Source organism: Streptomyces sp. NPDC027962 (genome assembly GCF_055566095.1).
On the sequence record NZ_JBVHTA010000027.1, the window covers coordinates 1 to 106,654 of the forward strand.

The 106,654-nt window shown below is 70.5% G+C and carries 102 protein-coding genes and 5 pseudogenes; 49 read left to right on the forward strand and 58 right to left on the reverse strand.

Features of this window, described 5'->3' with window-relative positions:
- Nucleotides 1–63: 63 nt before the first annotated feature.
- Both ACZ4SA_RS23625 and ACZ4SA_RS23630 read right to left on the reverse strand, forming a co-directional pair.
- A complete protein-coding gene (locus ACZ4SA_RS23625) occupies nt 64–1,293 on the reverse strand; it encodes a WXG100 family type VII secretion target (RefSeq protein ID WP_468277792.1) in 1,230 nt (409 codons plus the stop codon).
- A gap of 36 nt (nt 1,294–1,329) precedes the next feature.
- A complete protein-coding gene (locus ACZ4SA_RS23630; RefSeq protein ID WP_468277795.1) occupies nt 1,330–1,740 on the reverse strand; it encodes a hypothetical protein in 411 nt (136 codons plus the stop codon).
- 240 nt (nt 1,741–1,980) lie between these two features.
- Here ACZ4SA_RS23630 and ACZ4SA_RS23635 point away from each other — a divergent pair, with 240 nt between their 5' ends.
- Nucleotides 1,981–2,907, forward strand: a complete 927-nt coding sequence (locus tag ACZ4SA_RS23635) for a hypothetical protein (RefSeq protein ID WP_468277797.1) — start codon at nt 1,981–1,983, stop codon at nt 2,905–2,907.
- A 1,136-nt stretch (nt 2,908–4,043) separates the two neighbouring features.
- Here the strand turns inward: ACZ4SA_RS23635 and ACZ4SA_RS23640 are convergent.
- The gene (locus ACZ4SA_RS23640) at nt 4,044–4,532 is read right to left on the reverse strand and encodes an ATP-binding protein (RefSeq protein ID WP_468277799.1); all 489 of its coding nucleotides are present in this window, start codon (nt 4,530–4,532) and stop codon (nt 4,044–4,046) included.
- Between the two features lie 269 nt (nt 4,533–4,801).
- On the opposite strand from ACZ4SA_RS23640, the gene ACZ4SA_RS23645 reads away from it, so the two are divergent.
- Together ACZ4SA_RS23645 and ACZ4SA_RS23650 are read left to right on the forward strand one after the other, a co-directional pair.
- On the forward strand, nt 4,802–5,653 hold the full coding sequence (locus ACZ4SA_RS23645) for a helix-turn-helix domain-containing protein (RefSeq protein ID WP_468277803.1): 852 nt from the start codon (nt 4,802–4,804) through the stop codon (nt 5,651–5,653).
- A 13-nt stretch (nt 5,654–5,666) separates the two neighbouring features.
- Nucleotides 5,667–5,858: a hypothetical protein gene (locus tag ACZ4SA_RS23650; protein ID WP_468277806.1), complete on the forward strand. Its 192-nt coding sequence runs from the start codon at nt 5,667–5,669 to the stop codon at nt 5,856–5,858.
- 15 nt (nt 5,859–5,873) lie between these two features.
- On the opposite strand, the gene ACZ4SA_RS23655 is transcribed toward ACZ4SA_RS23650, so the two are convergent.
- The 12 genes and pseudogenes from ACZ4SA_RS23655 to ACZ4SA_RS23710 form a co-directional block, all read right to left on the reverse strand.
- On the reverse strand, nt 5,874–6,482 hold the full coding sequence (locus tag ACZ4SA_RS23655; protein ID WP_468277809.1) for an OmpA family protein: 609 nt from the start codon (nt 6,480–6,482) through the stop codon (nt 5,874–5,876).
- The gene (locus ACZ4SA_RS23660; protein ID WP_468277812.1) at nt 6,482–7,081 is read right to left on the reverse strand and encodes a hypothetical protein; all 600 of its coding nucleotides are present in this window, start codon (nt 7,079–7,081) and stop codon (nt 6,482–6,484) included. Before ACZ4SA_RS23660 ends, ACZ4SA_RS23655 begins: the two co-directional genes overlap by 1 nt.
- A gap of 28 nt (nt 7,082–7,109) precedes the next feature.
- Nucleotides 7,110–7,721, reverse strand: coding sequence for a pilus assembly protein TadG-related protein (locus tag ACZ4SA_RS23665; RefSeq protein ID WP_468277815.1), 612 nt, complete (start codon nt 7,719–7,721; stop codon nt 7,110–7,112).
- Between the two features lie 8 nt (nt 7,722–7,729).
- On the reverse strand, nt 7,730–7,954 hold the full coding sequence (locus ACZ4SA_RS23670; protein WP_468277818.1) for a hypothetical protein: 225 nt from the start codon (nt 7,952–7,954) through the stop codon (nt 7,730–7,732).
- A 185-nt stretch (nt 7,955–8,139) separates the two neighbouring features.
- Nucleotides 8,140–9,027 carry a DUF5936 domain-containing protein gene (locus tag ACZ4SA_RS23675; RefSeq protein ID WP_468278020.1) on the reverse strand — a complete coding sequence of 296 codons (888 nt, stop codon included), beginning with the start codon at nt 9,025–9,027 and terminating at the stop codon, nt 8,140–8,142.
- A gap of 38 nt (nt 9,028–9,065) precedes the next feature.
- The gene (locus tag ACZ4SA_RS23680) at nt 9,066–10,004 is read right to left on the reverse strand and encodes a type II secretion system F family protein (protein ID WP_468277820.1); all 939 of its coding nucleotides are present in this window, start codon (nt 10,002–10,004) and stop codon (nt 9,066–9,068) included.
- A 179-nt stretch (nt 10,005–10,183) separates the two neighbouring features.
- Nucleotides 10,184–11,518 (reverse strand): annotated as a pseudogene (locus ACZ4SA_RS23685) (CpaF family protein); the annotation flags it as partial.
- On the reverse strand, nt 11,515–11,979 hold the full coding sequence (locus ACZ4SA_RS23690) for a TadE/TadG family type IV pilus assembly protein (RefSeq protein WP_468277823.1): 465 nt from the start codon (nt 11,977–11,979) through the stop codon (nt 11,515–11,517). The gene ACZ4SA_RS23690 and the pseudogene ACZ4SA_RS23685, both read right to left, overlap by 4 nt.
- A complete protein-coding gene (locus ACZ4SA_RS23695) occupies nt 11,976–12,353 on the reverse strand; it encodes a pilus assembly protein (protein ID WP_468277825.1) in 378 nt (125 codons plus the stop codon). Before ACZ4SA_RS23695 ends, ACZ4SA_RS23690 begins: the two co-directional genes overlap by 4 nt.
- Nucleotides 12,350–13,591: an AAA family ATPase gene (locus tag ACZ4SA_RS23700; RefSeq protein WP_468277827.1), complete on the reverse strand. Its 1,242-nt coding sequence runs from the start codon at nt 13,589–13,591 to the stop codon at nt 12,350–12,352. Before ACZ4SA_RS23700 ends, ACZ4SA_RS23695 begins: the two co-directional genes overlap by 4 nt.
- Nucleotides 13,592–13,598: 7 nt before the next feature.
- Complete coding sequence (gene cpaB / locus ACZ4SA_RS23705) at nt 13,599–14,312, reverse strand: Flp pilus assembly protein CpaB (protein WP_468277830.1); 714 nt, start codon at nt 14,310–14,312, stop codon at nt 13,599–13,601.
- A gap of 136 nt (nt 14,313–14,448) precedes the next feature.
- Nucleotides 14,449–15,309 (reverse strand): hypothetical protein, encoded by an 861-nt coding sequence (locus ACZ4SA_RS23710; protein ID WP_468277833.1) that lies wholly within the window; start codon nt 15,307–15,309, stop codon nt 14,449–14,451.
- A gap of 302 nt (nt 15,310–15,611) precedes the next feature.
- Between ACZ4SA_RS23710 and ACZ4SA_RS23715 the strand changes: the two genes are divergently transcribed.
- On the forward strand, nt 15,612–17,306 hold the full coding sequence (locus tag ACZ4SA_RS23715; protein WP_468277835.1) for a chitinase: 1,695 nt from the start codon (nt 15,612–15,614) through the stop codon (nt 17,304–17,306).
- Nucleotides 17,307–17,378: 72 nt separating this feature from the next.
- On the opposite strand, the gene ACZ4SA_RS23720 is transcribed toward ACZ4SA_RS23715, so the two are convergent.
- A complete protein-coding gene (locus ACZ4SA_RS23720) occupies nt 17,379–18,686 on the reverse strand; it encodes an Nramp family divalent metal transporter (RefSeq protein WP_468277837.1) in 1,308 nt (435 codons plus the stop codon).
- A 241-nt stretch (nt 18,687–18,927) separates the two neighbouring features.
- Here ACZ4SA_RS23720 and ACZ4SA_RS23725 point away from each other — a divergent pair, with 241 nt between their 5' ends.
- The gene (locus tag ACZ4SA_RS23725; protein WP_468277840.1) at nt 18,928–20,265 is read left to right on the forward strand and encodes a M14 family metallopeptidase; all 1,338 of its coding nucleotides are present in this window, start codon (nt 18,928–18,930) and stop codon (nt 20,263–20,265) included.
- Nucleotides 20,266–20,278: 13 nt separating this feature from the next.
- On the opposite strand, the gene ACZ4SA_RS23730 is transcribed toward ACZ4SA_RS23725, so the two are convergent.
- From ACZ4SA_RS23730 to ACZ4SA_RS23755, 6 genes and pseudogenes are all read right to left on the reverse strand, one after another.
- Nucleotides 20,279–21,040 carry a hypothetical protein gene (locus ACZ4SA_RS23730; protein ID WP_468277842.1) on the reverse strand — a complete coding sequence of 254 codons (762 nt, stop codon included), beginning with the start codon at nt 21,038–21,040 and terminating at the stop codon, nt 20,279–20,281.
- Nucleotides 21,041–21,090: 50 nt separating this feature from the next.
- Nucleotides 21,091–21,270 carry a GntT/GntP/DsdX family permease gene (locus ACZ4SA_RS23735; RefSeq protein ID WP_468278022.1) on the reverse strand — a complete coding sequence of 60 codons (180 nt, stop codon included), beginning with the start codon at nt 21,268–21,270 and terminating at the stop codon, nt 21,091–21,093.
- Nucleotides 21,252–21,428 (reverse strand): annotated as a pseudogene (locus ACZ4SA_RS23740) (GntP family permease); the annotation flags it as partial. The pseudogene ACZ4SA_RS23740 and the gene ACZ4SA_RS23735, both read right to left, overlap by 19 nt.
- A 60-nt stretch (nt 21,429–21,488) precedes the next feature.
- Complete coding sequence (locus tag ACZ4SA_RS23745; RefSeq protein WP_468277845.1) at nt 21,489–21,893, reverse strand: RidA family protein; 405 nt, start codon at nt 21,891–21,893, stop codon at nt 21,489–21,491.
- Nucleotides 21,886–22,653: an IclR family transcriptional regulator gene (locus tag ACZ4SA_RS23750; protein WP_468277847.1), complete on the reverse strand. Its 768-nt coding sequence runs from the start codon at nt 22,651–22,653 to the stop codon at nt 21,886–21,888. The genes ACZ4SA_RS23745 and ACZ4SA_RS23750 overlap by 8 nt, the downstream gene beginning before the upstream one ends.
- Nucleotides 22,650–23,687, reverse strand: coding sequence for a sugar kinase (locus ACZ4SA_RS23755; protein WP_468277849.1), 1,038 nt, complete (start codon nt 23,685–23,687; stop codon nt 22,650–22,652). Before ACZ4SA_RS23755 ends, ACZ4SA_RS23750 begins: the two co-directional genes overlap by 4 nt.
- A gap of 129 nt (nt 23,688–23,816) precedes the next feature.
- Here ACZ4SA_RS23755 and ACZ4SA_RS23760 point away from each other — a divergent pair, with 129 nt between their 5' ends.
- From ACZ4SA_RS23760 to ACZ4SA_RS23770, 3 genes and pseudogenes are all read left to right on the forward strand, one after another.
- Nucleotides 23,817–25,091 carry an alanine racemase gene (locus ACZ4SA_RS23760; RefSeq protein WP_468277852.1) on the forward strand — a complete coding sequence of 425 codons (1,275 nt, stop codon included), beginning with the start codon at nt 23,817–23,819 and terminating at the stop codon, nt 25,089–25,091.
- Between the two features lie 334 nt (nt 25,092–25,425).
- Nucleotides 25,426–27,042 (forward strand): N-acyl-D-amino-acid deacylase family protein, encoded by a 1,617-nt coding sequence (locus tag ACZ4SA_RS23765; RefSeq protein WP_468277854.1) that lies wholly within the window; start codon nt 25,426–25,428, stop codon nt 27,040–27,042.
- A gap of 203 nt (nt 27,043–27,245) precedes the next feature.
- A pseudogene (locus ACZ4SA_RS23770) lies at nt 27,246–27,353 on the forward strand (mycothiol transferase); the annotation flags it as partial.
- Nucleotides 27,354–27,432: 79 nt separating this feature from the next.
- Here ACZ4SA_RS23770 and ACZ4SA_RS23775 read toward each other — a convergent pair.
- Nucleotides 27,433–28,311 (reverse strand): endonuclease/exonuclease/phosphatase family protein, encoded by an 879-nt coding sequence (locus tag ACZ4SA_RS23775; protein WP_468277857.1) that lies wholly within the window; start codon nt 28,309–28,311, stop codon nt 27,433–27,435.
- A 282-nt stretch (nt 28,312–28,593) separates the two neighbouring features.
- Entirely contained in the window at nt 28,594–28,722 is a 129-nt protein-coding gene (locus ACZ4SA_RS23780; protein WP_468277860.1) for a hypothetical protein, read from the reverse strand.
- 705 nt (nt 28,723–29,427) lie between these two features.
- Between ACZ4SA_RS23780 and ACZ4SA_RS23785 the strand changes: the two genes are divergently transcribed.
- A complete protein-coding gene (locus ACZ4SA_RS23785; RefSeq protein ID WP_468277862.1) occupies nt 29,428–30,051 on the forward strand; it encodes a collagen-like triple helix repeat-containing protein in 624 nt (207 codons plus the stop codon).
- A 644-nt stretch (nt 30,052–30,695) separates the two neighbouring features.
- Here ACZ4SA_RS23785 and ACZ4SA_RS23790 read toward each other — a convergent pair.
- Complete coding sequence (locus tag ACZ4SA_RS23790; RefSeq protein ID WP_468277864.1) at nt 30,696–31,970, reverse strand: glycosyltransferase; 1,275 nt, start codon at nt 31,968–31,970, stop codon at nt 30,696–30,698.
- Complete coding sequence (locus ACZ4SA_RS23795; protein ID WP_468277866.1) at nt 31,967–32,551, reverse strand: tetratricopeptide repeat protein; 585 nt, start codon at nt 32,549–32,551, stop codon at nt 31,967–31,969. Before ACZ4SA_RS23795 ends, ACZ4SA_RS23790 begins: the two co-directional genes overlap by 4 nt.
- A gap of 796 nt (nt 32,552–33,347) precedes the next feature.
- On the opposite strand from ACZ4SA_RS23795, the gene ACZ4SA_RS23800 reads away from it, so the two are divergent.
- Nucleotides 33,348–33,596 carry a chaplin gene (locus ACZ4SA_RS23800; protein WP_468277868.1) on the forward strand — a complete coding sequence of 83 codons (249 nt, stop codon included), beginning with the start codon at nt 33,348–33,350 and terminating at the stop codon, nt 33,594–33,596.
- Between the two features lie 80 nt (nt 33,597–33,676).
- On the opposite strand, the gene ACZ4SA_RS23805 is transcribed toward ACZ4SA_RS23800, so the two are convergent.
- Nucleotides 33,677–34,177: a DUF5949 family protein gene (locus ACZ4SA_RS23805; RefSeq protein ID WP_468277871.1), complete on the reverse strand. Its 501-nt coding sequence runs from the start codon at nt 34,175–34,177 to the stop codon at nt 33,677–33,679.
- A 321-nt stretch (nt 34,178–34,498) separates the two neighbouring features.
- On the opposite strand from ACZ4SA_RS23805, the gene ACZ4SA_RS23810 reads away from it, so the two are divergent.
- Nucleotides 34,499–34,813: a hypothetical protein gene (locus tag ACZ4SA_RS23810; RefSeq protein ID WP_468277874.1), complete on the forward strand. Its 315-nt coding sequence runs from the start codon at nt 34,499–34,501 to the stop codon at nt 34,811–34,813.
- A 93-nt stretch (nt 34,814–34,906) separates the two neighbouring features.
- Nucleotides 34,907–35,206 (forward strand): hypothetical protein, encoded by a 300-nt coding sequence (locus tag ACZ4SA_RS23815; protein WP_468277876.1) that lies wholly within the window; start codon nt 34,907–34,909, stop codon nt 35,204–35,206.
- A gap of 192 nt (nt 35,207–35,398) precedes the next feature.
- On the opposite strand, the gene ACZ4SA_RS23820 is transcribed toward ACZ4SA_RS23815, so the two are convergent.
- Nucleotides 35,399–36,052, reverse strand: a complete 654-nt coding sequence (locus tag ACZ4SA_RS23820) for a vitamin K epoxide reductase family protein (protein ID WP_468277878.1) — start codon at nt 36,050–36,052, stop codon at nt 35,399–35,401.
- Nucleotides 36,053–36,276: 224 nt separating this feature from the next.
- Here ACZ4SA_RS23820 and ACZ4SA_RS23825 point away from each other — a divergent pair, with 224 nt between their 5' ends.
- Together ACZ4SA_RS23825 and ACZ4SA_RS23830 are read left to right on the forward strand one after the other, a co-directional pair.
- Nucleotides 36,277–36,687, forward strand: coding sequence for a rodlin (locus ACZ4SA_RS23825; RefSeq protein ID WP_468277880.1), 411 nt, complete (start codon nt 36,277–36,279; stop codon nt 36,685–36,687).
- 286 nt (nt 36,688–36,973) lie between these two features.
- Entirely contained in the window at nt 36,974–37,207 is a 234-nt protein-coding gene (locus tag ACZ4SA_RS23830; protein WP_468277883.1) for a chaplin, read from the forward strand.
- A 112-nt stretch (nt 37,208–37,319) separates the two neighbouring features.
- On the opposite strand, the gene ACZ4SA_RS23835 is transcribed toward ACZ4SA_RS23830, so the two are convergent.
- Entirely contained in the window at nt 37,320–38,111 is a 792-nt protein-coding gene (locus ACZ4SA_RS23835) for a putative protein N(5)-glutamine methyltransferase (RefSeq protein WP_468277886.1), read from the reverse strand.
- A gap of 364 nt (nt 38,112–38,475) precedes the next feature.
- Between ACZ4SA_RS23835 and ACZ4SA_RS23840 the strand changes: the two genes are divergently transcribed.
- Complete coding sequence (locus ACZ4SA_RS23840) at nt 38,476–39,687, forward strand: pyridoxal phosphate-dependent aminotransferase (protein WP_468277888.1); 1,212 nt, start codon at nt 38,476–38,478, stop codon at nt 39,685–39,687.
- Between the two features lie 80 nt (nt 39,688–39,767).
- Entirely contained in the window at nt 39,768–40,154 is a 387-nt protein-coding gene (locus ACZ4SA_RS23845) for an SCO4983 family protein (protein WP_468277891.1), read from the forward strand.
- Nucleotides 40,155–40,345: 191 nt separating this feature from the next.
- Here the strand turns inward: ACZ4SA_RS23845 and ACZ4SA_RS23850 are convergent, their stop codons facing one another.
- Nucleotides 40,346–42,166 carry a phosphoenolpyruvate carboxykinase (GTP) gene (locus ACZ4SA_RS23850; RefSeq protein WP_468277894.1) on the reverse strand — a complete coding sequence of 607 codons (1,821 nt, stop codon included), beginning with the start codon at nt 42,164–42,166 and terminating at the stop codon, nt 40,346–40,348.
- 207 nt (nt 42,167–42,373) lie between these two features.
- On the opposite strand from ACZ4SA_RS23850, the gene trhA reads away from it, so the two are divergent.
- Both trhA and ACZ4SA_RS23860 read left to right on the forward strand, forming a co-directional pair.
- Nucleotides 42,374–43,051: a PAQR family membrane homeostasis protein TrhA gene (gene trhA, locus ACZ4SA_RS23855; protein WP_468277897.1), complete on the forward strand. Its 678-nt coding sequence runs from the start codon at nt 42,374–42,376 to the stop codon at nt 43,049–43,051.
- A gap of 161 nt (nt 43,052–43,212) precedes the next feature.
- Nucleotides 43,213–46,176, forward strand: coding sequence for an ABC transporter substrate-binding protein (locus ACZ4SA_RS23860; RefSeq protein WP_468277899.1), 2,964 nt, complete (start codon nt 43,213–43,215; stop codon nt 46,174–46,176).
- 57 nt (nt 46,177–46,233) lie between these two features.
- On the opposite strand, the gene ACZ4SA_RS23865 is transcribed toward ACZ4SA_RS23860, so the two are convergent.
- The 5 genes from ACZ4SA_RS23865 to ACZ4SA_RS23885 all read right to left on the reverse strand — a co-directional run bounded on the left by ACZ4SA_RS23865 (nt 46,234) and on the right by ACZ4SA_RS23885 (nt 55,274).
- Nucleotides 46,234–48,612: a galactose oxidase-like domain-containing protein gene (locus ACZ4SA_RS23865; RefSeq protein ID WP_468278025.1), complete on the reverse strand. Its 2,379-nt coding sequence runs from the start codon at nt 48,610–48,612 to the stop codon at nt 46,234–46,236.
- Nucleotides 48,613–48,868: 256 nt separating this feature from the next.
- Entirely contained in the window at nt 48,869–50,077 is a 1,209-nt protein-coding gene (locus ACZ4SA_RS23870) for a glycosyltransferase (RefSeq protein WP_468277901.1), read from the reverse strand.
- A complete protein-coding gene (locus tag ACZ4SA_RS23875) occupies nt 50,074–51,822 on the reverse strand; it encodes an ArnT family glycosyltransferase (RefSeq protein ID WP_468277903.1) in 1,749 nt (582 codons plus the stop codon). The genes ACZ4SA_RS23870 and ACZ4SA_RS23875 overlap by 4 nt, the downstream gene beginning before the upstream one ends.
- Complete coding sequence (locus tag ACZ4SA_RS23880; protein WP_468277905.1) at nt 51,819–53,090, reverse strand: glycosyltransferase; 1,272 nt, start codon at nt 53,088–53,090, stop codon at nt 51,819–51,821. Before ACZ4SA_RS23880 ends, ACZ4SA_RS23875 begins: the two co-directional genes overlap by 4 nt.
- A 165-nt stretch (nt 53,091–53,255) precedes the next feature.
- The gene (locus tag ACZ4SA_RS23885; RefSeq protein ID WP_468277907.1) at nt 53,256–55,274 is read right to left on the reverse strand and encodes a thioredoxin domain-containing protein; all 2,019 of its coding nucleotides are present in this window, start codon (nt 55,272–55,274) and stop codon (nt 53,256–53,258) included.
- Between the two features lie 320 nt (nt 55,275–55,594).
- On the opposite strand from ACZ4SA_RS23885, the pseudogene ACZ4SA_RS23890 reads away from it, so the two are divergent.
- A pseudogene (locus ACZ4SA_RS23890) lies at nt 55,595–55,726 on the forward strand (Uma2 family endonuclease); the annotation flags it as partial.
- A 131-nt stretch (nt 55,727–55,857) separates the two neighbouring features.
- Nucleotides 55,858–59,070: a tetratricopeptide repeat protein gene (locus ACZ4SA_RS23895; protein WP_468277910.1), complete on the forward strand. Its 3,213-nt coding sequence runs from the start codon at nt 55,858–55,860 to the stop codon at nt 59,068–59,070.
- 125 nt (nt 59,071–59,195) lie between these two features.
- Here ACZ4SA_RS23895 and ACZ4SA_RS23900 read toward each other — a convergent pair whose 3' ends face one another.
- Complete coding sequence (locus tag ACZ4SA_RS23900) at nt 59,196–59,447, reverse strand: hypothetical protein (protein ID WP_468277912.1); 252 nt, start codon at nt 59,445–59,447, stop codon at nt 59,196–59,198.
- The gene (gene mca, locus ACZ4SA_RS23905) at nt 59,440–60,321 is read right to left on the reverse strand and encodes a mycothiol conjugate amidase Mca (RefSeq protein WP_468277914.1); all 882 of its coding nucleotides are present in this window, start codon (nt 60,319–60,321) and stop codon (nt 59,440–59,442) included. The genes ACZ4SA_RS23900 and mca overlap by 8 nt, the downstream gene beginning before the upstream one ends.
- Nucleotides 60,322–60,418: 97 nt before the next feature.
- Between mca and ACZ4SA_RS23910 the strand changes: the two genes are divergently transcribed.
- Nucleotides 60,419–60,826, forward strand: a complete 408-nt coding sequence (locus ACZ4SA_RS23910) for a DUF4307 domain-containing protein (protein ID WP_468277917.1) — start codon at nt 60,419–60,421, stop codon at nt 60,824–60,826.
- A gap of 165 nt (nt 60,827–60,991) precedes the next feature.
- Nucleotides 60,992–61,489 carry a transcription elongation factor GreA gene (gene greA, locus ACZ4SA_RS23915; RefSeq protein WP_468277919.1) on the forward strand — a complete coding sequence of 166 codons (498 nt, stop codon included), beginning with the start codon at nt 60,992–60,994 and terminating at the stop codon, nt 61,487–61,489.
- Nucleotides 61,490–61,563: 74 nt separating this feature from the next.
- Here greA and ACZ4SA_RS23920 read toward each other — a convergent pair whose 3' ends face one another.
- The 3 genes from ACZ4SA_RS23920 to ilvA form a co-directional block, all read right to left on the reverse strand.
- Complete coding sequence (locus ACZ4SA_RS23920) at nt 61,564–62,421, reverse strand: ABC transporter permease (RefSeq protein WP_468277922.1); 858 nt, start codon at nt 62,419–62,421, stop codon at nt 61,564–61,566.
- Nucleotides 62,418–63,437: an ATP-binding cassette domain-containing protein gene (locus tag ACZ4SA_RS23925; RefSeq protein WP_468277924.1), complete on the reverse strand. Its 1,020-nt coding sequence runs from the start codon at nt 63,435–63,437 to the stop codon at nt 62,418–62,420. Before ACZ4SA_RS23925 ends, ACZ4SA_RS23920 begins: the two co-directional genes overlap by 4 nt.
- A 175-nt stretch (nt 63,438–63,612) precedes the next feature.
- Nucleotides 63,613–64,842 (reverse strand): threonine ammonia-lyase, encoded by a 1,230-nt coding sequence (gene ilvA, locus ACZ4SA_RS23930; protein WP_468277926.1) that lies wholly within the window; start codon nt 64,840–64,842, stop codon nt 63,613–63,615.
- A 174-nt stretch (nt 64,843–65,016) separates the two neighbouring features.
- Here ilvA and ACZ4SA_RS23935 point away from each other — a divergent pair, with 174 nt between their 5' ends.
- The 4 genes from ACZ4SA_RS23935 to ACZ4SA_RS23950 all read left to right on the forward strand — a co-directional run bounded on the left by ACZ4SA_RS23935 (nt 65,017) and on the right by ACZ4SA_RS23950 (nt 66,648).
- Complete coding sequence (locus ACZ4SA_RS23935; RefSeq protein WP_468277929.1) at nt 65,017–65,550, forward strand: MarR family winged helix-turn-helix transcriptional regulator; 534 nt, start codon at nt 65,017–65,019, stop codon at nt 65,548–65,550.
- A gap of 32 nt (nt 65,551–65,582) precedes the next feature.
- Nucleotides 65,583–66,056 (forward strand): sigma factor-like helix-turn-helix DNA-binding protein, encoded by a 474-nt coding sequence (locus ACZ4SA_RS23940; protein WP_468277932.1) that lies wholly within the window; start codon nt 65,583–65,585, stop codon nt 66,054–66,056.
- A gap of 49 nt (nt 66,057–66,105) precedes the next feature.
- Nucleotides 66,106–66,357 carry a hypothetical protein gene (locus tag ACZ4SA_RS23945; RefSeq protein WP_468277935.1) on the forward strand — a complete coding sequence of 84 codons (252 nt, stop codon included), beginning with the start codon at nt 66,106–66,108 and terminating at the stop codon, nt 66,355–66,357.
- A 99-nt stretch (nt 66,358–66,456) separates the two neighbouring features.
- Nucleotides 66,457–66,648: a DUF1059 domain-containing protein gene (locus ACZ4SA_RS23950; protein WP_468277937.1), complete on the forward strand. Its 192-nt coding sequence runs from the start codon at nt 66,457–66,459 to the stop codon at nt 66,646–66,648.
- 102 nt (nt 66,649–66,750) lie between these two features.
- Here the strand turns inward: ACZ4SA_RS23950 and ACZ4SA_RS23955 are convergent, their stop codons facing one another.
- Nucleotides 66,751–67,905, reverse strand: coding sequence for a cystathionine gamma-synthase (locus tag ACZ4SA_RS23955; protein ID WP_468277939.1), 1,155 nt, complete (start codon nt 67,903–67,905; stop codon nt 66,751–66,753).
- A gap of 70 nt (nt 67,906–67,975) precedes the next feature.
- On the opposite strand from ACZ4SA_RS23955, the gene ACZ4SA_RS23960 reads away from it, so the two are divergent.
- The 4 genes from ACZ4SA_RS23960 (at nt 67,976) to ACZ4SA_RS23975 (ending at nt 71,411) form a co-directional block, all read left to right on the forward strand.
- Nucleotides 67,976–69,079, forward strand: a complete 1,104-nt coding sequence (locus ACZ4SA_RS23960; protein WP_468277941.1) for a hypothetical protein — start codon at nt 67,976–67,978, stop codon at nt 69,077–69,079.
- A gap of 89 nt (nt 69,080–69,168) precedes the next feature.
- Nucleotides 69,169–69,840 carry a peptide-methionine (S)-S-oxide reductase MsrA gene (msrA, locus tag ACZ4SA_RS23965; protein WP_468277943.1) on the forward strand — a complete coding sequence of 224 codons (672 nt, stop codon included), beginning with the start codon at nt 69,169–69,171 and terminating at the stop codon, nt 69,838–69,840.
- A 325-nt stretch (nt 69,841–70,165) separates the two neighbouring features.
- Nucleotides 70,166–70,813, forward strand: a complete 648-nt coding sequence (locus tag ACZ4SA_RS23970) for an ATP-dependent Clp protease proteolytic subunit (RefSeq protein WP_468277946.1) — start codon at nt 70,166–70,168, stop codon at nt 70,811–70,813.
- A 1-nt stretch (nt 70,814) separates the two neighbouring features.
- A complete protein-coding gene (locus tag ACZ4SA_RS23975) occupies nt 70,815–71,411 on the forward strand; it encodes a ClpP family protease (protein ID WP_468277948.1) in 597 nt (198 codons plus the stop codon).
- Nucleotides 71,412–71,426: 15 nt separating this feature from the next.
- Here ACZ4SA_RS23975 and ACZ4SA_RS23980 read toward each other — a convergent pair whose 3' ends face one another.
- From ACZ4SA_RS23980 to ACZ4SA_RS23995, 4 genes and pseudogenes are all read right to left on the reverse strand, one after another.
- The gene (locus ACZ4SA_RS23980; RefSeq protein ID WP_468277950.1) at nt 71,427–71,843 is read right to left on the reverse strand and encodes a helix-turn-helix domain-containing protein; all 417 of its coding nucleotides are present in this window, start codon (nt 71,841–71,843) and stop codon (nt 71,427–71,429) included.
- Between the two features lie 86 nt (nt 71,844–71,929).
- A pseudogene (locus ACZ4SA_RS23985) lies at nt 71,930–72,172 on the reverse strand (DUF1330 domain-containing protein); the annotation flags it as partial.
- A 407-nt stretch (nt 72,173–72,579) separates the two neighbouring features.
- Complete coding sequence (locus tag ACZ4SA_RS23990) at nt 72,580–73,848, reverse strand: L,D-transpeptidase (protein ID WP_468277952.1); 1,269 nt, start codon at nt 73,846–73,848, stop codon at nt 72,580–72,582.
- A 309-nt stretch (nt 73,849–74,157) separates the two neighbouring features.
- Complete coding sequence (locus ACZ4SA_RS23995) at nt 74,158–74,547, reverse strand: hypothetical protein (protein ID WP_468277954.1); 390 nt, start codon at nt 74,545–74,547, stop codon at nt 74,158–74,160.
- A 106-nt stretch (nt 74,548–74,653) separates the two neighbouring features.
- On the opposite strand from ACZ4SA_RS23995, the gene ACZ4SA_RS24000 reads away from it, so the two are divergent.
- A complete protein-coding gene (locus tag ACZ4SA_RS24000) occupies nt 74,654–74,941 on the forward strand; it encodes a hypothetical protein (protein ID WP_468277957.1) in 288 nt (95 codons plus the stop codon).
- A gap of 66 nt (nt 74,942–75,007) precedes the next feature.
- Here ACZ4SA_RS24000 and hutH read toward each other — a convergent pair whose 3' ends face one another.
- The 5 genes from hutH to ACZ4SA_RS24025 form a co-directional block, all read right to left on the reverse strand.
- On the reverse strand, nt 75,008–76,549 hold the full coding sequence (gene hutH / locus ACZ4SA_RS24005; RefSeq protein WP_468278028.1) for a histidine ammonia-lyase: 1,542 nt from the start codon (nt 76,547–76,549) through the stop codon (nt 75,008–75,010).
- Nucleotides 76,550–76,683: 134 nt separating this feature from the next.
- Nucleotides 76,684–77,880: a GGDEF domain-containing protein gene (locus tag ACZ4SA_RS24010; RefSeq protein WP_468277959.1), complete on the reverse strand. Its 1,197-nt coding sequence runs from the start codon at nt 77,878–77,880 to the stop codon at nt 76,684–76,686.
- Nucleotides 77,881–77,989: 109 nt separating this feature from the next.
- Complete coding sequence (locus ACZ4SA_RS24015; protein ID WP_468277961.1) at nt 77,990–78,790, reverse strand: enoyl-CoA hydratase/isomerase family protein; 801 nt, start codon at nt 78,788–78,790, stop codon at nt 77,990–77,992.
- 102 nt (nt 78,791–78,892) lie between these two features.
- Nucleotides 78,893–80,194: an adenylate/guanylate cyclase domain-containing protein gene (locus ACZ4SA_RS24020; protein ID WP_468277963.1), complete on the reverse strand. Its 1,302-nt coding sequence runs from the start codon at nt 80,192–80,194 to the stop codon at nt 78,893–78,895.
- A gap of 164 nt (nt 80,195–80,358) precedes the next feature.
- Complete coding sequence (locus ACZ4SA_RS24025; protein ID WP_468277965.1) at nt 80,359–81,216, reverse strand: biotin--[acetyl-CoA-carboxylase] ligase; 858 nt, start codon at nt 81,214–81,216, stop codon at nt 80,359–80,361.
- 138 nt (nt 81,217–81,354) lie between these two features.
- On the opposite strand from ACZ4SA_RS24025, the gene ACZ4SA_RS24030 reads away from it, so the two are divergent.
- The 4 genes from ACZ4SA_RS24030 to ACZ4SA_RS24045 all read left to right on the forward strand — a co-directional run bounded on the left by ACZ4SA_RS24030 (nt 81,355) and on the right by ACZ4SA_RS24045 (nt 84,507).
- Nucleotides 81,355–82,962: an acyl-CoA carboxylase subunit beta gene (locus ACZ4SA_RS24030; RefSeq protein WP_468277967.1), complete on the forward strand. Its 1,608-nt coding sequence runs from the start codon at nt 81,355–81,357 to the stop codon at nt 82,960–82,962.
- Nucleotides 82,963–82,992: 30 nt separating this feature from the next.
- A complete protein-coding gene (locus tag ACZ4SA_RS24035) occupies nt 82,993–83,199 on the forward strand; it encodes an acyl-CoA carboxylase epsilon subunit (protein ID WP_468277969.1) in 207 nt (68 codons plus the stop codon).
- Nucleotides 83,200–83,313: 114 nt separating this feature from the next.
- Entirely contained in the window at nt 83,314–83,442 is a 129-nt protein-coding gene (mmpB, locus tag ACZ4SA_RS24040; protein ID WP_468277971.1) for a morphogenic membrane protein MmpB, read from the forward strand.
- 441 nt (nt 83,443–83,883) lie between these two features.
- A complete protein-coding gene (locus ACZ4SA_RS24045; RefSeq protein ID WP_468277973.1) occupies nt 83,884–84,507 on the forward strand; it encodes a nucleoside triphosphate pyrophosphatase in 624 nt (207 codons plus the stop codon).
- A gap of 60 nt (nt 84,508–84,567) precedes the next feature.
- Here ACZ4SA_RS24045 and ACZ4SA_RS24050 read toward each other — a convergent pair whose 3' ends face one another.
- The gene (locus ACZ4SA_RS24050) at nt 84,568–85,017 is read right to left on the reverse strand and encodes a hypothetical protein (RefSeq protein WP_468277975.1); all 450 of its coding nucleotides are present in this window, start codon (nt 85,015–85,017) and stop codon (nt 84,568–84,570) included.
- Nucleotides 85,018–85,388: 371 nt separating this feature from the next.
- Here ACZ4SA_RS24050 and ACZ4SA_RS24055 point away from each other — a divergent pair, with 371 nt between their 5' ends.
- Both ACZ4SA_RS24055 and ACZ4SA_RS24060 read left to right on the forward strand, forming a co-directional pair.
- On the forward strand, nt 85,389–87,140 hold the full coding sequence (locus ACZ4SA_RS24055; RefSeq protein WP_468277978.1) for an acetyl/propionyl/methylcrotonyl-CoA carboxylase subunit alpha: 1,752 nt from the start codon (nt 85,389–85,391) through the stop codon (nt 87,138–87,140).
- Between the two features lie 180 nt (nt 87,141–87,320).
- Nucleotides 87,321–87,887 (forward strand): TetR/AcrR family transcriptional regulator, encoded by a 567-nt coding sequence (locus tag ACZ4SA_RS24060; RefSeq protein WP_468277980.1) that lies wholly within the window; start codon nt 87,321–87,323, stop codon nt 87,885–87,887.
- A gap of 29 nt (nt 87,888–87,916) precedes the next feature.
- Here the strand turns inward: ACZ4SA_RS24060 and ACZ4SA_RS24065 are convergent, their stop codons facing one another.
- Complete coding sequence (locus ACZ4SA_RS24065; protein WP_468277982.1) at nt 87,917–88,831, reverse strand: DeoR/GlpR family DNA-binding transcription regulator; 915 nt, start codon at nt 88,829–88,831, stop codon at nt 87,917–87,919.
- Nucleotides 88,832–88,975: 144 nt separating this feature from the next.
- The gene (locus ACZ4SA_RS24070; protein WP_468277984.1) at nt 88,976–90,415 is read right to left on the reverse strand and encodes an NAD(P)H-quinone dehydrogenase; all 1,440 of its coding nucleotides are present in this window, start codon (nt 90,413–90,415) and stop codon (nt 88,976–88,978) included.
- Between the two features lie 226 nt (nt 90,416–90,641).
- Here ACZ4SA_RS24070 and ACZ4SA_RS24075 point away from each other — a divergent pair, with 226 nt between their 5' ends.
- The 3 genes from ACZ4SA_RS24075 to ACZ4SA_RS24085 all read left to right on the forward strand — a co-directional run bounded on the left by ACZ4SA_RS24075 (nt 90,642) and on the right by ACZ4SA_RS24085 (nt 94,819).
- A complete protein-coding gene (locus ACZ4SA_RS24075; RefSeq protein ID WP_468277986.1) occupies nt 90,642–91,079 on the forward strand; it encodes a gamma-glutamylcyclotransferase family protein in 438 nt (145 codons plus the stop codon).
- Nucleotides 91,080–91,224: 145 nt separating this feature from the next.
- On the forward strand, nt 91,225–92,055 hold the full coding sequence (locus ACZ4SA_RS24080; RefSeq protein WP_468277989.1) for a purine-nucleoside phosphorylase: 831 nt from the start codon (nt 91,225–91,227) through the stop codon (nt 92,053–92,055).
- Nucleotides 92,056–93,169: 1,114 nt separating this feature from the next.
- On the forward strand, nt 93,170–94,819 hold the full coding sequence (locus tag ACZ4SA_RS24085) for a phospho-sugar mutase (protein WP_468277991.1): 1,650 nt from the start codon (nt 93,170–93,172) through the stop codon (nt 94,817–94,819).
- 58 nt (nt 94,820–94,877) lie between these two features.
- Here the strand turns inward: ACZ4SA_RS24085 and ACZ4SA_RS24090 are convergent, their stop codons facing one another.
- Nucleotides 94,878–95,513, reverse strand: a complete 636-nt coding sequence (locus ACZ4SA_RS24090; RefSeq protein ID WP_468277993.1) for a PH domain-containing protein — start codon at nt 95,511–95,513, stop codon at nt 94,878–94,880.
- 158 nt (nt 95,514–95,671) lie between these two features.
- On the opposite strand from ACZ4SA_RS24090, the gene deoC reads away from it, so the two are divergent.
- From deoC to ACZ4SA_RS24105, 3 genes are read left to right on the forward strand one after another with little or no spacing between them, the layout of a single operon-like run.
- Nucleotides 95,672–96,619: a deoxyribose-phosphate aldolase gene (gene deoC / locus ACZ4SA_RS24095; RefSeq protein ID WP_468278031.1), complete on the forward strand. Its 948-nt coding sequence runs from the start codon at nt 95,672–95,674 to the stop codon at nt 96,617–96,619.
- 5 nt (nt 96,620–96,624) lie between these two features.
- Entirely contained in the window at nt 96,625–98,061 is a 1,437-nt protein-coding gene (locus ACZ4SA_RS24100; RefSeq protein WP_468277995.1) for an aldehyde dehydrogenase family protein, read from the forward strand.
- Nucleotides 98,054–98,944 carry an aldehyde dehydrogenase family protein gene (locus ACZ4SA_RS24105; RefSeq protein ID WP_468277997.1) on the forward strand — a complete coding sequence of 297 codons (891 nt, stop codon included), beginning with the start codon at nt 98,054–98,056 and terminating at the stop codon, nt 98,942–98,944. The genes ACZ4SA_RS24100 and ACZ4SA_RS24105 overlap by 8 nt, the downstream gene beginning before the upstream one ends.
- A 50-nt stretch (nt 98,945–98,994) precedes the next feature.
- Here ACZ4SA_RS24105 and ACZ4SA_RS24110 read toward each other — a convergent pair whose 3' ends face one another.
- Nucleotides 98,995–99,372, reverse strand: a complete 378-nt coding sequence (locus tag ACZ4SA_RS24110; protein ID WP_468277999.1) for a hypothetical protein — start codon at nt 99,370–99,372, stop codon at nt 98,995–98,997.
- Nucleotides 99,373–99,491: 119 nt separating this feature from the next.
- Between ACZ4SA_RS24110 and ACZ4SA_RS24115 the strand changes: the two genes are divergently transcribed.
- Nucleotides 99,492–100,121 (forward strand): uridine kinase family protein, encoded by a 630-nt coding sequence (locus ACZ4SA_RS24115; protein ID WP_468278002.1) that lies wholly within the window; start codon nt 99,492–99,494, stop codon nt 100,119–100,121.
- A gap of 179 nt (nt 100,122–100,300) precedes the next feature.
- Here ACZ4SA_RS24115 and ACZ4SA_RS24120 read toward each other — a convergent pair whose 3' ends face one another.
- The gene (locus tag ACZ4SA_RS24120; RefSeq protein WP_468278004.1) at nt 100,301–101,035 is read right to left on the reverse strand and encodes a SigE family RNA polymerase sigma factor; all 735 of its coding nucleotides are present in this window, start codon (nt 101,033–101,035) and stop codon (nt 100,301–100,303) included.
- A gap of 180 nt (nt 101,036–101,215) precedes the next feature.
- Between ACZ4SA_RS24120 and afsQ1 the strand changes: the two genes are divergently transcribed.
- The 5 genes from afsQ1 to ACZ4SA_RS24145 all read left to right on the forward strand — a co-directional run bounded on the left by afsQ1 (nt 101,216) and on the right by ACZ4SA_RS24145 (nt 105,234).
- Nucleotides 101,216–101,893: a two-component system response regulator AfsQ1 gene (gene afsQ1 / locus ACZ4SA_RS24125; RefSeq protein WP_175257369.1), complete on the forward strand. Its 678-nt coding sequence runs from the start codon at nt 101,216–101,218 to the stop codon at nt 101,891–101,893.
- 31 nt (nt 101,894–101,924) lie between these two features.
- Entirely contained in the window at nt 101,925–103,556 is a 1,632-nt protein-coding gene (locus ACZ4SA_RS24130) for an ATP-binding protein (protein ID WP_468278006.1), read from the forward strand.
- The gene (locus tag ACZ4SA_RS24135; RefSeq protein WP_468278008.1) at nt 103,553–104,266 is read left to right on the forward strand and encodes a hypothetical protein; all 714 of its coding nucleotides are present in this window, start codon (nt 103,553–103,555) and stop codon (nt 104,264–104,266) included. The genes ACZ4SA_RS24130 and ACZ4SA_RS24135 overlap by 4 nt, the downstream gene beginning before the upstream one ends.
- 90 nt (nt 104,267–104,356) lie before the next feature.
- On the forward strand, nt 104,357–104,968 hold the full coding sequence (locus ACZ4SA_RS24140) for a VanZ family protein (protein ID WP_468278010.1): 612 nt from the start codon (nt 104,357–104,359) through the stop codon (nt 104,966–104,968).
- Nucleotides 104,969–105,033: 65 nt separating this feature from the next.
- Nucleotides 105,034–105,234, forward strand: coding sequence for a PspC domain-containing protein (locus ACZ4SA_RS24145; protein ID WP_468278013.1), 201 nt, complete (start codon nt 105,034–105,036; stop codon nt 105,232–105,234).
- Between the two features lie 19 nt (nt 105,235–105,253).
- On the opposite strand, the gene ACZ4SA_RS24150 is transcribed toward ACZ4SA_RS24145, so the two are convergent.
- Nucleotides 105,254–106,018 carry a hypothetical protein gene (locus ACZ4SA_RS24150; RefSeq protein ID WP_468278016.1) on the reverse strand — a complete coding sequence of 255 codons (765 nt, stop codon included), beginning with the start codon at nt 106,016–106,018 and terminating at the stop codon, nt 105,254–105,256.
- A 92-nt stretch (nt 106,019–106,110) separates the two neighbouring features.
- Nucleotides 106,111–106,503, reverse strand: a complete 393-nt coding sequence (locus ACZ4SA_RS24155) for an ATP-binding protein (protein ID WP_468278018.1) — start codon at nt 106,501–106,503, stop codon at nt 106,111–106,113.
- Between the last annotated feature and the right edge of the window lie 151 nt (nt 106,504–106,654).

Below are 106,654 nucleotides of genomic sequence, written 5' to 3' on the forward strand. Positions count from 1 at the left end.
TCGCAATCCACACCGAGCCAGAAGGCCCTCACCCATTTCAAGATCCCACGTCAGTGATCGCTGTCACCAACCTCCATGGACAGAACACCTAGGGCCGTGACCCATGGGCCCTCGGGACGTCATTCCTTCACCCCCGACAACGGTGCCACGCGGAAGCCCCTTCGCCGGGCCGCTGGCGGCGGGTGGCACAGGCCGTCCACCGGTGATGCCGTTGTCGCGGGGCAGACGTCCCGGCGTGCCGGTGTTCTGCGGCGTCCGACCGGGCAAAGAGGGTTGCCGAGGCCCACCTGTGCCTGAGCGTCCGGTGATCGGTGGAGTCGAAGGGGTGACTGTTTTGCGCCCGGGAGCCGGAGGTGGCACCGCAGGCGGCGCTCCTGTCAGGTCAGGTCGGCTGGCGGGCGTCTCAGCAGGAGGCAGCGGGCTCGTGGGCGCGGGTGGCGCCGAGGTCACAGGCGCCAGGTTGTCGAGTTCCATTCGTGTCGGGATCTCACGCCGACTGGGCCCGAACGCCACGTCGTCGGAGTATCTCGCCGACCGGGGCGCCTCGACGCTTGAAGAGATGGGAGACATGTCCCTCGACGACTCGGGTCCGGCCTCAGCTGAACCGGGCGCAGCCGACCCATCACCCGGCAACGCCCGATATCGGCCCGGGTCGCGCCAGTCACCGCCCAAGTACATCGCCGGCGGCGGAAACGTCGGCGGGGTCACGCTGTTGACCTGCTGGGCTGAGAACTCGTACGTCTGCGCCAGCTTCCGCAGCCGCAGCGCCGCCTCCCCCCGGGCCGCGTCGATGCGGCCCTGCGCGGCGGTCGCGTCGGACTCGGCCGAGCGAGCGGCGGTGCGGGCATCGGGGTCGTTGCGGTTGGCGGGGTCGGTGGCGGTCGCGAGGCTGGACTCCGCTTTGCGGAGCGCCCCTTGGGCCTGCGTCGTCTCCGACAATGGCGGCATCGCCGCCTTCGCCTCCGTGATCGCCTGCGACACCTGCTCCATCCAGCGCGACGCGACCTCGCTGTACTGCCCGAGCCGGAGCGTCGCGCTCGCCGTCTGACTGCCCCAGTCGCGGAACGCGTCGCCGCCCTCGCCGTGCCAGGGCAGGCCGGTGACGTGCGTCCTGATGTCCTCGCCGAGCTTGGTGATGGTCGACGCCGCCTTCGCCAGCTTCGTGGCGAGCGTGGAGGCCCCGGACGGGTCGGCGGAGGCCAGCAGGGAGATGAGCTGCTGGTGGGTCATCGACTCGAAGTCCGTGCTTCGAGGCTGCGGCTGCGGCGTCCTGCCGCCAGGCCGGTCTGTCATGTTCTCCCCCGTGGTGGTTCTGTGCCGCGCAGGCTGTCAGAAGCCCGTCTTCTTGTCGGCTTCCTTCTCGGTGGGCGCGTCCTCGATGAACGGGTCGCGGTTCCTGTCGTAGTACGACTCCACCTGGGCGTTGATGGCCTTCATGCGGGCTCGGATGTCGTCGTCGACGTCCTCGTAGCCCACCCGGGAAGTCTGGACGGCCAGGCCCATGCCCTCGATCTGCGCCCCGAGGACTTTGGACAGCTTGGTGAGCTCGTCGTGGACGATGCCGTACGACTCGAAGAGGAACTGGGCCTCCCCGAGCTCGGGTGCGCCGAGCTGAGCGCGGCGGAGGCGGTCGTCGCCCATCCTGCCGGGGGCCGCCTCCGAGCCGTCGAGCTCAATCAGGAGCTTGTCGACCCGGGTCTTGAAGGCCTTCATCTTCTCGGCCTCGATCTTCAAGGCCATTTGCGGATTCACCGCGTACAGACTGTCGAACGACTGCCCCGAATCGGGCGATGTCGTCCCGTCTCCCCCGTTGCTCACAGCGCCTCCCCGTTGTCACAACGCGCCGCAGATCATCCTATCTTGGCTGCGTATCGGCCTTCACAGCGGCAATTGAGCCAACATCAGGCACCTCCCCCGACCGGTCGCAGGTTGTCCACAGGGGGGTGCGAACCGTCGGTCGGATCACGGAACCTGGCCGCCATGAGGGACTTGACGAATCTGGCGCACAACGGCGTGCTGCTGACCTCACAGGCACTGGCCGTCGGCTGGCCGCCTCGTCAGCTCACCCGGCGGCTTCGCAACGACGGCTGGCTGCAGATCTACAGGGGCGCGTGGTCAGCACCGGGCGTGGCCGTGGACTGGCGCCTGCGGGCCCGAGCGATGCAGATACTGAGGCCTCATCTGGTCTGCAGCCACACCGCCGCCGCTGCACTGCACAGGATCGAACTGCTGGGGAACGGCCCTCATTCCGGCCTGCTGGAGTTCAGCGCAACGTATCGCGGCTCAACCGACCGGCCGCCGGGCGTTCGTGTGCAAACGACGCGTCTCACCGACACGGACCGGACCGTGCGGAAAGGGCTGGCCGTGACCACTCCCGCACGAACGGTCGCCGACCTCCTGCGCGCCGGACCTCGTGATGACGCTGTCGTCGCCGCGGACTCCGCCATGTCGCGTCGCCGAGTCGCGGGCGTGATCCGCCCGGCCTTGGTGACCCCGGCCGGCATCATGGCCGAGCTCGCCCCGCCCCTGCGCGGGGCGCAGCAGGCGCGGCGGTGGGTACGCCTCACAGACCCGGCGGCCGGGTCCCCGGCAGAGACCTTTGCCCGTTTACGCATGCACGACGCCGGGCTGTACCCGGAGTCGCAGGTCGTGCTGCGCACACCAGGTGGCAGCACCCTCCGCCCTGACTTCCTCTTCCGTCGCGAGGGGCTGGTCGTCGAGATCGAGGGCTATGCCTTCCACGGCACGCGCGCAGCTCACGAGCGAGACGTGCGGCGCTTCAACGAGCTGTCCGGCTGTGAGGGCGTACGGCGCGTGCTGCGATTCACGGCGAACGAGGTCTTCTGGAGGCCGACGGCGGTCCTCGCGTCGATCCGCAGTGCGCTGGCGGACCTCTCCCGGGAATGATGCCGACCGTCGAAGCAGGCCGGGTTGTTCGGTATGGCGTCTTACGGGTCCGGTCGCGGCCCGGTCCGCTGGTTCTGCGTGGACGCCTCCTGGATCGGGCCCGGTTGCCCGGTTGATGTGGGGCCGCCCTCCTGGTCTTGATGGTCGCGGCTCCGGGGCGTGCGTCAAGGGCGCTTCGGTCGTTCCTCCCTCCGCGTCGCCTGCGGCGATTGCGCTTCGCTCCACCCTTGACCCCCGCCCCTCCGCCGCTGGAAACGCTCTCGGGAGGGCGGCCGGGGAAGGTCCACCCATCGGGCCGTCCGTCGCGGGCCGCCGTGGGGGCCCGTCGGCTCGTGGACCTGCGGGACACGCGGCGGTGGTGTGGGGCGGCCCGGCTCGGCTCAGCGACTCACAGTGGTCGGGAGGCTGCGCTTCATGCCTGGCTGGTCACGGTCCGGGAGGCCGTAAGGCGGGCCCTGAAATGTCGAGCGGGTTCGTCGGAGCGCCCCGGTGGTGCAGCAAGGGAGAACAAGGCGGGCAAGCAGAGATTATGGAGTGCCGATCTGGAGTTGTGGGCACTTCGAGACACCTTCTGCCCGCATCGCCCCGACCCGTCGTCCCAAAGTGCCCACAACTCCAGAACCAGGCTGGATGCCCGGAGTAAGGGTGCCCGGCACGCCCCCGGGCGTCCCGACACGGGGGCGGGCCCCGACCCTCTGAGACACTGGCCGCCGAGACCGCTCCACACCTCCCCGGGCCGTGAGCGGGGCATGCGCCTCGACCTGCCCCTCGCCCGCAGTCGCTGAGCCGAGCCGGGCCGCCCCATGCCACTGTCGCGTGCCCCTCAGGGCCCACCCTCCCGCAGGCCCCTACGGCGGCCCGCGACGGCCGGCCCGATGGGGGACCCTTCCCCCGGCCGCCCTCCCAGGTGCGTTACCAGCGGCGGAGGGGCGGGGGTCAAGGGTGGAGCGAAGCGGAATCGCCGAAGGCGACGCGAGGGAGGAACGACCGAGCGCCCTTGACGCACGGCACGGAGCCGCGACCATCAAGACCAGGAGGGCGGCCCCACGCCACACCGGACGACCGGGCGGGCCGGAGCGCGCTCGGGTCGCGCCTATGGACTGGAATGCCGTCGGGCCGCGCCTTGGTGGGGGGCGTCATCGGGGCAGGAGCACCCAGGACTTGGTGCCCTGGTGGGGCGACTGCGTCCGGCAGATGCCCCACGTCCCGCCCCAGTCGTCCACGACGGCCGCGAGCAGCCAGAGCGCGTGCAGTCGGCGGTCCTCGCAGGCGGAGCGGGCAACTGGGTCCGCGTGGCGCGCGTGCTGGTCCCAGACGACGAGACGCAGGGCGTCGTCGCGTTGGCGGAGGGAGAGGTAGACGTCGTCGGTCGGCGTCAGGCGAGTGGCGACGGCGATCAGTTCGGAGGCGGCCTGTACGGCGGGGAACGTGAAGGCGTCGAGGCGGTGGGCATGGAGGGCGGAGGTTACTGCGGCCCGGCCCACGGCCACGCTGCGGGCAACGCCGGGGAGGGTCAGGCTCAGGGCCGAGCCTGACCGGCGGTGCGCATCGGGAGGTACGGCCGTACGCATGGGGCGGCGCGGAGGTACGGGGCAGAGCGCGGCCGGTCGGAGGGTGGAAGGCATGGCGAACTCCAGGGTCGTGGTGTGCTTTTGGCTCGCTCGAGTGGTGGCCTGTCTCCCTGACGCGGGCCTCCCCCTCCCAGGGATGGAGGTTCGGGCAGGCACACGTGATGCACTTCCGACTCGGCGTTGCATGAGCTGTGCGGCATTCAACCTAGGGAATTGCGTGGCACATGTGCCACCTAGATGAGAGTAATTGCCACTTTGGAGTGGACCGGCACGCATGTACGGCGGCAGACTGATCCCCGACCGACCGCCCACGAAGGGGCAGCATGCCGACACGAGCCACACCGACGGAACGCCAGAAGCGGCTGGGCGCCGAGCTGAGGAAGATGCGCACAGCAGCCGGGGTGACGACGGAGTACGCGGCAGGGCTGCTGGGCATCGACAGGACCAAGATCTCCAATATGGAATCGGGAGTCCGTCAGTTCGCCCCTGAGCGGGTACGAACCCTCGCGTGCAACTACGAGTGTGCTGACCAGGGTTACGTGGACGCGCTGATCCACATGGCTTCAGCAAGCGAGCGGGGCTGGTGGGACCAGTACCGCGGCACACTTCCCCAGGGCATGCTCGACATCGCGGAACTCGAATGGCACGCCGACCGCCTGCACACCATGCAGGTAGTTCACGTACCCGGCCTACTCCAGACAGAGGACTACGCACGCGCGGTCTTCGGCGCAGTACTCCCGCCGCTGTCCCGGTTGGAGGTAGAGCTGCGCATGACTCATCGGATGCAGCGCCAGAAGGTACTCGAGCGTGAGACACCTGTACCGTACGTCGGTTACGTCCACGAGGCGGCACTACGGATGCACATCGGTGGCACCCAGGTCATGCGGGCACAGCTCGAATACCTGCGCTCCGTGTCCGAACGCGACTGCATCGCGCTACGAGTCGTCCCGGTCGAGAGCGGAGCCTTCCCCGGTGCGGGGCACGCCATCCTCTATGCGGAAGGCAGCGTGCCTCAACTGGACACCGTGCAACTCGACTCCGCCCACGGCCCCGACTTCATGCACGCCGAGGCCCAACTGGCCAAGTACCGGACCCACCTGAGCTGGATGGACGGCGCTGCCCTCCCGTCCGACCAGTCGCGGGACTTCATCCACTCCATCGCACGCGACCTCTGACAGGGACGACGACATGACTGGGATCAACTGGGAAGACGCCTTCTGCGGAGAGGGCAACAATTGCTTCCGCATAGGCACCGACGCCGAAGGCAACGGCTACATCGCCATAGCCGGCCAGGAGGACCGCCCCCTCACCGACAACCGTGAGGCCCTGCGGACCCTGATCCGAGAGATCAAGGCCGGCAAGGCCGACCACCTGCTTTAGCGGCAAGCCGGGGGATCACTCCCGCGGGAACGACACCTCCACCCGCCGGTTCTTGCGGCGGCCCTCCTCCGTCGTGTTGCTCGCGATGGGATAGTCCTCGCCGTAACCGCGGATCTCGTACGTGATGCCCTCGGCGCTCAGCTGCTGGGACAGCACACTGTGCACAGCGTCCGCGCGCTTCTTGGAGAGTTCTTCGCCGTGGGCCTCCGAGCCGAGATCGTCGGTGAAGCCGAAGACGCGGACCTTCTTGGCACCCTGCGTCTTGACCTCCGCGGCGATGGCGGCGATACGGGCCGTCGCCTCGCCCGAGAGCTTCGAGCTGTCCATGCCGAACAGCACCTCGGCCTGGAGCGCGAACTTCATGTCGGAGTTGGTCTCCTCGCGGCGCTCCTCGCCGCTGATGTCTTCGACGACGGACTTGATGTCGATGACCTTGGGGTCGGCGAGCGTCGCACCCTCGGGAAGCTTCAGATCCGAGTCGTTGGCGTCGATCTTGACCGGCGCCTCGGCGGGCGGCGCAGCGTACGGGCCGTCGTCGGCGAAGGCGTCGCCCGCGGCGAGGAGGCCGAGGGAGAGCGCGCCGGCAAGGACGAAGGCGGTGGCGGTCCTGGTCGTGGCGCTCATCAGGACAGCTCGATCGTGGTGCTGGGGAAGCCGGGGAACTGGAGGGCCAGCTCTGTGGTGTCGGCAGGCGGTGCGGGAAACTGGGCGAAGAAGGCCAAGGTGTCACCGGCCTTGATGAGGTTGCCGTAGGCGTACGTCGTGAGCGGCCGGTTGTCGGTGTCGCGCAACACGTAGTACCGCTTCTTGCCCTTCGAATCGACCAGTGTCATCGCGGCAAGCGAATTGCCTGTAGCGGCTACGGCCTGCTCCATGCCGTTCCAGTTGACCGGGACGGTGAATCCGGCCGAACTGACGTTCTTGAACTGGCCATCCACGGTGAGGAAGCCGCCGTCATCACGTCGCGCCGAGAACACGGCCATTTCAAGCCCCTTGTCCCCCTTCACCGTCGCGATGGGTTCACTGGGCGTGCTGGGGGCTGCCTCTGGTGCGGTGCTGCCCTTGTTTCCGCCGTCGGAGCCGGAAGGAGCGGACGAAGCGGATCCGTTCGAGTCAGTCTTTTCGCCGTCTCCACCGCACGCCGACAGAGAGAAGATCAAGGCGGTCGACAGCAAGGCGGCCGCCCCGGCCCGGCGCATGGTCCTCATGTGCCGCATGCTCATCAATCCTGTTCCTTTGCATTCATCAGGCTCAGTCCTCAGCCAGTCGGACGGTGAAGAGGTCTGCCATGTCGGGCAGTAGATCCAGATTCTCGGGGTCTATGACCCAGTCCTCGGAGTCGCAGCGCAGTGTGCCCGGGGACGGCCTCTGCTCCTCGTCCTCATCGGGCTCGGGGGCTTCGATCTCCTCGGCTGCGAAGGTGCAGCGCGGTTCGACCACAGCGGTGGCGGTGGCTGCGGCGTGTTTGCTCTCAGTTCCTTCGATGACGCTGCTGCCCATCGACTCCCGGGATTCGACGTCGACAGTGAAGCCCCAACGGCCGTCGCTCAACGGCACGCAGTCGTCGTAACCGGCCACGGCGTCGTTCCGGGTGGCGAAATCCACGGCGCGCACACAACCGTCCGGCGTCTCGGCCGGTACCTCGCCGTCGAAGATGGCCTCAAGGTCGTCGAGGACATCCGCGAGGTCCAATTCGTCTCTGGACTCCTGGGCTGCGGCCAGTGCTGCGGCATCGGCTGCGGTCTGCGCGCCGTTGCGCGTCACGTCGGCCTGCCCGAAGGCGAGATACACGAGGACGAGAAAGAGCAACCCGACGACCGCCGCGATGTAGAGCGGAGTGGCCTGCCCGGTGTCCTCGTGCACTGACGGAATCAGCCGCCTCCCCCACCGGCACCTCCTCCGCCGCCGCCGCCGCCGAGAACCGAATTGATCTTCTCCCGGAAGGTGTTGGCGATGTCGTTGCCCACGTTCGTCTGCAGCAGCAGCACCACGATCGCCACCACCAGAATCGTGATCCCCACGTACTCGATCGACCCCTGCCCCCGGTCCCTGCGGAGCCTCATCGCGGTCACGACCCTGAGGCCGAAGTCCTTCATGGCGTACCCCTCGTTCCCCTTCGACGGACCGCTGGTTCATGTCGGTCCGGCCTCCCTCGCCGCTGATCACTCCTTGGAGTCTCCCGGCTACACCCAGGCCTCCGGGGAGAATCTCCCACATTCGCTTGCGTGAGCGAAGAGTGTTGGGCGAATCACCCCTGAATCAGCCCTCGATCGACTTCCGGTCACCCCCCGAATATCGCGCCGAAGTCGACGTCCGCCGCGTAGTAGAAGCCGGCCACGATCAGGATCATCGTTCCCGGCAGCATGAAGCTCGTGACGATCAGCGTCGCCTTCGGTACTGCCTTGGCCGCCTTGCGGCGGGCGTTCTGGGCGTCCGTTCTGCGCATGTCGTTGGCGATCTGGATCAGGGTGTCGACGATCGGGGCGCCCAGCTCCTCGCCCTGTTGGAGCGCGGAGACGAACATGGACACCTGGTCCGACTCGTTGCGGCGGCGCAGTTGTTCGAAGGCCTCGCGGCGGCCCATGCCCATGTCCATCTGGCGGAGGGTGATGCGCAGTTCGTCGGACCAGGGGCCCTCGTACTTCTCCGCGACGCGTTCCAGGGCCTGGCGGAAGCCGAGGCCGGCGGAGACGACGACCGCGAGGACGTCGAGAAAGTCCGGAAGTGTGCGCTCGATGTCGTCGCGGCGGCGGGCGATGGCCGCTCGCAGCAGCACGTCCGTCCAGAACAGGCCGTAGAGGAGGAAGAGAACCGCGAGGACGACGTGGCCGTTCATCAGCATGCCGAAGGCGACGAGTGTGCCGAGGCCGCCGTAGACGGCGCGGCGGGCGGCGTAGCGGTCGACGGTCAGGCCGCCGGGGTTGCCGGCCATGTCGAGTCTGCGGCGGACGCGGTCGACCCGGCGCGGGCCCATCAGTCGCAGGACGGAGGGGGCCCAGCGCACGCCCATGCGGTCGATGGCCATGCCGGGGTAGCTGGTCCGGGTCGCGCCGACCTCCAGGGCGACGGCGAGGTCGCCCGGCAGCTTTGCCTCGGCCCGGTACATGCGGATGCCGTGGAAGACTCCGCAGACGGCCACGCCGAGTACGGCGGCCAGGGCGAGTCCCAGCATGTGTGCCTCCCTCCAGGTGGGTCGGGTCTCGGGCGTCAGATGCGGACGCGGGTGAGTCGGTTGATGAGGACGAAGCCGAGTGCGTACAAGCCCGCGGCGATCAGCACGGCGATCCGGCCGCCCAGTGCGCTCGTCATGTCGTCGAGCGCTCCGTCCCGCATACCGTTGATGATCAGCAGGAATCCCGTACCGAGCACCGGTACCGCCACCGCGGTGACCTTGACCTGGGAGAGCAGGGTGGTGACCTCGCGCCGGGTCTCCTTGCGCTCCTCCAGGGTTTCGGTGAGGTTGCGCAGGGAGGTGACGATGGTGCCGCCTGCCCGGTTGGAGAGGATCAGGGTGGTGACGAGGACGGTGAGTTCGCGGGACGGGAGGCGTTCGACGAGTTCGCCGAGCGCGTCGTCGAGGGAGCGGCCGAGCTCCAGTTGGTCGGCCACCCTGCGCAGCTCCTCGCGGGCCGGGTCGTCGAGTTCCTCGACGGCCATGCCGATCGCGGTGCGCAGGGCGAGACCGGCCTGGGTGGCGTTCGCCAGGACACGGGTCAGTTCCGGCAGCTGGTTGATGAAGGCCTCGGTGCGCTTCATGCGCTGCCAGTTGAGGAAGCCGTTCGCCCCCCAGAGGCCGATGAGCACCGCCAGCAAGCCGAAGAACGGTGCGAAGACGGCGCTCATGAGGCCGTACAGGGCAAGCAAAACGGACGCCGCGTAGACGGCGTACTCACCGGCGGTGAGGTCGAGGCCGGTCGCCGAGAGGCTCCGTTCGATGCGCCTGCCCAGGCGTGTACGGCGCAGTCTGCTGTCGACGGCCGCGAAGCGGCGTCGCCGGCCGCTCTCGATCGCGAGTGGCCCGGTCTGCGTCATGCGGTCCACGAGGGCCTGCCGCTGCGCCTGTCCGGCCGACCATGCGCGTACGCCGAGTACGGCGAGCACGCAGCCGAGCAGCGTCACGCCGAGGGTCAGGAGCGGGAGGTTCACCGCGGACCCTCGCCCTCTTGCGGTTCGTGGTTGTCTCGCACCCCGTGGCTGTCTTGCACCACGTGGCTGTCTTGCACCACGTGGCTGTCTTGCCGGTCGGGGCTCACTTGCGGGTCGGCGCTCCCACGCAGGTCGGGGCTCACTCGCAGGTCGGGGGCCGGGCTCAGGCCCGGCGGCGTGCGGGTGGCGAGCTGCAGCAGGGAGTCGGCCACCCCGAAAGCGGGCGGGATCGCCTCACCCGCCATGTAGAGGCGCTCCGCGACGCGGCGGGGCAGCGGGCAGTAACGGAACCGCCCGTGCACGCGCCCGTCGCCGGACGGCGGCTCCGCCTCGAAGCGGCAGACGGTCACGAAGCGGTAGTCCTCGCGGCCGTACGAGTCGACGACCGCGATCTCGGTGATCTTGCGGGCTCCGTCGGCATGCCGGGTCAGCTGGACGATGACGTCGACGGCGCTGTTGATCTGGTCGTGGATGGCGACGAACGGCAGCTCGACCTCCGACATGGAGCTCAGCGTCTGAAGCCGCATCAGCGCGTCTTCGGCGCTGTTGGCGTGGACGGTGGCCAGCGAGCCGTCGTGACCGGTCGACATGGCCTGGAGCATGTCGAGGGTCTCGCCGCCACGGACCTCGCCGACGATGATGCGGTCGGGCCGCATGCGCAGGGAGTTGCGTACGAGGTCGCGGATGGTGATCCGGCCCTTGCCCTCGACGTTGGCCGGGCGGGACTCCAGGGTGATGACATGAGTCTGCTGGAGCCGGAGCTCGGCCGAGTCCTCGATGGTGACGATGCGTTCGCCGTCCGGGATGAGCCCCGACAGGGCGTTGAGGAGGGTGGTCTTCCCGGTACCGGTGGCGCCCGAGACGATCACGTTGAACTTGGCGCGCACCAGGCCCGCGAGCAGCATCAGGATGTGCTCGTCGAGGGTGCCGAGGCCGATCATCTCCTGGAGGGTGAAGGCACGCGGGAAGCGGCGGATGGTGAGGATCGGGCCGGTCAGGGAGAGCGGCGGGATGATGACGTTGACGCGTTCGCCGGTGGGCAGGCGGGCATCGACCATCGGGTTCGCCTCGTCGACGCGGCGGTTGACGGTGGAGACGATGCGCTCGATCGTCTGCATCAGCTGCTCGGTGGAGGAGAAGCGCAGCGGCAACATCTCCAGCCGGCCGGCCCGTTCGACGAAGACCTGCTCGGGGCCGTTGACCATGATCTCGCTGATCGACGCGTCCTCGAGGAGCGGTTCGAGGATGCCGAGGCCGAGCGCCTCGTCGACGACGCGGCGGATCAGGTGCGCGCGTTCGCCCGTGGACAGGACCGGGCCCTCGCGGCTGATGATGTGGCCGAGTACGCGCTCCAGGCGGGCGCGGCGCTCTCCGGCGGCGAGGGTCGACATCTCGGCGAGGTCGATCTCCTCAAGGAGCTTTGCGCGGTAGGTGCCGACGAGCCGGCTCTCCTCGCTCCGGTCGTTCGCCGGCCCGGGGCCGTCGATGCGCTGGATGCGTGCCCGCAGGCTCATCGCGTCAACTCCTCGTCGAGGGGCATCGTGGCGCTCTTGGTGACCGAGCCGAAGCCGATGCCGGGGACCACGCTCGGGATGACGACAGTGGCGTCGGCGGTGACCGCGTCGCCTTCCGGGCGGGCGCTGATCTCGGCCCGGAGCCATGAGCTGAGCGCTTGCCGGCCCGCCGCCTCGGGGCTCGTCGTCGCCTCGCCCTGCGATGCCACCCGCGCGGCCGCCCGCGCCGCCGTGCCCGCCTGCTGGGCCGCATACACGGCGAGGCCCACCTGCACCGCGATCGTCATGACGAAGAGGAGCAGGAACAGCCAGCCGCCGTACTCGATCACCGCCTGGCCGCGGTCGTCGCGTATCGCCGCACGCTTCCCCGGACGCGCATCCTCATGCGGCGGACGCGCATCCTCGTGCGGCGGACGCGCTTCAGCATGGGGCGTGATGCGCACGTCCTCATGGGGCGTCATGGGCCGTCCCTCCGCTCGGTCGCCGCGGCGGCCCGGCCCTTCACCGTGATCGGCAGGTTGACGCCGGGGAACAGCAGCGGCACGTCGAGGGCGACTTCCGCCGTGTAGAGGTCGCCCGCCGGTCCGCAGTCGACCGTGGCCGACCATCCGCCCGTCACGTCCTCCCGCGCGGCCCGCGCGCACGCCGCCGCGCCGCCGCCGTCCGCGCGCGACCCGGCGGCCACCGCCTTGTCGGCCGCGTTCCCCGCCAGGACGAAGGTGTAGCCGACCAGCGCCGACTGCCACAGCACGGCGAGCGTCACCAGGATGATCGGCACCATCCCGGTGAACTCGATGACCGACTGGCCCCTGTCCCCCCACCTGCGGCGGTTCATTTCGCGCGCCCGTGCCGCCGGCCGCCACCGAAGCGGCCGCCGTTCGCTCTGGCTTCCCCCGGCGTGTCCTTCACCAGCCCCAGCTCGCCCGCCAGCCCCCACAGGGCCTGCTTGACGGTCGACTTGGCCTCGAGGTCCTGCATGCGGCCCGCGTCGACGACGCCCTGCAGCTCCTTGAAGTTCGCCGGTACCGCCGAGCGCGCCACCCTGGTGGCGGTGATCTTCGAGATCAGCGCGGGCTGGATCTCCGTGCCCCGCGTATGGCGGTTGACGACCGTGACGGTCTCCTCCGCCTTGCGGATCTGCAGCCTGTCCCAGAGCCGCACCATCCGCTTGGTGGCCCGCACGGTCACCACGTCGGGGGTGGTGAGCAGCAGTGTCGTGTCGGCCAGCTCGATGGCGGCGGCGTTGGCCGTGCTCATGTGCGTGCCGCAGTCGACGACGACGACCTCGTAGCGCTGCCGGAGCGCCCCGACGGTCTGCCGGACCAGCCGGTCGCTGACGTCCTCGGCCCGTTCGCCCTCCGCCGGGGCGAGCAGCAGCGCCACGCCCGTCTCGTGGTTGAAGACGGCGTCCTGCAGTACGCGCGGGCCGATGTCCTGGATGGCGGCGAGGTCCACGATGGAACGCCGGAACTGCACGTCCAGGTACGAGGCGATGTCGCCGCCCTGGAGGTCGAGGTCGACGAGGGCGACGGTGTGGCCGGAGGCCGCGGACGCCAGGGCGAGCTGGATCGCGGTGACCGTCGTGCCGACGCCGCCCTTGGCGCCGCTGACGGTGACGACGGTGCCGCCGGGCCCGCCGAGCGGCGCCTCGGGCCCGTGCCCGAGGTGCCGTCGTACGCCCGCCGCCCAGCCGGCCGCCCCTTGGACGCGCTGCGCCAGTTCCTCGTACGTGAGGGGGAGGCCGACGAGGCCGCGGGCGCCGGAGTCCATCGCGGCCGAGTACAGGCCGGGGCTGGTGTCGGCGGTGACGAGGACGACCCCGACGGCGGGGAAGCGCAGGGCCACGTCCCGGATGAGCTCCAGGGCGGGTACGGGTCCGATGAGTTCGTGGACCAGTACGACTTCGGGGAGTTCGTCGAGCGACTGGGCGGCGAGCCGGGCCAGCATGTCGACGAGCGAGGTGGAGTCGCCGACCGGCGGAACCGGTTCGGCGTCGGGGAGCCGGCCCAGGAGGCTGGTGAGGGACCGGGCGGCGTCGGGGTCGCCGACGGCGGGGAGGATACGGGTCGTCATCCGGCCCTCACTTGTTCTTGTCTTCTGAGAGGTCGTAGCTGCCGTCGCCGGGCCGCAGGGTGGTGGGGCTGCCGTCGGGCAGCAGCGCGAGGCGCACATGCTCGGCGAAGGATTCGGCGTAGGCGACGCGCTGGGCGTCGGCCGTGTTCAGCGCGAACGTGATGGGGACCGCCTCCCGGGGGCCGTTCGCGCGGTCGCCGCTCTTGCGGTCGAGGGCTGTCAGTTCTCCGACGTCGATGACCTTCGCGTTGGCGACGATGAGCCGGGACTGGTCGGTGTCGGAGTCGTTCTGCGCGGCGAAGGTGGCGAAGATGTTGACCAGGTTGCCGGGGCGGATCTTGCCGGCCACACCGGTGGCCGCGTCGATCATGATGGCGATCTCCTGCTGGCCGCTCTCGAGACGCGGCTTCTGCACGATCATGTCGCTCTGGAGCAGCGATCCGCGGCGCAGCTCGGTGACGGCGGTCTTCCCTTCCAGTACGCCGAGATCGGTCACCGCACTGCGCGACAGCCAGCGTTCGGGCATCGAGATCTTCTCGAACTGGTCCGCCTCGAGTGGTGTGTACGGGGCTATGTCCGCTTTGACGCGGTAGGCGGTGACCTCGGGGCCGACCTTCGAATTCACGTCGGCCATCACCGTGAGCACACCGGCGAAGGCGGCGATGCCGCAGACGACCGAGAGCAGTATCAGAAGAACACCGCGGCGCTGCCGTGAATTCATGGGCGGGGCTACCTCGTTCGATGGCGTGGGACGGGTGGTGGCGCGGGGACGGACGGTGGTGTGGGACGGACGGTGGTGCAGGACGGACGGTGGTGCAGGACGGACGTCAGTGCTCACGGCGCGCGGCGGGCCGCGGTCACGGCCCCGCGGTCAGGGCCCTGGTCGCCGCGGTGCGGCTCGAGGCTGCCGTCAGGGGCGCCGAGCAGAAACCGCAGCGGTCACCGATCAGTTGGATGCCGCACCATGTGCACACCTCTCGCCGTACGGAAGCGACCAGTTGGTAGAGGACGGAGATGTCCGGGAGGTAGGCGGCGAACTCGATCAGCCGGGGCGTACCCCACCAGCGCGGGGAGTCGGCGGGCAGCGGTGCCTCCTGAACGTGCTGGACGCGCCAGGCCGGTGCGAGGGTGTCGGTCACCCACTCCGACTGGAGCTGCCCCCGGGCGAGGAGCAGCCGGGTGGCGAAGTCGGGGCCCGAGAGTTCGCCGCTGCCGAGCCTGACCAGCTGGGGTTTCGGGTTGGCCAGCACGCCGAACTGGGTGCCGGGCATCCATGACTTGGCGTGGGACTTGAGGCTGACGTCGATCCGGTCGAGTCTGGCGACGGAGCCGAGCAGGGCGCCGGCGTGGACGTAGTGGGACAGCAGCCGGGCGGCGGAGGCGACGATCCCGGCGCTGAAGTCGCAGATGGACAGCTGCCGCATCTGCCGTGCCAGTACGGCCACACCGAGCGGCGGCAGGTCGAGCCCGAGGAGGGCTATGCGGTCGCTCTCCAGCACGGCGCGGATCGTGTGCAGCCGCTGTTCGTGGGCGGCAGGGAGGCAGGCGGGGTAGAGGACGACGACGTAGCCGTGGTGGTCGATCAGCGCGGTCATCTCGTCGAGCGCCGCGTCGAGGGGCTGGACGTCCGGGGAGTGGATCAGGGCGGCGGTGGGCGTCTGGTGATCCGTCGGCGGTAGCACCAGGTCGGCGCTGGTGACTGCTATTGCGGTCGGCACGCTCGTTCCCCGTTCAGCTCCGGACACCGGGGTGTCCGGCGGCCGCAGATCCCTATTGCTCCGTGCTCGTGCTGCTCGGTGTTGCTCGTACTGCTCCGTGCTCGCTACTCCGCGTTTCCGCATGAGCACTCTAGCCACGACTGCCCAGGCAGAGAACACCGCGCCGAGGACGAATCACGGCCAGAGGCCTTGACAACCAGATTGGTCTGGACCAGCTTTACTGCCCAACGGTGGCCACCGTCCGGCACACACCCCCGCCCCATCTCATCCCCACCCCCCAACTCCCCCACCGGAGGCCGCAAGTGGACCGCACGACACGCTCACGGAGATGGCTCGGCGCCGGTCTGGCGCTCGCCGTCGGCACCGGGCTCACGCTCATGGGTACCGCAGGGACCGCGCAGGCCGCCGACATCAACGTCGCCAAGAATGCCGGTTTCGAGTCGGGGCTCGCCAACTGGACCTGCTCCGGAGGCGGCGCCGCCGCCTCGTCGCCGGTGCGCAGCGGCGCCGGCGCCCTGGAGGCCACGCCCGCAGGCCAGGACAACGCCAAGTGCGCACAGACCGTGGCGGTCAAGCCCAACTCCACGTACGCGCTGAGCGCATGGGTGCAGGGCGGCTACGCGTATCTGGGCGCGAGCGGCACCGGGACCACCGACGTGTCCACCTGGACGCCGCCCAGCAGCAGCTGGACCAAGCTGAGCACGTCCTTCACCACCGGCGCGAACACCACCTCGGTGACCGTCTACACCCACGGCTGGTACGGACAGGCCGCCTACCACGCCGACGACGTGAGCGTCTTCGGCCCCGACGGCGGGGGCGGCGGCGACCCCGACCCGGTGGTTCCCGCCGCTCCGGGCGCGCCCTCCGTCGGCGCGGTCACCTCGTCGTCCGTCGCGCTGAGCTGGGGCGCCGTCTCGGGCGCGACCGGCTACAACGTCTACCGCGACGGCGCCAAGGTCCAGTCGGTGTCCGGCACCTCGGCCACGGTGACGGGCCTGGCCGCGAACACCTCGTACCAGTTCCAGGTCACCGCCACGAACGCGGCGGGCGAGTCGGCCAAGTCGGCGGCGGTCGCCGGCCGGACCGGCGAGGGCGGCAACCCGGGCAACCCGGCGGTGCCCAGGCACGCGCTGACCGGTTACTGGCAGAACTTCAACAACGGCGCCACCGTGCAGAAGCTGCGGGACGTGCAGTCGCAGTACGACATCATCGCGGTGTCGTTCGCTGACTCGACCGCGACGCCCGGCCGGATCGTCTTCAACCTCGACCCGGCCGTCGGCTATGCGTCCGTCGCCGACTTCAAGGCCGACATCGCCGCCAAGAAGGCCGCAGGCAAGTCCGTGATCATCTCGGTCGGCGGCGAGAAGGGCAACGTCACCATCAACAGTGACGCGTCCGCCACGGCCTTCGCGGACAGTGCCTACGCCCTGATGCAGGAGTACGGCTTCAGCGGCGTCGACATCGACCTCGAGCACGGCATCAACTCCACGTATCTGACGAAGGCGCTGCGCCAGCTGTCGCAGAAGGCGGGTGCCTCGCTCGTGCTGACGATGGCGCCGCAGACCATCGACATGCAGAACACCGGCACCGAGTACTTCAGGACAGCGCTCGCGGTGAAGGACATCCTCACCGTCGTCAACATGCAGTACTACAACAGCGGCTCGATGCTCGGCTGCGACGGCAAGGTCTACTCGCAGGGCTCGGTCGACTTCCTGACGGCGCTCGCCTGCATCCAGCTCGAAGGCGGACTCGACGCCTCCCAGGTCGGCCTCGGCGTTCCCGCCTCCACGCGGGGCGCGGGCAGCGGCTATGTCGACCCGTCCGTCGTGAAGAACGCCCTCGACTGCCTGACCCGCGGCACGAACTGCGGCTCCTTCAAGCCGTCGAAGACCTACCCGGCGCTGCGGGGCGCGATGACCTGGTCCACCAACTGGGACGCGACGGCCGGCAACGCCTGGTCCAACGCGGTCGGACCGCACGTCCACAACCTCCCGTAGCACCACCCCCTGAACGCCGAGGGCCCGTACCGCCGCTCCCCCGGTGGTACGGGCCCTCGGCGCACGCGGGTCTCACCAGGGCAGGTCACGCACCTGCTGCACGCACAGCACGATGAACAGCAGCCCGGCGGCGGCCAGCATCACATTGCTCAGGATGCCGTTGCGCCACTCGGCCGGCGTCCGCGAGGAATTGAGCAGCCAGATGAGTGTGAGCGCCAGGAACGGCATGAAGAACGCGCCGAGCACGCCGTAGGCGACGACCAGTCCGAACGGCTGGTCCAGGAAGAGCAGCGCGATCGGCGGGAACGTCAGCCACAGCAGATACGCGCGGAACGCGAGCGAGCGCTCCTTCCGGCCGGCGGCGACCTCCCGGGCCGTGCCCTCGCCGGACGGCGCGCCCTTGCGGTCGCGTCGAAGCCGCTCGACGAAGTCGGCGAACATTAGGCTCACGCCGTGCCACACGCCGATCAACGACGAGAACGAGGTCGCGAAGAACCCGACCAGGAAGAGCTTCGCCGTCACCGCGCCGTACTGGTCCTCCAGGACCACCCCGAGGTCGATCAGCCCCCTGTCGCCCTTGGTGAGCGCGAGGTTCGAGGCGTGCAGCAGCTCCGCGCCGATGATCAGCATCGCGACGACGAAGACGCCCGTGGTGACGTAGGCGACGCGGTTGTCGAGGCGCATGACCTTCATCCAGCCGGTGCTGGTCCAGCCCTTGGCGTTCACCCAGTAGCCGTAGGCGGCCATCGTGATGGTGCCGCCGACGCCGCCGATCAGACCGAGGGTGTAGAGCAGCGACCCGTCCGGCAGCACGGGCACCAGGCCTGCGAAGGTGGCGCCGATGTCGGGCGTGACGCGGATCGCGACGTACACGACGACCACGAACATGATGCCGATGAGCACGGTCATGGCCTTCTCGAAGACGGCGTACCGGTTGAACCAGACGAAGACGAGGCCGATCAGGCCGGTGATGACCGCCCATGTCTTGAGGCCGGGACCGTCCGGCCAGAGCGCCACGATCGGCAGGGCGCTGGAGGACATGGCGGTCGCGCCGTAGACGAATCCCCAGACGACCACGTAGACGGCGAAGTAGACCGTGGTCCACTTCCCGAGGGAGCGCCAGCCCTCGAACAGGGTGCGCCCGGTCGCCAGGTGCCAGCGCCCACACGCCTCGGCGAGCGAGATCTTGACGACGCAGCCGATGACGGCCGCCCACATCAGGGTGTATCCGAACTTGCTGCCCGCGATGAGTGTCGCGACCAGGTCGCCGGCCCCGACTCCGGTCGCCGCGACGACGATTCCGGGCCCTATGTACTTCCAACTCGACTTGCGCGGTACGGAGAGCGCCCCCTCCGTGCGGTGTTCGGTGGTGTCTGCCATGGCGCTGCCGCCTTCCCACTTGTCCCAGGTGGTGACTCGGTCACCCAAAGCGGTGCGCAAGTGATCGCGCAAGGGGTGTGCCCCACTTCATCGGCACCCGAACGAATGACCAAACATCTCCTTGACCAGTTCATGCCATATCGAAAGGATGTGCACGACCGCGCGGACTCACGCGGCGCGGTCACCCGGACCACCCGCACGTCGCACAGAACCCCCCACGACTCCCCACCCAGGAGACAGCATGCGACTTCGCATCCGGGCGAACCGCAGGAAGGCCGCCACCCTCGCGGCCGCCCTCGCGCTCGCCGTCGCCGCGCCCATCAGCGCCGGCGCCTCACCTTCCGCGGACCGGCCCGCTCCCGCCGCCGCCGAGGAGGAACAGACCAGGCAGTACCAGATCCACGGGCCCGACACCGTCGCCGCCCGGACCGCCGTCGCCCGCACCGGGGTGTCGATCGACGAGGTGGACGACCACACCGTCGTCGTCAGCGCCGATGCCGCCCAGGCCCGGCAGCTGCGGAGCCTCGGGCACACCCTCAAGGCACTGCCCGCCCCGCCCGAGCGCAGGACCACGGCCGCCGTCGAGCCGTTCGACTTCCCGTCGGGCGACTCTCGGTACCACAACTACGCCGAGATGAACGCGGAGATCGACCAGCGCATCGCCGCCCACCCGGACATCATGAGCAAGCGGGTCATCGGCAAGAGCTACCAGGGCCGCGACATCGTCGCCATCAAGGTCAGCGACAACGTGGCGACCGACGAGAACGAACCCGAAGTGCTCTTCACCCACCACCAGCACGCGCGTGAGCACCTCACCGTCGAGATGGCGCTGTACCTGCTCCGCGAGTTCGGCGAGGACTACGGCAGCGACTCCCGGGTGACCAACGCTGTGAACGGCCGCGAGATCTGGATCGTCCCCGACCTCAATCCGGACGGCGGCGAGTACGACATCGCCACCGGGTCCTACCGCAGCTGGCGCAAGAACCGGCAGCCCAACTCCGGCTCCTCGAGGGTGGGCACCGACATGAACCGCAACTGGAACTTCAAGTGGGGCTGCTGCGGCGGCTCCTCCGGTTCCCCCGGCTCCGAGACCTACCGTGGCCGGGCCGCCGAGTCCGCTCCCGAGGTGAAGGTCGTCGCCGACTTCGTGCGCTCCCGAGTCGTCGGGGGCAAGCAGCAGATCAGGACGGGCATCGACTTCCACACGTACAGCGAGCTGGTGCTGTGGCCGTACGGCTACACGACGGCCGACACCGCCCCGGGCCTGACCCGGGACGACCGCGACGCCTTCGCCGCGGTCGGACGGAAGATGGGCGCGAGCAACGGCTACACCGCCGAGCAGGCAAGTGACCTCTACATCACGGACGGGTCGATCGACGACTGGCTGTGGGGCGACCAGAAGATCTTCGCCTACACCTTCGAGATGTACCCGGCGGGCTTCGGCGGCGGCGGCTTCTACCCGCCCGACGAGGTGATCGAGCGGGAGACCAGCCGCAACCGCGACGCGGTGCTCCAACTGCTGGAGAACTCGGACTGCATGTACCGCTCCATCGGGAAGGAGCAGCAGTACTGCTCCTGACCCGTCCGGGCCGTCAGACCCCGCGGCCCCCGAGATAGAAGCCGAGCACAGGCGCGATCTGCGTGCACCATTCGCGCAGTCGCGCCTGTCGCCGTGCTCCGACGCGGCACTCGTAGAACATGCCGTTCATATGCACAACACCGACCAGGAGGCAGGAGCCGCGGGAGGTGTGGTGGACCGTCTGGATCTCGGACCAGGCGAAGTCGGCCCGCCTCCCCTCCTGGTCGAAGGCGACACCGGTCGCGTCGACGAGGACCGCGTTGCGCGCGTCGGCGGCGAGGAACTCGGGGCCCTCGGGCACGACGGGCGGAGCGGGCGCGTACACCGGCGGCGCGTACATCGGGGGCGCGTACAGCGGGGGCGCAGGGGGATGCACCGGCAGCGGCGGGCCGAAACCGGGGGGCGGCGGGACGGGTTGCGCCGGGGCGGGTGGGGACGCGGGCGGCATGGACGCGGGCAGCGGGATCGTCTCCTGCGGCCGGTCCGGGTCCCAGGCCGGCAGCACCGTGGCCATGCGCCGCCGGAAGTCGTCCTCGGTACCGGCCTCGTACAGCGGCAGGAACATCGGGTTCGAGCCGAACTGCCAGACGGCGCCCGTGCGTTTGACGACAAGATCGGGCCCACTGCCGGGCAACGGCAGAGCGCCGCCGCCGAAGTGCGCGTCCGGCTGGGTGTTGACCAGATAGGCGAACCCGCCGTCCGTGATCCGCTGCTCGGCGTACCGGGGGCCGTACTTTCCGCGCACCCAGTCACGGACCTGTTCGAATGTCAGCACGCACCGAGCGTAGCCCGGCAGGTGCCTGCTTCCGTCAGGCACCTGCCGGATCACTCCATCGACTGCCCTGCCGACGGTCCGACGACCAGGCTGAGCGCCGCCGCGGCCACAGAACCGGCCACCGACAGGACCGACTCCAGGACCGTCCACGGCTTCAGGGTGCCCCGCTCGGAGATGCCGAAGTACTTCGAAACGATCCAGAACCCGCCGTCGCCGGAGACGGCGAGCAGCGCGACGAACGGCTGCAGCCGACCTTGGTGGTCAGCGGCAGGAGCCGGGCGATACCGAGAGCGGCGACGGTCGGCAGACCCGCGGTGCCGTCGGTGAGCGTGAGCAGCCCACCGGTGTGGGGAGCGGGTGGTGGCGGCGCATCAGCGGCAAGGAACATGCATTTCGGTTTTTGGCAAGGGAGGAGCGCCGTGCCGTACAGCGGGGGGATGCAGCAAGATCAGTCCAGGACTGCCAGGGCGTCGATCTCGATGAGCAGGCCGGCGGGGAGGCCGACGTAGACCGTCGTACGGGCGGCGGGGGCGGCCGTCAGGTCCTTGAAGTACTCGTTGTAGATCTCGTTCATCTCCGCGAAGTGGTCCACGTCCGTGAGGTAGACGCGGATCATCATCACGTCGTCCCAGCTCGCGCCGCCCTCCTCGAGGATCGCCTTGACGTTGGCGAAGGTCTGGAGGGTCTGCTCGCGCAGGGTCGGGCCCGCCGGGGTGGGCGCCCGGCCCTCGACGGCCGGGAGGAAGCCGACCTGGCCGGCGACCTGGAGGATGTTGCCCTTGCGGACCCCGTGGGAGAAGGTGGCGGGCGGCGCGGTGTGGGTGCTCGGGGTGAGGGCGGTCTTCTCAGTCATGCGCGTGCTTCCTGTCGGAGGTCTGTCCTGAGTACTCCCGGGTGATGGCGTCGGCGGTGCGGCGCACGAGCGGGAGCAGGGTGAGGAGTTCGTCGGCCGTGACGACGACGTTCGGTGCGGAGACCGACATTGCGGCGACGACCCGGCCGTCCGCACCGCGGACGGGAGCGGCGATGCAGTTGATGGACTCCTCGTGGCCGCCGAGGTCGGTGGCCCAGCCCTGCTCGGCCACGGTCGCCAGCTCCTTGAGGAAGGCGGTGGCGTTCGGGATCGAACGGGACGTGTACATGGGGAAGTCGAGCTTCTCGGCGACGGCGCGCCGCTCGGCCTCCGGCAGGTCGGCCAGGAGCAGCTTGGCCACGGCCGCGACGGTGATCGCGACGGGCTTGCCGATACGGGAGTACATCCGGACCGGATAGCGGCTCTCGACCTTGTCGATGTAGAGGACCTCGCTCTCCTCGTACACGGCGAGATGGACGGTGTGCCCGATCTGCTCGTTGAGGGCGACGAGGTGGGGGTGGGCGATCTCGCGTACGTCGAGGTTCTCGACGGCCTCCTGGGCGAGGGCGAACAGCCGGGCGCCGAGGCGGTAGCGCTGGTCCTGCTGTCGGTAGACGAGACCGTGCTCGTGGAGTGTGCGCAGCAGCCGCAGGGCGGTCGACTTGTGCACACCGAGGCGTTCGGCGACCTGTCCGAGATCGGCCGGCCCCTCCGCGAGCAGCGGAAGAATGCTCAGCGCGCGGTCGACGGTCTGACTCATGGCGTACCTGCCTCCTGGTCCTGGCCCGTCCACCCGGGGCCGAGGTGCAGTCTCCCCCAGGCGTCGTCCTCCAGGGCGACGAGCCGGTCGGCGTGCGCGGCGGAGGGCGGGACCGCGAGGTCGGCGTCGACGGTGAGTGCGGCGGCGGCCCACAGATGCCCGTGCCGCAGCCGCTCCCGCGCGCTCAGCCCGCGCAGCGTCGCGGACAGGAACCCGGCGGCGAAGGCGTCACCGGCCCCGACGGGTGCGCTGACGGTGACGCGGGGGGCGGGGGCGTCGGTGACGGTGTCGGGCGAGCCCGCGGCGCGGCGGTCGTACACCACCGCTCCCGCCGCGCCACGCTTGACCACCAGCACCGCCGGCTCCGGCAGAACGGCCCGGACCGCGTCCGCGCGCCGCACTCCCCACGTGTCCTCGGCCTCGTCCTCTCCGACGAACACGATGTCCGCCCCGCGCGCCAGATCCAGCAGGACCTTCGCGTCGGCGGGGTCCCGCCAGAGGCCGGGGCGGTGGTTGACGTCGAACGAGACGAGAGGGCGGTGGTCCCGCCGTGCGGTGAGGTCGCGCATCAGGTCGAGGCAATGGGACGACAGGGCCGCCGTGATGCCGGAGAGGTGCAGCATCCGGCCGGACCGCAGGGCCTCGTACGACACGGTGGTGGGCGACATCGCGGACGCCGCCGACCCGGCGCGGTAGTAGAGGACCTCGTGCGCGTCCGTCGCCCGGTCGGTCGCCGTGCGGAAGTAGATGCCTGTGGGCCGTTCCGGGTCGCGTGTCACCGCGGAGGTGTCCACCCCGTAGGCGGCGATGGCCCCGGTCAGGTGGTCGCCGAAGCCGTCGGCGCCGACTCGCCCCACCCAGCGCGTACGGTGTCCCGCCGCTGCGAGCGCGCAGGCCACGTTGGACTCGGCGCCGCCGATGCCGCGTACGAACGACGGCACGTCGGCGAGACGCCCTGCCCGAGTGGGCAGGAACGTGACCATGGACTCGCCGAGGCAGACGACGTCCACGGGTCCGTGCACGCTCGCGGTCATGATCGCGGGGGCTCCTCGCCGGTCGGTCGCCGGGCCCATTGACCCGGTGTCGGCTCGGATGTTAGACAGCGGTACGCGAAATACGCAATGGGTGTTGCATAGACTGCAACGCTATGGAGGAGGGCTCCCATGGCTGCCGACCACGCCGTCGCACGGCTCGCCGATGAACAGGTCGACCACCGCTTCAAGGCGCTCCCGCCCGATGCCGACGGCCTCACCGTCGGGGAACTGGCAGCCGCTCGCCGCAACCTGTTCACCGGCGGCTTCACCACCCCCGTCCTCGCCCTGTCCGCCGAGTCCGTCGAGCACAATCTGGCCCTGCTCGAGACCTACTCCAAGCGTCACCGGCTCGCCTTCGCGCCGCACGGCAAGACGTCCATGTCCCCGCAGCTCTTCGAGCGCCAGCTGGAGCACGGCGCCTGGGGCATCACGGCCGCCGTGCCGCACCAGGCCCGCGTCTACCGCGCGTACGGGATCCGCCGGATCTTCCTCGCCAACGAGGTCGTCGACGCCGCGGCCCTGCGCTGGATCGCGGGCGAGCTCGACACCGACCCCGAGTGCCGCTTCATCACCTACGTGGACTCCGTCCGCGGAGTCGAGCTGATGGACGAGGCCCTGCGCGGCGTCTCGCGCCCCCTGGAGGTCGTGGTCGAGCTCGGCGCCGGCGAAGGCGCCCGCACCGGGGCCCGCACGGATGCCGACTGCGCGGCCGTCGCCGACGCGGTCGCCGCCACCGGCACGCTGCGGCTGGTCGGCGTCGCCGGCTACGAGGGCGAGGTCCCGCAGGCCGACGGCGAGCGCGTACGGGACTGGCTGGGCCGACTCGTCGCGCTCGCCGCGGACTTCGACAAGGCGGGCCGGTTCGACGGCACCGAGGAGATCGTGATCAGCGCCGGCGGCAGCGCGTGGTTCGACGCGGTCGCCGACGTGTTCGCGGACATCCCCGAACTGTCGTTGCCGGTACTGAAGTTGCTGCGCTCGGGCGCGTACGTGTCGCACGACGACGGCCGCTACCAGCATCTCACCCCCTTCAACCGGGTCCCGGAGGAAGGTGCGCTCCAGCCCGCGTTCCGTCTGTGGGCCCAGGTCGTCTCACGGCCCACCGCCGAGCAGGCCTTCGTCAACGCGGGCAAGCGGGACGCGGCGTACGACCTCGACCTCCCGGTGGCACAGGCCGTCCGCGACGCCCGCACCGGCGAGATCCGCCCGGCCGACGGCATCACCGTCTCCGCCCTCTCCGACCAGCACGGCTGGGTCCGTACGACCCCGGAGGCGGACCTGGAGGTCGGCGACTGGGTGGGGATGGGGCTGTCGCACCCGTGCACGTCGTTCGACAAGTGGCAGCTGATTCCGGTGGTGGAGGGGAACGGGACGGTGACGGACTTCATCCGCACGTTCTTCTGACCCTGCGGGGCGTTTTCCCCCACCCCTCCCCGCTGCACCGGTGTGCGGCTCCGCCGTGTGGGGGGCAAGCCCCGGACCCGATGCCGCGCTCCGCGCGGTGTCCTCGATCTCCCCCTGCGGCCTGGCGGCCGTGGGTGGGGGTACCTCCCACGGCCGCCAGGCGTTGGTGGAGTGCCCCTGGACGGGCTGAAGCTGCCCGGCAACTTCAGCCCCGCCGGCGTTCGAGGCGCGGGAGGCCGGGGGGGCGGAGCCCCCGGTTCGGGAAAGGGGCGGGGCAGGGGAACGGCCCCGCGCAGCGGCCCCACCCCGCCGCCCACCCCCGAAAGGCGACCCCATGGACCTCGTCATCCGCGACGCCCGCGTCATCGACGGCACCGGCGCCGCCTCCTTCCGCGCCGACGTCGCCGTCGAAGACGGACGTATCAAAGAGGTACGCCGAGAGCGCTCCGGCCCCCGCCCCACCGCCCCCGGCGTGCTCGACGCCGACGGCCTCGCCCTCTCCCCCGGCTTCATCGACATGCACGCCCACTCCGACCTCGCACTCCTCCGCGACCCGGACCACTCCGCGAAGGCCGCCCAGGGCGTGACCCTGGAGGTGCTCGGTCAGGACGGCCTGTCGTACGCGCCGGTCGACGACGCCACCCTCGGCGCCGTACGCAAAGCCGTCACCGGCTGGAACGGCGACGGGTCCGGCATCGACTTCGACTGGCGCACGGTCGGCGAGTACCTGGACCGGCTCGACCGCAACTTCGGCGGCCGGGGCATCGCGGTCAACGCCGCGTACCTGATCCCGCAGGGCACCGTCCGCATGCACGTCATGGGCTGGGAGGACCGGCCGCCCACCGGCGCCGAGCTCACGCGCATGAAGCAACTCGTGGCGGAAGGGCTCGAGCAGGGCGCGGTCGGCATGTCGTCGGGGCTGACGTACACCCCCGGCATGTACGCGGACGACTCCGAACTGGCCGAGTTGTGCCGCGTGGTGGCCGCCCACGACGGCTACTACTGCCCCCACCACCGTTCTTACGGCGCCGGGGCGCTCCAGGCGTACGAGGAGATGGTGAACCTCACCCGCGAGGCCGGCTGCGCCCTCCACCTGGCGCACGCCACCATGAACTTCGGCGTGAACAAGGGCAAGGCGCCCGATCTGCTCGCGCTGCTCGACTCCGCCCTGGACGCGGGCGCGGACATCTCCCTCGACACCTATCCGTACACGCCCGGCTGCACCACGCTCGTCGCGATGCTGCCGGGCTGGGCGGGCGAGGGCGGGCCCGACGCGGTGCTGGCGCGGCTGCGGGACGAGGCCACCGCGGAGCGGATCCGGCACCACCTGGAGGAGACCGGTTCCGACGGCTGCCACGGCGTGCCGATCGAGTGGGACACCATCGAGATCTCCGGCGTGAGCAATCCCGCCGTCGCGGGACACGTCGGGCGGACGGTCCGGCAGTCGGCCGACGAGCGCGGCGAGGCGCCCTGGGTGACCGCCCGGCGGCTGCTGGTCCAGGACCGGCTCGGCTCGACGATCCTGCAGCACGTCGGCCACGAGGAGAACGTGCGGCAGATCATGCGCCACCGGGTCCACACCGGCGGAAGCGACGGCATCCTCCAGGGCGACAAGCCGCACCCACGGGCGTACGGAACGTTCCCCCAGTACCTCGGCCGCTATGCGCGCGACCTGGGCATCCTGTCACTGGAGGAGACCGTCGCGCACCTCACGTCGAGGCCCGCCGCCCGCCTGCGGCTGCCCGACCGGGGCCTGGTCCGTGAGGGCTACCGCGCCGACCTGGTGCTGTTCGACCCTCGGACGGTGGCGGCGGGCTCGACGTTCGAGACACCCCGCACGCTGCCGGTGGGCATCCCGCACGTGCTGATCGACGGCCGGTTCGTGATCGAGGACGGGGTCCGTACGGACGTGTTGGCGGGCCGCGCCGTGCGGCGTGAGGCCTCCACGTAGGAAATGCCCTTTCGCCGGGCTGACGCCTGCAGACATCCCCGCTCTTCCACCTCCGAGGACCAGGGCCAGTTCCGTCAGTTGCTCGATTACAGCGATCACCTCCTCGAGCATGGTGGCGTGTTGTGGCAAAGCCGAGATTTCGTGCTGAGGATCGGCCGATTCACCCAGCGTTGCGGTCGCCGGCGGCTGAGAGTGGCGCAGCCGCCTGGTCGCCGCCGGAGACCCTGGGCGTTCGGCTGGTGAGCGTCATCGCCGACGATCTCCAGCACGCCGATCAGGCGGCGTCCGTCCGCGGCGTGCCCGAACGACGCCGACCGGCATGTGGCGCCCGGGGCCCGCCCCCGGGCACCAGGCCGTGCGCCTGCCGGCAGCAGGCGGCGGGCGGGCCTGTCAGCCGGAGCGGACGGTGAAGTCGAACCGCACCGTCTGCGGAGTGTGGTCCGACAGCGGCGTTCCCTCAGGGTCCAAGAAGTCCTCGTGCTCATTGTCGTAGGACGTGGCCTGCAGGGTCACTTCCCCGCCACTGCGGTAAAGGATCTTGTCGATGACCTCGCACTCGACGGCGTACTTGCACGTGGGCGCGTCGTCGTCCACCCCGGGTGTCGTACCGCCGTTGACGAGTCGCACCCAGGCATCGGTGAGGCCGTTGTCGTCACGGAACTGACGAATGCTGTCACCGGAGCGGGTGTAGCGGCTGTTGGTGTCGCCCATCACGATGACGGCCCGGCCGGCGGAGTGCTTCTTGATGTAGGCGGACAGCTGGGCGACGTTGTCCCGCCGTACCCGCAGGTGCTTCTTGGTGCCGGAGCCCGCGTTCATGTGCGCGTTGTAGAGGTCGAGCGAGGCCCCGCCGGGCAGTTCGAGCCGAAGATGGGTGAAGCCCTTGGGTGTCAGGCAGTCCGGGCCCGTGCACCGGTTCCAGGTGATCCGGTCGAGTTTCCTGAGCCGGTGGTCTGACAGGGTGTTGAGCCCGTCCGAGAAGGGCACGCCGGGCACCCACACGGGCACGGACGGGGGTGTCCGGTAAGGATGCTCGTCGTGTTTGATCAGGTCGGCGTGGTAGGCGAAGTCCTCCTGGACGTTGACCACGTCGTAGAGATTGATGCGTTTGGAGATCTTCTTCGTGTTGACGGCGGGACTGCCGCCCGACAGGGGCTCCGGCAGGCCTGCGACGTTGTACGTCAGCACGCTGAAGGTTCCGTTGGTGACGGACGGTGCGGCCTCCGCGGGGGCGGAACCGCACAGGGCCAGGCTGGTGCTGGCGGCCACTAAGCCGGCGGCGATCGGTCTGCTCCTGCCGGCCTTCGATTGCCCGGACACATCTCTGCCCTTCTCTCCGGGAGTTGGGACGCGGACCGCGCCGGTCTCCCGGCCCTCGGCGGTCGCAGCCACCTGCGTGACGGCCCGAGGGGTGGTCGAGACGCGGCGCCGCGGGGCGACGACGATACCCGCGGGCCCCGGCCGATGCCAGAGCGCGAGGCGCTACGGCTTGCCGATGCCCTCCGCCCGGCCCCACTCCTCCCAACGGGCACGGTGGCGCTCCCGCCACGCTCACAACCGTCGCGCCACGAATGGCCGCAGCAGCGCGGCGGCTGTCACCACAACGACGACGCCGTCCGCCTGGCCGCCTCGGGCGGCCACAGCCATCTCGACGGCGTCGGTGACCAAGGACGCGCGCATGGGACGCCGTGGGCGCCCCGGTGCCGACCGTCTTCGAACAATCCGACGCCGAGGCGGTCCACTCCCGATGACGCACGCCCCGGCCGCGCTCGAGGCCGAGTAAGGCCGGAAAGCAGCCCACTTGTAGTGACCCAGCACGACCTGCTCGGGTCCATCGTGTTCCCACGAGATCTCGTGCCGGATCTGATCCGGCAAACCGCGGAACGGCTGAACCAGGAGATCGCCGCCGCAGAACAAGGAATGGACCGATGCCCGCCGCTGCAAGGACCGGGAAGACCTCGCCAAGGCCTGTCTCCACCCGATCGACGGAGATACCGAAGACCCCGGCCTGCCGACCGAACTCCCTGCCCGGCCTGAATTCGGTCAACGAGTGGCATTGGCTCCGCCACTCACGCGGACGTGTCGTGCCTTGACAATCCCGTTGGAACGCATACCGGTGCGCGCGACATTTCGCGGCCGCTCGGGTGATCCTCATCCGCGACACGGGCCGGCTCGTGATCATTCGGCGCCGGGGAGTGAAGGATGTCCCTGTCCGTGGCCTTGGGCGACGTGACACGCAGGCGAATCAAGCGCACTTAAGAGGTGGGCACGCTTGCGGTGTGGTCACTCCAGTTCCGTGAGGAAGGTTCTCTTGTGAGCCGTAAAACGATCCGCAGTTCCCGCATGAAATCCGCAACGCTGGTTTCGGCGGGAACCCTTGCCGTTGTGCTCAACGTTGTCCCGAGCACAACGGCCGTCGCCGACGCGATTCAGCGATCCGGCACCGAGCACAGCATGGGGCTGCCGGGCCCCAACGGCGCTACCAGCGCCACCAGCGTCGACCGCGACCGCGGCCCGAAGGGCGACCGAGGCCAGAAGGGCGACCGAGGACCGCGGGGCTTCCAGGGCCCGCAGGGCTTCCAGGGCGCGCCGGGTGTGCCGGGCGAGGAGGGCCCGCAGGGCTTCCAGGGCGCGCCGGGTGTGCCGGGCGAGGAGGGCCCGCAGGGCCCGCAGGGCCCGCAGGGCGTGGCCGCCCTTGACGTCTACATCGTGGAGGGTGAGCCCGCGGCCGTCGATGAGGGGACGCTTGTCGGCCTCACCTCTCTCGAGTCCAGCGCTGCGTGTATCGGCAACGACGTCGCCACCGGCGGTGGCTTCAACACCACGGGATCCCTCGTGGACCTGGCCCCCGTCACCGGCACGCTCAACGTCACGCAGAGCACGCCGACACCCATCACGGACGGCGCACTGCCCACCGGCTGGCAGGCTGCTGCCGATCTCAGCCTGACGGTGCCGCTCGGCTCGGAGGGTTCGTTCACCGCCTACGCCATCTGCCATGACGTGGAGTAACATCCTGTGTCCGGTGCCGCGGTAGCGGCGTACGGCTGGAATGAACAATGGGTGCCCCGGGGCTTCGGCCTCGCGGGCACCATCCACATTCCCCGTTTCGGAAGAATTGATCTGGAGCTCCGGACGGGAATGCCGGGCACAAAACCGTCGGACAACCGTGCGCGTCCCTGTGGCCGACAGGGTGGGATTCATCGGTTCGGAATTCGTCCGGCGATGGTGGGTTCGGATCCGGCCCCGCGGATCACGGTCTTCGGCAAACCCGCCTGTTCCGGGGTCGAGGAGAATCCGGCGTCCGTGGCGCGGCACTCCGGCCACCGGTTCGTCCCAAGTCCTCCTCGGTTCACGTTGGCGAAAGACAGGGGGCACCCGGGGCCGGACACGACGAAGGCGCCCGGCCGGAGCGGTGAGCTCGGACGGGTGCCTTCGTCGTGTCAGGAGGGAAGCTGAAGCGTCGGCGTGGTCACGAGGCCGGCTTCGTCCCACGCCCGCTCAGGCGCCGGAGGCCGAGGTCCGAGGGCATGCGGCCCGCACCATGTGGAACCTCGTTCATGACTGGTGGGCGATGCTCCCCGAGGAGAGCCGCAGCCTGGCCGCAGCGGATGCGGCGATCCGGCAGGGCTGCAAGGAGATCCTCCGGCTCGGTGTCAAACCAGCAGCGGTCCACCGCAGCGGGCAGCGCCCTCCTTCACCGCGATGAGGTTCGCCACGACGTACGAGATGTTGTTCTTGGAGTGCCAGTCGGTCGGGTAGTAGGTGACCAGCCGTGAATTCTGGAACCGGGCCTGGATCTCGGGCACGAAGGTCCGGTACTGGTTGTCCGTGTAGTACCAGAACGAGTTCTCGTTGTAGAACGCGACGTGCGTCGGATCCTGGTACGCGCCCCGGCCGTCGGCGCTGGGGGTCATGGTGAGGAGCATGCCCCCGGGCGCCAGCAGCCGGTACAGCTCGTTGATCAGCGGCACCTTCGCGGGCACGTGCTCCAGGAAGTCCACCGCCCGCATCAGACCGACGGAGTTGTCGGGCAGGTCCAACTTCCCCGGCAGTGTCGCGACGATGTCGACGCCCTCTCCCGGGTACTGGTCCACCCCCAGGTAGCCGGGCGGCTTCCGATGGGCCGCACCGAGGTCCAGCGCGTACAGTCCGCGACGCTGGGTCCAGGCCAGCGCGTTGGCCTCGATGTACTTGTCGTACAGGGCGACCGTCTCACGCTGGATGTGTGCGTTGACCTCCGGGTCGCGCTGTGTGTTCGCGGGGTGGATCCGCTGGAGGTACAGGCAGCGAGGAATGTGGTGGAAGTCGCCGACATGGAAGAGACGGCACATCAGGTCCTGGTCGTCCAGGACCGTACGGGTGGCGTCGTACCCGCCGACCTTCTCGTAGGCATCCTTGCGGAACGCCCGCACGTGGTTGGGCGCGTACCAGATGTACGAGACGTTGTGCGGCGTCGGAGCCATGGACATGGCCTGCATCAGTCGGCGGCCGTCGACGTCCACGTCTTCGTACTTCCAGCCGTGCGCCTCGTTGAAGCGGGTCTCGTCGCGCTTTCCTTCCTCGGTGATCTGCGCGGTGTTGCTGTAGGCGAGAACGGCGTCGGGATGAGCGTCGAATGCTTCGGCGAGCTCCGCCAGGCAGCCCTTCGCCAGCAGATCGTCGTGGTCGAGTTCTACGAGGATCTCGCCACGCGCCAGTTCACAGGCCCTGCGTTTGGCCGCCCCGACGCCGTGGATTTCGTCCGCGATCTCCACGCGGACACGCTCATCTGGGTGCTCCGGCCGCCATCGGGCGCCGTTGTTGAGCAGGACGATCCACTCCCAGTCCGCGCAGGTCTGCGCCTGCAGGGACGCCAGGCACTCATCAAGGAAACGCGGCCTGTGGCTGGGAGTGAAGACGGAGAACCTCGGTGTCGCAGTCGACGTCATCTGGTGGCACCTGCTTGGCTCGTTGACGGTGATGGGCTGACGGAATCCTGGAAGGATTCCGGAACGAGAGAGTGCAGCTTGGGATCGATCGCAACGGCACGACGGAATGCGTCCTCGGCCTCGTCGTCGCGACCTTTCTTCGACAGGGCCCGACCGAGGCGCAGATAGGCCGTGGATGCCTTCGGGTCCGCGGCGACAGCACGCTTCAGGAGCGCGACAGCCTGGTCGGGATCGCTCGACTCGAACAGCACTGCCTCATTGAAGAGGGCAGACGCATACGTCGGATCGATCTCCAATGCCTTGTCATAGGCCTCACGCGCATCAGCCGTCCTGCCGTCCTGCTGTGCGATGACCCCCAGGTTGTACCAGGCCAGTTTGTTGTCCGGATTTAGCTCCAGAGCACGCCTGAAGGTACGGGACGCCCCGGAGAAGTCCTGGTACTGCGACTGCGCGAGGCCGGCCTGCACAAGAGCCTGCGCCTCCGAAACGGCCTGGGTGGCTGACTTGCCCTCGGATTCCGGGTTCGCGGCCGGCTGGGAAAAGACCGCCCATGCCGTCACCCCAACGGCGACCATCGCCATTGCGGCGAGCCCTGTCCACAATCGACTACGTTTCACTTGGTCACATCTCATGGAGTTGGTGGGGAAGGGACGGATCCGGCTGGTGCCAGGTGGCTGACACAGGGTCTCGAGAGCGGTGCCGACGAGATCGGAGTCCGAAACCCCTTCATTGTCACCAAAGTTGCGACGTGACCGTTGTGACATCACCCGTTGTCGGGAACTTGGGCCACACATACCACCCGAACGTACGCATCAGAGCGCGGCTCGTGAGAAGCGGATGTTGCGAATCCCGGCGCACCACAAGGTGCTTGGACAATCTCTTTTCTCATTCGTCCGCTGATAATCCAGCATCGTGATCGGCGAGTGATGTCGCCGTGGTCGAATGCCCATCCGATGAGCAACGTGAAACCGGTTGGCGTCACGACCAGTTCGCCGACCTCGAAGGGCAGCTGACAGAGGGGTGGGAGTGAGCGTCCATGACGACAACTCGACGCCACCGCACCTTGGTTGGGGACACCAGGCGTGGGCAGGTCCGAAAGTCCTTCGATGTGCTGCGGGGCTGCTGCCCACCTCGCCCCTCCCCGGGTCACGCTCGCCATGAAGTGCGGAGGCCTCGGCGACGAGGGCCGGCGCCGCCGGTCGATGCCACCCTCGGCATCGGCCCCGGTGCCGTCCGGCCGCCTCCCGTGCAAGGTGCCGACAAAACCGTCGGTGTCTGACTTTGCAGTGATCCGTTACCAGCGTCCGCTTTCTGCGTTGAACGGGACGTCCAGGCCGCAACACTGCGGCCGTCTCGTCGTCTTGCAAGGAGAAGTTGATGTCGCGTATCGCGAAGGCTGCCGCCGTTGTCGCCGGGACGGGTGCCATCCTCGTCGGCGGTGCCGGCATGGCCGCCGCCGACGCCGGAGCGCTCGGTACGGCCGCCGGTTCCCCGGGTGTCGCCTCGGGCAATGTCGCCCAGGTCCCCGTCCACGTGCCGGTCAACCTCTGCGGCAACGCCGTAGACGTCGTCGGGCTGCTCAACCCGGCCTTCGGTAACGGGTGCGCCATCTCCGACGGCGCCTGAGCACCGGACGGCGGATGAACGCTGCGGCCTCCCCTGCGTAGTGCAGGGGAGGCCGCAGTCCGTAGGAGCCCGTCGGGCTGTCAGCGTCGCAGCTGGGACACCGGCAGCAGGACGTGGGCCGTGGCGTTGAGCGCGTCTGCGTCGCCGAGGTGCGCCCGCAGCGTCTCCTCGGTGACGGGCGCGTCGGGCTCGGCCTCCGGCCACGCGCGTCCGGAGATCATGAAGTGCACATGGCCCCGCCGTTCGGCGGCGGCGAGCCACTCGTCAGGGACGCGGCACTGGGCGTTCATGTAGGGCATGTTGACGACGGCCTGCCCACCCTGGACGAGCAGCTGGATCGGGGAGACGCCTTCGCCGGTGTGGTCGTGCATGACGTCACCCGTGGTGAGACCGAGCTCTTCGATCATCGCCATGGAGGCGGCGGACGCCGCTTCCCCGCCGCCGGTGCCGTCGCCGAGGGAGTATGCGATCAGATACGGCGTGTCGTGTCCCTGGGCCGGGTCACCGGTCCAGGCGAGCAGGGCGAGGGTGCCCAACTCGGCTCGGTCGACGGTCGTTTTGGGGGGCTTGGCTGTGGTCATGGCTCGGCACCCTAGTACCCTGCCGCCTCCCGGCCGCTGCACCATTCACCTGCCCGGGTGAACGGGCTCCGGGCCGGAGCCGGTTGTCGCCTTCTTGGCCAACTGCCAACGCCCGTCCTGCGGGCGGCGAACCTCGCCGAAGCAGGTGCCGCCGACGTCGCCTTTTCGCCGACGCCTGCGGCGGACTCACCACGCTGAGCGACGGGCTCGAAAGGCCGTTCCTGCCGTACCCCAGCGTTCCCGCGTGGCAGTGACCTCCGGTACCGCGTGCGCGTTGGCCGCAGCATGGCAAGGACTACCGCTCCGGCTCGTTGGCAGCGCGTGCAGACGAGACCGGAGCCCGCACAGCCGGCGACGCCGCCCGGCAGCAGCCCCATCTACGACCAGCTGACCCGCGAGTGGGCGGCGGCGGGCCGGACCATGCCGGGCCGGCCGGACGGGGAATGGACACGGCTCATCCTGTTCCCGCCCCCGTCGGTGGAGGAACAGCAGATCCGTCCCACTCCCCCGCCGCCGCGCCGGGGCTGGCTCCACGACCGGCACACCGCCTGGGCCCCACCCGACGCCGGGCGCCGGCCACTGCCGGCAACGGCCAACGGCCCCGGCCCTGGCGGGCCATGGCCGGGCAACGCCTGATTCCACCCGTCGACGAGCAAAGGTGTCCCGTACGAGGACGGCTCGTTACGCCTGTCGACGGCGGGAAGCACCGCCGGGAAAGGAATACGAAACATGAAGTACTCGAGGGCCGCTGTCATCCTTGCCGGTTCCGCGGCTGCGCTGGGGGCTGCCGCTCCCGCGTTCGCCTCCCACTCGGCGGGCATGCCCCCCATGAGCCTGAACGGCGGTCTCGGCGAGGTCGTCTCCTCCGTCCCGCAGTGGGAGGACGGCACCGACGCCGTGACCGTCCTCGGCCAGGTGGGCGATGTTGCCACCGACCTGAACAGCGCCAAGAGCAACGCGCCCGAGCAGGTGCTGGAGAGTGCCGCCGCGACCACCCCGATGTTGGGCGGTGTCTCGCTCGGCGGCTGATCCGGCGCTGCCCGCGACGCATCGCGGTCGGCCGAGCGGCAGGGCCGTACGCCCCTCAGCGACATCCCGGACCTCGCGGAGAACGACGACGCCACCCGCTGATCGAAGCGGGAGCCCCGGCGCCGTGAGGCTGCCGGGGCTCCTTTGCGTTGCGCTCCGCCACGCGTGCGCCTGCGCTCACGTACGCGAGGATCAGCTGGTCCAGAAGTCCCACCAACGGGTCAGCACCAGTACACCGACGATCCCGATGTGCAGCACGGGGAGCACCCAGGTGAACTCGCCGAAGAAGCCGCGCAGCGCGGCCGGGGCGGGCAGGATGCCGTTGCGGACGTTGTGCGAGGTCACGTACCAGAGCATGATGATCGTGGCGACCCAGGCCAGACAGCACCACAGGCACAGCGCGTTGATCTCGTACAGCGACTGGTACTGCAGCCAGGTGCAGAAGGCGACGCCGAACCCCGTGCCGGCGTTCACGCCCAGCCAGAACCACCTTCGGTAGCGCGCTCCCGCGAGCAGCGCCGCCCCGATCGCGATCACCATGCCGTAGGCGACGAGTCCCAGCATCGGGTTGGGGAAGCCGAAGACGGCCGCCTGTTCGCTGTTCATGATGCTGCCGCACGACACGACGGGGTTGAGGCTGCAGCCCGGCGTGAAGCCCGGGTCCTCCAACAGTTTGAACTTGTCGATCGTGATGACCCACGCCGCCAGCAGTCCGGCTGCACCGGTGGCCACCAGCATCCAGGCGAAGGCCCGACTCGCGCCGACCGTCCCCCAGCCGGGTTCCCTGACGGCCCGCCGCCTCTCCGCCTGTCCGGCGGACAGATATCCGGTAGACATAATTGTCATATTGAATTCACCGCTCGTTCGGCCCGATGGATTCGTCTATTGTGCCGCAACCGAACGCGGCGCCCGCGACGGGTAATCCATTCGGCGAAACGAGTGAACGCGATACGCCAATGGCCCACATCGGCAGCGTGCAGCATTCGGGTGAACGTCCGAAACCAAACCCCCCGGGTTCCGTTGACCAGGCTGCACCGCGTTCGCGCGTTCAAACGAAAAGGGACAAGTAAGTGATCAAGAAGATTCTGACGACGGCCATGGTCACCGCTTCGATGGTGGGCGCTGGCGCGGCGATGGCCCCGCAGGCTCTGGCTGTCGGCGACGACCAGAGCACCTCCACCGCAAGTGGGGTCGGCGCCACGCAGCACTACGGCAACTCCGCCACCTACGGCACCATGAGCCCGCAGATGAGCCTGATCCAGGGCTCGCTCAACAAGCCCTGCCTCGGCCTGCCCGCCAAGGCCAACCTCGGCTCCCTCGCCGGTGTGGTTCCGGTCGGCGTCCAGGACATCCCGGTCCTGTCGGCCCCGCAGAACCAGCAGTGCGTCGAGAACTCCACCCAGGCCAAGGGCGACGAGCCCCTGTCGCACATCCTCAGCGACATCCCGGTCCTCTCGGGGAACGGCTCCTCCACCCGCTGATCACCGGGCCGAAGGGCTGCCCCCGTCCGCGTCGCGCACGGGGGCAGCTCCGTGCCGCAATGAAAGTCCCGGAATCGGGAATTGTCCCTGCGGATTCCGCGCCCCGAGTTCGGCACGATATCCGTGAGGCATACGAGTGACTTTTCGAACCGGCAGTCGCACAGTGGTTTCCCAGGGGGAACCGATTCGTTACCAGTTACGCGGAGGCGCATGTCTGCATGGCTGAAATGCAGCTTCGCGACACGATGGCCGTACCGCGTACAGCGCCCCTGCTGAAAGGATCGAAATGAAGTACACAAAGGCTGCAGCCGTTGCCGCCGGTCTCGTCGTGGCGCTCGGAACCGCCGCGCCCGCCATGGCTGACGCGGGTGCCCTGGGGGCTGCTACCGGCTCGCCGGGCGTTCTGTCCGGCAACGTCATCCAGCTTCCGGTCAGCGTTCCGCTGAACCTCACCGGCAACTCGGTGAACGTGCTGGGCCTGCTGAATCCGGTGAGCGGCAACACCTCCATCATCGGCTGACACTCCACAACGGCGCCCCCTGGGCGCGGTGGCGGAACGGCCCCGCGGAGCGATCGCGCTCCGCGGGGCCGTTCCGCTGTCCGCTTGCTCGCCCGTGCGGGCCCGTTCCCCCCTATACGGGCCTGGTCCCGATCACCACCGTGGCGTCCAGCTCCTCGTGAACGGCGATACGGGGGCGGAGACCGTGATCGGCGAACGCGGCAACGGTTCGCGGGGCCTGTCGCCGGCTCGTTTCGACGAGCAGCGCCCCGCCGGGAGCCAGCCACCGTGCGGCCCCGGCGCTCACCCGCCGCTGGATGTCCAGCCCGTCGGCCCCGCCGTCCAGCGCGACCCGCGGCTCGTGGTCCCTCGCCTCTGGGGGCAGGAACCCGATCTCGGCGGTCGGCACGTAGGGGGCGTTGGCGACGAGCACGTCGACACGGCCCACGAGCGCTGCGGGCAGGGGGTCGTAGAGGTCGCCCTCGTACACCCGCCCCCCGACCGCCCCGACGTTGCGGCCGGCGCAGCGCACGGCAGTCGGCTCGATGTCGGCGGCGTGCAGTTCGCCGCCGCCGAGCGCCCGCACCACGGCTGCGCCGAGCGCGCCCGAGCCGCAGCACAGGTCGACGACGACCGCCGAGGGCGGGGCGAGGGCGGCGGCACACTCGACGAGGAACTCGGTGCGGCGCCGGGGCACGAACACCCCGGGGTCGACGGCCATGCGTGTACCGAGGAACTCGGCCCACCCGAGGACGTGTTCAAGGGGCAATCCCGCGACACGCCGGTCGGCCATCACGGCGAGCTCGGCGGCGTCACGGGCGGCTGCGATCAGCATCTCCGCCTCGTCCTCGGCGAACACGCAGCCGGCGGAGCGAAGGGTGGTGACGAGGGAGCGGAAGGAGGTGTCGGTCGGTGAAACCGGCATGAAGAGCCTTTCGGGTACTTGAAGGGCACCCTCGCGGTCACCTAGACCCGGTCGACCGCACGGCAAGGAGATGAGGGCACCCGGTCTGCTGCTGCGGAAATGGGGCTCACCTCCCGGGTCGGTCCGTGCACTGCGTGGTCGCACACACTATCGCGTCCGGGACCACCCGTCGGCCCCCTGGGTGACAAGCGCAACAGTCGGATGCCCGCAAGGCGAATCACAGGTTGTCCACCTGTTCCCGCTGCGCATTCCAAGGGCTCTGGGGACCCCAGCCACAGGAAGCCAATAATCCAGACATTCCTGTCGTGTGTGTTGTCGCCGATAACACGAAGCGATCACCACCCGGCACCCGTAAGCTCGCGTCATGCAGGTGATCCAGTCCACGAAGCTCGCAAACGTCTGTTACGAAATCCGGGGCCCGGTCCTCGAGGAGGCGATGCGGCTCGAGGCGGCAGGTCATCGCATCCTCAAGCTCAACACCGGCAACCCGGCCGCCTTCGGCTTCGAGTGCCCGCCCGAGATCCTCGAGGACATCCTCCGCAATCTCAGTGGCGCACACGGCTACGGCGACGCGAAGGGGCTGCTGTCCGCTCGGCGGGCGGTGATGCAGCACTACCAGACCAAGGGGATCGACCTCGACGTCGAGGACGTCTATCTGGGCAACGGCGTTTCCGAGCTGATCCAGATGTCCATGCAGGCGCTGCTCGACGACGGCGACGAGGTACTGGTGCCGGCGCCGGACTATCCGCTGTGGACGGCGTCGGTGTCGCTGTCCGGCGGGACCGCCGTGCACTACCGGTGCGACGAGCAGTCCGACTGGATGCCCGACCTGGCGGACATCGAGCGCAAGATCACCGACCGCACCAAGGCGATCGTGATCATCAACCCGAACAACCCGACCGGCGCCGTCTACGACGACGAGATGCTGCGCAGCCTCACCGAGATCGCCCGGCGCCACAATCTGGTCGTTTGCTCGGACGAGATCTACGACAGGATCCTCTACGACGGCGCCACGCACACCCCCACCGCCGCCATCGCCCCGGACCTGATGGTCCTCACCTTCAACGGGCTGTCCAAGAACTACCGGGTGGCCGGCTACCGGTCCGGCTGGATGGCGGTCTGCGGCCCCAAGGCGCACGCCTCCTCGTACATCGAGGGCCTGACGATCCTGGCCAACATGCGACTGTGCGCCAACATGCCCTCGCAGCACGCGGTGGCCACGGCACTGGGCGGCCGGCAGTCGATCGAGGACCTGGTGCTGCCCGGCGGCCGAATCCTCGAGCAGCGGGACGTCGCGTACGACCTGCTGACGCAGATCCCGGGCGTGACCTGCGTGAAGCCGAAGGGCGCGCTCTATCTCTTCCCGCGGCTCGATCCCAAGGTCTACAAGGTCAAGGACGACCGGCAGATGGTGCTGGACCTGCTGAGGGCCGAGAAGATCATGGTCGTGCACGGCACGGGGTTCAACTGGCCGGAGCCCGATCACTTCCGGATCGTGACGCTGCCGGCGGCACAGGATCTCGCGGACGCCGTGACCCGGATCGGCACGTTCCTGGGCGGGTACGGGCAGCCGTAGCCCCGGGCCCCGACCGGACTCAACTTTAGACTCGTTCCAATGTAGGATGGTCTCCTGACTGTGAGCAGGAGGCCATCCCCATGTACGAGCCGATCCGCACCAAGTCGGTCCACTCGGTGGCCGACGAGCCGCAGTACCCCCACCGCACTCGCGAGGAAGAGCTGGACACCCAGCTCGCCGGGCACCTCTCCGCCCTGCTGGCCGTGACCGACGAGCTCGGTCTCGAGCCGGCCGCGGAAGCCATCGCCGCACAGATCTCGAGGCTGCGCGGCGCCCCGCCGGCCCGCCATGCGGGCCTCAGCGGCGCCGACCCCGCCGATCTGCACCGGCGCGCTCTCGCCCTCGCGGGCCGAGCCCTCGTCGTCGCCGCCTCGCGCGCCGACACCGCCGTCGCGATCCTCTCCGCCGAGCGGATGGACGCCCACACCGCCGCCCTCAAGGACCAGTACCTGGTCGGCGCCCCCTGACGACCCCGGTCCACGGGCCGGGGAGGCGCGTGGACCGGGGCCACCCAGGCAAGGCGAGGCCCGCTCGTCGGGGGACGAGTTCGGCCCCCGAAGCCTGAGGGGACTTCGGGGGCCGTCTTCACGTGGCGGGTCAGGGATGACCCCACAGGTCAGGGCGGATGTCAGGATGCCCCGCCACGAGGTCTACGCGGTCAGCCCAGGCGGGAGACCAGCGCGCGGTACTCGTCCCACAGCTCCTTGGGCGTGTGGTCGCCGAAGGTGTTGAGGTGCTCGGGGACCAGAGCGGCCTCCTCGCGCCAGACCTCGGCGTCGACCTTGAGCAGGAAGTCGATGTCCTCCTCCGGCAGGTCCAGGCCCTCGGTGTCGAGCGAGTCGCGCGTCGGCAGGATGCCGATGGGGGTCTCGACCCCCTCGGCCTTGCCCTCGAGGCGCTGCACGATCCACTTCAGGACGCGGCTGTTCTCGCCGAAGCCGGGCCACACGAACTTGCCCGCGTCGTTCTTGCGGAACCAGTTCACGTAGTAGATCTTCGGCAGCTTGGCCTGGTCGGCGTTGGCGCCGACCTTGATCCAGTGCGCCATGTAGTCGCCCATGTTGTAGCCGCAGAACGGCAGCATGGCGAACGGGTCGCGGCGCAGCTCGCCGACCTTGCCCTCGGCGGCGGCGGTCTTCTCCGAGGCGACGTTCGCGCCCAGGAAGACACCGTGGTTCCAGTCGAAGGACTCGGTCACGAGCGGGACCGCGGAGGCGCGGCGGCCGCCGAAGAGGATCGCGGAGATCGGGACGCCCTTCGGGTCCTCCCACTCGGGGGCCGCGATCGGGCACTGCGAGGCGGGGACGGTGAAGCGGGCGTTGGGGTGCGCGGCCGGGGTCCCGGACTCGGGCGTCCAGTCGTTGCCCTTCCAGTCCGTGAGGTGGGCCGGGGCCTCCTCGGTCATGCCCTCCCACCAGACGTCGTTGTCGTCGGTGAGTGCCACGTTGGTGAAGACCGCGTTGCCCCAGAGGGTCTTCATGGCGTTGGCGTTGGTGTGCTCGCCGGTGCCGGGCGCGACGCCGAAGAAACCGGCCTCGGGGTTGATCGCGTAGAGGCGGCCGTCCTCGCCGAAGCGCATCCAGGCGATGTCGTCGCCGATGGTCTCGACCGTCCAGCCGGAGATCGTGGGCTCCAGCATGGCGAGGTTGGTCTTGCCGCAGGCGGACGGGAACGCGGCGGCGACGTACTTGGCCTCGCCCTGCGGCGGGGTCAGCTTGAGGATCAGCATGTGCTCGGCGAGCCAGCCCTCGTCGCGGGCCATGACGGACGCGATGCGCAGGGCGTAGCACTTCTTGCCGAGCAGGGCGTTGCCGCCGTAACCGGAGCCGTAGGACCAGATCTCGCGGGTCTCGGGGAAGTGCGAGATGTACTTGGTGGAGTTGCACGGCCACGGAACGTCGGCCTCGCCCTCCGTCAGGGGCGCGCCCAGCGTGTGGACGGCCTTGACGAAGAAGCCGTCGGTGCCGAGCTCGTCGAGGACGGGCTGCCCCATACGGGTCATGGTGCGCATGGAGACGGCGACGTACGCGGAGTCGGTGATCTCGACGCCGATCGCGGACAGGTCCGAGCCGAGCGGGCCCATGCAGAACGGGACGACGTACATCGTCCGGCCCTTCATCGAGCCGCGGAAGATCCCCTTCTCACCGGCGAAGATCTCCTTCATCTCGGCCGGGGCCTTCCAGTGGTTCGTCGGGCCGGCGTCCGCCTCCTTCTCGGAGCAGATGAAGGTGCGGTCCTCCACGCGGGCGACGTCGGTGGGGTCGGATGCGGCGTAGTACGAGTTCGGGCGCTTGATCGGGTCGAGCTTCTTGAACGTGCCCTTCGCGACCAGTTCCTCTGCCAGCCGCTCGTACTCAGCCTCGGAACCGTCGCACCAGACGATGTTGTCCGGCTGCGTGATTGCCGCGATCTCGTCGACCCAGGAGATCAGTTCCTGGTGATTGGTGGGGACGCTGGGAGCCGCGATGTCGCGCGCCACGATCGCTCCTAAATGAGGGGTTTATAGGTTTATGCCCCGTGGGGGCTGCGACCCGGACGCTTCGTACCTACTTTTGGCTGGCGCTCATCCGGTGCCGACCGCACTCATCTGATCATCGATGCCGAATGCCCATATGTCCAGAGGTCCTCTCACGTGAGCATCACCACTCGTGACTGTTACCTACGGTTGCGTAGGTAGCATGCGGGCATGACTTCAGCCGTGCCCGAAGTGACCGAGATCGATCCTCCCCCGGTGAAGCCGAGGCTGCGCGGCTGGCTGCACGCAGGGATGTTTCCCGCCGTCCTGGTCGCCGGAATCGTCCTCACGGCTCTCGCGGACTCGACACGCGCCCAGATCGCCTGCGGCATCTACGTACTGACCGCATGCCTGCTCTTCGGCGTGAGCGCCGTCTACCACCGGGGCAACTGGGGGCCCCGGGCCACGGCCGTGCTGCGCCGACTGGACCACGCGAACATCTTCCTGATCATCGCCGGCACCTACACCCCGCTCACTCTGCTCCTGCTCCCCGACTCCACGGGGCGCGTGCTCCTCTGGGCGGTCTGGGCGGCCGCGGTGGCGGGAATCGCCTTCCGGGTCTTCTGGGTCGGCGCGCCGCGCTGGCTCTACACCCCCTGCTACATAGCGATGGGCTGGGCGGCGGTCTTCTTCCTGCCCGACTTCATGCGCGAGGGCGGCATCGCGGTCCTGGTCCTGGTGATCGTCGGCGGCCTGCTCTACAGCGCGGGCGGCGTGATCTACGGCCTGAAGCGGCCCAACCCGTCGCCGCGGTGGTTCGGCTTCCACGAGGTGTTCCACTCACTCACGCTGGCGGCGTTCATCGTCCACTACGTGGGGATCTCACTGGTGGCGTACCAGCAATCCTGACACCCGGCCCCTCGGCCGTCGCCCGAGCACGGCCCCGGCGGCGACCGAGAGGGCGGCGCCCCGCGAGGCGGGATCTGATGTAATCGACTCCGGTGATCGCCAGGGCGGGGTCAGAGGCGGGGGGCGGCTTGCGAGCGCTGGATGCGGCAGATCCGCGGCAGGTGGGGCGGTATCGGATTCTCGCGCGCCTGGGCGCGGGCGGCATGGGCCGCGTGTACCTGGGGCGCTCCACCAGCGGCCGAATGGTCGCGGTCAAGGTGGTGCGCGACGAGCTGGCCGGGGACCCGGAGTTCCAGCGGCGGTTCGGACGCGAGGTCGAGGCCGCCCGCCGCGTCACCGGCTTCTTCACGGCGGCCGTGGTGGACGCGGATCCCACCGGCTCGCCCGCCTGGCTCGCCACCGCCTACGTACCGGGGCTGCCGCTCGACGAAGCGGTGGGCAGCCATGGGGCGTGGCCCCGGCGCTCGCTGCTCGTCCTGGGCGCCGGGCTCGTGGAAGCCCTGGAGGCCATCCACGGCGCAGGACTCATCCACCGCGACCTGAAGCCGTCGAACGTGCTGCTCGCCGGCGACGGGCCCCGGGTGATCGACTTCGGCATCTCGATCGTCGCCGAGGCGAGCGCCCTCACCCAGACGGGGATGGTGATCGGCTCTCCCGGGTTCATGTCACCGGAGCAGGTGACCGGTCAGCCGGTCGGCCCCGCCAGCGACGTGTTCTCGCTGGGCGCGGTGCTGGCCTTCGCCGCCACCGGGGCGGGCCCGTTCGGGACCGGCGCCCCGCACTCGGTGAACTTCCGCGCCGTGTACGAGGACCCCAACCTGAACGGGCTGCCGCCGGGCACGGACTTCATCGCCCGGTGCCTGCACAAGGATCCCGCCCTGCGCCCGACCGTGCCCCAACTGCTCGCGGAGTTCGCGCAGCTGCTCGGCGAGCCGAGCGGGCAGACGCTCTCAGCCTGGGTGCCGAAGGAGACCGACTGGCTCCCGGAGGCGGTGGCGACGGCCCTCGTCGCCCGGGCGTCGGGGACTGCCGCCGGGGACACTCCGAACGCCACGCCGGTGCCCGCGCCCGATCCCCGGATCGATCTCGCGAAGCGTCCCGCGGCTCCGCCCACGCCGCCCGCGCCGCCGACCGCACCCCCGTCCGTGCCGCCGTTCGCGTCCGGCCGGGCGGCGCCCGCTCCCGGCCCCGTCACAGCAGGTCCGCCGGGGTACCCCGCGCCGCCCGTCGCCCAGCCGCCGCTCTCCCAGGCGCACCTCGTCACCGGGCCGCCGGCCGCCTACCCGTCGTCCGCGACACGCCCTCCCGCGAACGGGCCCGCCCGCGCGCGCCGCCGGCGCATCGCGGCGATCGCCCTCGCCGTGGCCCTCGTCGCCGGTGGCGGCGTCACCGCTCTCGTTCTCAACCAGGAGAAGGACAAGGGCGTGACGGAGGGGAAGGGGCAGGGGAAGGGCAGCGGCCAGGGTTCCTCGTCCCCGGCCACGGGCTACGACGCCGCGGTCGGCAACGTCGTCAACGCGTCCTCCAAGCAGGGGGGCACCCTCCGCCTGATCAGTTCCTCGGACGCCGACTCCTGGGACCCGGCGCGCTCCTACTCCGGGTGGGTCTGGAACATGCAGCGCCTGTACACCCGCACGCTGCTGACGTACTCCGCCGCGCCGGGCAAGAAGGGTCTCGGCCTCGTTCCCGACCTGGCCGCGGCACAGCCGGAGGTGTCCCCCGACGGCACGACCTACACCGTCAGACTGAGGCCGGGCCTGAAGTTCGAGGACGGTTCACCGATCACCGCCAAGGACGTCAAGTACGGCATCGAGCGCATCTTCGCGCAGGACGTGATCACCGGCGGTCCCACCTACTTCCTCGAGTCCCTGGACCAGAAGCAGAACTATCCGGGCCCGTACAGGGGCGCGAAGTCCGGGCTGCGGTCGATCGAGACGCCGAACGACCTCACGCTCGTCTTCCGGCTGGCCGAGGCCGACTCCCAGTTCCCGTACCTGCTGGCCATGGGCGCGACGGCTCCCGTCCCGCGGGAGAAGGACACCCGCGCCGAGTACGGGGACAAGCCCGTGTCCTCCGGCCCGTACAAGTTCGACTCGTACCGGCCGGGTCGGAAGCTGGTGCTCGTCCGCAACGGGAACTGGGACCGGGAGACCGATTCGGTCCGCAAGGCACTGCCGGACCGCATCGAACTGGACATCCGTTCGACCCCCGACGAGGTGGACCAGGAGCTTCTGACGGGCAAGGCCGACCTGGACGCCTCCCAGGCCGGTCTGTCACCGAACGGCGTCTCGAAGGTGATCAACGATCCGAAGCTGAAGGCCGACGCGGACAACCCGCACAGCGGCTACCTCCGCATGGTCACGATGGTCTCGAAGACCGCGCCGCTGGACAACCAGCAGTGCCGTGAAGCGGTGATGTACGCGGTCGGCACCGACGCACTGCGCACGGCACGCGGCGGTCCGACGGCCGGCTCGCTGCACGGCAACATGCTGCCTCCGACGATGCTGAGCTCCGACGACTACGACCCGTTCGGCCTGACCAAGGGCAAGCCGCAGCCCGACAAGGCCAAGGAGGCGCTGCAGGCGTGCGGCAAGGCCGACGGCTTCACCGCCAAGCTCGCCGTGCGCAGCGGGAACTCCAAGGATTTCGCGGCGGCCACCGCCCTGCAGAACCACCTGAAGGTCGTCGGCATCACCCTGGACATCGAGCAGATCGACGACTTCGCGAGCTTCTACTCGCTGATCAGCACCCCAGCCACGGTGAAGAAGAAGGGGATCGGCATGGTCCTGCTGGGCTGGGGCGCCGACTTCCCCACCGGCACGGGTTTCCTCCGGCCGCTGGCCGACAGCCGACTCATCACCCCGAACGGCAACAGCAACTACGCCCAGGTCGACGACCCCCGTATCGACGAGCTGTTCGACAAGGCGGCAGCCGAGACCGACCGCGCCGAGGCCGGCCGGATCCACCGGGACATCAACCACCGGCTCACCGACGGGGCCTACTACCTGCCGTTCGTCGCCGACAAGACCGTGAACTACCGCAGTCCGCGGCTGACCAACGTCTACGTCCACGAGGCGTACAGCATGATCGACGTCCAGGCCCTCGGTACCGGCGACGCCTCATGACACGCCGCCGGGCCCTGTCCCCCTCGGGGGGCCAGGGCCCGGCGCACCGTCAGACGTTCACCGCCTGCGCACGTCCCCCTTCCCGCACGCCACGCCGTCGCGGTTCGGGTCGAGACGCAGGGGGTCGTCGCCGCCATTGACCTTCAGGCGGCCGTAGTCGTGGTCCTTCAACCATGCGCAGCGGGCCGCCGTCGTGCGCTTGACCTTCTTCGGGAAGACGGTCGGCACGCACACTCCGGCGTTGCCGTAGTGCCGGTCGCAGCCGGCGACCTGCGGGCTCACCGGGACCGAAGTCCGCTTCTTCTGCTTCTTCTTCGGCGCCTTGGCGAGGTCGTCGGCGAAGTCGTGCACATGCGCCGACGGGGCGTCGGCCGCGGCGCGGGCCATGGCGGGCGGCCCGCCCAGATGCACCCACTCGGCCACCGACGGCACACCGTTCGCGTCGACCGCGAAGAGCATGTACCAGCCCGGCGGCGCCAGGTTCGGGTTGCTGGTGACGTTGAGGTCGACGTTGTTGCCGTCGACCGTCATCGGCAGGTCCACGAAGCGCTGGTTGGGGTCGGACGAGTGCGTGACCGCCGCCGGGCGGATCAGCTCCGCCTTGGCGATGGGCCGGTCGACCGTGATCCGCTGGGTGTCCCCGTACGTCCACTCACCGTCGATCACCGAGGTGATCTGCGGGCGCGCCCCCTTGAGCAGGTAAGGCGGCGTGTAGATCGACACGTTGTGGTTGTACGTGCCGTTGCCCGGGTTGTCGCCGACCGACATCACCCTGCCGTCGGGCAGCAGGAACGACGACGAGTGGTAGCCGCGCGGGATCGGGTCGGTCGCGAGCCCCGGCTCGTAGGTGTTGGTCACCGGGTCGAAGAACGACGCCTCGTACACCGGGTCGGCACGGTCGTGCAGCCCGCCGCCGGTTTCGAAGACCTTGCCGTCCGGCAACAGGACGGCCGAGACGTACATCTTGCCCTCCGCGCCCGTCTGCGGGCGGCGGCCCTGCCCCTGGTCGACCTCGCCCTGGGGGAGCAACGGGCCGTGCACATAGGCCGGGTTGGGCTGCTTGAGGTCGATGATGTCGGTGAAGCGGTTGGCGACGGGGTTCGTCTCGTTGTTGCCGCCGCCGATCGTCAGCACCCGCTGGTCCTGCGCGGGCGGCAGCAGCACGCTCGCCGACTCGTCGCGCTCGTCCTTGGCCTGGAGGCCGGGGACGTCGGTGATGGTGTTGGCCTCGTAGTCGTAGATGGAGGCGCCGGTGCCGGGCGTACCGTTGCCGAAGACGTGGCTCCCGGAGTAGAAGAGCCGGCCGTCCTGCATCAGGATCATCGACGGGTACAGGCCCCAGTACGACCAGGTCTGGTTGACCTCGTTCATGGGCAGCCACTTGTTCTGCGCGGCGGAGAACTTCTCGGCGGTCACATTGCCGGTCGAGTCCTCCTTCAGGCCGCCGAAGGAGATGACGTCACCGTTGCCGAGGATCGTCGCCGACGGGTACCAGTGGCCGCCGTTCATGTCGTTGGTACGGGTGTAGGTCTCGGTCGCCGGGTCGAAGACGAACGAGTCCTTGAGCCCCTGGTAGCCGATCGTGCCGTCGGCGGACGGATAGCCCTTGTTGCCGGACATGATCAGGATCTTGCCGTCCTGGAGCTGCACATGGCCGGCGCAGAACATGTCGACGGGTGTGGGGATCGTACGGAAGGTTCCGTCCGCCGGGTCGTACACGGCCGACGTGAAGCTGCCCGCCTCGAACAGTGCCGGGTCGTTGCCCGAGCCGGCGATGACCAGCACCTTGCCGTTGTGCATCACGACCGAGTGCATGGAGCGCACCGGGTTCTGCATCGGCAGGACGTCCCAGCGGCCCTTGAGGCACTCCTCGGGCGTGGCCGTGCACTGCGGTTCGGGCGCGGGGAGGGACACCTCCTCCATCACGTAGTCGTCGGTGGTGACGGAGCCGGTGCCGTACACGGACACGCCCCAGGCGATCCGGTCGGTACCGGGCGGGACCGCGGGGGTGCGGACCTCGGCACGCTGGTAGCCGGCGCTCATCTCGAGGGTCTTGAGGTCCGTCCAGTACTGCCAGCCCGCCGTGGTGTCGTGACGGAAGAGCGTGACGGACGTGTCGGGAGTGGTGGACTTGTACCAGAGGGAGAGGTCGTACTGCCGGTCCGGCGTCACCTGCGGCGCGCAGGCCATGGTCTCGGTGATCAGGGCCTTGCGGTCGCCGTCGACACGGCGGGTCAGCGAAACCTTCATCGCCTTGGAGCCGGAGTGGGCGTCGGCGACCGTCTCGAAGGTGTAGTCGTTGTCGCCCCAGCCGGACTTCGACCAGCAGGCCGGCATGTCGCCGCTGCCCGCCGTCTCGAAGCCGGGGTTGGAGATCAGGTTCGGCGGCCCCGCCTGGGCCGCCTGGGGCGCGGACATCAGCAGACCCGTGGTCATGGCGCCGATGGCGAGCAGCGCGGTTCGGCGTCTGCGGCGGCGGGCGGCCGGGGGCGGTGGTGACATGGCGGTTCCCTTCGTGCGGCTCTCTGCCAGGGCTTGCGGGTGGCGTGCGAGAGAGGTCAGGGGTCGAGACGGCTCAAGGGTCGAGACGGCTCAAGGGTCGAGACGGCTCAGGGGTCGAGAGGGGCAGGGATCGAGAGGGTCAGAGGTCGAGAGGAGGCGGTCGAGAGGGGGCAGGGGCAGGCAGAGAAGGTCAGGGGCGGCTGACGCGTACGTCCGGCTGCGGCGCCACGCGGGAGGCGCTGTCCCGGCGCGGCAGATAGACCAGCGCCTCCGTGGCGGCGAACCGCACGACGAACGTGGTCAGCAGGGCCAGCGCCGTCGCGGGCAGCACCGCCATGTCCAGCCACGACACGAACAGTGCGATCAGCGGGATGCGCAGCAGCAGATCGGCGTTGGCGAGCAGCGCGAAACGGCCCACCCGGTCCGCCCAGTGCCGGTGTCGCCGGCGGTCGCGGAACAGCAGCACCTCGATGAGGAGGAAGTTCCAGACCACGCCGAACTGGTTGGCCACGATCTCGGCCGGCAGGTAGTGCATGCCCGCACCGGTCAGCAGGTGCAGTCCGAGCAGGTTCGGTACGAAGCCCGTCAGCCCGATCAGCCCGAACGCGATCATCCGGGCGACCGGCGACGCGGTACGCAGCCCGGCGAGATGCCCGAGGAAGCGCATGCCCTCCTTCGCCGTCGACTTCGACTCCCCCGCGAAGCGGTCCTGGAAGACGAACGGCACCTCCGCGACGGTCTCCGGCCGGCAGCGCACCGCCAGCTCCAGCAGGATCTTGTAGCCGAGGGGCTTGAGCATGTCGGCGGTCACCACGCTGCGCCGGATCGCGAAGAAGCCGCTCATCGGGTCGCTGATCCCCCGCAGCCGCCGGGGGAACAGGCCCTTGGTCAGCCAGGTCGCGCCGCGCGACACGGCGATGCGGTAGCCGCCCGCGAGCCCTTCCCGGCTGCCGCCGCGGATGTAGCGGCTGGCGACGACGAGGTCCACGCCCGCCTGCTCCCCCGCCGCGACCAACTCCGGCACGAGCGACGGGGGGTGCTGCAGATCGGCGTCCATGACGACGATCCAGTCGGAGCCCGCCTTCCGCATGCCTTCGACGACCGCGCCGCCCAGCCCTCCGGTCGGGGTGTCCCGGTGCAGCACGTCGACCGGAAACGGGCAGTCCTGGGCGGCGCTGCGGATCACCTCCGGCGTGTCGTCGGTGGAGTCGTCGACGAACAGGACCTCGCAGGGCAGCCGGGACGGCACGGACTCGGTGAGCCGGCGCAGCAGTTCACGGATGTTGCCGGACTCGTTGAAGGTCGGGACGACGAGGGAGACGGCGCCGGGTTCGGGCACCTGGGTAGCGCTCAGCTCCGGATCGCCGAGTTCCTCGGCGCCCGTACGGGGGGTGGTCACAGTTCGCCTCCAGCGATCCTGCGGATCTCGATGCGGTCCTCGCCCTCGCCGAATGTGGCGACCGGCGTCGAATGCTCCAGAGCGGCCTTGACGTTGGGCAGGTCCACGGCGTCGCGCCGTACGGTCGGCGAGGAGACGACGTAGTCGATGTCGCGCCAGCCGCGGGGCATCGTCTTCGCCACCGCGGGGTCGAGGTCCGCCTTGTAGAACCAGATCGCCCCGGTGCCGGGTTCGAAACCGTCGTGCACCAGATCCAGCCACAGGGCGTCGTCGACGAGTACGCGGGTACGGGCGGGGTCGTCGACCTCGTTCTGCATCCAGGCCGCGGCGGCGCGGTAGGGGGCGTTGGCGTCGAGGGTGAGGGAGTCGCGGTTGCCGTCGTACCAGCGGGGCGCGATGTAGGCGGTGGCCGCGAGGGCGAGGAGGGTGGCGAGGCCCAGGCGGGCCCTGCGCTCCAGGCGGGCCCGTGCGGGCGCGGCCTTTGCCCCGGCGTCACCGGTCGGGAGCTCTGCCCCCGGACTCCCGTTGCCCGAAAGCCCCTTGGTTCGCGCGGGCACGTTGGGCGACGTTCGGCCGACCGGCCGCCTCAGTACCGCGTGGGCCACGCCTGCCGCGGCCCCCGCCAGGACCAGCGCCAGGAAGGGCAGGGCCTGGATCACGTACATCGCGGGCAGGTAGCCCGACGGGCGCATGGCGACGACCGCGAGGATCGCCACGACGAGTGCCGGGCCCGCGAGCGCCCGCGCCGTGACCGACCAGCGCAGGGTGAGCAGCAGCAGGGCCGCCCCCGCGAGCCCGCCGAGCGGCAGGACCTGGTCGTAGTAGAGCCACGACCGGAACACCCCGTGCGAGCCGGAGCCCACCTCGAAGATCGAGCCTGAGCCCTCACGGCTCATCTGGTAGGTGATGCCGTCGATCAGCGACACATGGCCCTCGCCCGGGAACAGCTCGTTGTTCAGCAGGGCGAACAGCGGATACGACAGACCGATCAGCGCGCAGGCCGTGATCGCGCCGGTCACAGCGAACTTGCGGGTGTCCCGGTGACTGTGCCGCCACATCGTCACCAGCAGCGCCGGCAGCACCACCAGCATCGTCTCCTTGGTGAGCACGGCGACGGCGGCGGTGAGCCCGGCGGCGAAGTGGTGCCACAGGTGCCGATTGGGCGACGCCGCCAGGCAGAAGGCCAGCAGCATCCACATCACGGCGATGTTGTCGAGGAAGATCTCGCGCTGCAGGACGACGGAGAGCGGCGAGAGGCCGAACAGGGCCATCGCCAGCCCTGCCGCCCACCGCGGCAGGAACAGCCTGCGCGCCAGGACGTACAGCAGCACCGCGCAGGCCGCGCTGACGGCGAGCATCGCGAACCGCATCGAGGCGACGGTCATCGTCTCCGGCGCGATCAGCGACGGTATCCAGGTCAGGAACGCGATCTGGATCCAGCCGAGCGGCGGATGGTCGTACCAGTACGTGTAGTGGGCGAGGCCCTCGCCCTGCTGCACCGCCCACGCCTGCGCGAGATAGGTGCCCTCGTCGTCGCTGAGCGTCGGGAAGTGGGTGATGTTCCAGCCCTGGACGAGCAGGATCACGCAGAGCAGTACGCCGCACAGCAGCAGGTCGGGCCGCGAGCTGCGGAACCGTACAACCCTGCGTATCTGTACAGGGGTGATGTCGGCGGCGGTCGCCGACGTGCGGGCGGCCGGGACCGGCTGGGTGGTTTCGGGGGCCGGAGGCAGGGTCGTCGTCACCGTCGGGCGTCCTCTCTCATCTCGGTCACATCGGTGAGGTGCGCGCCGACATGGCTCGTCAGCTCCCACTCGTTACGGCCGCGCTGCTCCCGCCAGACCGCGCGCACGGCGGCGCCGGCGAGCAGTACCTGGTAGAAGGGCCCGCCGACGATGAGCTTGAGGTAGTGCACGGCTCGGACCCGCATGCCGTACTGCTTGCCGAAGTCGTGCAGTCCGACGATCTCGAAGACGAAGGTCACCATGGCCGTGATCAGGGGCAGGAAGGTCACGATGGCGATCCCGACAGGGACGTCGAGGAAGAGCGCGATCGCGACGTTCAGCGGGATGATCACGCCGGAGAAGGCCTGCAGGAAAGGCGTCATCAGGGTGTAGCGGGCCAGCATCCGCTGTCCCCGTCCCGGCAGTTGCTTCCAGTCCTTCTTGCGGTAGACCTGAAGGAATCCCTGATTCCAGCGGGTGCGCTGTTTGAGCAGGCTCATCAGGGTGCCCGGGGTCTCCTCCCGGGTGACCATGTCGCTGTCGTAGGCGACGACGACCTTCTTGCCCACGGACGACAGCCGCACACCGAGGTCGCAGTCCTCGGCGAGGCAGTTCGGGTCCCAGCCGTCGGCCTGGCGCAGCACCGCCGTCCGTACGAAGACGGTGTTGCCGCCGAGCGGGATGAAACCCTTCTGCGCGTGCAGATGGAGCCTGCTGCGGAACCAGAAGAAGTACTCGAGGCAGTTCCGCAGGCTGTACCAGCTGGAGTGGAAGTTGATCAGCTGCACCCCGCCCTGGACCACGTCGGCGCCGGTGGAGGTGAAGGCGTGGTCGACGTGCGCGAGCAGCTCGGGATGGACCTGGTCCTCCGCGTCGAAGACGCCGACGATGTCGCCGCGGCAGTGCGGGAGCGCGGTGTTGAGCGCCTTGGGTTTGTTCTTGACCTCATGGGTGTCGGTGATGACCCGCACCCGGACCGGGTCCCGCTCGGCGGCCCGCTCGGCGACCGCGGCCGTCTCGGGATCGTCGTGGCCGACGATCACGATGATCTCGAAGTTGGAGTGGCTGGATTCCAGCAGCCGCTCGATGGTGTGTTCCAGCACCGCCTGCTCGTGCCGGGCCGGCAGCAGCAGCGAGAACGACAGTCCGACGCCGCCGTCCGGGCTGTCGAATCGCGTTGCCGCGAGAGTTTCCGGCGTACGCCAGGCATGCATCTGCCACCACAGCGTGAAAGCGGCCATCCAGAAAAGCGCCACCGAAATGGCAGCAACGAACACCGATATGAGCACAAGCCCCCCTAGGCCCCTCGCGCCGCGGCAAGGACCCCCCTGGCCGCCGACGCGCTTCCCCCACGCGCGCACTCCCCAGTACGCACGCCGACTTTCGTCGTTCAGGACAATAGAGGCGGAGGATTGCGTTCCGGTGCTCGTCCGTTAAATTCCGTAGTTCTGCTCTCAGCTGGTGAGTTTTCGGACAAGTTCTGATGCGCTTGTGGTCGGTGAATCGCACACGAATCCGCGGCAGACATAGGCTGCCGAACTGCCGTTCACCAAAGGACGGTCCCGCAGCAACGGAAACTCGTCACTGTCCGGCTCGCCGACGGCGACGGCCAGTCCGGGTGCCGTGCCCAGCAGCGCCGTACGGTGCAACTCCCTTACCGCCGGGTCGCCCTGAGGGCCGACGACCGCCACCTCGCGCGGCCCGTCCAACAGCGCCTCCGCCACCGCGAGCCCCCATCCGATGAACCGCGGAGCACGCGGGCCCAGAGCCTTCACCACCCCCAACGCGCCTTCCGCAGCGGCGCGATGGGCCTCCGACCCCGTGTGCGCCGCGTACAGCAGAAGCGCGCCGGCAGCCGCCGACCAGCCCGAGGGCGCGGCGTTGTCCGTGGGGTCCTGGGGACGCCGGATCAGCTGCTCCGCGTCGTGCGCGGTGTCGTACAGCGCCCCGCCCTCCGCGGTGAACTGGTCGATGACGATGTCCAGCAGGAAGCCGGCGAACTCCAGCCACGTGCCCTCGCCGCCGACGGCCGCGAGGGCGAGGAAGCCCTCCGCCACATCGGCGTAGTCCTCGAGTACACCCGCGTTGGCGCCGGCCCTGCCGTCCTTGGACGTGCGGGCGAGACGTACGCCGCCCGCGGAGAAGTCCATGTGCACCCGGACCAGCAGGTCCGCGGCCTCGGTGGCCCGCTCGACCAGGTCCGGGCGGTCGAAGTACGCCCCGGTCTCGGCGAGCGCGGCGATGGCGAGCCCGTTCCAGGCCGCCACCACCTTGTCGTCGCGGCCCGGGCGCGGCCGCTCCTCGCGGGCCGCGAGCAGCCTGCTCCTGATACCTTCCTCCGCCTCGCCGCGCGGGAGTTGCAGGACGGAGGCGCCCTCCTCGAAGGTGCCCTCCTCCGTGACGCCGAACATCTCCGCCGCCCGCGCCCCGTCCTCGTCGCCGAGCACCTCGCGCAGCTGCGCCGGCGTCCACACGTAGAACGCGCCCTCGGCGTGACCGCCGTCCGCCGTGTCGCTGTCCGCGTCCAGCGCGGAGGCGAACCCACCCTCGGCGGTGCGCATCTCGCGCACCAGGAAGTCCGCGGTCTCCAGCGCGACCCGCCGCGCCAGGTCGCTGCCGGTGGCGCGCCACAGGTGGGCGTAGACGCGGCACAGCAGGGCGTTGTCGTAGAGCATCTTCTCGAAGTGCGGAACCGTGAATTCCCTGTCAACCGAGTACCGGGCGAAGCCGCCGCCGAGCTGGTCGTAGATGCCACCGCGTGCCATCGCCTCACAGGTGTGCGCGGCCATCTCCAGGGCGCCCTGCGCGCCCGTGCGGGCATGGTGCCGCAGCAGGAACTCGAGGACCATCGACGGCGGGAACTTCGGCGCACCGCCGAACCCGCCGTGCCGCTCGTCGTAGTCCCGGGTCAGCCCGAGCAGGGCGCCCGCGAGCTCCTCCTCGCCCGGCACGCCCTGCCCGCCGTGCGCGAGGGAGCGCGACGCCAGATCGCGGGTGATCTTCCGCGCGACCTCGGCCACCTCCTCCGGCCGCCCGGTCCACGCCTCGCCGACACCCTCCAGCACCTGCCGGAAGGACGGCATCCCGTGCCGGGGCGCGGGCGGGAAGTACGTACCGAAGTAGAACGGCTCCCCCTCGGCGGTCATCCACACGGACATCGGCCAGCCGCCCTGCCCGGTCGCCGCCTGAACGGCCTCCATGTACACGGCGTCGACATCGGGCCGCTCCTCACGGTCGACCTTGATGTTGACGAAGTGCTCGTTCATGTACGCGGCGGTGTCCGCGTCCTCGAAGCTCTCGTGCGCGAGCACATGACACCAGTGGCAGCTGCTGTACCCGACGCTCAGGAACACCGGCACGTTGCGCCGCCTCGCCTCCTCGAAGGCGGCAGGCTCCCACTGCCACCAGTCGACGGGGTTCTCGGCGTGCTGGAGGAGGTACGGGGACGTGGCCTGCGCAAGTCGGTTCGCCATGCCTCCATCCTCGCGCACAGCCTGCGCCGTGGCCCGGGGGCGGGTCCGGCGCGGCTGCGGCCGCGTCAGTCGTCGCGATCCTGCCAGGTGGTCACGTGTGCAGCACATCAACATCCGCCACCCGGAGCGCTTCACCGTGATCGGGAACCGCCTCGCCCAGCACGAGAACCTCACCCTCACGGCCATCGGGCTGTCCACGCATGTCCAGTCCCTCAAGGCGGGAACAGTCATCTCGATACGGGCCATCGCCCAACGCTTCCCCGAGAGCGAGAAGCGCGTCGCCGACGCCTTCAAGAGCTGGAGGCAGCCGGGTACACGTGACGGGCGTCCCGCTCGTCTACACGTACGTCCTGGACCCGGCGACCCGCGTCCACCGGGACGCGGACGTGTTCACCGGCGTGGTGAAGGCCGTTGCGCCGTTCGCCGTCGAGGTCGGCCTCGGCGCGCTCTGAGCCGACGGCCGCTCCCGATCCGTCCCCACCGGAAACCCTCGCACTTCCCCCCCGGGGCAACGACACTTGACGGTGCAACAGATGGGTAGCCACACGGAAACCGGGTCCTTCCCGGGGGGCGGGGGACATACATGCGGGACAGCCACCGGGCGGAAGCGGAACGGCTGTTGGCACGCGCAGTGGAGGAGGAGGAGGGGCGGTCCGGCGGCCGGTTCGACGGGGGCGCGCTGCTTGCCCGCAGCCGGGCCGCGCTCGACTCCATGGCGGCGAGCGCGAGCGAGGAGTACGCCGCGTACGAGCAGGCGCTCGAGGAGGCGGAGGCAGGGCAGCTGCCGCTGGCCGAACGGTTCAGCCGGAAGAACCTCGCAACACCGGTCCTGGTCACGGCCGTTGCCGCAGCCGCCGCCGTCGGCGCGGACGTAGCACTCGGGACGGCCATGGGCACCGCGTTCGGCGCGGGCGCCGTCGTCGCCGTGGCCGGGGCGGCGACCACCGTCGCCAAGGTGACCGCCTCCCACTGGCCGGCCGCGCACCGCAGGGCCGGGGCCCTGGGGCAGCCGGGCGGTGCGGAGCAGCTGCGGCTGCAGTGGCTGACCGCCCTGGAGGTACGGGGCATCCGCCCGTTCCTGGACCAGCAGCGGATGCTGGCCTCGTCGACGCGTCCCTCCACCGCGAAGAAGGCCTCTGTGGTGCCGCAGCTGCGTGGGGCGGACCGGTCGGCCGCCGCGCGCCGCAGGTCCGTGCTGGAGCAGTCGTTCGGGCATCTGCCGCAGCCGGGGGGCCCGTTCGCGGGCCGGCGGGAGGAGATGGCGCAGATCACGCAGTGGGTGCAGGCCGCCCGCGCGTCGACCCGGACGCGTCCGGTGGTCGTGGTGCTCCACGGCGAGCTCGGTTCCGGGCGCACCACGCTCGCCGTGCGGGCGGCACAGCACCTCAAGGACCTGTTCCGCGGCGCCTGCGTGGTCGATCTGCGGGGCGAGAGCGAGCAGCCGCTGGCCACCCGTGACGCGCTGCTGCACCTGCTGAACCGGCTCGGCGCCCCGCGCGAGCAACTGCTGTTCCGCGAGAGGTCGTCCGCCGAGCAGCAGGTCCGGCGGCTGGGCGAGCTGTACCACCAGCATCTGACCGACCTGCCGGTGACGGTGGTACTGGACGACGCGAGCGACGCTGCCCAGGTGCGCACGCTGATACCGGAGCGGTCGGACAGCCTGGTGCTGGTGACGTCCCGCGCGCCGCTCGACCTGCCCGACGACGTCCCGGCCCGGGTGCACCAGCTGCCGGTGGACGCCCTGGACGCGGCGGGCGCGGAGGAGCTCCTGCGGGCCGCGGCCGGGGAGGCTTCACCGGGGCCGTACGACGCGCAGTCGGCCGACGAGGTGAAGGAGTTGTGCGGCGGACTGCCGCTGGCGCTGCGGGTGGCGGGCTCGTCGCTCGCAGAGCGCTCCGCCGACAAGCTGGCCGCGGATCTCGCGGCGTACGGGCCGGCCGATCCGGTCGAGCGGGCCCTGCGGCTGCGCTACACCGACCAGTCCGAGCAGGCACAGCGGCTGCTGCGGCGGCTCGCGCTGGCGGGACGGGCGTCGCTCGGCCCGGCCGCCGCGGCGGCGCTGCTGGCCACCGGCGACCAGGAGGCGAAGCGGCTGCTGGGGGCCCTCGCGCAGGCGGGGCTGATCGACCATGTGCGCTCCGAGCGATACCGGCTGCACGACGCGGTGCGCGCCTTCGCCCGGGCCCGGCTGCTGGACGAGGAGGACGCCCCCGACCGCGCCGCCGCGCAGGAGCGGCTGATCCACAACTACGCCGAGCTGGCAGGCGCGGTGATCCGCATGGTCGACGGCAAGATGTCCACGCGTGCGGGCCGGTTCGGGGCATACGGCTTCCCCTCGCTCGACGCGGCGCTGCGCTGGCTCGACGAGGAGTCCAGCTTCATCACGTCCGCGCTGCGGCACGCGGAAGGCGTCGACCAGCAAGCCGTGCTGGGGCTGCTGGGCGCCTTGTGCGACTACTGCCTGCTGCGCGGCGACCTCTACCGGCTGGGCGAGATCAGCGAGCTGACGCAGGCCGTGGACCAGGGTCTGCTGGAGCGTTCGGTGCGCTGGCGCACGGGTATCGCGGCCCGGCAGCTCGGTGACCTGGACAAGGCGCGTACGACGCTCTCGTCGGTCGTGGGTCTGTACCAGGACGCGCACCAGGACGCGGGGGCGGCCCTCGCGCTGTGCTCGCTGGGGATCACGCTCCACCACCAGGGCAATCTCACGGAGGCCGCGGCCAAGCTGCACGAGGCGATCGACCTGCAGGCCTCCGACGAGCAGGCGGAGGACCGTGCCTGGTCGCTGCACGCCCTGGCGGCCGTGGAGCGCGACCGGGCGAACCTCGCCGAGGCGGTGCGGCTGCTGGAGGCCGCGCTGGCGCTGCACCAGGAGGGCGAGTCGCTGCACGGTGAGGCGTGGACCCGGTTCCACCTGGGCCAGGTGTCACTGCGGACAGGCGACGTACCGGCCGCCGAGTCCGCGCTGCGGGAGGCCCTCGAGCTGTACAGCCGCACCCACGACGGCCGCGGTGAGGCATGGGCACTCACGCAGCTGGCGCGTGCCCGCCTCGTCGACGGCGACCCGGCGCCCGCCGTGGAGGGGCTCCGCCAGGCGCTGGCCCGCCACCGCGAGAACGAGGACGCCCGCGGCGAGGGGTGGACGCTGTACTACCTGGGCCAAGCCCTGGAGGAGGCGGGCGACCGCGACCAGGCGGTACGGGATTTGGAGAGGGCGCGGACGATGTTCTCGCGGATGCGGGACGTGTACGGGCTGGCCTGCGCCCGCCACCACTCGGGCCGGGTCACCCGCGACCAGCTCGCTGCCCGCACCGGAAGCCTGCGCAACTCCGGCTTCGCCCGCCAGCTCCTCGTCGACGCCCGTGCCGACTTCTCCCGTATCGGGCTCGCGCACGGCGAGGCGTGGACCTGCCTGGAACTGGCGATGATCGACGGGGGCAACAACCGTGCGCCGCAGGCGCTGGACCTGTGCGGCGAGGCGGCGGCCCTGTTCACCTCGTACGGCGACGAGCGCGGCGCCGACTGGGCGCGCTTCCTGCGCTGCACGCTCCTGCCGTACGCGTCCCCGGGCGGCATCGAGGTGGGCACGGTGGTGGCCCAGGAGGAGCTGTCCCGGCTGATGGCCGCCACGCACCCGTCGCGCGACGCCAAGCTGGAGGACTGCGCCGAGGCCCTGGCGGTGATGCTGGAGCGCGGCGTGCGCCTCGAGGACGGCTGGCAGGCCTGGCACCTCGGCCTGGTCCCGAACCGGCACGCGCGGGAGGTCATGGGGGTGCGGGTGGAGACGGCGCGGTAGCGGCAGGGCAGCCTCATGCGCCGTGGCAGGCATGGACGGACTCCCCTGGACGCGCCGGGTCCCGGGCGCCGGGCAGCCTCATGGGCCCGGACCGCTGCGGCGGCCCGGGCCCATGCGTGACGGCGTCAGGCCGAGGCCGAGCCCGTCGTGCGGCTCTCGGGCGCGGACTTCGCGGAGTCCGGGTCCGGAGCCTCCTCGAAGTTCACCCGGCCCATGTGGCGGTTCATGGACTTCATCAGGGCCCACACACCGACCGCCAGCGCCGCGAAGACGAGAAAGCCCAGGACACCAGGGGTGACCTTGTTCTCGTCGAGCTCCTTGGCGAGGGTGGCCATGTGCGTCATTGCGAGGTTTGCGCTTGCGCTCATGTCAGGCATTGTCGCGGACGCCCGCGAAGAGGTCGTCCTCGGGGAGGGAAGTATCGACGAGCGACTTCGCCAGCTCGTACTCCTCCGTCGGCCAGACCTCCTGCTGGATCTCCATGGGGACGCGGAACCAGCCGCCCTCCGGGTCGATCTGCGTGGCGTGCGCGATCAGCGCCCGGTCGCGGGTCTCGAAGAAGTCGGCACACGGCACGTACGTGGTCAGCGTCCGCTCCGTGCGCTGGAACTCCTTCCAGCGCTCCAGCCACTCCCCGTAGGGGGACTCGATGCCGCGCGCGAGCAGCGCCTCGTGGAGGGCAACCGTGCGCGGGCGGTTGAAGCCCTGGTTGTAGTAGAGCTTCTGCGGCTGGTAGGCCTCGCCGTACTCGGACTCCGGGAACTTCTCCCGGTCGGCCGCCCCTTCGAACGCCACCATCGTGATCTTGTGGGTCATGATGTGGTCGGGGTGCGGGTAGCCGCCGTTCTCGTCGTAGGTCGTGATGACCTGGGGACGGAAGGCGCGGATCTTGCGCACCAGCTCACCGGCCGCCTTGTCGACGTCCTCGAGGGCGAAGCAGCCCTGCGGAAGCGGCGGCAGCGGGTCACCCTCGGGCAGGCCGGAGTCGACGAAGCCGAGCCACTCCTGCTTGACGCCGAGGATCTCGCGCGCCTCTTCCATCTCCTTCCTGCGGACCTCGTGGATGTTCTCCTCGATGTAGGCGTCGCCCTGGAGCTTCGGATTGAGGATGGAGCCGCGCTCGCCCCCCGTGCAGGTCACGACCAGCACGTCCACCCCCTCGGACACATACTTGGCCATCGTCGCCGCGCCCTTGCTCGACTCGTCGTCGGGGTGGGCGTGCACGGCCATCAGTCGCAGCTGCTCAGTCAAGACTCGATCCTCAATGAATAGTCGCGTCGTGCAACTCATATAGTGACCGAATCGGGGGACGGAAAATTCCTGCATCCGGCTCTTGAGAGGAACGATCATGGCGGCTGTCGGCGAGAAGCTTCCGCAGGGGCGCTATGGACGCTCCGCGGACGAGCACGCGGACCGCAAGCTGCGGATCGTGGGCGCCGTGCTCGGGGTGGGCCTGCTCGGCCTCGTCGGCTGGTTCGGCTACGACTACGTCGCGGGCACGAAGATCAGCGCCGAAGTGATCAAGTTCGATGTGACCGAGGGCGCGGACGAGGTCCAGGTGCATCTCGAGGTGCGCAAGGACGAGGCCGCCACGGGCAGCTGCACACTGCGGGCTCTCGCGGAGGACGGCGGCGAGGTCGGCCGGCTGGATGTGCGCATCGGCCACGAGGGTGAGAGCCGCATCGACCAGGTCGTGAAGATCCGTACGACCCGGCAGGCGACCAGCGCGGAGCTGATGGGCTGCCACGCCGGGTGATGTCACCCGTGGCGCCCCGCTGAGCAGGGGTTCTTCATCCACTGGGACTTTCGTCCTCCCCCTTTCCCGCGGGAATTGTTAGGCTCGTGGTTTCGCCCGCCCGTGGAGGAACATTCTTCTGGGTAGGGCGATGCTTTGTATTCCCAGTACCTACGAGGAGCACCTGTGACCCAGACCAGCGACAACGTCACCTGGCTGACCCAGGAGGCGTACAACCAGCTCAAGGCCGAGCTGGAGTACCTGTCTGGTCCGGCGCGCACCGAGATCGCCAAGAAGATCGAGGCAGCGCGTGAGGAGGGGGACCTGCGGGAGAACGGCGGGTACCACGCGGCCAAGGAGGAGCAGGGCAAGCAGGAGCTCCGTGTGCGCCAGCTGACCCAGCTCCTGGACAACGCCAAGGTCGGCGAGGCCCCGGCGGACGACGGCATCGTCGAGCCCGGCATGGTCGTCACGATCGCCTTCGACGGCGACGAGAACGACACCCTGACGTTCCTGATGGCGTCGCGCGAGTACGCGAGTTCCGACATCGAGACGTACTCGCCGCAGTCGCCGCTGGGCGTCGGCGTGAACGGCAAGAAGGTCGGCGACGACGCGGAGTACGAGCTGCCGAACGGCAGGACGGCCTCGGTGACGATCCTCGCGGCCAAGCCCTACTCGGCCTGAGCGAGGCGCAGACACGGCGAAGGGGCCGGACCGCGTGAAGCGGTCCGGCCCCTTCGCCGTGCTCGTGGCGCCGGTCAGGCGGCGGCGGAGCGGTACTTGCGGACCGCCAGGGTGCGGAAGACCACCAGGATCACCACGGACCACAGCACCGAGGCCAGGATCGGGTGCTGCATGGGCCAGGCGTCTGCCGCCTGGAAGCCCGGCGGCAGGTTGCCGAACAGTTCACGGCATGCCTGGACCGTGGCGCTGAACGGATTCCACTCCGCGACGGTGCGCAGGAAGCCGGGCATCTTGTTGGCGTCCACGAAGGCGTTGGATATGAACGTCAGCGGGAAGAGCCAGATCAGACCACCGGAGGTGGCTGCCTCGGGGGTGCGCACCGAGAGGCCGATCAGGGCGCCGATCCACGAGAAGGCGTAGCCGAGCAGAAGCAGCAGCAGGAAGCCGAGCAGGACCTTGCCGATGTTCTCGTGGACACGCCAGCCGACGATGAGGGCGACGACCGCGAGCACCACGAGGGTCAGCGCGGTCTGCACCAGGTCGGCGAGCGTACGGCCGGTGAGGACGGCGCCGCGCGCCATGGGCAGCGAGCGGAAGCGGTCGATGAGGCCCTTGTGCATGTCGTCGGCGATGCCCGCGCCCGCCCCCGCCGTGGCGAAGGTGACCGTCTGGGCGAAGATGCCGGCCATCAGGAATTCGCGGTAGTCGGCGGCGGATGTGGAGCCGCCGACCTCGATGGAGCCGCCGAAGACATAGGTGAAGAGCACCACGAACATGATCGGCTGGATCAGGCCGAAAATGATCATCTCCGGGATGCGCATCATCCTGATCAGATTGCGCTTGGCCACGACCAGCGAGTCGCCGACCGCCTGCCCGATGCCGCCCTTGGGGCGGGGCGCCGCGATCGGCGCGGCTTCTGTGGTGGCGCTCACCTGGCGCTCTCCTTCCTGGACTTGCGGCCGGACCCTTCGGCCCGTGCCTCGGTGCCTGCGGGGTCCGCGTCCGCGATCTCGGCCACGTGCCCGGTGAGCGAGATGAAGACGTCGTCGAGGGTGGGGCGGCGCAGGCCGATGTCGTCGATCTCCACGCCGCGGGTGTCGAGGTCGCGGATGACCTCGGCGAGCAGCTTGGCGCCACCCGTGACGGGGACGGTGAGCTTGCGGGTGTGTTCGGCGACGGCGACCTCGCCCTTGCCGTAGGAGGCGAGCACCTCGCGGGCCGGGAGAATCTGGTCGCGCTCGTGCACCACGACCTCGACCCGCTCGCCGCCGGTGCGGGCCTTGAGCTGGTCGGAGGTGCCGCGGGCGATGACCTTGCCGTGGTCGACGACGCAGATGTCGTCGGCGAGATGGTCCGCCTCTTCCAGGTACTGCGTGGTCAGCAGGAGTGTCGTACCGCCGCCGACGAGCTCCTGGATGACCTCCCACAGCTGCTGGCGGTTGCGCGGGTCAAGGCCGGTGGTCGGCTCGTCCATGAACATCACGGGCGGGGAGACGACCAGTGCCGCGGCCAGGTCGAGCCGGCGGCGCATACCGCCGGAGTACGTCTTGGCGGGGCGGTCGGCGGCGTCGGCGAGATTGAAGCGCTCGAGCAGCCGGCCCGCCCGTGCCCTCGCGTCCCTGGCGCTCATCTGGTAGAGCTGCCCGACCATCTGGAGGTTCTCCCGGCCGGTCAGATACTCGTCGACGGCGGCGAACTGGCCGGAGAGGCCGATGGACCTGCGCACCTCGTTGGGGTACTTGAGGACATCGATGCCGGCGACGACGGCGGAGCCGCTGTCGGGCTGCAGCAGAGTGGTCAGTACCCGCACGGTCGTGGTCTTGCCGGCGCCGTTGGGGCCGAGAAGTCCGAGCACCGTGCCTTCGGGGACGTCGAGATCGACGCCGTCCAGTGCCCTTACATCGCCGAAGGTCTTCACGAGACCTTCGGCGTAGATGGCGCCTGGCATAGGGGGTCTCCCAAGGTGAAAAGTGGATGGGTGCGTCCGCGCAGAAGGAGGTGGTTCGCCGGCGATCCCGCCGTTGGCGGGAACATGACGGAACCACCATAACGCGATACATCGCGTTACTCAAGTATGTCGCGTTACCCTGCGCACAGGTATCGCGATGTGGGTCGCGAGGTGGCTAGCCCATGACCGTGTAACCCGCGGCGCGCAGCGTCGCCGCGACCTCCTCGCAGTGCTCGGGGCCCTTCGTCTCCAGATGCAGCTCCACCTCCGCCTCCGTGAGCCCCAGCCGTGGATCGGTGCGTACATGACTCACATCGAGAACATTGGCATCCGCCACTGACAACGCACCGAGAAGTCCGGCCAGCGCCCCGGGCCGGTCGGTCAGACGCAGCCGCAGCGACAGATACCTGCCCGCCGCCGCCATGCCGTGCCGCAGAATGCGCTGCATCAGCAGCGGGTCCACATTGCCGCCCGACAACAGGGCGACAACCGGGCCCTCGAAGGACTTCGGATCGCTCATCAGCGCGGCCACCGAGCTCGCCCCCGCCGGCTCGACGACCATCTTCGCCCGCTCGAGACACAGCAGCAGCGCACTGGAGAGCGCGTCCTCGGAAACCGTACGGACTTCGTCGACAAGATCGCCAACGATTTTGAAGGGCACATCGCCCGGGCGCCCCACCTTGATGCCGTCGGCCATCGTCGACGGCTCCCGGATGGAGACCGGACGTCCCGCCGCGAGCGACGGGGGATAGGCGGCGGCGCCCTCCGCCTGCACGCCGATCACCTTCACATCGGGACGCACCGCCTTCACCGCGACAGCGATGCCGGCCGCCAGACCGCCGCCCCCGATCCCGACGACGATCGTCCGCACCTCCGGGCACTGCTCAAGGATCTCCAGACCCACCGTGCCCTGCCCGGCGACGATGTCGGGATGGTCGAAGGGGTGGATGAAAACGGCACCCGTCTCGCTCGCGTACTCCTGCGCCGCGGCCAGCGTCTCGTCGACCACCTGCCCGTGCAGCCGGACGTCCGCGCCGTACTCCCTGGTCGCCGCGACCTTCGGCAACGGGGCTCCGACCGGCATGAAGACCGTGGAGTGCACGCCCAGCAGCGACGACGCCAGCGCCACACCCTGCGCATGGTTGCCCGCGGACGCGGCGACGACGCCCGCCGCCCGCTCCTCGGGCCGCAGGCCGGCGATCCGCACGTACGCCCCGCGCAGCTTGAAGGAGCCGGTGCGCTGCAGGTTCTCGCACTTGAGATGGACGGGCGCCCCGACCAGCTGCGAAAGGTACCTGCTGCCCTCCATCGCCGTGACCCTGGCGACGCCGGACAGCATCTTCTGCGCCCCCCGGATGTCGTCGAGAATCACGGAACGAAGGATCTCGGGCGCACGGAAGCTCATGCCGCAAGTCTCGCAGTTCGGCCCCTGAGGCGCGGTGGCGTCCGCATCCCGGGCCAGGAGCGGGGAGCGGTTTGTGCAGCGCAGGCACGGGTGGGCCCAGGGCCGCGTACTCTGTCCCCCACCAACCGACCACCGCACAAGAGAGCCCCCGCAGCCATGCCCACTTCTCAGGACATGACGACCACTGCGTCTGCCTCCCGGGGGAACCCCACCTCCGAACCGCCCAGCGGCCCCGGTCTCCTCGATGCCCTCCAGCACCAGGTGGCCCTGTTCGCCCGCCGTGCGGAACAGACCCGGCTCGGCGGAGTCGGCCAGGTCCGCAACTCGATGGACCGCGCCGCGTACCTGTTGCTCAACCGCCTCGACATCGAAGGTCCGATGGGCGTCAAGGCGCTGGCCGCCTCGATGGGCATCGACTCCTCGACCGTGACCCGGCAGGTGGCGCCGCTCGTCGACACCGGTCTGGTCAAACGCACCTCGCACCCGGAGGACGGCCGCGCCGTCGTGCTCCAGCTGTCCCCGCGCGGCCAGGCCCGGCTCCAGGAGGTCCGCGACTCGCGGCGCGAGCTCATGTCGCAGGTCACCGAGGGCTGGACGGAGAGCGAGCGCGAAGCGTTCTGCACACTCCTCACCCGTTTCAACTCGGCGCTCTCCGCCCGCCAGGCAGGCCTGCCCGCCTCGGACAGGGACACCACGCCGACCTCTTGACCTGGGCCCGTCCCCGGGCCCTATATGAGGACGTGAGCGAGCGGCAGTCGGCCATGGACCGCCGCCGCGCCCGGGAGTTCGATGCCTTCGTGGCGGGCGCGGCGAGCCGACTGCTGCACGTCGCGACACTGCTGACGGCCGAACCCCCGGCCGCCAACCCTCGCGCGCAACGGCTGCTGACCGCCTCGCTTGCCCGTACGTACGCGCACTGGGACCGGCTGCGCGGCGAGGATCCGTACAACCGCACCCGCCAGGAGCTCGCCGTCCGCTTCGCGCGCAACGCCTGGCGCTATCACCGGGTGCACGGCGGGGTACTGGACCGCCTCAGCCCGCAGGAGCGGCTGATCCTCGTGCTGCGGCTGCACGAGGGCGTCGCGGAGGAGCAGACAGCGGCTGTCATCGGACTGCCGGCGGACCGGGTGCGGGCCGTCTGCAGCCGTGCGGTCTCCGCCATGCGCGGCACCCCCCGCACACCGCACCGACCCGTCCTGCGGATCGTGTCATGAACCGGATCACGTCGAACGGACCCGAGCGCGGTGAGGACGAGGACGCGTCGTGAACGGGCCCGAGCGCAAAGAGGTCGAGGTCCGCCGGATGATGGACGGTCCGCACCCCGTGGTCCCTGCCGGCCTCGGCCCCCTCGCCGCCGAACAGGGCGTACGGCTGCTGCGCCGACGGCGCGCCCTGCGCCGGGTGTGGCTCGTGCTGCTGCTCGTGGCGGTGATCGCCTTCACGGCGTGGGCCACGGTCGCCGAGCCGTGGACGGCGCCTCCGTCGGACACCACGCCGCCTCTGGAGGGCTGGTGACGCCCGGGGTGGTTCGGCCTCACGCCTGAGGTGGTTCGCCCTCTTCATCCGGATCTATCCTGAGATGAGCGGCACTTTGAACGAGCCCAGGAGGCCTTCATGACCAGGAAAGTAGTCGATTGCCGCGACACCCCGAGCGTCTCCGGATGCACCCTCGCCATCAGCGGTGAGGAAGAGGAAGTCGTACGGGCGGCCGCGGAGCACGCCGTCTCCGTTCACGGACACACCGACAATGCCGAGCTGCGGCAGATGATCCGCGAATCCCTGAAGGACGAGAAGGTCGGCGTCTGAGGCAGCCGCGGAACGCACCGCCGCAGACCCTCGAAAGGACGCTGCCCGCAAACCCCCGCAAGAAGTCGGGGGCCTGCGGCACGTCAGGAGCGTGTCAGCGTGTCAGCCCAGCGCCTGCTGCAGATCGGCCAGCAGGTCGTCCGCCGCCTCGATACCCACCGACAGACGGACCAGGTCACCAGGGACCTCTAGCGCGGAGCCCACGACGGACGCGTGCGTCATCCGGCCCGGGTGCTCGATCAGCGACTCCACACCGCCCAGGGACTCGCCCAGTGTGAACAGCCCGGCGCGGTTGCAGACCTCCACCGCCGCCTGCTCGCCGCCCTCGACGCGGAAGGAGACCATGCCGCCGAAGGCGCGCATCTGCTTGGCCGCGATCTCGTGGCCCGGGTGCTCGGGCAGCCCCGGGTAGAGGACCTGGGTGACCTTCGGGTGCCGGGTGAGCATCTCGGCGACACGCGTCGCGTTCTCGCTGTGCCGGTCCATGCGGACCGGCAGCGTCTTGATCCCGCGCAGCACAAGCCATGCGTCGAACGGTCCGGCGACCGCACCCATCGCGTTCTGGTGGTACGCCAGTTCCTCGCCGAGATCGGCGTCGGCGGCGATCAGCGCACCGCCGACGACGTCCGAGTGCCCACCCATGTACTTGGTCAACGAGTGCACGACGACGTCCGCGCCGAGCGCGATCGGCTGCTGCAGATAAGGGCTGGCGAAGGTGTTGTCGACGACGAGCTTCGCGCCCGCCGAACGCGCGATGTCGGCGACGGCCGCGATGTCGGTGATCCCGAGCAGTGGGTTCGACGGCGTCTCGACCCAGATCACCTTCGTACGGTCCGTGACCGACGCCCGCACCGCGGCGGGGTCGGACGTGTCCGCGACGGAGAAGTCCACGCCCCAGCGCTCGACCACCTTGGCGAAGAGCCGGAACGTGCCGCCGTACGCGTCGTTCGGGATCACCACGTGCGCCCCGGGGGACAGCAGCGTCCGCAGCAGGCAGTCCTCCGCCGCGAGCCCGGACGCGAAGGCGAGACCGCGCCGGCCGCCCTCGATCGCGGCGAGGTTCTCCTCGAGCGCGGTGCGCGTGGGGTTGGCGCTGCGGCTGTACTCGTATCCGCCGCGCAGGCCCCCCACGCCGTCCTGCTTGTACGTGGACACCTGGTAGATGGGCGGGACGACCGCGCCGGTCAGCGGATCCGCCGTGTTGCCCGCATGGATGGCGCGGGTCTCGAAGCTCTGCAAGCTGTGCTGATCGCTCATGAGCCCCGAGCGTAGTCCCGTACCGGACCGGGCGTGTCCGATCGCCGCCCACGTCCGGGACAATGGGCTCATGGAGATTCTCTGGTTCCTGATCGCACTGTGCATGCTGGTCGCGATCATCGGCCCCGCGGTGCTGCGCCGCCGCAACGGCATCCGGCTCGCCGAGCGCGGCTCGCCCGACGCCGCTGACCCGGACGACTACGGCTTCGTACGCCAGGAGCTGCTGGACGTCCGGATGCCCGGACCGGACCAGGACCTCCTCGACGTACTGGACGTCGTCCAGCACACCCAGGACTGGAAAGCCGCGTCGCAGCTGCTCGCCGGGACCCCGAAGGAGAGCGAGCAGCGCTGGCAGCGCGTCCAGGCGTTCGCCGGCGCCGCCTCCCTCGAACTGCAGCAGCAGCCCGGCGTCGGAGGGGCGTGGCTGCGCAACTGGCGCTCCGAGGCCCCGAAGGACGCGGGTGCGGCGCAGGTGCACGCCGAGTTCCTGGTGCAGCAAGCCTGGCGCACGTCGACCGTGGGCGCGGACGACTTCCGGATCATCCTGGAGGAGGCCCGCACCGTCTGCGGAGAGGCCGCGCTCCTCGCTCCCGGCGACCCCGTGCCGTACATCGTCGAGCTGGCCGTCGCCCGCGGACTGGGCTACAGCAACGAGCAGTTCGACCAGCTGTGGGCGAAGGTGATCGACCGCGCCCCCGACCACATGGGCGCCCACCTGGCCGCGCTGCACCACCTGTGCGAGAAGTGGCACGGCTCGCGCGAGGAGGCGGACCACTTCGCCACGACCGCCGCGGCCCGCGCCCCGCACGGCTCCCTGCTCGCCGCCCTCCCGCTCTTCGCACTCTACGAGCACCTGCCGGAGGTGAACCTCGTGCGCTCCTTCTACCAGAGCGCGGTGGTCACCAAGGCCATGGAGGGCGCGCTGTTCGCCGTGCACTCCGCCCGTCCCGACGACCCGATGCTCGCGCACGTACGCCACATGCTCGTCGTCTTCCTGGTGAACTCCGAGCGGTGGGCGGAGGCGATGCACCAGCTGGTGCAGGTCGACGGGCATGTCGGCGCGCTCCCGTGGACGACGGAGCCCGACCCGGCGGCGGCGTACACGGTCTACCGTGCCCTGGCGGTCGCCGGTTACGAGGCGAACGGCGGCAACCCGGCGACACTACTGCGTTAGCGCCTTGCAGGCGCCCGTGCAGGCCGGCGGAATTCATGGCGGCACCGGGACGTTGTTCCGGGTGCCGTCACCGTGAAGGAGAACCAGCCATGCTCTTCGGCCGTACGCCCGTGCTGCCCACCCCCGAGCAGGCCCTCAGGGGCCGCCCCGACCCGTCCTTCACGGTCCCCGACCGCCACACCGTCCTCGGCAACCCCCTGCTGGGGCCCTACCCCGCGCACCTGGAGACCGCGGACTTCGCGCTGGGCTGCTTCTGGGGCGCGGAGCGCAAGTTCTGGCAGACCCCGGGCGTGTGGACGACCCTGGTCGGCTACCAGGGCGGCTACACGGAGAACCCCACGTACGAAGAGGCCTGCTCGGGCATGACGGGCCACACGGAAGCGGTCCGCGTCGTCTTCGACCCGTCGGTCGTGTCGTACGAAACCCTGCTGAAGCTGTTCTGGGAGTCCCACAACCCGACGCAGGGCTTCCGCCAGGGCAACGACGTCGGCACCCAGTACCGCTCCGCGATCTACACCCACTCCCCCGCCCAGGCCGCGGCGGCGAAGTCGTCCCGCGACGCATACCAGAAGGTCCTGACGGGCTCGGGCTACGGCACGATCACGACGGAGATCCTCCCGGCGGAAGGCCGCCCGTTCTATCCGGCTGAGGCGTATCACCAGCAGTACCTCGAGAAGAACCCGGCGGGCTACTGCGGCATCGGCGGCACGGGCGTCTCCTGCCCGATCGGCGTCACCAGGGCTCAGTCCCCGGAGGCCTGACGCCGCTCAGGGCGACGATCCGCCGGCGGGCCCGGGCACCGGGCGAGCACCGTGATCGGCGGGCCTCACGCCCGCCGAATCCACTTGTTTCGGTCCCGGAACGCGGCGGTTCCGAGGCCGATGCCCGCGTCGACGCGGCGAGCCGCACGGGCTGGGTACCGCCCGTATCGCACGCGGGCGGCGGCTTCGAGGAACGGTAAGGAAGCCGGGGCCTCTGCTAGGAGCGAATCTGCTGCCGGCAGAGGTTTCTGACGCGGCGCCATGTGCGGGCCGACAGTGGGAGGACCGCGGCGACCACCGCCGCGGACCTTCACGAGGAGGCCCGATGTCAGCTCTTTCCCCGTATCCCCATCCACGTGCGGCCGACGAGGACACACCCCCGTCGCGGTTCGACGACCATCTGGCCGCGCAGCTGCTGACGCAGCGGATCGTGTTCCTCGGTACGCAGGTCGACGAGGTGTCCGCGAACCGGGTCTGCGCACAGTTGCTTCTGCTGTCGGCGGAGGACCCGCGGACCGACATCAGCCTCTACATCAACAGCCCCGGCGGTTCGGTGACGGCCGGGCTGGCGATCTACGACACGATGCGGCTGATCCCCAACGACGTGTCGACGCTCGCCATGGGATTCGCGGCGAGCATGGGGCAGTTCCTGCTCACCGTGGGCACGGCGGGCAGGCGTTTCGCGCTGCCGAACGCGCGGATCATGATGCACCAGCCGTCGGCCGGCATCGGCGGGACCGCCGCCGACATCGCGATCCAGGCCGAGAACCTCGAGTTCACGAAGAAGGCCGTCGAAAGGATCACGGCGGAGCACACCGGTCAGTCCGAGGAGACGGTCTCGCGCGACGGCGACCGCGACCGGTGGTTCACGGCGGATCAGGCGAAGGAGTACGGCATGGTCGATCACGTCGTCGAGTCGCTCGAGGACGTCCGGCCCGCCGGGCCCCGGCGGCGTATCGGACTGGGGGGCTGACATGGGCCAGTACACGATCCCGAACGTCGTCGAGCGCACCGCGCAGGGCGAGCGGTCCTACGACGTGTTCAGCCGGCTGCTGTCCGAGCGGATCATCTTCATCGGCACGGAGATCGACGACGGCGTCGCGAACGTCGTCATCGCGCAGCTGCTCCACCTGGAGTCGTCGAGCCCGGACACGGAGATCGCGATCTACATCAACTCGCCGGGTGGCTCGTTCACTTCGCTGATGGCGATCTACGACACGATGACCTTCGTCCGCGCGCCGATCTCCACCTTCTGTGTCGGCCAGGCGGCCTCGACCGCCGCGGTGCTCCTGGCCGGCGGCGACCCCGGCCGGCGGTACGTCCTGGAGCATGCGCGGGTGCTGCTGGGGCAGCCCGCGAGCGGCGGCAGGCAGGGCACGGTCTCGGACCTCAGCCTCCAGGCCAAGGAGATGCTCCGGATCCGCTCCCAGGTGGAGGAGGTGCTGTCCCGGCACACGCACCACGACGTGGCCGCCCTGCGCGCCGACATGGACCGCGACAAGGTCTTCACGGCGCACGAGGCGGTGGCGTACGGGCTGGCCGACGAGGTGCTCAGCCGCCGGCTGGTGTGACGGCCGGCCGGCGTGTCACGCGGCGAGGCGTACGTCGCCCTGCCGCGTGGTCCCCGCGGTCCGGCCGAGCCGGGTGGTGGTGGACCGGACGGGGCGTACGAGTTCCCGGTGGGAGAGGGCGAGCAGATCCGCGAGCCCGAACCCCAGCGCGTGCGCGGCGGCCGCGAGGACCTCTGAGGATGCCTCCTTGCGGCCGCGCTCGAGCTCGGAGAGGTACGGGACGGAGATCCGCGCGGCGTCTGCCACGTCCTTGAGGGTGCGCTCCTGCGCGAGCCGCTCGCGCCGCAGGACGCCGCCGACGATGTCCCGCCACAGGGGTTCCCTCGCGGGGGTGGGGGATGCCGGGGCGGGAGTCGCCGGGGCGGCCGGGGCGGCGGCCGAAGCCGGGCGCAGAGGGATGACACGGGCGCGGTTCGTCTCGTGGCTGCTCACCCCCTCAGCCTAGGAGCGTCGCAATCGCCTTGCGAGCAGGCGGCGTTGCGCCGGGGGCGAAATCGTCCGGGCGCGGGGCCGCCCCCTCAGCGCCCGGCGGCGACCGAGCCGTCCCGCGCCGCCCTCATACGAGCCGCGGTGCGGGCGGGGTCGTAGCCGGGCGGGACGCCGTCGACGAGGACCACGTCGCCGGTCATGTGGCGGGTCCGCAGCGGGATGAGCTCCTGGTAGGCGTCGGACGCGTACCAGTCGCGGCCCTCGTCGATGCTGGGGAACCCGATGACGACCAGGGCGCCCGGCCACTGCCCCTCGACCATTTCGAGGGTCGCCCCATGGAGTACGGGAGGTGGCCACGACGGTCGCCGACGAGAACGGCCCCATGCTGGCCGTCAACGAACGACTCGGCTACGTGCACGGTCCGGGCGTTGACGGAGGACGAGAGAAGCCTGCCCTTGGTCTCGACCCGCCCCGGCGCGGGCACATGCCCGGGCAGATCCACGAGGTGCGCGGCCCGTACGGCGGCATGCCAGGCGTCGACGGCGGAGCCGGAGGGCGGTGCGGGAAGGGGGGTGATCGTCATGCCGGGACGGTACGTCCCCGACCTGCCCGGCCGCTCGGAAATCAGGCACCGCCCGGAGTGGAGCCGCCGATGTCTCCGGCCACCGCGGTCTCCGAGGGAAAACGACGGTGGCGGCACCCGTCGCGGGTGCCGCCACCGTGAAGGACGCGGGACGGGTCAGACGGCGGAGCCGGCCTTCCACTGCGCCCAGCCCAGGTTCCAGCCGTTCAGGCCGTTGTCCGGCTTGATGGTGGTGTCCTTGGAGTTCTTGACGATCACCACATCGCCGACGATCGAGTTGTTGTAGAACCAGGCGGCCGGCTGGTTCGGGTCGCCGGCGCCCTTGACGTCGTTCAGGCCGACACAACCGTGGCTGGTGTTGGCGCCGCCGAAGACCGAGTCGGGGCCCCAGTAGTTGCCGTGGATGAACGTGCCCGACGTGGACAGCCGCATGGCGTGCGGGACGTCCTTGATGTCGTACTCGCCCTTGCCGTCGTCGTCGGTGAAGCCGACCGTCGCGCCGTTCATCCGGGTCTCCTTGAACTTCTCGGAGATCACCATCTGACCGTTGTACGTCGGGTTCTCCGGTGAACCGGCGGAGATCGGGATGGTCTTGACGACCTTGCCGTCCTGAGTGACCGTCATCGACTTCTTGGCGACGTCGACGGTGGAGACCTGGTTGCGGCCGATCTTGAACGTGACCGTCTTCTGCTGGACACCGTAGACGCCCTCGGCACCCTGGACCCCGTCGAGCTCGAGCTTCAGGCTGACGGTCGAGCCCTCGGTCCAGTACTGGTCCGGGCGGAAGTCAAGGCGCTGGCTGTTGAACCAGTGGCCGACGACCTCCTGGCCGGTGCTGGAGGACACGGTGATGCCCGACTGGACGGCCTTGCGGTCGGTGATCGGCTTGTTGAAGTTGATCGAGACCGGCATGCCGACGCCGACGGTGGAGCCGTCCTCCGGCGTGAAGTTGCCGATGAAGCTGTTGTCGGGCGAGACGGTCGTGAACGACGCGTTCTCGTGAGCCTCGAGTCCCGCCGCGTCCTTCGCCGTGGCGGAGATCTTGTACGTGGTCGAGCGCTCGAGCTGACCGTCCGGCTTCCAGCTCTTGCCGTCGGCGGCGAGCGTGCCGGGGACGGCCGTGCCGTCGGCGGTGGTCATCTCGACCTCGGTCAGCGTGCCGTCGCTGACCGTGACCCTGGCGGCGTTGTTGATGCTCGCGTTGTCGGCGCCGTTCTTCGGCGAAATCGCTATTCGCGCCTTGGAGACTTCCTTGGCCGCCGCCTCGTCGATCTGGGCCTGTGACGTCTTCGACTTGTCCGAAGCGGCCGATGCCTCGTCGTCCCCGCCACTGCAGGCCGACAGGGCCAGCACGCCCCCGAGCACGGCGGACGCGACCTTCAGGCCGGTGCGCCGCTTGCTGTCCGTCATCACACGCTTCTCCATCGTTGCCGAGACCCTGACCAACCACTATGGACAACCCCATTTCAGGGCATCCGGTTCCACATCGGGTAAGGATGTGGGGAACAACACTCACCAACACGGCCTGTCCGGACGGCGGACAGGCCGCTCGCCGGACGCGCCACGCCCCGAACTGATCGACGCCGACGGGCCCGCATCGGTTGCAGTACCCGCAGACCGGTTTCCCCATTTCCGATTGTCGTCCTTCTCACCACGGCACGGCCACGACCGCGCCCCGGTTCGCCTGCCCGGCGATCCGGGACCGAAGCCTCTCGTGTCTCCGACCGGGCAGGCCTACGGGTTGCGGCCGTCGCCACCGTTCATGTCCAGCAGCGGGTAACCGTCCGGACCGCCCTCGTAACCATCGTCCTCGTCGTCCTCGTCACCCAGGTCCCATTCATCGGAATCGGGGTCGTAGTCGATCTCCTCGCTGCTCCACGACGCCTGAGCGAGATCGATCCCCGGCACCTCGCCGACCAGGTCGAACGGGTCCACGAGATAGGCGAGGGCCTCCGCGTCGTCCTCCCGGACCGCGGAGCTCGCATGGGCGCGCTCCTCGTCGGGCATGAGCTCGTCCTCCGCGATCTTCTCCAGCGCCGCGCCGGTCAGCGCCCCGGAGTCCTGAACCTCGAGTACCAATTCCACTCGTAGCCGCACATAGCGTGATGTCTCAGAAGTGGTCATACGACGGAGAGTAGGGCCCCCGAGGCCGTGGCTTCCCGCGACCCGCTGCTTTCACTAGCATCAGCCCACCGGCCAATTCGAGGATTCCTCAAGGAGGATCGACTCCGTGTCCGTCGCACGTCGACCGCTGCTCACCGCCACTGCCGCAGGGACGCTGCTGTGTGCGCTGTGGTTCGTTCCCTCGGCGAACGCGACCGCCGAGAGACAGGGCGCGCAGCAGTCCGCCGGCAGCTCCGCCGCCGCCCCGCAGACCGCGGGAGAGCAGAAACTGCTCCTGGCCCGCACGGGCAGCGTGGACACCACGCCCTATGTGATCGGCGGCACCACATTCGTCGGGATCGGGGCGGGTCTCGTCGCGTACTCGACGCGCAGGCGCGTGCCCTCCGCCGTCTGAGACCCCTGACACGCAGCAGACCGCCCCCCGCCGTCTCGGCGGGGGGGCGGCCTCGGCGTTACGGGGTCAGGCCAGCGGACCGGTCACCGGCTCCACCGCCGCAAGGAGCTTCCCGTCCCGTACGAACGTGTCCGCGGCCGCCAGGTCGGGCGCGAGGAAACGGTCCTCCCCCGGGCCCTGCACGCCCGCCGCACGCAGCGCCTCGATCGCGGCCTGCGAAGCGGGGGCCGGGGTGAGGTGGCGGCGCAGTTCGATCGCGCGGGTCGCCGCGTACAGCTCCACCGCGATGACGCGTGTCAGGTTGTCGACGGCGGCGCGCAGCTTGCGGGCCGCCGACCAGCCCATCGACACGTGGTCCTCCTGCATGGCGGAGGACGGGATGGAGTCCGCGGAGGCGGGGACGGCGAGGCGCTTCATCTCGCTGACGAGGGCCGCCTGCGTGTACTGGGCGATCATCAGGCCCGAGTCGACGCCGGCGTCGTCGGCGAGGAACGGCGGCAGGCCGTGGCTGCGGTTCTTGTCGAGGAGCCGGTCGGTGCGGCGCTCGGCGATGGAGCCGAGGTCCGCGACGGCGATCGCGAGGAAGTCCAGGACGTAGGCGACGGGCGCGCCGTGGAAGTTGCCGTTGGACTCCACTCGGCCGTCGGGAAGCACGACAGGGTTGTCGACTGCCGAGGCGAGCTCGCGTTCGGCGACCATGCGGGCGTGCGCCATGGTGTCGCGTCCGGCGCCCGCGACCTGCGGGGCGCAGCGCACCGAGTAGGCGTCCTGGACGCGGGGCGCCTCCTCCTCCTGGAAGTGGCCGGTGAGCCCGGAGCCCTTGAGGACGGCGAGCATGTTCGCGGCGGACGCACCCTGGCCGGGGTGGGGCCGGATGGCGTGCAGCTCGGGGGCGAGGACCTTCTCGGTGCCGAGCAGGGCCTCCAGGGACAGGGCCGCGGTGATGTCGGCGGACTTGTAGAGGCGCTCGAGGTCGGCGAGGGCCATGACCAGCATGCCGAGCATGCCGTCGGTGCCGTTGAGGAGCGCGAGGCCTTCCTTCTCGCGGAGCTCGACGGGCGCGATGCCGTGCTCCGCGAGCAGCTCGCCGGCGGGGCGCACGGTGCCGTCTAGGCCCTCCGCGTCGCCCTCGCCCATGAGCGTCAGGGCGCAGTGGGACAGCGGTGCGAGGTCTCCGGAGCAGCCAAGGGAGCCATACTCGTGGACGACGGGGGTGATGCCCGCGTTCAGCACGTCCGCCATGGTCTGCGCGACCTCGGGGCGTACGCCGGTGCGGCCGGAGCACACGGTCTTCAGGCGCAGGAACATCAGCGCGCGCACGACCTCGCGCTCGACCCGCGGGCCCATGCCGGCGGCGTGCGAGCGCACGATGTTGCGCTGGAGCTGGGCGCGGAGCTCGGGGCTGATGTGACGGGTGGCAAGGGCTCCGAATCCGGTGGAGACGCCGTAGACGGGCTCGGGCTTGGCGGCCAGCGCGTCCACGATCCCGCGGGCCGCGGCGAGGGCTGCGACGGCCTCGGCGGAGAGCTCGACACGGGCTCCGCGGCGGGCCACGGCGACGACGTCGTCGGCGGTGGTACCGGACGTCCCCACCACGACAGTTTGCATATCCATATTCAGCAGCGTACGGACTGAATCCAAACCTGTCACCACTGGAGGCCGACCCGACCCCTTACCCATCCGGTGCCGCTTACGCATCCGGTGCCGCACTCACGGCTCGCCCCACGCCTCCCGCGCCGCACTCACGGCTCGCTCCACGGCTCCTCCACGGCCTCCTCCGGGCGCGCGTCCCGGAAACGGCGACGGTCGCGCGGGGAGCGCGGCGGGGAGTCGGCGAGCCGCATCACCGTGCCGTCGCGGCCCGCGACCACCGGCTTGAGGGAACGGGCCGCCTTCGCCCGGTACTGGGCCGCGTCCGCCAGCCGGAAGAGCCGCCGGGCCGAGTGCACCTGCCCGATCGGGTCGCCGGTCGACGCCACACCACAGGCGACACCCTCGCCGATCTCCAACTCCTTCGCCCTGGTGCACAGTTCGTCGGCCACGCCCACCACTTCGTCGGCGGTGGGCCCCACTGCCACCAGACAGAACTCGTCCCCGCCCAGACGGGCCGCCAGCGCGCCGGGCAGCATCGCCCCGCACAGCGACAGGACCGAACCGAACCGCTCCAGCAGGCGGTCCCCGACCGCGTGGCCCTGGGTGTCGTTCACCTGCTTGAGCCCGTTGACGTCGCACACGACGAGGCTGGCCACCGCGCCCTCCGCCCGATGCTGCTCCAGCGCCTCGTCGAGTCGCGTGTCGACCGCGCGGCGGTTGGCGAGGCCGGTCAGCGGATCGGTGAACGCGAGCCTGCGGACCTCCTCGAGCCGCTCCGTCTGGGCGATCCCCGCGGCGACGACGGACGCCAGAACCGTCGCGAAGTCGGCGTCGTCCCGGTCGAACACCGGCGCCTCCTGCGGCCGGGCCACATACAGCTCGCCCCACGCCCTGCCGTGCAGCACGATCGGCGCGACGACGCAGCATCCGCGGCCGCGGCGGCGGAGCGCCGCCACGCGCTGGCGGCAGTAGCTGTGACCCGGAGACGCGTGACCCACCGCGGTCTCCACCCAGGCTCCCCCCCAGCGCTCCGCGTGCGGGAGGGGCCCCCACTCACCGCCGCCCGCCCAACGCTCGTGCAGGAACTCGGTGATCTCGGGGAAGCGGTTCACCGGGTACGTCTCCGACTCGGGGAACTCCTCCTCGTCCGGAACTCGTTCACCCGCGTTGACGAGCACCCGCAACCGCCCGCGCTCGCGTTCCCACACGGAGAGCGCCGAGAACGATCCGGCGAGCGCACCGCACGCGCCGAGAGCCGCCGCCCGCCAGCAGTCACGCGGGGTCTGGGCGGCGGCCATCGCCTGAGCCAGCGCCACCACGGACCGCAACCGCCCATCCACAGCCATCCACCCAGCTTAGGGAGGTTTCAGGCGATTTGATCAGTTGGAGTGGACCGAGCCGGTCGCGCGTCCGCCGATCCCCCTGTCACGCGCTCCCGCCCCTTCGCTCAGCCGCTCACTCGCCGGGCCACTGCGGCTTGCGCTTCTCGTTGAAGGCGGCCACACCCTCCGCCCGATCACCGGAGAACGCGGTGGCCCGCCACGCGGCGTCCTCGACCTCGAGACCGGCCCGCAGGTCCAGTCCCTGCCCGAGCCGCATGGCCTTCTTCGCGTTGCGCAGGCCGACCGGCGAGTTCACGGCGATCCGGCCGGCGAGCGCGAGCGCCTCCGTACGGGCGTCCTCCGCGAGGATGTCGACGAGCCCCAACTCCCGCGCCTCCCCCGCTTCCACGCGCCGCGCGCTGAACACGAGCTCGGCGGCACGGGCGGCCCCGACCCGGCGCGGCAGCAGCTGCGTACCGCCACCGCCGGGGATGACGCCGACGGACACCTCGGGCAGACCCACGACGGCGGTCGCGTCGGCGACGATCACATCGCAGGACAGCGCCAGCTCGAACCCCCCACCGAGCGCGAACCCGTGCACGGCGGCGACCGTCGGCATGGGCAGCTCCAGCACACCGGTGTAGGCGGCACGTGCGGTGGGCCGCTGCCGGACCAGCTCGGCGTCGGAGAAGGAGTTGCGCTCCTTGAGGTCGGCGCCGACGCAGAAGGCGCGCTCGCTGCTCGACGCGACGACGGTCACCCGCACGTCCCGGTCCGCGGCGAGCTCGTCGCAGGCGGCCCCGATGGAGCGGGCCATCTCGGTGGAGACGGCGTTCATGGCCTTGGGCCGATCGAGGACGAGCTCGGCGACATGGCCCTGCTCGTGCCTGCGCACGACGACGAACTCCCCGAACCGCTGCTCGGACTCCGACATGGCACCCTCCCGGTTAACGATGGTTCACCGGGATCATAGGCCGGGCCCGATTCCCCCATCGGCCCGACGGCCGACAAAGTCGGGCCCGCCCGCCTCACCGCCTCACGACGGCCGACGCGACAGCAGCCACGGCTCGACGACGCCCAGGCCGCGCACCGGCCGCTGCCACATCGGCTGCAGCGCGAAGCGGTACGTGGGGACCTCGCGGCCCTCCTTCTCCGCCTTCACCGCCTCCTCCGCGGCCTCCGCCTCGGACGCCGGCGCGTCGCCGGTCCTGATCAGCTCCTCCGCCAGCGCCCCGTCCACCAGCACGGCGTCCTTCGGCGCTATCGACGTCAGCCTGCTGGCCAGGTTGACCGTCGTGCCGAAGACGTCGCCCATCCGCGTGGTGACCGTTCCGAAGGCGATGCCGACCCGCAGTGCGGGCATCGACTCGTCGTCCGTCATCGTCTCGATGAGCCGCAGCGCGATCTCCGCCGCGGTGCCCGCGTCGTCCGCCGCGTACAGCACCTCGTCGCCGAGGGTCTTGATCAGCCTGCCGCTGTGCGCCGCCACCAGGTCCGCGCAGGTGGTCTCGAAGGACTCGACGAGCTCGCCGAGCTCCTCCTCCTCCAGGCGGCGGGTGAGCCGGGTGAAGCCGACCAGGTCGGCGAAGCCGACGGCGAGACGGCGGTCGACCATCTCCTCGTCGTCCGCGGCCTGCACGACGCGTCCGGTCGCCGCGGCCAGCTGCCGCCGCCAGACGTAGACGAGGAACTCCTCGAGCTCGGGCAGGAGCAGCTCGACCAGGGGGTAGGTGACCTCGGTGCGGGTCATACCGGGCTCGGGCGGCTCGGTCAGGCCCTCCAGGAAGGAGTCGATCTGCCAGTCGGCCAGTCGGGCGGTGGTCTGGCCGGTCGAGCGGGCCACCTGGACCGCCATCGGCTCGCTGAGCAGGCCCGCCTCGACGAGACCGGCGAGCCGTCGCAGGGCGAGCACGTCCGCCTCGGTGAGCGCTTTCGCCTGCCCGATGTCGGCGAAGCCCATGGCCCGCCAGAAGCGGGCGGCGAGCTCCATGGACACACCGGCGGTGCGGGCGGCCTGGAAGGCGGTGTAGCGCCGCTCGGCGCCGAGGATCAGATGTTCCAGCCGTATCGCCAGCGGATCGTCGGAGGGCTCCGCCGTGTGGTCGACCTCGTGATGGGGCGTGGGGTGCACCGCGCCGGAGGCCCCGGACGACCCGGAACCGGAGGCCCCCCCGGACGCCCCCGAACCGGAGGCCTCAGGCGACCCGGAAGAGGCACCGGAGGAACCGGAGGACGACCCTGTGGGCCCGGATTGCCCCGGTGACGAGGCGGACGCGCCGGAAGAGCCGTCGGACGGCGGCTGCGCGCCCGCGCCGGAAGTGGTGTCGTCGACGGTCACCAGCCGCCTCCTGCCCGTTCCCTGCGCAATGCCCTGCCGATCTGTCGCTCGATCGCCTCAACGATACGGCAGGTGTGCCCTGGCTCACGTCCCGACGGCCGGGCCGGTTCGTCCGGGGCCGCCGTCCACCGCTGCCGGGGCGGTCGGTCCCGCTGCCCGGACTCTCAGTCCGACGGCAGCAGATGCACGATGTCGCCCGCGCTCACCGGGTGCCGCTGCCCGTCCTGCGTTGCCAGCACCAGCCTGCCGTCGCCGTCGAGGGCGACGGCCTCGCCGGTCACGGCCGTGCCGCCGGGCAGCTCGGCCCGCACCTGGCGCCCCAGGGTCGCGCAGCCTGCCGCGTACGCCTCCTGCAGGCCGCAGGCGGCGGGGTCGCCGCCTGCCGCGCGCCAGTCGGTGTACCACTTCTCCAGGGAGCGCAGCACGGCCCGCAGCAGCGGGTCGCGGTCGGTGGACACGGCGTTCGCGAGGCCGAGGGAGCCGGCCGCGGGTACGGGCAGCTCGTCGGCGCGAAGGGAGACGTTGATGCCGATGCCGAGCACCACCGCGTCGTCTCCGGCCCGCTCGGCGAGGATGCCGCCGGTCTTGCGCTCCTCGCCGTCGACGGTGACCAGCAGGTCGTTGGGCCATTTGAGGGACATGTCGACGCCCGCGGCCCGCGCCAACCCGGTCGCGGCGGCGACCCCGGCGAGCAGCGGCAGCCAGCCCCAGCGCGCCGCGGGCACACCGGGGCCTGGCCGCAGCAGCACGGAGAAGAAGAGTCCGGAGCGCGCGGGCGCGCTCCAGGTGCGGTCGAGCCTGCCCCGCCCCGCGGTCTGTTCCTCGGCGACCAGCACCGCACCCTCCGGCAGCGCGGCCGCCCGGGCCGCAAGGTCGGAGTTGGTGGAGCCGGTGGCGGCCACCACCTCGAGCGAGGTCCACAGGCCGCCGGGGACGACGATGCCGCGACGCAGCGCGAGGATGTTCAGAGGGGGCCGGTCCAGGTCGGACCAGCGGCTGTCGGGCGCATTGGGAGGCGTCATGCAAGCCAGATTAGGTGTGGCCAACGCCGCACTGCCGAACGGTATGCGCGCCGATACGCTACGGGTCAGTAGCAACCGATCGTCAACACGTACGTCCCCGTAAGCCGTCCCCGTGAGCAGCCAGGGAGCCGCATCCCGATGTCCGAGCCGGAAGAGATCGCCCTCTCACCTGACCCGAGCAGCCACACCACCGCAGGAAAGATCGCGGATCTTCAGCGCCGTATCGAAGAGGCGACGCACGCCGGCTCCGCCCGCGCAGTGGAAAAGCAGCACGCCAAAGGCAAGTTGACGGCCAGGGAGCGGATCGACCTGCTCCTCGACGAGGGCTCCTTCGTGGAGCTGGACGAGTTCGCCCGCCACCGTTCGACCAATTTCGGCCTGGAGAAGACCCGGCCGTACGGCGACGGTGTCGTCACCGGCTACGGCATGGTCGACGGCCGTCCCGTCGCCGTCTTCTCGCAGGACTTCACCGTCTTCGGCGGTGCTCTCGGCGAGGTGTTCGGACAGAAGATCATCAAGGTGATGGACTTCGCGCTGAAGACCGGCTGCCCGGTCATCGGCATCAACGACTCCGGCGGCGCCCGCATCCAGGAGGGCGTCAGCGCGCTGGGCATGTACGGCGAGATCTTCCGCCGCAACACGCACGCCTCCGGCGTCATCCCCCAGATCTCGCTGGTCGTCGGCCCCTGCGCGGGCGGCGCGGTCTACTCCCCCGCGATCACCGACTTCACGGTGATGGTCGACCAGACCTCGCACATGTTCATCACCGGCCCGGACGTCATCAAGACCGTGACCGGTGAGGACGTCGGCTTCGAGGAACTCGGCGGCGCCCGCACCCACAACACCACCTCCGGTGTCGCCCACCACATGGCGGGCGACGAGAAGGACGCGATCGAGTACGTCAAGTCCCTGCTGTCGTACCTGCCGTCCAACAACCTTTCCGAGGCGCCCTCGTTCCCCGAGGAGGCGGACACGGCGATCAGCGACGAGGACCGCGAGCTGGACACGCTCATCCCGGACTCGGCGAACCAGCCGTACGACATCCGCACCGTCATCGAGCATGTCGTCGACGACGGCGAATTCTTCGAGACGCAGGCGATGTTCGCACCGAACATCACCACCGGCTTCGGGCGGGTCGAGGGCTACCCCGTCGGCATCGTCGCCAACCAGCCGATGCAGTTCGCCGGCTGTCTGGACATCAACGCCTCGGAGAAGGCCGCGCGTTTCGTGCGCACCTGCGACGCGTTCAACGTCCCGGTGCTGACGTTCGTCGACGTGCCCGGCTTCCTGCCCGGCGTCGACCAGGAGTACGGCGGCATCATCCGCCGCGGCGCCAAGCTGATCTACGCGTACGCGGAGGCGACCGTCCCGCTGATCACGGTGATCACCCGCAAGGCGTTCGGCGGCGCTTACGACGTCATGGGCTCCAAGCACCTGGGCGCCGACCTCAACCTCGCCTGGCCGACCGCACAGATCGCGGTCATGGGCGCGCAGGGCGCGGTGAACATCCTGCACCGCCGCGCCATCGCGGCCGAGGCCCCGGAGAACCAGGAGGCCACCCGGGCCCGCCTGATCCAGGAGTACGAGGACGCGCTGCTCAACCCGTACACGGCGGCGGAGCGCGGCTACATCGACGGGGTGATCATGCCGTCCGAGACGCGGGCGCAGATCGTGAAGGGCCTGCGCCAGCTCCGTACCAAGCGGGAGAGTCTGCCGCCGAAGAAGCACGGGAACATTCCCCTGTAGGGCTCCGAGGCACGAGGAAGGGACGCGACGATGATCAGGGTCGTACGAGGAAACCCGACCCCCGAGGAGCTGGCTGCCGCACTGGCGGTGGTCCAAGCCCGGGCCGCGGCGCTCCAAGGCGCCACGGCCGGGGGTCCCCCGCTGCCGGAGGGCTGGTCGGACCCGGCGCGCATCGCCCGCAGCAACAGGCCCCTGCCGGGTCCGCGGGCGTGGGCGCGCAGCTACTGGCCGGTCTGAGCGTGACGTGAAGGCCGGGCCCTTGATGAAGGGCCCGGCCTTCACGCCGCTGGTTCGTGGTTTGAGTACGCGTACTCAGGCGCGTGCGACGTCCTCGCCAGCACCATCGAAGGCATGCTGTGGTCCGACCCCAAGAACGAGCCCCCCAAGGAACTCCGCGACGTGCAGGCAATGCTGCGCCGCGCGGGCCTGCTGCTGGCGCTGGCGATGCTGGTGGCCATGCTCGCGGCGGGCCTGCGGTAGCAACGGGCCGCAACGTCAGCCTCGCCGACGACTGGGACACCTCCCGCCCCGCCGGCGATCGAGGCACGGGCGCGCTCCCAGCCCCGCCGGCGATCGAGGGCCCAGAGGCACTCCCAGCCTCACACCCGCCCAAGGCACAGGGCACTCTCAGCCTCGCACCCGCCCGAAGCCCCGGCGCACATCCAACCCCGCCGGCCCTCGAAGGCCCACGGGCACTCCCAGCCTCACACCCGCCCAAGGCCCCGGCGCACATCCAGCCCCGCCGGCGATCGAGGCCCAGAGGCACTCCCAGCCCCGCCGGCGATTGAGGCGCGGGGTGCGGGGCGGAGCCCTGACGGGCGGGCCAAGGCCCACCGGCCAAGACGGGGGCCGGGTCCGGGCGGAGCCCGGTTCGGGAAGGGGCGGGGTGGGGAAAAAGCACCGCCGCCTACGATGACCACCATGACCCCGCCCCGCCCCCGCCCCCGCCTCGTACTCGCCTCCGCCTCCCCCGCGCGCCTCAACCTGCTCCGGCAGGCCGGCCTCGCGCCCGAGGTGATCGTGAGCGGCGTCGACGAGGACGCCATCGACGCGCCGACGCCCACCGAGCTCGCCCTGATGCTCGCCGAGGCGAAGGCCGCGGCCGTCGCCGCGCGGCCCGAGGCCGCCGGCGCGCTGCTGATCGGCTGCGACTCCGTCCTGGAACTCGACGGTGAGGCGCTCGGCAAGCCCGCGGACGCCGAGGAGGCGACCGCCCGCTGGAAGGCGATGCGCGGCCGGGCGGGCGTGCTGCAGACGGGGCACTGCGTGATCGACACGGCGACCGGACGCCGGGCGTCGGCGACCGCGTCCACCGTCGTGCGGTTCGGCGAGCCGACGGACGCCGAGATCGCGGCGTATGTCGAGAGCGGCGAACCACTGCACGTGGCGGGCGCGTTCACGCTCGACGGCCGCTCGGCACCGTTCATCGACGGCATCGACGGCGACCCGGGCAATGTCATCGGCCTCTCGCTGCCCTTGCTCCGTACGCTCCTCGCCGAGCTGGGCTTCTCGATCACCGACCTCTGGGCCGATCCCGCCGCCTGAGCCACCGGCCCCGTCGGCAACCGCCGCAGTCTCGGCCCAGCCGACGCCGCCCCCGACATCTCACGCCGGCGACGCCGCCCCGCCCACCGGCGGCACCGCCGATCCGTCCTCCCCGTCGACGTCCCGCGACGGCCGCTCCTGCCCGTACGCGATCAGCGACGCCACGAGCAGCCCGAGCACCACCATCATCCAGGCGAACGCGGTCCATCCGACCAGGCCCACCGTCAGAGCGCCCAGCACTCCATGCAGGACCGCCAGGCCGATGAGCAGGATGCGGGTGAAGCGGCCGGGCGCCCGGTCGCGTATCGCCACCACCAGCAGCAGGACTCCGCACAGCGCGAGGAGCAGGCCGGTCCCGATCCCCAGTCCCCAGGTCGCGGTCACCATCACGTCCGGGTCCAGGCCGTCCAGGGACATCCGCTGGGCATCGACGAAGGTGGCCATGATGCCGTTGAGCACGACGATGCCGACGGCCTCCACCAGCAGGACAAGCGCAGCCACTACGGCCACCGGTCTGCGCACCACGGCGCCCCCAACCCTGTGTGTACCGGAAGTACGTACGACAGCCGCGAGGCTACTGACCGGTAAACGCTGCGACAAGAGCCGCGGCACGCTCGGTCTCAGGGCAAAGAATCATTGGGCCATTCGTAGGGACTCCACAAAGAAACCCATTCGGCCGCTGGCCTCGCAGACAGAGACCTTGACCACACCTGAGGGCTACTGTGCGGGAGAGGAACCCGTCGTACCGTGGTGCGACAAGGGATTTCGCGATCGAGCGAGCCTCGAATCACGCTCCGTGTGGGCAAGCTCACCATTGGGGACGGGTCGAAAGGCCGTGTCGGCAGTCCCTAAACTCAGCTTGTTTCAAGGAGGGAGCCATCGTGCGCAAGGTGCTCATCGCCAACCGTGGCGAAATCGCTGTCCGCGTTGCCCGTGCCTGCCGGGACGCCGGGATCGCGAGCGTAGCCGTCTACGCCGATCCGGACCGGGACGCTCTGCATGTCCGCGCGGCCGACGAAGCGTTTGCCCTGGGCGGTGACACCCCGGCCGCCAGCTATCTGGACATGGCCAAGGTGCTTCAGGCCGCAGCCGATTCGGGAGCGGACGCCGTCCACCCCGGATACGGTTTCCTGTCCGAGAACGCCGAGTTCGCTCAGGCGGTCATCGACGCGGGCCTGACCTGGATCGGTCCGCCGCCGCAGGCGATCCGCGACCTGGGTGACAAGGTCGCCGCCCGCCATATCGCACAGCGCGCCGGTGCGCCGCTGGTCGCGGGTACGCCCGACCCGGTCTCGGGGGCCGACGAGGTCGTCGCGTTCGCCAAGGAGCACGGCCTGCCGATCGCGATCAAGGCCGCCTTCGGCGGTGGCGGTCGCGGCCTGAAGGTCGCCCGCACCCTCGAAGAGGTGCCCGAGCTGTACGACTCCGCGGTGCGCGAGGCCGTCGCCGCCTTCGGGCGCGGCGAGTGCTTCGTCGAGCGCTACCTCGACAAGCCGCGTCACGTCGAGACCCAGTGCCTCGCCGACTCGCACGGCAACGTGGTGGTCGTCTCCACGCGTGACTGCTCGCTGCAGCGCCGCCACCAGAAGCTGGTCGAGGAGGCTCCGGCGCCGTTCCTGTCACAGGCTCAGAACGCCGAGCTGTACCGGGCGTCGAAGGCCATCCTCAAGGAGGCCGGTTACGTCGGCGCCGGCACCGTCGAGTTCCTGGTCGGCCTCGACGGCACGATCTCCTTCCTGGAGGTCAACACCCGTCTTCAGGTCGAGCACCCGGTCACCGAAGAGGTCACCGGCATCGACCTGGTCCGCGAGATGTTCCGTATCGCCGACGGCGAGGAGCTGGGTTACGACGACCCGGCGGTGCGCGGCCACTCGTTCGAGTTCCGCATCAACGGCGAGGACCCGGGCCGGGGCTTCCTCCCCGCCCCCGGCACCGTCACCACCTTCGCCGCGCCCAGCGGCCCGGGTGTGCGTCTGGACGCGGGCGTCGAGTCCGGCTCCGTGATCGGCCCGGCGTGGGACTCCCTCCTCGCCAAGCTGATCGTGACCGGCGCGACGCGCGAGCAGGCGCTGCAGCGCGCCGCGCGTGCGCTTGCGGAGTTCCAGGTCGAAGGCATGGCGACGGCGATCCCGTTCCACCGCGCGGTCGTGGCCGACCCGGACTTCACGGCGGACCCGTTCCGGATCCACACCCGGTGGATCGAGACCGAGTTCGTCAACGAGATCAAGCCCTTCGCCGCCCTCGGGGACGCGGAGGAGGACGAGTCCGGCCGCGAGACGATCGTGGTCGAGGTCGGCGGCAAGCGCCTCGAGGTGTCGCTGCCGTCCTCGCTCGGCATGACGCTGGCGCGCACCGGCCTCGCGGCGGGTGCCAAGCCGAAGCGCCGGGCCGCGAAGAAGTCGTCGTCGGCCGCGTCCGGCGACACCCTCGCCTCCCCGATGCAGGGCACGATCGTCAAGGTCGCGGTCGAGGAGGGTCAGGAGGTCAAGGAGGGCGACCTCGTCGTCGTCCTCGAGGCGATGAAGATGGAGCAGCCGCTGAACGCACACCGCTCCGGCACGGTCAAGGGCCTCGCGGTCGAGATCGGCGCGTCCCTCACCTCCGGCGCAACGATCTGCGAGATCAAGGACTGACACCTCGATCTGCTCGATCCGGGCATCGGCCAAGGGCCCACGGCATCCGTGCTGTGGGTCCTTCGTCATGGGTGTGGCGCTGATGTCCCGGCGTCCGTACCGGCGAGGGCACTGCCCCCACAACCCCCACAGCCGGTCCGCCCGCCCGCCCGCCCAGGATCTTCCGGCATCCTTGACGGCGTGACCGACACCAGGCCCAAGCGCGCCGACGCGCGCCGCAACTACGAACGACTGCTGACCGAGGCGCGCGCCACCTTCGCGGAGCGCGGGACCGACGCGTCGCTCGAGGAGATTGCGCGCCGCTCGGGCGTGGGCATCGGCACCCTGTACCGCCACTTCCCGAATCGCCACGCCATGATGAACGCCGTCTTCCAGGAGGCGCTCGCCGCGCTGCTGGAGCGCTCGCACGAACTGGCGGGCGCGGAGCAGCCGTGCGGGGCGCTGGTGGAGTGGCTGCGCGCCCTCGTCACCCACGCGGGTGAGTACCGCGGCCTGGCCCGCGCGCTGATGTCGGCGTCCCACGACGAGACCTCGGCCCTCACGGCCTGCAGCGTCCCCCTCCGCCAGGCCGGCGAACGACTGCTCGTCCGGGCTCAGGAGGCTGGCTCGGTCCGGGCCGATGTCTCGATCGCCGACCTGATGCAACTGACGAACGCGATCGCTCTGGCGGCGGAGCAAGCCCCGGAGGACCCGGAGTTGGCGGACCGCCTGCTGACGCTGACCCTGCGCGGCCTGCGCGCGGACTAGCCTCCTCAGCCCCCGGGGGTACGGGCGGCTCAGCGGCGGCGGAGGTCCGCCACGCGGGGGCGTTCCGGGAGCGCCTCGGAAGGCAGCGCGCTGCGAAGGCCCGCGCGGGTGCGCCGCTGACCGGGAAGCGGTACGTCATGCCGCGGCCCGGCCGCCGCACCCCCGCCGCCCGCAACGGCGATCTGCACTCCCTGATCGGCCAGCGCCTGCAGCTCCGTGGCCGCCCGGTCGTCGTGCGCCGGCGGCTCGTCCGTCACGAGACGCGTGATCACATCCGTCGGCACCGTCTGGAACATCGTGTCCGTGCCGAGCTTGGTGTGGTCCGCCAGGACCACGACCTCCGCCGCCGCCTGGACCAGCGCCCGGTCCACGCTCGCCGAGAGCATGTTGGAGGTGGACAGGCCGCGCTCGGCCGTGAGCCCGCTCCCGGACAGGAACGCGCGGGAGACCCGCAGTCCCTGCAGGGACTGCTCCGCACCGCTGCCCACCAGCGCGTAATTGGAACCGCGCAGTGTCCCGCCCGTCATGACGACTTCGACCCGGTTGGCATGCGCCAGCGCCTGCGCGACCAGCAGCGAGTTGGTGACCACGGTCAGTCCGGGAACGCGCGCGAGCCGGCGGGCCAGCTCCTGCGTCGTCGTTCCGGCGCCGACCACGATGGCCTCGCCCTCTTCGACGAGGGCCGCCGCGAGATCGGCGATGGCCGTCTTCTCGGCGGTCGCGGACAGGGATTTCTGCGGGAAGCCGGACTCGCGGGTGAACCCGCCCGGCAATACCGCACCGCCGTGCCGGCGGTCGAGGAGTCCTTCTGCCTCCAGCGCCCGCACGTCCCGCCGTACGGTCACTTCGGAGGTCTGGACGACGCGGGCGAGCTCACGGAGCGACACGGCTCCGTTGGCGCGCACCATTTCGAGGATCAACTGGCGACGTTCTGCAGCGAACACAGAACTGACAGTAACCCCACTGCTCGTCAGTTTTCAGCTCCATGTGCCGAAAAGCGGAAATTGCGCACTTAAGAGGCCGCCAACTGATATAGGCGGCCCCAAAGTTGATCGCCCACTGCGTGGAGTGCCCGGGGTTCGCCGGGTTCAGCCCTCGCCTGCCGTCTTCCGGGTGTGCAACTGGCGTGCCACCTCGGCGATCGACCCCGACAGAGACGGGTACACGGTGAAGGCGTTTGCGATCTGTTCGACCGTCAGGTTGTTGTCGACCGCGATCGAGATGGGGTGGATCAGTTCCGACGCGCGGGGCGAGACGACCACGCCGCCGACAACGATCCCCGTGCCCGGACGGCAGAAGATCTTGACGAAGCCGTCCCTGATGCCCTGCATCTTGGCCCGGGGGTTGCGCAGCAGCGGCAGCTTGACGACTCGGGCGTCGATCTTGCCCGCGTCGACGTCCGCCTGGCTGTAACCGACGGTCGCGATCTCGGGGTCGGTGAAGACGTTGGAGGACACGGTCTTCAGGTTCAGCGGGGCGACCGCGTCGCCGAGGAAGTGGTACATCGCGATCCGGCCCTGCATCGCGGCGACCGACGCCAGCGCGAAGATGCCCGTGACGTCACCGGCCGCGTACACACCCGGCGCCGACGTGCGCGACACCCTGTCGGTCCAGATGTGGCCGGAGTCCTTCAGCCGGACCCCGGCCCCCTCAAGACCCATGCCGGCCGTGTTCGGGATGGCACCGACCGCCATGAGGCAGTGCGTGCCGGAGATGACCCGGCCGTCGGAGAGCGTGACCTCCACCCGATCGCCGACGCGCTTGGCGGACTCGGCACGGGAGCGGGCCATGACGTTCATGCCGCGGCGGCGGAAGACGTCTTCGAGGACGGCGGCGGCGTCGGGGTCCTCGCCGGGCAGCACGCGGTCACGGGAGGAGACGAGGGTGACCCGGGAGCCGAGCGCCTGGTACGCGCCCGCGAACTCGGCACCCGTCACACCGGAGCCGACCACGATGAGCTCCTCGGGGAGCTCGTCGAGGTCGTACACCTGCGTCCAGTTGAGGATGCGCTCGCCGTCGGGCTTGGCGTCGGGGATCTCGCGCGGGTGGCCGCCGGTCGCGATCAGCACGGCGTCGGCGACGAGCGTCTCCTCCGTGCCGTCGGCCGCTCGCACGATCACCTTGCGGGAGCCGTCCGTCGCCTGCTGCCCGTCGAGCCGGCCGCGGCCGCGCACGACGCGTGCGCCTGCCCGGGTGACGGACGCGGTGATGTCGTGGGACTGGGCGAGCGCGAGACGCTTGACGCGTCGGTTGACCTTGCCGAGGTCGACGCCGACGACGCGGGCGGCCTGCTCGATGTGCGGGGTGTCGTCGGCCACGATGATGCCGAGCTCCTCGTAGGAGGAGTCGAAGGTCGTCATCACCTCGGCGGTGGCGATCAGGGTCTTCGACGGTACGCAGTCGGTGAGCACCGACGCCCCGCCCAGACCGTCGCAGTCGACGACGGTCACCTCCGCGCCGAGCTGGGCGCCCACGAGGGCCGCCTCATATCCGCCGGGTCCGCCACCGATGATCACGATCCGGGTCACGAAAAAGTCCGCCTCGCATTGTCGATCCCGGCCCGCCTGCCCGCTCTGCCGGGGGTCCGGGGGTGCCCCCGGGGGAATGCAGTACGTACTTCATTGTCCCGCATCGTTCAGGCGTTCTCCCTCCGGGGGCTCCCTACGGCCGCGACCACGGAAGTTGTCATGTCCAAGGCCCGCTGGGCTCCGTCGAGCGGGCAGTTTCTCGCCCCCCTCCCGTACCCTCGACCCCATGTCGCTCTACGCCGCGTACGCCGGCAACCTCGACGCGCGGCTGATGTCCCGCCGCGCACCGCACTCACCGCTGCGCGGGACAGGCTGGCTGAACGGCTGGCGGCTGACCTTTGGCGGCGAGCAGATGGGCTGGGAGGGCGCGCTCGCCACGATCGTGGAGGCGCCACGCTCACAGGTTTTCGTCGCGCTGTACGACATCGCCCCGATGGACGAGGACTCCATGGACCGCTGGGAGGGCGTCGGCCTCGACATATACCGGCGCATGCGGGTCCGTGTGGACACGCTGGACGGCGAGGAGCCGGCCTGGACGTATGTGCTGAACGCGTACGAGGGCGGCCTGCCGTCCGCCCGCTACCTGGGCGAGCTCGCGGACGCGGCGGAATCGGCGGGAGCGCCGCACGACTACGTGATGGAGCTGCGCAAGCGCCCCTGCTAGGGCTGCGCCCCGGAGTGCCACGCCGCTTCGGGGGGTCCGTCACACCGCTTCCCCCTGCTTTCGTCGGAAACGACAAGACAACGATCCGAAGACCGTGGGCTGAGGCATCTACGCGCGTAGGACTTCACGGGTTACCCTCGTCCGCGTGAACGCATCTGTGAATCCGGACCTCGTCGGCGCACTGGCCGACCCCCACGCCGCGGCCGACGCCGCCGCCGCGCGCCTGCGCGAGCTGACCGGCACCGAGACCCACGACGTCGCACTGGTGATGGGCTCCGGCTGGGCTCCGGCCGTCGACGCGCTCGGCACTCCCGAGGCCGAGTTCCCCGTCACCGAGCTGCCCGGCTTCCCGCCGCCGGCGGTCGAGGGCCACGGCGGCAGGATCCGCTCGTACCGCATCGGTGCGAAGCGCGCGCTGGTCTTCCTCGGCCGTACGCACTTCTACGAGGGCCGCGGCGTCGCGTCCGTCGCCCACGGGGTGCGCACCGCGGTCGCCGCGGGCTGCAAGACCGTGGTGCTGACCAACGGCTGCGGAGGACTGCGCGAGGGCATGCGCCCGGGCCAGCCGGTGCTGATCAGCGACCACATCAACCTGACGGCGGCGTCGCCGATCCTCGGCGCGAACTTCGTGGACCTGACGGACCTCTACTCGCCGCGGCTGCGGGCGCTGTGCAAGGAGGTGGACGCGACGCTGGAGGAAGGCGTCTACGTCCAGTTCCCCGGCCCGCACTACGAGACCCCGGCCGAGATCAACATGGTCCGTGTCATGGGCGGCGACCTGGTCGGCATGTCGACGGTCCTCGAAGCGATCGCGGCCCGCGAGGCCGGCGCGGAGGTGCTGGGCATCTCCCTGGTCACCAACCTGGCGGCGGGCCTGTCGGGCGAGCCGCTGAACCACGAGGAAGTGCTCCAGGCGGGCCGGGACTCGGCGGCGCGGATGGGCGAGCTTCTGACGCGGGTGCTGGAACGCATCTGAGGCGCGTGAGGGCCGGCGGCCGGCGGGTGGTGCCGTTACGGGGACGTTGCCCGTGCACCCGGTGCTCGACGAGTCCGGTGCCTGCCGAGCGAGGGCCCGGCGGGGGCGACGCGGTGGCGTTGCGGGGCTACGGCCCCGAGCGTCCGGGCCTCGACCGGCCCCGTTACCTCCCGGGCGCCGGGCGTGGCCGGCGGCCGGCCGGGCGGCGTCGACCCAGGAGCGGAGCGCCGGGCGGGGGCCCGGTAAGCGCGAGGCGGTGTCGTCGCGGGGGCTTTGCCCCCCGAGTGCCCCGGGCCACGACGGGCCCGGTGCCTCCCGGGCTGGGGCTCGGGGTGGCCGACGGCCGCATCCCGGCGTTTCGGGGGCTCCGCGCCCGAGCGCTCGGGCTTCGACGACCCCGGTACCTCCCGGGCGGGGGGCCGGCGTGGCCGACGGCAGCAACGCTGCGTTTCGGGGGCTGCGGCCCGGTTACCTCCCGGGCGCAAGGCGTGCCGGCGGCCCGCCAGGCGGCGTCGACCCGGGAGCGGAGCGCCGGGCGGATGTGGCCGGCACCTGCCCTCCCTCGCGCAGTCGCCTCGCACCCCGCCCTTGGCACGGCTGCCTTGCGGCCCGTCCGTCGGACCGGCCGTGCCACAGGGCGGGGGTGCCGGCGGAGCCGGGCTGCCGCGCAGCGGCAGTCCAGGCGGACCGCCGGCAGCCCAGCCGGCCGCCACCCGGGCGCGGGTACAGTCCAGGACCCGATGCGGGGGCCTGGGCCCCTTGCCCCATGGGGAGGGGCCGGCCCGCCACCCGGCGGAGCCGCCCACCAGTACAACGGGAAGCAGGACTCCCCCATGGCCACCCGGCCGAGGCGGAGTTCAAAAACCCGCCACCGGCGCCCGGCCCCACGCCCCACCGCGAGGGGCCGGCCCGCCACCCGGCGGAGCCGCCCACCAGTACAACGGGAAGCGGGGCTCCCCCACGGCCCCCGGGCCGTAGGGGAGAGTGCGGCCCCGCGCAACGGCCACGCGGCCACACGGCCACACGGCCACACGCCCACCCCACAGCCATTGACGCCCGCCCACCCCGCGGGCGCGCACACTCGACGTAGTCGGAGACGAGAGGCGGAGCAACCGTGCAGCAGGACCTCATCGCGCGGGCCCAGACGTGGCTCGCGGAGGACCCGGACAGCGAGACCCGGGACGAACTCGGGAAGCTCATCGAAGCGCAGGACCTCGACGAGCTGGCCGACCGGTTCGCCGGGACGCTCCAGTTCGGCACCGCCGGGCTGCGCGGCGAACTCGGCGCCGGGCCCATGCGGATGAACCGGGCCGTGGTGATCCGGGCCGCCGCCGGGCTCGCCGCGTATCTGAAGGCCAAGGGCCAGGGCGACGGCCTCGTCGTCATCGGCTACGACGCCCGCTACAAGTCCGCGGACTTCGCACGCGACACCGCCGCCGTCATGGTCGCCGCCGGTCTGCGCGCCGCCGTGCTGCCGCGCCCGTTGCCGACGCCCGTACTGGCCTTCGCCATAAGGCAGTTGGGCGCGGTCGCCGGTGTCGAGGTGACCGCGAGCCACAACCCGCCGCGGGACAACGGCTACAAGGTCTACCTCGGCGACGGCTCGCAGATCGTGCCGCCCGCGGACGCGGAGATCGCCGCGGAGATCGACGCGATCCGCAGTCTCGACGACGTCCCCCGCGCCGACGAGGGGTGGGAGACGCTGGGCGAGGAGGCGCTGGAGGCGTACCTGACGCGTACGGACGCCGTACTGAGCGCCGGCTCCCCCCGCACCGCCCGCGTCGTCTACACCGCCATGCACGGCGTGGGTAAGGACGTACTGACGGCCGCCTTCGCACGAGCCGGGTTCCCCGAGCCGACCCTCGTCGTGGAGCAGGCCGAGCCGGACCCCGCCTTCCCGACGGTCGCCTTCCCCAACCCGGAGGAGCCCGGCGCGATGGACCTCGCCTTCGCGACCGCGCGCCGCACATCCCCGGACGTCGTCATCGCCAACGACCCCGACGCGGACCGCTGCGCCGTCGCCGTCCCGGACGAGGCGGCCGAGGGCGGTTGGCGGATGCTCCGCGGCGACGAGGTCGGAGCGCTGCTCGCCGAGCACCTGGTCCACAAGGGCGCCACGGGCGTCTTCGCGGAGTCGATCGTGTCGTCGTCCCTGCTGGGCCGCATCGCGGGGGCGGCGGGACTGCGTCACGAGGAGACCCTGACGGGCTTCAAGTGGATCGCCCGGGTCGACGGGCTGCGTTACGGCTACGAGGAGGCCCTCGGCTACTGCGTCGACCCCGAGGGCGTACGCGACAAGGACGGCATCACGGCGGCGCTGCTCGTCGCCGAGCTGGTCTCGGAGCTGAAGGAGCACGACCGTACGCTCACCGACCTGCTCGACGACCTCGCCGTCGAGCACGGCCTGCATGCGACCGATCAGCTGTCCGTGCGGGTCGAGGACCTGAGCGTCATCGCGAACGCGATGCGCGCGCTGCGCGAGCAGCCCCCGGCCTCGCTGGCGGGGCTCCGGATCACCACCGCGGAGGACCTGACCCGCGGCACGGACACCCTTCCGCCGACAGACGGTCTGCGCTACTACCTGGAGGGCGAGTTCAAGGCCCGCGTCATCGTCCGCCCGAGCGGCACGGAGCCCAAGCTCAAGTGCTACCTGGAGGTCGTCGTGCCGGTGGCGGACGCGGGCGCACTGACGAACGCCAGGTCGCGGGCCACGGAGGTTCTCGACGCCATCAAGCGCGACCTGTCAGCTGCGGCGGGCATCTGACACCACCGACGGTGGGCCCGGCACGAACCGGGCCCGCCCAAGGGCTACCGCGCCCGCCCTACCCCACCGCCAGCAGCACCGCCAGCAGCACCGCCCCCGCGACCGCCGGGGCCAGGAGCTCGAACGCCCAGCGGATCTCCGGCTCTCCCTGTGCCTCCGGTGCCGTGGCGCGGCGCCGGGCCAGTGCGCGCAGGTCGGCGATCGTCTGGTCGGTGGGTGCCACGCGTGCCTTCGCGTCTTTGACGTCGGCGTGCACGGACGTTCGGCCGTGCGGGTCGTCGTATGCGGCCTGCGCCTGCCTGCGCGCGGCGCTCTTGCGCTTGCGCAGGGAGACGGGAATGGCCCAGAGCTGGTACTTCGTGCCGGCCTGCGTGAAGATCTCGCTCGAGTAGGAGGCCCGCACGTCCGCCACGGCGCCCCACGGCAGCGTGACCGTCCGGAACGGGTTGCGGATGCGGATCCGCTCGTTGCTCGCGAAGACCGCGGGCCGGAAGGTGAAGGCCACGACCACCGGCGCCGCCAGCAGCGCTCCGGCCAGCGCGAACCAGGGCGTACGGCCCTCGCCGCGGACGACCGCGTCGACGGCGATCCAGGCGACGAGCGCGAGCAGCACCGTGCCGCCCGCCATTCCGGCGGGCGAGCGGAAGACCCGTTCGCTGTCGGTGGAGGGCTCGGGCTGCTGGGGGCTCGTCATGGTTCCGATTCTGCCGCACGCCGGACGGCGCGCCCCGGCGCGGGCGGGCGCGCACAGCCGACACAAGGGGCGACGCCGCTTGTGTCCCGTTTCGCGCGAGGATTCGGTGGACCCCCTGTACAGGTCGCTACGCGCGTAGATATGCTCGTCTGGTGACCATGCCCACCACCGCACCTGCATTCGCCGACGTGACCGCGTCCGACAGCACTCTGCGCGGCTTCCTGCACGGGCTGCCCGGCGTCGACGCCGTCGGCCTCGAAGGCCGCGCAGCGTCCCTCGGCACGCGTTCCATCAAGACCACGGCCAAGGCGTTCGCCATCGATCTGGCCATCTCCATGATCGATCTGACGACGCTCGAAGGCGCGGACACCCCGGGCAAGGTCCGGGCGCTCGCCGCCAAGGCCGTCAACCCCGACCCGACCGACCGCAGCGCCCCGACGACCGCCGCGGTCTGCGTCTACCCCGACATGGTGGCGACCGCCAAGGAGGCCCTGAAGGGCTCCGACGTCAAGGTCGCCTCCGTGGCCACCGCCTTCCCGGCCGGCCGCGCGGCTCTCGAAGTGAAGCTCGCGGACGTCCGTGACGCGGTCGCCGCAGGGGCGGACGAGATCGACATGGTGATCGACCGCGGCGCCTTCCTGGCCGGCAAGTACATGAAGGTGTACGAGGAGATCCGCGCCGTGAAGGAGGCCTCCGGCAGTGCACGGCTCAAGGTCATCTTCGAGACCGGCGAGCTCTCCACGTACGACAACATCCGCCGCGCCTCCTGGCTCGGCATGATCGCCGGCGCGGACTTCATCAAGACGTCCACCGGCAAGGTGGCGGTGAACGCCACGCCGGCGAACACCCTGCTGATGCTGGAGGCTGTCCGCGACTTCCGGGAGCAGACTGGGGTACAGGTGGGCGTGAAGCCCGCCGGCGGTATCCGCACAACCAAGGACGCGATCAAGTTCCTGGTCCTGGTCAACGAGACCGCGGGCGATGACTGGCTGGACAACCACTGGTTCCGCTTCGGCGCGTCCAGCCTGCTCAACGATCTGCTGATGCAGCGCCAGAAGCTGGCGACCGGCCGCTACTCCGGCCCCGACTACGTGACGGTGGACTGATCATCATGGCTTCCGTATTCGAATACGCACCCGCACCCGAATCGCGGTCGGTCGTCGACATCGCACCGTCGTACGGCCTGTTCATCGACGGCGAGTTCACCGACGCGGCCGGCGGCAAGGTCTTCAAGACCGTCTCGCCGTCCAGCGAGGAAGTGCTCGCCGAGGTCGCCCAGGCCGGGGCCGAGGACGTGGACCGTGCCGTGAAGGCGGCCCGCAAGGCGTTCGAGAAGTGGTCGGCCCTGCCCGGCTCCGAGCGTGCCAAGTACCTGTTCCGCATCGCCCGGATCATTCAGGAGCGCAGCCGCGAGCTGGCCGTCCTGGAGACCCTGGACAACGGCAAGCCGATCAGGGAGACCCGTGACGCGGACCTCCCCCTGGTCGCCGCGCACTTCTTCTACTACGCGGGCTGGGCCGACAAGCTCGACCACGCCGGCTACGGCGCGAACCCGCGCCCGCTCGGCGTCGCGGGCCAGGTCGTCCCGTGGAACTTCCCGCTACTGATGCTGGCGTGGAAGATCGCCCCGGCGCTGGCCACCGGTAACACCGTCGTACTGAAGCCGGCCGAGACGACCCCGCTCTCCGCCCTCTTCTTCGCGGACATCTGCCGGCAGGCCGGTCTGCCCAAGGGCGTCGTCAACATCCTTCCCGGCTACGGAGACGCGGGCGCCGCGCTCGTCGCGCACCCGGACGTCAACAAGGTCGCCTTCACCGGTTCGACCGCGGTCGGCAAGGCCATCGCCCGCCAGGTCGCCGGTACGCACAAGAAGGTCACCCTCGAGCTGGGCGGCAAGGGCGCCAACATCGTCTTCGACGACGCTCCCATCGACCAGGCCGTCGAGGGCATCGTCAACGGCATCTTCTTCAACCAGGGCCAGGTGTGCTGCGCGGGCTCGCGCCTCCTCGTCCAGGAGTCGATCCAGGACGAGCTGCTCGACTCCCTGAAGCGCCGGCTGTCCACGCTGCGCCTCGGCGACCCGCTGGACAAGAACACCGACATCGGCGCGATCAACTCAGAGGAGCAGCTCTCCCGGATCACGTCGCTCGTCGAGGCGGGCGAGGCGGAGGGCGCGGAGCGCTGGTCCCCTGCGTGCGAGCTGCCCACCTCCGGCTACTGGTTCGCCCCGACGCTCTTCACGAACGTCACCCAGGCGCACACCATCGCGCGCGACGAGATCTTCGGTCCGGTCCTGTCGGTGCTGACGTTCCGCACGCCGGACGAGGCCGTCGCCAAGGCCAACAACAGCCAGTACGGCCTCTCCGCCGGCATCTGGACGGAGAAGGGCTCCCGCATCCTCGCGGTGGCGAACAAGCTCCGTGCCGGTGTGGTGTGGGCCAACACGTTCAACAAGTTCGACCCGACGTCGCCTTTCGGCGGGTACAAGGAGTCGGGCTTCGGCCGCGAGGGCGGCCGTCACGGTCTGGAGGCCTACCTCGATGTCTGATGCGATGCGTCTGAGCGTCTTCAAGACCTACAAGCTGTACGTCGGGGGCAAGTTCCCCCGCTCCGAGAGCGGCCGGGTGTACGAGGTGACGGACTCAAAGGGCAAGTGGCTGGCCAACGCGCCCCTCTCGTCCCGCAAGGACGCGCGGGACGCGGTCGTCGCGGCCCGCAAGGCGTTCGGCGGCTGGTCCGGCGCGACCGCGTACAACCGCGGGCAGATCCTCTACCGCATCGCCGAGATGCTGGAGGGCCGCAAGAGCCAGTTCGTGCACGAGGTCGCGGACGCCGAGGGCCTGTCCAAGTCCAAGGCCGCGGCCCAGGTCGAGGCGGCCGTCGACCGCTGGGTCTGGTACGCGGGATGGACTGACAAGATCGCTCAGATCGTGGGCGGGGCGAACCCGGTCGCGGGCCCGTACTTCAACCTGTCCACGCCGGAGCCGACGGGTGTCGTGACGATCGTCGCGCCGCAGGAGTCGTCGTTCCTCGGCCTGGTCTCGGTCGTCGCCCCGGTGATCGCCGCCGGCAACACGGTCGTCGTCGTCGCCTCCGAGCGGGCTCCGCTGCCGGCGCTTGCGCTGGGTGAGGTGCTCGCCACCTCCGACCTGCCCGGCGGCGTGGTGAACATGCTCTCCGGCCGCACGGCCGAGATCGCGACGCCGCTCGCGGCGCACCAGGACGTCAACGGCATCGACCTGACGGGCGCCGACGAAGTCCTCGCGAAGGAGCTCGAGATTCATGCGGCGGACAACCTGAAGCGGGTTCTCCGTCCACAGGCTGTGGATTTCTCGGCCGACCCCGGCACACACCGCCTGACGGCGTTCCTCGAGACCAAGACGGTCTGGCACCCGACAGGTTCACTCGGCGCCTCGGGTTCGGCGTACTGAGCCGAAGCCCCCACCTCACCGTCCGGAGGTGGGGGCTTCTTCACGTCCGGCTACGCCAGCAGCCTGCCCGCGACCGGCCCGGCCACCGGCAGGTCCTCGAGCGCCTGCCCCTTGGTGATGTGGTCCGTCACCAGCGCGGTGCTGACCGGCTTGAAGTCGGCGACCTGCGTGCCCACGGCATTGCCCAGCGGGTCCACTCCGGTGTTGGCCAACGGGTCGAGCTGCAGGCTCTTCAGCTCACCCACGCCGTTCACCGAGTTGCCCACAGGACCGGTCACCGCGCCGACCGGAAGCCCGGCGGCCGGACCGGCCGGCGCCGCGTGGGCGGCCGCCCCGCCCGCACCGAGCGCGGCACCCGCCGCCGCGACGGTCAGTCCCGCGCGCAGCAGTGCGCGCCGCTGGTTCTTGGAAGCTGCGTGACGAGCCATGGATCCCTGCCTAGTCGAGTAATCATGCGTGTGCGGAAAGTAGTTGAGGATGTGACGCTCGTACCAACCGCCGCTCCGGGGGCTCCCCCGCGCCGCTCGATGCGTCACACTTGTCTCCCGTGAGTTCCCAACCCATCCCGACCCGCGTCGTGCTGCTCGCGGGCCCCTCAGGTTCCGGAAAGTCCTCTCTCGCCGCCCGTACCGGCCTGCCGGTCCTGCGCCTGGACGACTTCTACAAAGAGGGCAACGACCCGACGCTTCCACTGGTGACGGGCAGCACGGACATCGACTGGGACTCCCCCTCGTCCTGGGACGCGGACGCCGCGGTCTCCGCGATAGCGGAACTGTGCCGCAGGGGCCGGACCGACGTGCCGGTGTACGACATCGCCACCAGCTCCCGGATCGACACCGAGACCCTCGACATCGGCCGCACACCGCTGTTCGTCGCCGAGGGGATCTTCGCGGCCGACATCGTCCGGCGCTGCCAGGAACTCGGCGTCCTGGCCGACGCACTGTGCCTGCGCGGCCGGCCGTCGACGACGTTCCGCCGCCGGCTGGCCCGCGATCTGCGCGAAGGCCGCAAGTCGGTGCCGTTCCTGCTGCGCCGAGGCTGGCGCCTGATGCGCGCGGAGCGCGGCATCGTGAGCCGCCAGACGCGGCTGGGCGCGCACCCCTGCAACAAGGCGGAGGCACTGGGCCGCCTCGCGGCGGCGGCAGCGGGCCGCTGCGCTACGCCGTCCCCGGCGTAGCGCGGGGTTACGCCCCCGGGAGCGCAGCGCCCACGGGGGCGTCACGACATAGGAGTGGGGCCGGACAGAACCCCCCGGCCTGTCCGGCCCCACTCCGTTCCCCCGTGGATCCCCGTGTCCCCCGTGGATCCCTCCGCCGTCTCCCCCGAAACGGCAGCCCCCGTGTTCCCCCGTTGCCTTCAGGCCACCAGCTCGCCGAAGGACTCTTCCTCGTCACGGCCGAAGCTGAGGACCTCGTCCTCGCGCAGCCGGCGGAGCGACCGCCAGATGCTCGACTTCACCGTGCCGACACTGATGTCCAGGATGTCCGCGATCTCCGGGTCGGTGCGGCCCTCGTAGTAGCGGAGGACCAGCATCGTGCGCTGGAGTTCGGGGAGCCTGGCGAGCGCCTGCCACAGGACCGCGCGCAGCTCCGTGCCCCGCATCGCGTCGGTGTCGCCGGGGGTCTCCGGCAGCTCCTCCGTGGGGTACTCGTTGAGCTTGCGCCGGCGCCAGGCGCTGATGTGCAGGTTGGTCATGGTGCGGCGCAGATAGCCCCCGACCGCCGCCTTGTCGCTGATCCTGTCCCAGGCCCGGTACGTCGAGAACAGCGCGCTCTGCAGCAGGTCCTCGGCCTCGTAACGGTCACCGGTCAGGTGGTAGGCGGTTGCGAACAGGGAGGCGCGGCGCTCCTGGACGTAGGCCGTGAACTCGGCCTCGGAACAGGACGTCCGCTCCCCCGGTGCCTCCCCGTACGCCGCCCCGCTTCCCCCCGTGGGCGCGTCAACCACCGTCATGAACGACGGCTTGTGCTGACGCCCGGCGCCGCGAACGCACCCCCGCCCGTTCACGGCGCCGGACTTCTCGGTGCTCCGCGCGACGTCGTGGAGACGCGTCACAACTGCGCTTGTGGTGGTGCTGTGCAGTGCGTTCATCTCGCGCCCCCCGTCGAGTGGAGTCTGCTTCGTTCCGGTGAGAAGAAGCCTGCCCGGCCTGTTTCATGGCGTTGTCCGCCGACTGTCACAGGCGCGTCACAAGGGGAGGAGTCGTGCAGGGAACAGGGGTCGGGGACCCGGGGAGTCGAACTAGGGCTTCCCATGGGCCAGAATGACCCCGTGCCTTTCCTGTTGCTGATCGAGGACGACGACGCCATCCGCACGGCCCTCGAACTCTCGCTGTCACGCCAGGGCCACCGAGTGGCCACCGCGGCGACGGGAGAGGACGGCCTGAAACTGCTGCGCGAGCAGCGGCCCGACCTGATCGTGCTGGATGTGATGCTGCCCGGAATCGACGGCTTCGAGGTGTGCCGGCGGATCAGGCGCACCGACCAGCTGCCGATCATTCTGCTGACCGCTCGCAGCGACGACATCGACGTCGTCGTCGGGCTCGAGTCCGGAGCGGACGACTATGTCGTCAAGCCGGTGCAGGGCCGGGTGCTGGACGCCCGTATCCGCGCCGTACTGCGCCGCGGGGAACGGGAGTCCACGGACTCCGCGACCTTCGGCTCCCTGGTGATCGACCGCTCCGCGATGACGGTCACCAAGAACGGCGAGGATCTGCAGCTCACGCCGACCGAGTTGCGTCTCCTGCTGGAGTTGAGCCGCCGGCCCGGGCAGGCCCTGTCCCGGCAGCAGCTGCTGCGGCTGGTGTGGGAGCACGATTACCTCGGTGACTCGCGCCTGGTGGACGCGTGCGTGCAGCGGCTGCGGGCGAAGGTGGAGGACGTGCCGTCCTCACCGACCTTGATCCGCACGGTGCGCGGCGTCGGTTACCGGCTGGACGTTCCGCAGTGACCTACGCGTACGTCCCGGACGGGGCCGTCCGGTGAGCGGTGGCACCAACTCGGCGAGCAGCGCCGCGAACGGGGGCGGCGGGCCGAAGCGCGGGATCCTCACCGGGATCCGTCTGAGCAGTCTGCGGCTGCGTCTGGTGGTGGTCTTCGGGCTCGTCGCGCTCACCGCCGCCGTGTCCGCGTCCGGCATCGCGTACTGGCTCAACCGCGAGGCGGTGCTGACGCGTACGCAGGACGCGGCGCTCGAGGGCTTCCGGCAGGAAATGCAGAACCGCGCGGCGGCGCTGCCCCTGCGCCCCACGCAGGACGAGATCCAGCGTGCCGCCGAGCGGATGGGCAACGGGAACAACGGCTACAGCGTGCTGCTGATCGGGGAACGGGCGGAGGGCAAGCCGGTCGTCGGCGTGTCCGACCCCGACGAGTTCACCAAGGAGGACGTGCCGAAGTCGCTGCAGGACGCGGTGAACGACCGGCAGAAGATCAGCGCGGCCAACTCGGTGCCGTATCACCTGTTCTGGCAGCGGACCGAGCGCGGCGGGAAGCCGTACCTGGTCGGCGGGAGCCGGATCGTGGGCGGTGGGCCGACCGGCTACATGTTCAAGTCCCTCGACCAGGAACGCCAGGATCTCAACTCCCTCGCCTGGTCGCTGGGAATCGCGACGATGCTGGCCCTGATCGGTTCCGCTCTGCTCGCTCAGGCCGCCGCCACGACGGTGCTGCGGCCGGTGCACCGGCTGGGCGAGGCGGCGAGGCGGCTCGGCGAGGGCAAGCTCGACACCCGGCTGCGGGTGTCCGGTACGGACGAACTGGCCGAGCTGGCGAGGACGTTCAACAAGACGGCGGCGTCGCTGGAGAAGAAGGTCGCGGACATGAGTGCGCGGGAGGAGTCCAGCCGCCGCTTCGTCGCCGACATGTCGCACGAGCTGCGCACCCCGCTGACCGCGCTCACCGCCGTCACCGAAGTGCTGGAGGACGAGGCCGACAGCCTCGACCCCATGATCGCGCCGGCCGTCAATCTGGTGGTCAGCGAGACCCGGCGGCTGTACGACCTGGTGGAGAACCTCATGGAGGTCACCCGCTTCGACGCGGGCACCGCGCGGCTCGTGCTGGACACCGTGGACGTCGCCGACCAGGTCACCGCCTGCGTCGACGCCCGCGCCTGGCTGGACGCGGTGGAACTGGACGCGGAACGCGGCATCATGGCGCGGCTCGACCCGCGCAGGCTCGACGTGATCCTGGCCAACCTGATCGGCAACGCGCTCAAGCACGGCGGCTCGCCGGTCCGTGTGGCGGTGCGCACCGACGACTCGGAGCTGGTGATCGAGGTACGCGACCACGGGCCCGGCATTCCGGAAGAGGTGCTGCCGCACGTCTTCGACCGCTTCTACAAGGCGAGCGCCTCGCGCCCCCGGTCCGAGGGCAGCGGCCTCGGCCTGTCGATCGCCGTGGAGAACGCCCACATCCACGGCGGTGACATCACGGCCGCGAACTCGCCCGACGGGGAAGGCGCGGTGTTCACGCTGCGGCTGCCGCGCGACGCGACCTCGCTCGCGGACTGCGAGGCGGTCGGGACGGGCGACGCGGACGGCGGGGACGGCGGGGACGGCAGCACAGGCTCGGGCTCGGGCCAGGGCCGTGAACGGAGAGAGGACGACACGCTGTGACAGCGGTTGAGGGGAGGACCGCGGACGTCACGGCAGTCACGCGTACCCGCGGCGGCGCGGCGCCGGCGCAGGCCTGCGTCCACCGGTCCGGACGACGCGGTCTCAAGGCGCTCACCGCGCTCGCTGCCGCCGCCGTGCTCACCGGCTGCGGCATCAGGACCACCCAGGTGCCCGTCGACGCCGGCCCCGCACCGTCGCGGGCGGGGTGCGAGGTGTCGGGCAAGAACCTCACGCCGCAGGCACAGCCGCAGGGCGTCCCGGTCCGGGTCTACATGGTGTGCGCCGCGCAGCTGGGGTCCGTCGACCGTACGGCGAGGATCACCGAGAGCAAGGCCACCGGCAGTCCGCCCGAGTTCGCGCAGGCGCTCATCGACGAGTTGCTGAAGGAGCCGTCGTCGCCGGAGCAGGAGGCGGGCTTCGCCACGTATGTGCGGGGACCGCTGATGGTCAGCGGCGCCCGGGACGGCGACCCCGCCGGCACCCTGCGGCTGAGCCGCCAGCCGGAGGACCTGCCGGCGCCGGCCCTCGCCCAGATCGTGTGCACCCTGGCGGAGAGCAGGGTGACGGCAGCGGGCGGCGCCGTGTTGCTCGGCGGACCCGGCGACTACCCGCCGCACGCGTATGTGTGCTCCGCGCAGACCAAGCAGCGGCCCGAGGGGGCCGTGCCCACGACGGACACGCTGCCCTCACCGGGCCCGACCGTTTCCTAGGAACCGCTGGGAACTGCCCCCGGTGAGCGGCGGAGACGCCTCCTGGGAAACAGCGGAACCGATTCCCGTCGGCCGTGCGTCTAGGGGGGCGTGCAGCGTCAAGGTTCGGGCGGCAGTGCCGCCATCCGCTTCCGCGTGGCGGGGCTCGTCCTCCTCCTCGCCCATCTGCTGCTCGTCTCATGGCTGACGCTGCGCCCACTCGACGTGATGTGGGTGACGGCGGCGAACCTGGAACCCTTCGCCGGTATCGAGGCCGCCCTTGAGCTCGGGCCCGTCGAGGCCGTACGGCGTATCGGCGGCGGTCTGCTCCTGCTGGCGCCGCTCGGCGTTCTGCTGCCGATGGCGAGCGGCCGGCTCGCCGTCTCCCCCTGGGCGTCACTGACGCGCACTGTGGCGGCCGGCGCACTGCTGTCGCTCGGGATCGAACTGCTGCAGACCGGTGTGCCGGGCCAGGTCGTCGACATCGACTCGCTGATGTTGAACACGACCGGTGTGGCGCTTGCCCATCTCGCGGTCGTGCCCGCGGGCCGTGCCCGGCTGCGCCGCCGCCTGCTGGGGACGCGCGGCAGGTCCGCGCTGAACGACCGGAAGCGTGAGGTGCGGCGCGAGGCCATGCTCCGGGAGGAGGGATCTCAGGGGGCGACCCCGACGATTCCCAGGGTCGGGATCGCTCCGTGGAGCGACGCTTCATCCCCTTCGTGAAGACACCATGGATACATGAGGAGCCCGGGAGCGGCTCCCACTGATGTCTCACGAAGGAGCCCACCATGGCCGCACTTGTCCGCCCCCGTGACGGAAGAATGATCGGCGGAGTGTGCGCAGCGCTGGCCCGGCGCTTCGGCACGTCCGCCAACACGATGCGCGTGATCTTCGTGGCTTCCTGCCTGCTGCCCGGGCCGCAGTTCGTGCTCTACCTGGCGCTCTGGGCGCTGCTGCCGTCCGAGAAGACGGCCGCCGGCGCCTGGTGACCGCCTCGCCCTTCGGCTGTCAGCCTGCAAGCACGTGCGCAATCTTCGCGAGCTGCTTGTCGGCGACCTCCTGGGGCACGCGCGGCGGCTTGCGCTTCGCGAGGTCGAATGCCATGAAGCGGGCGACCGTCGCGCCCTTGCGGACCACGACCAGATGCATGGGCGCCACGGCACCCTCGTTCGTGGCAACGGTGGTCCAGGCGACGGTCTCGTCGCCGCCCCGAGCGGTGACTGGGGCCGCCTTCACCTCACCGTAGGTGGCGCTGCGGTCGTCGAGCGCCGTCTCGAAGCCGTCCCCGCATGCCGCAAGAGCCGCTTCGAGGCCGTCCATCAGCTCCTTGGCCTCGGCCTCGTCGTACGAGCTCAGCGACGCGGAGACCGCAAGGCCGAGGTCGTCGAGCGAACCGAGCCCGCGGTTGACGGTGTGCGCCGCCCGCGGGTCCGGCTTCTCCCCCATGGCGCCGGCGAGCGGCTGGCACTGCTTCCTGTCTGCGGTGGGCTGCCCCGTGGGCGCGAGCGCGCTCTTCTCCGCCGAGACCTGGAAGCCCGGCAGATCGCCCGTGGCGAAGGACGCACGCTCCAACTGCTGCGCGGTGAGCGGTACGGACGGGTCGCCGCCGGCCCCGCCGCTGCCCTTGCCGGTGTCCGGGGCCGGGCTCTTCCCCGGGCCGGTGTCCCCGTCCCTACCGGATCTTCCGCCGCCGTCGCTCGTGCAGCCGGACGCGGCCAGCAGCAGAGCGCAGACGGTGCCGAGTACGGACAGCGCGGTGGTCTTGGCTCGCATGGCGGCGATCCTGGCACAAGTGCGTGGGGCGCACACCCGCTTCGGGCGTGCGCCGCACGCTCGTGCTCACGTCGCGTGCGCGACGGTGAGGGTCAGACTCCGAGGCCGGGCAGCAGGCCGCCCCCGACCGGAAGGCCCCCGGTGAGCTGGCCGGCCGGGAGGCCGCCACCGGCGAGCGGGAGGCCCCCGAGCAGACCCGCGACCTGCTCGGTCGCGCCGGAGGGGGCCACCTCGCCGACGGCGCCCTGCACGGTACCGGGCAGCGTGGAGGCGCTGTCCGTCACCATGCTGCCGCCCAGCGCGTCGGCCGCGCCCGCCGCCGGCTTTCCGGTGACCTCCTGGAGCGACACCCTCTGGGAGACGTCACCGAGCGCTCCCGTCGGATCGGGGGCGACGGGAGCGGCGGAGGCGGTGCCGGCGGCGACAGCGGCGAAGGCAGCGCCGAGGGCAGCGACACCGAGGGTCTTTGCAGCAGACTGCTTCATAAGGAATGAGTCCTTGGGGACGGGAACATGAGCGGCTCTGCAAACTAGTGTCTCGCGATCCTGTTGATGTCACTTCGAGTTGTTTGCCACGAGTTTCTTGATGTTGGTCTGGACGAGGCGGACCTTCGCCAGAATCTCTTCGGTGGTGGCG

What these genes read in the sequence shown, in the direction of transcription:
- ACZ4SA_RS23690 (WP_468277823.1), bottom strand. Translation starts at nt 11,979, where the DNA reads ATGACGCCCCATGAGGACGTGCGCATCACGCCCCATGCTGAAGCGCGT.
- ACZ4SA_RS23925 (WP_468277924.1), bottom strand. Translation starts at nt 63,437, where the DNA reads ATGCCAGGCGCCATCTACGCCGAAGGTCTCGTGAAGACCTTCGGCGAT.
- ACZ4SA_RS23995 (WP_468277954.1), bottom strand. Translation starts at nt 74,547, where the DNA reads ATGACCACTTCTGAGACATCACGCTATGTGCGGCTACGAGTGGAATTG.
- ACZ4SA_RS23795 (WP_468277866.1), bottom strand. Translation starts at nt 32,551, where the DNA reads ATGGCGATGGTCGCCGTTGGGGTGACGGCATGGGCGGTCTTTTCCCAG.
- ACZ4SA_RS24075 (WP_468277986.1), top strand. Translation starts at nt 90,642, where the DNA reads ATGTCGCTCTACGCCGCGTACGCCGGCAACCTCGACGCGCGGCTGATG.
- ACZ4SA_RS23820 (WP_468277878.1), bottom strand. Translation starts at nt 36,052, where the DNA reads ATGACAATTATGTCTACCGGATATCTGTCCGCCGGACAGGCGGAGAGG.
- ACZ4SA_RS23840 (WP_468277888.1), top strand. Translation starts at nt 38,476, where the DNA reads ATGCAGGTGATCCAGTCCACGAAGCTCGCAAACGTCTGTTACGAAATC.
- ACZ4SA_RS24110 (WP_468277999.1), bottom strand. Translation starts at nt 99,372, where the DNA reads ATGGCTCGTCACGCAGCTTCCAAGAACCAGCGGCGCGCACTGCTGCGC.
- ACZ4SA_RS23815 (WP_468277876.1), top strand. Translation starts at nt 34,907, where the DNA reads ATGAAGTACTCGAGGGCCGCTGTCATCCTTGCCGGTTCCGCGGCTGCG.
- ACZ4SA_RS23655 (WP_468277809.1), bottom strand. Translation starts at nt 6,482, where the DNA reads ATGAGCGCCACGACCAGGACCGCCACCGCCTTCGTCCTTGCCGGCGCG.
- ACZ4SA_RS23760 (WP_468277852.1), top strand. Translation starts at nt 23,817, where the DNA reads ATGGCTGCCGACCACGCCGTCGCACGGCTCGCCGATGAACAGGTCGAC.
- ACZ4SA_RS24015 (WP_468277961.1), bottom strand. Translation starts at nt 78,790, where the DNA reads ATGTCGGAGTCCGAGCAGCGGTTCGGGGAGTTCGTCGTCGTGCGCAGG.
- ACZ4SA_RS23650 (WP_468277806.1), top strand. Translation starts at nt 5,667, where the DNA reads ATGACTGGGATCAACTGGGAAGACGCCTTCTGCGGAGAGGGCAACAAT.
- ACZ4SA_RS23900 (WP_468277912.1), bottom strand. Translation starts at nt 59,447, where the DNA reads ATGCCTGACATGAGCGCAAGCGCAAACCTCGCAATGACGCACATGGCC.
- ACZ4SA_RS23625 (WP_468277792.1), bottom strand. Translation starts at nt 1,293, where the DNA reads ATGACAGACCGGCCTGGCGGCAGGACGCCGCAGCCGCAGCCTCGAAGC.
- ACZ4SA_RS24090 (WP_468277993.1), bottom strand. Translation starts at nt 95,513, where the DNA reads ATGACGAGCCCCCAGCAGCCCGAGCCCTCCACCGACAGCGAACGGGTC.
- ACZ4SA_RS24045 (WP_468277973.1), top strand. Translation starts at nt 83,884, where the DNA reads ATGACCCCGCCCCGCCCCCGCCCCCGCCTCGTACTCGCCTCCGCCTCC.
- ACZ4SA_RS23865 (WP_468278025.1), bottom strand. Translation starts at nt 48,612, where the DNA reads ATGACCACGGGTCTGCTGATGTCCGCGCCCCAGGCGGCCCAGGCGGGG.
- ilvA (WP_468277926.1), bottom strand. Translation starts at nt 64,842, where the DNA reads ATGAGCTTCCGTGCGCCCGAGATCCTTCGTTCCGTGATTCTCGACGAC.
- ACZ4SA_RS23895 (WP_468277910.1), top strand. Translation starts at nt 55,858, where the DNA reads ATGCGGGACAGCCACCGGGCGGAAGCGGAACGGCTGTTGGCACGCGCA.
- mmpB (WP_468277971.1), top strand. Translation starts at nt 83,314, where the DNA reads ATGCTGTGGTCCGACCCCAAGAACGAGCCCCCCAAGGAACTCCGCGAC.
- ACZ4SA_RS24120 (WP_468278004.1), bottom strand. Translation starts at nt 101,035, where the DNA reads ATGAACGCACTGCACAGCACCACCACAAGCGCAGTTGTGACGCGTCTC.
- ACZ4SA_RS23725 (WP_468277840.1), top strand. Translation starts at nt 18,928, where the DNA reads ATGCGACTTCGCATCCGGGCGAACCGCAGGAAGGCCGCCACCCTCGCG.
- ACZ4SA_RS24025 (WP_468277965.1), bottom strand. Translation starts at nt 81,216, where the DNA reads ATGACGCCTCCCAATGCGCCCGACAGCCGCTGGTCCGACCTGGACCGG.
- ACZ4SA_RS23970 (WP_468277946.1), top strand. Translation starts at nt 70,166, where the DNA reads ATGTCAGCTCTTTCCCCGTATCCCCATCCACGTGCGGCCGACGAGGAC.
- ACZ4SA_RS23950 (WP_468277937.1), top strand. Translation starts at nt 66,457, where the DNA reads ATGACCAGGAAAGTAGTCGATTGCCGCGACACCCCGAGCGTCTCCGGA.
- ACZ4SA_RS23885 (WP_468277907.1), bottom strand. Translation starts at nt 55,274, where the DNA reads ATGGCGAACCGACTTGCGCAGGCCACGTCCCCGTACCTCCTCCAGCAC.
- ACZ4SA_RS24010 (WP_468277959.1), bottom strand. Translation starts at nt 77,880, where the DNA reads ATGGCTGTGGATGGGCGGTTGCGGTCCGTGGTGGCGCTGGCTCAGGCG.
- ACZ4SA_RS23800 (WP_468277868.1), top strand. Translation starts at nt 33,348, where the DNA reads ATGTCGCGTATCGCGAAGGCTGCCGCCGTTGTCGCCGGGACGGGTGCC.
- ACZ4SA_RS23835 (WP_468277886.1), bottom strand. Translation starts at nt 38,111, where the DNA reads ATGCCGGTTTCACCGACCGACACCTCCTTCCGCTCCCTCGTCACCACC.
- ACZ4SA_RS24155 (WP_468278018.1), bottom strand. Translation starts at nt 106,503, where the DNA reads ATGAAGCAGTCTGCTGCAAAGACCCTCGGTGTCGCTGCCCTCGGCGCT.
- ACZ4SA_RS23645 (WP_468277803.1), top strand. Translation starts at nt 4,802, where the DNA reads ATGCCGACACGAGCCACACCGACGGAACGCCAGAAGCGGCTGGGCGCC.
- ACZ4SA_RS23750 (WP_468277847.1), bottom strand. Translation starts at nt 22,653, where the DNA reads ATGAGTCAGACCGTCGACCGCGCGCTGAGCATTCTTCCGCTGCTCGCG.
- ACZ4SA_RS23755 (WP_468277849.1), bottom strand. Translation starts at nt 23,687, where the DNA reads ATGACCGCGAGCGTGCACGGACCCGTGGACGTCGTCTGCCTCGGCGAG.
- ACZ4SA_RS23975 (WP_468277948.1), top strand. Translation starts at nt 70,815, where the DNA reads ATGGGCCAGTACACGATCCCGAACGTCGTCGAGCGCACCGCGCAGGGC.
- hutH (WP_468278028.1), bottom strand. Translation starts at nt 76,549, where the DNA reads ATGCAAACTGTCGTGGTGGGGACGTCCGGTACCACCGCCGACGACGTC.
- ACZ4SA_RS24145 (WP_468278013.1), top strand. Translation starts at nt 105,034, where the DNA reads ATGGCCGCACTTGTCCGCCCCCGTGACGGAAGAATGATCGGCGGAGTG.
- ACZ4SA_RS23805 (WP_468277871.1), bottom strand. Translation starts at nt 34,177, where the DNA reads ATGACCACAGCCAAGCCCCCCAAAACGACCGTCGACCGAGCCGAGTTG.
- ACZ4SA_RS23765 (WP_468277854.1), top strand. Translation starts at nt 25,426, where the DNA reads ATGGACCTCGTCATCCGCGACGCCCGCGTCATCGACGGCACCGGCGCC.
- ACZ4SA_RS23670 (WP_468277818.1), bottom strand. Translation starts at nt 7,954, where the DNA reads ATGAAGGACTTCGGCCTCAGGGTCGTGACCGCGATGAGGCTCCGCAGG.
- ACZ4SA_RS23830 (WP_468277883.1), top strand. Translation starts at nt 36,974, where the DNA reads ATGAAGTACACAAAGGCTGCAGCCGTTGCCGCCGGTCTCGTCGTGGCG.
- ACZ4SA_RS23640 (WP_468277799.1), bottom strand. Translation starts at nt 4,532, where the DNA reads ATGCCTTCCACCCTCCGACCGGCCGCGCTCTGCCCCGTACCTCCGCGC.
- ACZ4SA_RS23630 (WP_468277795.1), bottom strand. Translation starts at nt 1,740, where the DNA reads ATGGCCTTGAAGATCGAGGCCGAGAAGATGAAGGCCTTCAAGACCCGG.
- ACZ4SA_RS23720 (WP_468277837.1), bottom strand. Translation starts at nt 18,686, where the DNA reads ATGGCAGACACCACCGAACACCGCACGGAGGGGGCGCTCTCCGTACCG.
- ACZ4SA_RS23635 (WP_468277797.1), top strand. Translation starts at nt 1,981, where the DNA reads ATGAGGGACTTGACGAATCTGGCGCACAACGGCGTGCTGCTGACCTCA.
- ACZ4SA_RS24150 (WP_468278016.1), bottom strand. Translation starts at nt 106,018, where the DNA reads ATGCGAGCCAAGACCACCGCGCTGTCCGTACTCGGCACCGTCTGCGCT.
- ACZ4SA_RS23845 (WP_468277891.1), top strand. Translation starts at nt 39,768, where the DNA reads ATGTACGAGCCGATCCGCACCAAGTCGGTCCACTCGGTGGCCGACGAG.
- ACZ4SA_RS24035 (WP_468277969.1), top strand. Translation starts at nt 82,993, where the DNA reads ATGATCAGGGTCGTACGAGGAAACCCGACCCCCGAGGAGCTGGCTGCC.
- ACZ4SA_RS24030 (WP_468277967.1), top strand. Translation starts at nt 81,355, where the DNA reads ATGTCCGAGCCGGAAGAGATCGCCCTCTCACCTGACCCGAGCAGCCAC.
- cpaB (WP_468277830.1), bottom strand. Translation starts at nt 14,312, where the DNA reads ATGAATTCACGGCAGCGCCGCGGTGTTCTTCTGATACTGCTCTCGGTC.
- ACZ4SA_RS23790 (WP_468277864.1), bottom strand. Translation starts at nt 31,970, where the DNA reads ATGACGTCGACTGCGACACCGAGGTTCTCCGTCTTCACTCCCAGCCAC.
- ACZ4SA_RS23935 (WP_468277929.1), top strand. Translation starts at nt 65,017, where the DNA reads ATGACGACCACTGCGTCTGCCTCCCGGGGGAACCCCACCTCCGAACCG.
- ACZ4SA_RS23695 (WP_468277825.1), bottom strand. Translation starts at nt 12,353, where the DNA reads ATGAACCGCCGCAGGTGGGGGGACAGGGGCCAGTCGGTCATCGAGTTC.
- ACZ4SA_RS24100 (WP_468277995.1), top strand. Translation starts at nt 96,625, where the DNA reads ATGGCTTCCGTATTCGAATACGCACCCGCACCCGAATCGCGGTCGGTC.
- ACZ4SA_RS23745 (WP_468277845.1), bottom strand. Translation starts at nt 21,893, where the DNA reads ATGACTGAGAAGACCGCCCTCACCCCGAGCACCCACACCGCGCCGCCC.
- ACZ4SA_RS23955 (WP_468277939.1), bottom strand. Translation starts at nt 67,905, where the DNA reads ATGAGCGATCAGCACAGCTTGCAGAGCTTCGAGACCCGCGCCATCCAT.
- msrA (WP_468277943.1), top strand. Translation starts at nt 69,169, where the DNA reads ATGCTCTTCGGCCGTACGCCCGTGCTGCCCACCCCCGAGCAGGCCCTC.
- ACZ4SA_RS23960 (WP_468277941.1), top strand. Translation starts at nt 67,976, where the DNA reads ATGGAGATTCTCTGGTTCCTGATCGCACTGTGCATGCTGGTCGCGATC.
- ACZ4SA_RS23780 (WP_468277860.1), bottom strand. Translation starts at nt 28,722, where the DNA reads ATGCGCGCGTCCTTGGTCACCGACGCCGTCGAGATGGCTGTGGCCGCC.
- ACZ4SA_RS23660 (WP_468277812.1), bottom strand. Translation starts at nt 7,081, where the DNA reads ATGAGCATGCGGCACATGAGGACCATGCGCCGGGCCGGGGCGGCCGCC.
- ACZ4SA_RS23990 (WP_468277952.1), bottom strand. Translation starts at nt 73,848, where the DNA reads ATGGAGAAGCGTGTGATGACGGACAGCAAGCGGCGCACCGGCCTGAAG.
- ACZ4SA_RS23700 (WP_468277827.1), bottom strand. Translation starts at nt 13,591, where the DNA reads ATGACGACCCGTATCCTCCCCGCCGTCGGCGACCCCGACGCCGCCCGG.
- deoC (WP_468278031.1), top strand. Translation starts at nt 95,672, where the DNA reads ATGCCCACCACCGCACCTGCATTCGCCGACGTGACCGCGTCCGACAGC.
- ACZ4SA_RS24105 (WP_468277997.1), top strand. Translation starts at nt 98,054, where the DNA reads ATGTCTGATGCGATGCGTCTGAGCGTCTTCAAGACCTACAAGCTGTAC.
- ACZ4SA_RS23910 (WP_468277917.1), top strand. Translation starts at nt 60,419, where the DNA reads ATGGCGGCTGTCGGCGAGAAGCTTCCGCAGGGGCGCTATGGACGCTCC.
- trhA (WP_468277897.1), top strand. Translation starts at nt 42,374, where the DNA reads ATGACTTCAGCCGTGCCCGAAGTGACCGAGATCGATCCTCCCCCGGTG.